At 46.9% G+C, this 110,902-nt stretch carries 108 protein-coding genes, 7 tRNA genes, 2 pseudogenes and 2 riboswitches; of the genes and pseudogenes, 48 read left to right on the top strand and 69 right to left on the bottom strand.

Translation table 11 applies throughout. From position 1 onward, the window contains the following. Positions 1–2,350: cadherin repeat domain-containing protein (locus XMA152_RS10580; RefSeq protein ID WP_173483583.1), on the bottom strand; the 2,350-nt coding region annotated here is incomplete at its 3' end. A gap of 282 nt (positions 2,351–2,632) precedes the next feature. Then, positions 2,633–3,361, bottom strand: a complete 729-nt coding sequence (locus XMA152_RS10585; protein WP_173483584.1) for a glutathione peroxidase — start codon at positions 3,359–3,361, stop codon at positions 2,633–2,635. Positions 3,362–3,543: 182 nt separating this feature from the next. Between XMA152_RS10585 and XMA152_RS10590 the strand changes: the two genes are divergently transcribed. Genes XMA152_RS10590 through XMA152_RS10600 form a run of 3 tightly spaced genes read left to right on the top strand, consistent with a single transcriptional unit; the run spans position 3,544 to position 6,255 of the window. Further along, on the top strand, positions 3,544–4,896 hold the full coding sequence (locus XMA152_RS10590) for a DEAD/DEAH box helicase (protein WP_371740234.1): 1,353 nt from the start codon (positions 3,544–3,546) through the stop codon (positions 4,894–4,896). After that, positions 4,896–5,684, top strand: a complete 789-nt coding sequence (locus XMA152_RS10595) for a class III extradiol ring-cleavage dioxygenase (protein ID WP_173483585.1) — start codon at positions 4,896–4,898, stop codon at positions 5,682–5,684. The genes XMA152_RS10590 and XMA152_RS10595 overlap by 1 nt, the downstream gene beginning before the upstream one ends. Then, on the top strand, positions 5,674–6,255 hold the full coding sequence (locus tag XMA152_RS10600; RefSeq protein WP_173483586.1) for a hypothetical protein: 582 nt from the start codon (positions 5,674–5,676) through the stop codon (positions 6,253–6,255). Before XMA152_RS10595 ends, XMA152_RS10600 begins: the two co-directional genes overlap by 11 nt. Positions 6,256–6,268: 13 nt before the next feature. On the opposite strand, the gene XMA152_RS10605 is transcribed toward XMA152_RS10600, so the two are convergent. Genes XMA152_RS10605 through hemA form a run of 4 tightly spaced genes read right to left on the bottom strand, consistent with a single transcriptional unit; the run spans position 6,269 to position 10,206 of the window. Further along, on the bottom strand, positions 6,269–7,012 hold the full coding sequence (locus tag XMA152_RS10605; RefSeq protein ID WP_173480647.1) for a molybdopterin-synthase adenylyltransferase MoeB: 744 nt from the start codon (positions 7,010–7,012) through the stop codon (positions 6,269–6,271). After that, positions 7,012–7,836, bottom strand: a complete 825-nt coding sequence (prmC, locus tag XMA152_RS10610) for a peptide chain release factor N(5)-glutamine methyltransferase (protein WP_173480646.1) — start codon at positions 7,834–7,836, stop codon at positions 7,012–7,014. Before prmC ends, XMA152_RS10605 begins: the two co-directional genes overlap by 1 nt. A 3-nt stretch (positions 7,837–7,839) precedes the next feature. Next, on the bottom strand, positions 7,840–8,925 hold the full coding sequence (gene prfA, locus XMA152_RS10615) for a peptide chain release factor 1 (protein WP_173483587.1): 1,086 nt from the start codon (positions 8,923–8,925) through the stop codon (positions 7,840–7,842). A gap of 15 nt (positions 8,926–8,940) precedes the next feature. Continuing rightward, positions 8,941–10,206: a glutamyl-tRNA reductase gene (hemA, locus tag XMA152_RS10620; RefSeq protein ID WP_173480644.1), complete on the bottom strand. Its 1,266-nt coding sequence runs from the start codon at positions 10,204–10,206 to the stop codon at positions 8,941–8,943. A 164-nt stretch (positions 10,207–10,370) separates the two neighbouring features. On the opposite strand from hemA, the gene XMA152_RS10625 reads away from it, so the two are divergent. The 11 genes from XMA152_RS10625 to XMA152_RS10675 all read left to right on the top strand — a co-directional run bounded on the left by XMA152_RS10625 (position 10,371) and on the right by XMA152_RS10675 (position 16,694). After that, on the top strand, positions 10,371–12,080 hold the full coding sequence (locus tag XMA152_RS10625) for a tetratricopeptide repeat protein (protein ID WP_173483588.1): 1,710 nt from the start codon (positions 10,371–10,373) through the stop codon (positions 12,078–12,080). Then, positions 12,062–12,634 (top strand): lipoprotein insertase outer membrane protein LolB, encoded by a 573-nt coding sequence (lolB, locus tag XMA152_RS10630; RefSeq protein ID WP_173483589.1) that lies wholly within the window; start codon positions 12,062–12,064, stop codon positions 12,632–12,634. Before XMA152_RS10625 ends, lolB begins: the two co-directional genes overlap by 19 nt. 96 nt (positions 12,635–12,730) lie before the next feature. Then, positions 12,731–12,806, top strand: a tRNA-Gln gene (locus XMA152_RS10635). A gap of 72 nt (positions 12,807–12,878) precedes the next feature. Further along, positions 12,879–13,820 carry a ribose-phosphate pyrophosphokinase gene (locus tag XMA152_RS10640; RefSeq protein WP_173480641.1) on the top strand — a complete coding sequence of 314 codons (942 nt, stop codon included), beginning with the start codon at positions 12,879–12,881 and terminating at the stop codon, positions 13,818–13,820. Between the two features lie 111 nt (positions 13,821–13,931). Further along, complete coding sequence (locus tag XMA152_RS10645; RefSeq protein ID WP_173480640.1) at positions 13,932–14,522, top strand: 50S ribosomal protein L25/general stress protein Ctc; 591 nt, start codon at positions 13,932–13,934, stop codon at positions 14,520–14,522. A 21-nt stretch (positions 14,523–14,543) separates the two neighbouring features. Next, complete coding sequence (gene pth / locus XMA152_RS10650; RefSeq protein WP_173480639.1) at positions 14,544–15,137, top strand: aminoacyl-tRNA hydrolase; 594 nt, start codon at positions 14,544–14,546, stop codon at positions 15,135–15,137. 9 nt (positions 15,138–15,146) lie between these two features. Further along, positions 15,147–16,238 (top strand): redox-regulated ATPase YchF, encoded by a 1,092-nt coding sequence (ychF, locus tag XMA152_RS10655; RefSeq protein WP_173483590.1) that lies wholly within the window; start codon positions 15,147–15,149, stop codon positions 16,236–16,238. A gap of 127 nt (positions 16,239–16,365) precedes the next feature. After that, positions 16,366–16,442, top strand: a tRNA-Met gene (locus tag XMA152_RS10660). Between the two features lie 3 nt (positions 16,443–16,445). Beyond that, positions 16,446–16,520: transfer RNA gene (locus XMA152_RS10665), tRNA-Gln, on the top strand. Between the two features lie 18 nt (positions 16,521–16,538). After that, positions 16,539–16,615, top strand: a tRNA-Met gene (locus XMA152_RS10670). 4 nt (positions 16,616–16,619) lie between these two features. Next, positions 16,620–16,694 (top strand) — tRNA-Gln (locus XMA152_RS10675). Between the two features lie 215 nt (positions 16,695–16,909). Here XMA152_RS10675 and serB read toward each other — a convergent pair. The 7 genes from serB to queA all read right to left on the bottom strand — a co-directional run bounded on the left by serB (position 16,910) and on the right by queA (position 26,130). Beyond that, a complete protein-coding gene (serB, locus tag XMA152_RS10680) occupies positions 16,910–18,121 on the bottom strand; it encodes a phosphoserine phosphatase SerB (protein ID WP_173483591.1) in 1,212 nt (403 codons plus the stop codon). A gap of 43 nt (positions 18,122–18,164) precedes the next feature. Next, positions 18,165–20,639: a ribonuclease R gene (gene rnr, locus XMA152_RS10685; RefSeq protein ID WP_173483592.1), complete on the bottom strand. Its 2,475-nt coding sequence runs from the start codon at positions 20,637–20,639 to the stop codon at positions 18,165–18,167. 78 nt (positions 20,640–20,717) lie between these two features. Next, entirely contained in the window at positions 20,718–21,638 is a 921-nt protein-coding gene (secF, locus tag XMA152_RS10690; protein ID WP_173483593.1) for a protein translocase subunit SecF, read from the bottom strand. Between the two features lie 12 nt (positions 21,639–21,650). Next, positions 21,651–23,504 carry a protein translocase subunit SecD gene (gene secD / locus XMA152_RS10695; RefSeq protein WP_173483594.1) on the bottom strand — a complete coding sequence of 618 codons (1,854 nt, stop codon included), beginning with the start codon at positions 23,502–23,504 and terminating at the stop codon, positions 21,651–21,653. A 70-nt stretch (positions 23,505–23,574) separates the two neighbouring features. Next, a complete protein-coding gene (gene yajC / locus XMA152_RS10700) occupies positions 23,575–23,904 on the bottom strand; it encodes a preprotein translocase subunit YajC (protein ID WP_173480633.1) in 330 nt (109 codons plus the stop codon). A gap of 42 nt (positions 23,905–23,946) precedes the next feature. Beyond that, complete coding sequence (gene tgt / locus XMA152_RS10705) at positions 23,947–25,065, bottom strand: tRNA guanosine(34) transglycosylase Tgt (protein WP_173483636.1); 1,119 nt, start codon at positions 25,063–25,065, stop codon at positions 23,947–23,949. Positions 25,066–25,095: 30 nt separating this feature from the next. Continuing rightward, positions 25,096–26,130 carry a tRNA preQ1(34) S-adenosylmethionine ribosyltransferase-isomerase QueA gene (gene queA, locus XMA152_RS10710; RefSeq protein ID WP_173483595.1) on the bottom strand — a complete coding sequence of 345 codons (1,035 nt, stop codon included), beginning with the start codon at positions 26,128–26,130 and terminating at the stop codon, positions 25,096–25,098. A gap of 109 nt (positions 26,131–26,239) precedes the next feature. Between queA and XMA152_RS10715 the strand changes: the two genes are divergently transcribed. Beyond that, positions 26,240–26,325 (top strand) — tRNA-Leu (locus tag XMA152_RS10715). A gap of 187 nt (positions 26,326–26,512) precedes the next feature. Beyond that, entirely contained in the window at positions 26,513–27,775 is a 1,263-nt protein-coding gene (locus tag XMA152_RS10720) for a site-specific integrase (RefSeq protein ID WP_173483596.1), read from the top strand. A gap of 169 nt (positions 27,776–27,944) precedes the next feature. Here XMA152_RS10720 and XMA152_RS10725 read toward each other — a convergent pair whose 3' ends face one another. Continuing rightward, complete coding sequence (locus XMA152_RS10725) at positions 27,945–28,385, bottom strand: DUF6641 family protein (protein ID WP_173483597.1); 441 nt, start codon at positions 28,383–28,385, stop codon at positions 27,945–27,947. A gap of 116 nt (positions 28,386–28,501) precedes the next feature. Between XMA152_RS10725 and XMA152_RS10730 the strand changes: the two genes are divergently transcribed. Next, the gene (locus tag XMA152_RS10730; protein WP_173483598.1) at positions 28,502–29,509 is read left to right on the top strand and encodes a hypothetical protein; all 1,008 of its coding nucleotides are present in this window, start codon (positions 28,502–28,504) and stop codon (positions 29,507–29,509) included. 19 nt (positions 29,510–29,528) lie between these two features. On the opposite strand, the gene XMA152_RS10735 is transcribed toward XMA152_RS10730, so the two are convergent. Both XMA152_RS10735 and XMA152_RS10740 read right to left on the bottom strand, forming a co-directional pair. After that, on the bottom strand, positions 29,529–29,804 hold the full coding sequence (locus XMA152_RS10735; RefSeq protein ID WP_173483599.1) for a hypothetical protein: 276 nt from the start codon (positions 29,802–29,804) through the stop codon (positions 29,529–29,531). Positions 29,805–29,867: 63 nt separating this feature from the next. Continuing rightward, positions 29,868–30,593 (bottom strand): hypothetical protein, encoded by a 726-nt coding sequence (locus tag XMA152_RS10740; RefSeq protein ID WP_173483600.1) that lies wholly within the window; start codon positions 30,591–30,593, stop codon positions 29,868–29,870. Between the two features lie 752 nt (positions 30,594–31,345). Between XMA152_RS10740 and XMA152_RS10745 the strand changes: the two genes are divergently transcribed. Both XMA152_RS10745 and XMA152_RS10750 read left to right on the top strand, forming a co-directional pair. Next, positions 31,346–31,651 carry a DUF6626 family protein gene (locus XMA152_RS10745; RefSeq protein ID WP_173483601.1) on the top strand — a complete coding sequence of 102 codons (306 nt, stop codon included), beginning with the start codon at positions 31,346–31,348 and terminating at the stop codon, positions 31,649–31,651. Between the two features lie 109 nt (positions 31,652–31,760). Next, a complete protein-coding gene (locus XMA152_RS10750; protein WP_173483602.1) occupies positions 31,761–32,093 on the top strand; it encodes a hypothetical protein in 333 nt (110 codons plus the stop codon). 76 nt (positions 32,094–32,169) lie between these two features. Here XMA152_RS10750 and XMA152_RS10755 read toward each other — a convergent pair whose 3' ends face one another. The 5 genes from XMA152_RS10755 to XMA152_RS10775 form a co-directional block, all read right to left on the bottom strand. Beyond that, positions 32,170–32,661, bottom strand: a complete 492-nt coding sequence (locus XMA152_RS10755; RefSeq protein ID WP_173483603.1) for a hypothetical protein — start codon at positions 32,659–32,661, stop codon at positions 32,170–32,172. 465 nt (positions 32,662–33,126) lie between these two features. After that, complete coding sequence (locus tag XMA152_RS10760) at positions 33,127–33,585, bottom strand: GNAT family N-acetyltransferase (RefSeq protein ID WP_173483604.1); 459 nt, start codon at positions 33,583–33,585, stop codon at positions 33,127–33,129. A 109-nt stretch (positions 33,586–33,694) separates the two neighbouring features. Further along, positions 33,695–34,885, bottom strand: a complete 1,191-nt coding sequence (locus tag XMA152_RS10765) for a MerR family transcriptional regulator (RefSeq protein WP_217364036.1) — start codon at positions 34,883–34,885, stop codon at positions 33,695–33,697. Positions 34,886–35,210: 325 nt separating this feature from the next. Further along, on the bottom strand, positions 35,211–36,548 hold the full coding sequence (locus XMA152_RS10770) for a conjugal transfer protein TraH (protein WP_173483606.1): 1,338 nt from the start codon (positions 36,546–36,548) through the stop codon (positions 35,211–35,213). A gap of 2 nt (positions 36,549–36,550) precedes the next feature. Further along, entirely contained in the window at positions 36,551–37,495 is a 945-nt protein-coding gene (locus tag XMA152_RS10775; protein ID WP_173483607.1) for a thioredoxin family protein, read from the bottom strand. A gap of 538 nt (positions 37,496–38,033) precedes the next feature. Here XMA152_RS10775 and XMA152_RS10780 point away from each other — a divergent pair. The 3 genes from XMA152_RS10780 to XMA152_RS10790 all read left to right on the top strand — a co-directional run bounded on the left by XMA152_RS10780 (position 38,034) and on the right by XMA152_RS10790 (position 41,974). After that, positions 38,034–38,793, top strand: a protein-coding gene (locus XMA152_RS10780) for an IS5 family transposase (RefSeq protein WP_173483608.1) whose coding sequence is annotated in 2 segments (ribosomal slippage) — positions 38,034–38,516 and positions 38,518–38,793 — 759 coding nt in all. Because the reading frame shifts where the segments join, the coding sequence is not laid out codon by codon here. A gap of 386 nt (positions 38,794–39,179) precedes the next feature. Next, positions 39,180–40,007, top strand: coding sequence for a DUF4105 domain-containing protein (locus XMA152_RS10785; RefSeq protein WP_254443151.1), 828 nt, complete (start codon positions 39,180–39,182; stop codon positions 40,005–40,007). A 2-nt stretch (positions 40,008–40,009) separates the two neighbouring features. Continuing rightward, positions 40,010–41,974, top strand: a complete 1,965-nt coding sequence (locus XMA152_RS10790) for a triacylglycerol lipase (RefSeq protein ID WP_173483609.1) — start codon at positions 40,010–40,012, stop codon at positions 41,972–41,974. A 46-nt stretch (positions 41,975–42,020) separates the two neighbouring features. Here XMA152_RS10790 and XMA152_RS10795 read toward each other — a convergent pair whose 3' ends face one another. The 6 genes and pseudogenes from XMA152_RS10795 to XMA152_RS10820 form a co-directional block, all read right to left on the bottom strand. Further along, positions 42,021–43,145, bottom strand: a complete 1,125-nt coding sequence (locus XMA152_RS10795; protein ID WP_173483610.1) for an ABC transporter permease — start codon at positions 43,143–43,145, stop codon at positions 42,021–42,023. A 2-nt stretch (positions 43,146–43,147) separates the two neighbouring features. Next, entirely contained in the window at positions 43,148–45,889 is a 2,742-nt protein-coding gene (rbbA, locus tag XMA152_RS10800; RefSeq protein WP_173483611.1) for a ribosome-associated ATPase/putative transporter RbbA, read from the bottom strand. Further along, positions 45,886–46,959 (bottom strand): HlyD family secretion protein, encoded by a 1,074-nt coding sequence (locus XMA152_RS10805; RefSeq protein ID WP_173483612.1) that lies wholly within the window; start codon positions 46,957–46,959, stop codon positions 45,886–45,888. Before XMA152_RS10805 ends, rbbA begins: the two co-directional genes overlap by 4 nt. A 33-nt stretch (positions 46,960–46,992) precedes the next feature. After that, positions 46,993–47,463, bottom strand: a complete 471-nt coding sequence (locus XMA152_RS10810; protein WP_217363743.1) for a hypothetical protein — start codon at positions 47,461–47,463, stop codon at positions 46,993–46,995. A gap of 28 nt (positions 47,464–47,491) precedes the next feature. Further along, positions 47,492–47,743, bottom strand: a complete 252-nt coding sequence (locus XMA152_RS10815; RefSeq protein WP_173483613.1) for a hypothetical protein — start codon at positions 47,741–47,743, stop codon at positions 47,492–47,494. Positions 47,744–48,139: 396 nt separating this feature from the next. Continuing rightward, positions 48,140–49,179: pseudogene (locus XMA152_RS10820) on the bottom strand (IS630 family transposase). Positions 49,180–49,265: 86 nt separating this feature from the next. On the opposite strand from XMA152_RS10820, the gene XMA152_RS10825 reads away from it, so the two are divergent. After that, on the top strand, positions 49,266–49,652 hold the full coding sequence (locus tag XMA152_RS10825; protein WP_173483637.1) for a rod shape-determining protein: 387 nt from the start codon (positions 49,266–49,268) through the stop codon (positions 49,650–49,652). Between the two features lie 185 nt (positions 49,653–49,837). On the opposite strand, the gene XMA152_RS10830 is transcribed toward XMA152_RS10825, so the two are convergent. The 14 genes from XMA152_RS10830 to XMA152_RS10895 form a co-directional block, all read right to left on the bottom strand. Beyond that, positions 49,838–50,545 carry a hypothetical protein gene (locus XMA152_RS10830; RefSeq protein WP_173483614.1) on the bottom strand — a complete coding sequence of 236 codons (708 nt, stop codon included), beginning with the start codon at positions 50,543–50,545 and terminating at the stop codon, positions 49,838–49,840. A gap of 90 nt (positions 50,546–50,635) precedes the next feature. Continuing rightward, positions 50,636–51,709: a primase-helicase zinc-binding domain-containing protein gene (locus XMA152_RS10835; protein WP_084998248.1), complete on the bottom strand. Its 1,074-nt coding sequence runs from the start codon at positions 51,707–51,709 to the stop codon at positions 50,636–50,638. Between the two features lie 89 nt (positions 51,710–51,798). Next, entirely contained in the window at positions 51,799–52,140 is a 342-nt protein-coding gene (locus XMA152_RS10840; RefSeq protein ID WP_022614434.1) for a hypothetical protein, read from the bottom strand. Next, positions 52,140–52,637 carry a DNA repair protein RadC gene (gene radC, locus XMA152_RS10845; protein ID WP_025610838.1) on the bottom strand — a complete coding sequence of 166 codons (498 nt, stop codon included), beginning with the start codon at positions 52,635–52,637 and terminating at the stop codon, positions 52,140–52,142. The genes XMA152_RS10840 and radC overlap by 1 nt, the downstream gene beginning before the upstream one ends. Before the next feature lie 83 nt (positions 52,638–52,720). Then, entirely contained in the window at positions 52,721–54,376 is a 1,656-nt protein-coding gene (locus tag XMA152_RS10850; RefSeq protein ID WP_173483615.1) for a VWA domain-containing protein, read from the bottom strand. A gap of 69 nt (positions 54,377–54,445) precedes the next feature. Next, positions 54,446–54,886, bottom strand: a complete 441-nt coding sequence (locus tag XMA152_RS10855; RefSeq protein WP_024015929.1) for a hypothetical protein — start codon at positions 54,884–54,886, stop codon at positions 54,446–54,448. 61 nt (positions 54,887–54,947) lie between these two features. Beyond that, the gene (locus XMA152_RS10860; protein WP_000027441.1) at positions 54,948–55,901 is read right to left on the bottom strand and encodes a DUF3150 domain-containing protein; all 954 of its coding nucleotides are present in this window, start codon (positions 55,899–55,901) and stop codon (positions 54,948–54,950) included. Between the two features lie 98 nt (positions 55,902–55,999). Then, a complete protein-coding gene (locus XMA152_RS10865; protein ID WP_173483616.1) occupies positions 56,000–56,767 on the bottom strand; it encodes a hypothetical protein in 768 nt (255 codons plus the stop codon). Further along, positions 56,764–57,726 carry an AAA family ATPase gene (locus tag XMA152_RS10870; RefSeq protein WP_173483617.1) on the bottom strand — a complete coding sequence of 321 codons (963 nt, stop codon included), beginning with the start codon at positions 57,724–57,726 and terminating at the stop codon, positions 56,764–56,766. The genes XMA152_RS10865 and XMA152_RS10870 overlap by 4 nt, the downstream gene beginning before the upstream one ends. 209 nt (positions 57,727–57,935) lie before the next feature. After that, on the bottom strand, positions 57,936–58,952 hold the full coding sequence (locus XMA152_RS10875) for a YqaJ viral recombinase family protein (RefSeq protein WP_173483618.1): 1,017 nt from the start codon (positions 58,950–58,952) through the stop codon (positions 57,936–57,938). Between the two features lie 60 nt (positions 58,953–59,012). Beyond that, complete coding sequence (locus XMA152_RS10880) at positions 59,013–59,156, bottom strand: hypothetical protein (RefSeq protein ID WP_015066581.1); 144 nt, start codon at positions 59,154–59,156, stop codon at positions 59,013–59,015. An 83-nt stretch (positions 59,157–59,239) separates the two neighbouring features. Beyond that, positions 59,240–60,058, bottom strand: coding sequence for a phage recombination protein Bet (gene bet / locus XMA152_RS10885; RefSeq protein WP_000414662.1), 819 nt, complete (start codon positions 60,056–60,058; stop codon positions 59,240–59,242). A gap of 79 nt (positions 60,059–60,137) precedes the next feature. Further along, positions 60,138–60,557, bottom strand: coding sequence for a single-stranded DNA-binding protein (locus XMA152_RS10890; RefSeq protein WP_032469935.1), 420 nt, complete (start codon positions 60,555–60,557; stop codon positions 60,138–60,140). A gap of 15 nt (positions 60,558–60,572) precedes the next feature. Next, on the bottom strand, positions 60,573–60,899 hold the full coding sequence (locus tag XMA152_RS10895; protein WP_000455722.1) for a hypothetical protein: 327 nt from the start codon (positions 60,897–60,899) through the stop codon (positions 60,573–60,575). Positions 60,900–61,266: 367 nt separating this feature from the next. On the opposite strand from XMA152_RS10895, the pseudogene XMA152_RS10900 reads away from it, so the two are divergent. After that, a pseudogene (locus XMA152_RS10900) lies at positions 61,267–61,791 on the top strand (hypothetical protein); the annotation flags it as partial. A 414-nt stretch (positions 61,792–62,205) separates the two neighbouring features. Then, positions 62,206–62,775 (top strand): site-specific integrase, encoded by a 570-nt coding sequence (locus XMA152_RS10905; protein WP_173483619.1) that lies wholly within the window; start codon positions 62,206–62,208, stop codon positions 62,773–62,775. A gap of 28 nt (positions 62,776–62,803) precedes the next feature. Here the strand turns inward: XMA152_RS10905 and XMA152_RS10910 are convergent, their stop codons facing one another. Next, entirely contained in the window at positions 62,804–63,106 is a 303-nt protein-coding gene (locus XMA152_RS10910) for a hypothetical protein (protein WP_173483620.1), read from the bottom strand. Positions 63,107–63,473: 367 nt separating this feature from the next. On the opposite strand from XMA152_RS10910, the gene XMA152_RS10915 reads away from it, so the two are divergent. After that, positions 63,474–64,640 (top strand): DUF6538 domain-containing protein, encoded by a 1,167-nt coding sequence (locus XMA152_RS10915; RefSeq protein ID WP_173483621.1) that lies wholly within the window; start codon positions 63,474–63,476, stop codon positions 64,638–64,640. A gap of 105 nt (positions 64,641–64,745) precedes the next feature. Then, the gene (locus XMA152_RS10920; protein ID WP_173480630.1) at positions 64,746–65,348 is read left to right on the top strand and encodes a TMEM165/GDT1 family protein; all 603 of its coding nucleotides are present in this window, start codon (positions 64,746–64,748) and stop codon (positions 65,346–65,348) included. Between the two features lie 137 nt (positions 65,349–65,485). Here the strand turns inward: XMA152_RS10920 and XMA152_RS10925 are convergent, their stop codons facing one another. The 7 genes from XMA152_RS10925 to thiM form a co-directional block, all read right to left on the bottom strand. After that, the gene (locus XMA152_RS10925) at positions 65,486–65,899 is read right to left on the bottom strand and encodes a cytochrome c (RefSeq protein ID WP_173480629.1); all 414 of its coding nucleotides are present in this window, start codon (positions 65,897–65,899) and stop codon (positions 65,486–65,488) included. Next, positions 65,896–66,105, bottom strand: coding sequence for a heavy-metal-associated domain-containing protein (locus tag XMA152_RS10930; protein WP_173480628.1), 210 nt, complete (start codon positions 66,103–66,105; stop codon positions 65,896–65,898). The genes XMA152_RS10925 and XMA152_RS10930 overlap by 4 nt, the downstream gene beginning before the upstream one ends. 16 nt (positions 66,106–66,121) lie before the next feature. Beyond that, the gene (locus XMA152_RS10935) at positions 66,122–66,589 is read right to left on the bottom strand and encodes a c-type cytochrome (RefSeq protein ID WP_173480627.1); all 468 of its coding nucleotides are present in this window, start codon (positions 66,587–66,589) and stop codon (positions 66,122–66,124) included. Positions 66,590–66,595: 6 nt separating this feature from the next. Further along, entirely contained in the window at positions 66,596–67,036 is a 441-nt protein-coding gene (locus XMA152_RS10940) for a cytochrome c (RefSeq protein ID WP_173483622.1), read from the bottom strand. A 205-nt stretch (positions 67,037–67,241) separates the two neighbouring features. Next, on the bottom strand, positions 67,242–68,039 hold the full coding sequence (thiD, locus tag XMA152_RS10945; protein ID WP_173480625.1) for a bifunctional hydroxymethylpyrimidine kinase/phosphomethylpyrimidine kinase: 798 nt from the start codon (positions 68,037–68,039) through the stop codon (positions 67,242–67,244). Beyond that, the gene (gene thiE / locus XMA152_RS10950; protein WP_173480624.1) at positions 68,036–68,656 is read right to left on the bottom strand and encodes a thiamine phosphate synthase; all 621 of its coding nucleotides are present in this window, start codon (positions 68,654–68,656) and stop codon (positions 68,036–68,038) included. Before thiE ends, thiD begins: the two co-directional genes overlap by 4 nt. Beyond that, on the bottom strand, positions 68,653–69,438 hold the full coding sequence (thiM, locus tag XMA152_RS10955; protein ID WP_173480623.1) for a hydroxyethylthiazole kinase: 786 nt from the start codon (positions 69,436–69,438) through the stop codon (positions 68,653–68,655). The genes thiE and thiM overlap by 4 nt, the downstream gene beginning before the upstream one ends. A 44-nt stretch (positions 69,439–69,482) precedes the next feature. Next, positions 69,483–69,571: riboswitch (TPP riboswitch) on the bottom strand. A gap of 70 nt (positions 69,572–69,641) precedes the next feature. Continuing rightward, positions 69,642–69,744: riboswitch (TPP riboswitch) on the top strand. 79 nt (positions 69,745–69,823) lie between these two features. On the opposite strand from thiM, the gene thiC reads away from it, so the two are divergent. After that, positions 69,824–71,713 carry a phosphomethylpyrimidine synthase ThiC gene (gene thiC / locus XMA152_RS10960; RefSeq protein ID WP_173483623.1) on the top strand — a complete coding sequence of 630 codons (1,890 nt, stop codon included), beginning with the start codon at positions 69,824–69,826 and terminating at the stop codon, positions 71,711–71,713. Positions 71,714–72,034: 321 nt separating this feature from the next. Here the strand turns inward: thiC and XMA152_RS10965 are convergent, their stop codons facing one another. Continuing rightward, positions 72,035–72,661: a hypothetical protein gene (locus XMA152_RS10965; RefSeq protein WP_173483624.1), complete on the bottom strand. Its 627-nt coding sequence runs from the start codon at positions 72,659–72,661 to the stop codon at positions 72,035–72,037. Between the two features lie 733 nt (positions 72,662–73,394). Between XMA152_RS10965 and XMA152_RS10970 the strand changes: the two genes are divergently transcribed. From XMA152_RS10970 to XMA152_RS10995, 6 genes are all read left to right on the top strand, one after another. Then, on the top strand, positions 73,395–74,915 hold the full coding sequence (locus XMA152_RS10970; RefSeq protein ID WP_173483625.1) for an ABC transporter ATP-binding protein: 1,521 nt from the start codon (positions 73,395–73,397) through the stop codon (positions 74,913–74,915). Continuing rightward, complete coding sequence (locus tag XMA152_RS10975; protein ID WP_173483626.1) at positions 74,912–75,991, top strand: ABC transporter permease; 1,080 nt, start codon at positions 74,912–74,914, stop codon at positions 75,989–75,991. Before XMA152_RS10970 ends, XMA152_RS10975 begins: the two co-directional genes overlap by 4 nt. Then, positions 75,991–76,914: an ABC transporter permease gene (locus XMA152_RS10980; protein ID WP_173483627.1), complete on the top strand. Its 924-nt coding sequence runs from the start codon at positions 75,991–75,993 to the stop codon at positions 76,912–76,914. The genes XMA152_RS10975 and XMA152_RS10980 overlap by 1 nt, the downstream gene beginning before the upstream one ends. A gap of 27 nt (positions 76,915–76,941) precedes the next feature. Beyond that, a complete protein-coding gene (locus tag XMA152_RS10985; RefSeq protein ID WP_173480617.1) occupies positions 76,942–78,012 on the top strand; it encodes a BMP family ABC transporter substrate-binding protein in 1,071 nt (356 codons plus the stop codon). Positions 78,013–78,148: 136 nt separating this feature from the next. Beyond that, positions 78,149–78,562 carry a nucleotidyltransferase substrate binding protein gene (locus tag XMA152_RS10990; RefSeq protein ID WP_217361984.1) on the top strand — a complete coding sequence of 138 codons (414 nt, stop codon included), beginning with the start codon at positions 78,149–78,151 and terminating at the stop codon, positions 78,560–78,562. Next, positions 78,544–78,858, top strand: coding sequence for a nucleotidyltransferase family protein (locus XMA152_RS10995; RefSeq protein WP_173480616.1), 315 nt, complete (start codon positions 78,544–78,546; stop codon positions 78,856–78,858). The genes XMA152_RS10990 and XMA152_RS10995 overlap by 19 nt, the downstream gene beginning before the upstream one ends. 42 nt (positions 78,859–78,900) lie before the next feature. Here the strand turns inward: XMA152_RS10995 and XMA152_RS11000 are convergent. Beyond that, a tRNA-Ala gene (locus XMA152_RS11000) sits at positions 78,901–78,976 on the bottom strand. Between the two features lie 186 nt (positions 78,977–79,162). On the opposite strand from XMA152_RS11000, the gene XMA152_RS11005 reads away from it, so the two are divergent. Next, entirely contained in the window at positions 79,163–79,921 is a 759-nt protein-coding gene (locus XMA152_RS11005; protein ID WP_173483628.1) for an IclR family transcriptional regulator, read from the top strand. Positions 79,922–79,962: 41 nt separating this feature from the next. On the opposite strand, the gene gltX is transcribed toward XMA152_RS11005, so the two are convergent. Both gltX and XMA152_RS11015 read right to left on the bottom strand, forming a co-directional pair. Further along, complete coding sequence (gene gltX, locus XMA152_RS11010; RefSeq protein ID WP_173483629.1) at positions 79,963–81,444, bottom strand: glutamate--tRNA ligase; 1,482 nt, start codon at positions 81,442–81,444, stop codon at positions 79,963–79,965. A 72-nt stretch (positions 81,445–81,516) separates the two neighbouring features. After that, entirely contained in the window at positions 81,517–82,143 is a 627-nt protein-coding gene (locus XMA152_RS11015) for a transaldolase family protein (RefSeq protein ID WP_173480613.1), read from the bottom strand. Between the two features lie 73 nt (positions 82,144–82,216). Here XMA152_RS11015 and XMA152_RS11020 point away from each other — a divergent pair, with 73 nt between their 5' ends. From XMA152_RS11020 to tal, 3 genes are all read left to right on the top strand, one after another. Beyond that, positions 82,217–83,155, top strand: coding sequence for a carbohydrate kinase (locus XMA152_RS11020; RefSeq protein WP_173480612.1), 939 nt, complete (start codon positions 82,217–82,219; stop codon positions 83,153–83,155). Between the two features lie 131 nt (positions 83,156–83,286). After that, positions 83,287–84,267, top strand: coding sequence for a tRNA dihydrouridine(20/20a) synthase DusA (dusA, locus tag XMA152_RS11025; RefSeq protein ID WP_173483630.1), 981 nt, complete (start codon positions 83,287–83,289; stop codon positions 84,265–84,267). Positions 84,268–84,304: 37 nt separating this feature from the next. After that, positions 84,305–85,258: a transaldolase gene (gene tal / locus XMA152_RS11030; protein ID WP_173480610.1), complete on the top strand. Its 954-nt coding sequence runs from the start codon at positions 84,305–84,307 to the stop codon at positions 85,256–85,258. A 203-nt stretch (positions 85,259–85,461) separates the two neighbouring features. Here the strand turns inward: tal and XMA152_RS11035 are convergent, their stop codons facing one another. Next, positions 85,462–85,755, bottom strand: coding sequence for a type II toxin-antitoxin system RelE/ParE family toxin (locus tag XMA152_RS11035; protein ID WP_173480609.1), 294 nt, complete (start codon positions 85,753–85,755; stop codon positions 85,462–85,464). Between the two features lie 3 nt (positions 85,756–85,758). Next, positions 85,759–86,019, bottom strand: coding sequence for a type II toxin-antitoxin system Phd/YefM family antitoxin (locus XMA152_RS11040; RefSeq protein WP_173480608.1), 261 nt, complete (start codon positions 86,017–86,019; stop codon positions 85,759–85,761). Positions 86,020–86,286: 267 nt separating this feature from the next. Here XMA152_RS11040 and XMA152_RS11045 point away from each other — a divergent pair, with 267 nt between their 5' ends. From XMA152_RS11045 to XMA152_RS11055, 3 genes are read left to right on the top strand one after another with little or no spacing between them, the layout of a single operon-like run. Next, positions 86,287–87,009, top strand: a complete 723-nt coding sequence (locus XMA152_RS11045) for a 5-oxoprolinase subunit PxpA (protein WP_173480607.1) — start codon at positions 86,287–86,289, stop codon at positions 87,007–87,009. Then, on the top strand, positions 87,009–87,731 hold the full coding sequence (pxpB, locus tag XMA152_RS11050) for a 5-oxoprolinase subunit PxpB (RefSeq protein WP_173480606.1): 723 nt from the start codon (positions 87,009–87,011) through the stop codon (positions 87,729–87,731). Before XMA152_RS11045 ends, pxpB begins: the two co-directional genes overlap by 1 nt. Then, entirely contained in the window at positions 87,724–88,638 is a 915-nt protein-coding gene (locus XMA152_RS11055) for a biotin-dependent carboxyltransferase family protein (RefSeq protein WP_173483631.1), read from the top strand. Before pxpB ends, XMA152_RS11055 begins: the two co-directional genes overlap by 8 nt. A 276-nt stretch (positions 88,639–88,914) precedes the next feature. Here XMA152_RS11055 and XMA152_RS11060 read toward each other — a convergent pair whose 3' ends face one another. From XMA152_RS11060 to ppnN, 7 genes are all read right to left on the bottom strand, one after another. Continuing rightward, positions 88,915–89,406, bottom strand: coding sequence for an STAS domain-containing protein (locus XMA152_RS11060; RefSeq protein WP_173480603.1), 492 nt, complete (start codon positions 89,404–89,406; stop codon positions 88,915–88,917). Continuing rightward, the gene (locus XMA152_RS11065; RefSeq protein ID WP_173480602.1) at positions 89,400–90,569 is read right to left on the bottom strand and encodes a PP2C family protein-serine/threonine phosphatase; all 1,170 of its coding nucleotides are present in this window, start codon (positions 90,567–90,569) and stop codon (positions 89,400–89,402) included. Before XMA152_RS11065 ends, XMA152_RS11060 begins: the two co-directional genes overlap by 7 nt. Positions 90,570–90,644: 75 nt before the next feature. After that, complete coding sequence (locus XMA152_RS11070; protein WP_173480601.1) at positions 90,645–91,346, bottom strand: VacJ family lipoprotein; 702 nt, start codon at positions 91,344–91,346, stop codon at positions 90,645–90,647. A gap of 77 nt (positions 91,347–91,423) precedes the next feature. Then, positions 91,424–95,338 carry an ATP-dependent RNA helicase HrpA gene (gene hrpA / locus XMA152_RS11075; RefSeq protein WP_371731411.1) on the bottom strand — a complete coding sequence of 1,305 codons (3,915 nt, stop codon included), beginning with the start codon at positions 95,336–95,338 and terminating at the stop codon, positions 91,424–91,426. A gap of 99 nt (positions 95,339–95,437) precedes the next feature. Continuing rightward, positions 95,438–97,024 carry an AMP-binding protein gene (locus XMA152_RS11080; protein ID WP_173480599.1) on the bottom strand — a complete coding sequence of 529 codons (1,587 nt, stop codon included), beginning with the start codon at positions 97,022–97,024 and terminating at the stop codon, positions 95,438–95,440. A gap of 1 nt (position 97,025) precedes the next feature. Further along, positions 97,026–97,808 (bottom strand): class II glutamine amidotransferase, encoded by a 783-nt coding sequence (locus XMA152_RS11085; RefSeq protein ID WP_173480598.1) that lies wholly within the window; start codon positions 97,806–97,808, stop codon positions 97,026–97,028. Positions 97,809–97,927: 119 nt separating this feature from the next. After that, entirely contained in the window at positions 97,928–99,295 is a 1,368-nt protein-coding gene (gene ppnN, locus XMA152_RS11090; protein ID WP_173480597.1) for a nucleotide 5'-monophosphate nucleosidase PpnN, read from the bottom strand. A gap of 169 nt (positions 99,296–99,464) precedes the next feature. On the opposite strand from ppnN, the gene XMA152_RS11095 reads away from it, so the two are divergent. Beyond that, positions 99,465–100,853 (top strand): PhoH family protein, encoded by a 1,389-nt coding sequence (locus tag XMA152_RS11095; RefSeq protein WP_173480596.1) that lies wholly within the window; start codon positions 99,465–99,467, stop codon positions 100,851–100,853. Positions 100,854–100,863: 10 nt separating this feature from the next. Here XMA152_RS11095 and XMA152_RS11100 read toward each other — a convergent pair whose 3' ends face one another. After that, positions 100,864–101,403 carry a pyridoxamine 5'-phosphate oxidase family protein gene (locus tag XMA152_RS11100; RefSeq protein ID WP_173480595.1) on the bottom strand — a complete coding sequence of 180 codons (540 nt, stop codon included), beginning with the start codon at positions 101,401–101,403 and terminating at the stop codon, positions 100,864–100,866. A gap of 284 nt (positions 101,404–101,687) precedes the next feature. Here XMA152_RS11100 and mqo point away from each other — a divergent pair, with 284 nt between their 5' ends. The 3 genes from mqo to XMA152_RS11115 all read left to right on the top strand — a co-directional run bounded on the left by mqo (position 101,688) and on the right by XMA152_RS11115 (position 105,736). Then, positions 101,688–103,190: a malate dehydrogenase (quinone) gene (mqo, locus tag XMA152_RS11105; protein WP_173480594.1), complete on the top strand. Its 1,503-nt coding sequence runs from the start codon at positions 101,688–101,690 to the stop codon at positions 103,188–103,190. A 78-nt stretch (positions 103,191–103,268) separates the two neighbouring features. Next, entirely contained in the window at positions 103,269–103,574 is a 306-nt protein-coding gene (gene yidD, locus XMA152_RS11110; protein ID WP_371731412.1) for a membrane protein insertion efficiency factor YidD, read from the top strand. A gap of 2 nt (positions 103,575–103,576) precedes the next feature. Further along, on the top strand, positions 103,577–105,736 hold the full coding sequence (locus XMA152_RS11115; RefSeq protein ID WP_371731497.1) for a hypothetical protein: 2,160 nt from the start codon (positions 103,577–103,579) through the stop codon (positions 105,734–105,736). A gap of 30 nt (positions 105,737–105,766) precedes the next feature. On the opposite strand, the gene XMA152_RS11120 is transcribed toward XMA152_RS11115, so the two are convergent. Further along, a complete protein-coding gene (locus XMA152_RS11120) occupies positions 105,767–106,579 on the bottom strand; it encodes a mechanosensitive ion channel family protein (RefSeq protein WP_173480592.1) in 813 nt (270 codons plus the stop codon). A 104-nt stretch (positions 106,580–106,683) separates the two neighbouring features. Here XMA152_RS11120 and XMA152_RS11125 point away from each other — a divergent pair, with 104 nt between their 5' ends. Beyond that, a complete protein-coding gene (locus XMA152_RS11125; protein ID WP_173480591.1) occupies positions 106,684–107,259 on the top strand; it encodes a TIGR04211 family SH3 domain-containing protein in 576 nt (191 codons plus the stop codon). Between the two features lie 25 nt (positions 107,260–107,284). Next, complete coding sequence (locus XMA152_RS12755) at positions 107,285–107,419, top strand: hypothetical protein (RefSeq protein WP_256368146.1); 135 nt, start codon at positions 107,285–107,287, stop codon at positions 107,417–107,419. Here XMA152_RS12755 and XMA152_RS11130 read toward each other — a convergent pair. The 4 genes from XMA152_RS11130 to XMA152_RS11145 are packed head-to-tail and all read right to left on the bottom strand — an operon-like array spanning position 107,416 to position 109,937. Beyond that, the gene (locus XMA152_RS11130) at positions 107,416–107,619 is read right to left on the bottom strand and encodes a hypothetical protein (RefSeq protein WP_173480590.1); all 204 of its coding nucleotides are present in this window, start codon (positions 107,617–107,619) and stop codon (positions 107,416–107,418) included. The genes XMA152_RS12755 and XMA152_RS11130 overlap by 4 nt on opposite strands. 44 nt (positions 107,620–107,663) lie before the next feature. Beyond that, positions 107,664–108,350 carry a M48 family metallopeptidase gene (locus tag XMA152_RS11135; protein WP_173480589.1) on the bottom strand — a complete coding sequence of 229 codons (687 nt, stop codon included), beginning with the start codon at positions 108,348–108,350 and terminating at the stop codon, positions 107,664–107,666. A gap of 26 nt (positions 108,351–108,376) precedes the next feature. Continuing rightward, entirely contained in the window at positions 108,377–109,366 is a 990-nt protein-coding gene (locus tag XMA152_RS11140; protein WP_173483632.1) for an NAD(P)/FAD-dependent oxidoreductase, read from the bottom strand. 7 nt (positions 109,367–109,373) lie between these two features. Further along, positions 109,374–109,937 carry a glutathione peroxidase gene (locus XMA152_RS11145; protein WP_173483633.1) on the bottom strand — a complete coding sequence of 188 codons (564 nt, stop codon included), beginning with the start codon at positions 109,935–109,937 and terminating at the stop codon, positions 109,374–109,376. 317 nt (positions 109,938–110,254) lie between these two features. Between XMA152_RS11145 and XMA152_RS11150 the strand changes: the two genes are divergently transcribed. Next, on the top strand, positions 110,255–110,737 hold the full coding sequence (locus XMA152_RS11150) for a peptidylprolyl isomerase (protein WP_173483634.1): 483 nt from the start codon (positions 110,255–110,257) through the stop codon (positions 110,735–110,737). A 68-nt stretch (positions 110,738–110,805) separates the two neighbouring features. Here the strand turns inward: XMA152_RS11150 and XMA152_RS11155 are convergent. Then, positions 110,806–110,902 (bottom strand): IS3 family transposase (locus tag XMA152_RS11155; RefSeq protein ID WP_173482665.1); only part of this gene is annotated, 97 nt, incomplete at its 5' end.

A 110,902-nucleotide genomic window follows, 5' to 3' on the forward strand; every position in this document is an offset into this window, starting at 1 on the left:
CTAAGGAGTAAGTGCGCGTATCATTAGCATCAACATCAGACGATGTAGCTGTGTAGCCAACAGCCTGAGTATTCTCAGCGACTTCCACTGATGTCGCACTGGTTATCTCTGGCGCTTCGTTTACGTCTGTGACTGTAACCGCAAGTGCCTGCGTATCAGTCAAACCACCTTCATCTGTAACAACAACGTTCAGATCGTAGACGTTATCGCCATCAGCGCTCCCTACCGCCTCAAAATCAGCACCATTAGTCGACACGAACGTAATGACACCCGAAACCTCATCAATGGAGAAAAGGTCTGCGTCTGCGCCCGTCAATGAGTAGACCAGCGTATCAGCTGCATCGACATCGGTCGCCGCGGCGATGTATCCGACAGATTGCTCGTTTTCAGCAACCGAGACTGCAGCGCCGCTATTAAGATCAGGAGCCTCATTAACGTTTGTGACGTTAACTGTAATGCTAAGATTCGAACTATTACCCGCACGGTCAGTCGCCGTGATCGTCAGTTCATAATCGTTGCCGGCGTCTTGATCCGCTTCAGTTTCAAAGTCTGGAGCACTAACAAACTTAATTGCGCCCGAGTTTTTATCGATCGTAAACTTGGCAGAATCATCACCTGACAGAGAGTAGGTCACAGACGTAGCATCAGTCGACTGAACCTGCACAACAGCAGCGGTACCGTTCTCAGCGAAATCCAAACTCTGACCCGAAGTAAAGACAGGCACATCCGCATCAACCACGTAACTCTGAGTCGTTACTTTTCCAACAAGACCCAAAGCTCCATCAAAGTCTTCACCCGCTAGAGTGACGTCATCCGCAATTGCCAACTTGAGTTTTCCGGCACCCGTTAGAGCAACCGAGGTAGAGAGATTAACCCCAGACAGATCCGATGTAACATCAACCCAAGTTGTGCCGCCATCTTTGGACAGCCAAAGCGACTGAACACCTAAGGTGAGAGCAGCATCCAGTTCAGCCGTTAGCGTGGCAGCGCCAATCTGAACAACAAAGTCACCATCATCGCCTGCAGCACCGGACTGATCTGTGCTTAAAGCAAGATTGAAAACAGCACCGGCCAACTTATCTACTACGGTAGAATCCGCCTTCGCTGCAAAACCTGTAGAGCCGCTAGCAAGGTGGACGTTATTGGAAATAGCCACAAGCTCTTCTTCAAGAGCTTCTATTGCAGTCTGATCAAGCTCACCCGTAGCAGATGATGTATCCAGCGCAGCTGCCAGCTGGTTCAGAACATCACCAGTATCGCCACCCGATGACGCCTCCAAACCAGAGATTGCAGCAAGAATCTGACCATAGGCCTCTTCGGCCGTATTTGCGCCGTCACCAGCCGCATCGTAGTCCGGGTCATCAATAGTCACCGGTACTACAGACACAATGTCGTCAAGACCAAAAGCGCTCGCGACCGCACTGTTTACTGTGTTGACCTGATCGGCGGTCACAGACGCAAGGTTAACTGACGCCGTACCCGCATCACCACCCGTATCGTCCAGCAACTCACGAGCAGCAAGCTCTGTAAGCGGAGTAATCGCAGCGGTGACAGAACCGCCCGTTGAGTTAACCACCACACGAAGGTCGGTTGTAAGACCTGTAGTTGTAGCACCCGTCGCCTCATCAACATACTGCGCTGAGTTTCCTGTGTCCACAAGGCTCAAGAGCATTGGACCAGTGTAATTCTCAGTCGCTTCAAAGGTGTAGGTACCGTCGTTGTTAACCGTACCGGTACCAGCCAGCTCGGTACCATCAGATTTGTAGGCTTTTAATTCTAATCCCGAAGCATCTGTAACAGTACCCAGTAGAATTGAACCTGATACTGAAAAACCTATGGCTGAAGCAGCAGCGCTCGAACCACCAGCCACACCAAGAGCAACAGCGCCCAGGCCAATCAAACCCAGAGAACTCATAGAACTTAGGGAGGCTGATTCAGCAGATGAGGAGACATCCTGAACTTCTTCAACTGCTTCGGATTCAGATACACCCTCATTATGGTTGTCAACCGTCTCAGACGGAGCTGCAGAATCGGTTGATGCCACATATTCTAACGGCACTTCTGAGCCATCCAGCATCTCAAGCTCGGATAAAATTTCTTCAGATTCTTCGTCTAATACGAATTTTGCTTGCCGATGATTCGATGTTTCTTTCGGACCATTGGAATAAGACTCTTCCGAAGCTTCGCCTGCAGTCTCAAGCAAATCAGACTGATCTAGTTCAACAATTGATTGCAGCTCATTAATGCCATCCAAGTCCTGCTCATCCAAAGAGAGCTTTACAGTAGCCTCCAACACTGTTTGCTCACTGTAAGAAGACTTGTTTGGAGTTTTGTTACTACCGCTGCTCATTTCCTAGAACCCTATAAAGTTATAATGAATTGATCTTTTATTGCTTTTTTTGATTTAAAGTCAGTAATTTACCGAAATTCGAACTCAAGATTAGATAATATATTGATATTCATCAAGTTAACTTCTCAAGTCTTTATAAGCCATTAGTATTACTAATTAACACAAAAAAAAAACCAAGTACACAGAAAAGCATTTAATAAAAGATCAGCGACTAAATCTAGGTTTACAGGTATAGAAACTAAAAATTATGTCCTTAATAATACACTTGAATAAGAAGTAAAATCACTTCAACCAAGCCTCTAGATCGTCAGCTCCACCGACTCGCTGACCATCAATGAATACCTGCGGTGTTGTTCCCTGACCAGTTACAGCGGCTAGTGTCGAGTAACTTAGTCCTTTCGCACCTAGGTTGATCTCTTCGTAGCTGAAACCAGCCTCACTCAATGCTTTCTTAGCACGCGTACAGTGCGGGCATCCTGGTTTGGTAAACACAGTGACGCGTTTAGGCTGCTCCGCATTGGCGTTGATGTAGTTCAACATTGTGTCGGCATCGGACACTTGGAATGGGTCACCTGGCACATCCGGTTCGATGAACATCTTCTCAATGATGCCATCTTTAACCAGCATCGAGTAGCGCCAGCTGCGCTTACCAAAGCCAAGATCCGCTTTATCAACCAACATACCCATGCCGTCGGTAAACTCGCCATTACCATCAGGAAGCATGTAGATATTCTCTGCACCCTGATCACCAGCCCAGGCATCCATCACAAATGGATCATTCACTGATAGGCAGATGATGCTATCCACACCCTCTTTGGCGAAGACAGGAGCCAATTCGTTATAGCGAGGCAAATGGGTGCTTGAACAGGTCGGTGTAAATGCACCTGGTAATGCAAACACAATGACCGTTTTACCCATGAAAAGATCATCTGTTGTGACTTTAGCCCATTCGTTATTGTCACGAATTGGAAATGTAACCTGTGGGACTGTTTGTCCTTCTCGATTCATCATGGCTTGACTCCTTTTATGTAAAGCTCGTTCGTTTCGATAGATTTAGAATATGAGAAACAGTGCCTTTAATAAAATTAATTAAAACTAACCACTCCATAATTAAAACCTATAGCAACAATAAATAGAGAGCCCTGTTGCCTAATCTGATAGAATCGCGCCATTCATTTATGTAGGAACTTTGCGTGTTTAGCGAACTCGATATCAGTGATCGTATCTTAAAAGCGATCGACCAAATGGGCATTACTCAACCCACCCCAGTGCAACAGGAGAGCATCCCTGTCGCGTTAGAAGGTAAAGACCTTCTGGTTGGTGCAGAAACAGGCAGCGGTAAAACACTCGCTTTTGTTGTGCCACTGCTACAAAAGCTGCTCGATACGCCTAAACCTCGCTCGGGCACACGCGGACTGATTCTGACCCCTACACGAGAGTTGGCTGAACAGGTCGAAAATATGTGCGCCGAGCTAGCGGCATTCACACAAATTCAGGTTCAGAGCGTATGTGGCGGTGAAAACTGGTCAAACCAGGTTGCTCGCCTACGTAAAAACCCAGAAATTTTAGTGGGCACACCAGGTCGCTTGAAAGAGCACCTTGAGCGCAACACCCTCGATTTTGATGATCTTGAGTACCTTGTTCTTGATGAAGCCGATCGCATGCTCGACATGGGCTTTAAAGATGAGATGAGCTTTATTATTGATGCCTGCCCTACAGAGCGTCAGACGCTACTGCTCTCTGCAACGCTCAACCACAGCAAACTTCAAAGCCTGATCAATGTTGGTCTCAAAAAGCCGGTTCGATTGCAGCTAGCGACTGCACAAGATGCTGTTGAGACGATCACACAGCAGATGATCCTAGCTGATCACCCTGGTCACAAAGAGAAGATACTACTTTGGCTGCTAGATAACGAAGAGCATGAGAAAGGGATTATCTTCTGTAATACCCGTGCCTTTGCAGAGCAGCTTGGTACTAAATTACAACGTGAAGGTCGTCGCATCGGCATTCTTCATGGCGAGATGGAGCAGCCGGAACGTAAACGTATTCTCCAGCTATTCAGAGATGGCCGCATCAACCACCTAATCGCAACCGATGTTGCTGCACGTGGATTGGACATTGAAGGTGTCGACCTCGTCATCAACTTTGATATGGCGCGTAAGGGTGACGAGTACGTTCACCGTATCGGCCGCAGTGGTCGACAGGGACGCAAAGGTTTGGCCATCAACCTGATCATGTCGAACGAGTGGAACCTATCCGCGACCATCCAGCGCTACCTTAAGGTGACGTTTGAGATGCGATCCATTGCGGGACTGAAAGGTCACTACAAGGGACCTGAAAAAGTTCGTAAGAACGGCCGTGCAGCGGGTACTAAAAAGCGCAAAGAGTCTGATAAACGTAAGAGCAGCGATAAGCCTAAGGTTAAACAGCGCGCTCGCGATAAGAAGGATATCGGCAAGCGTCGTCAACCAGCAGCTGCTGCATTAGGCGATGGCAATGCACCAATGATGCGCCGTAAGACAACGGGACTGGATCCAAACGACTGATGAAACAAGCACTACCCTCTTTCTATTTGAGCCACGGCTCACCGCTTGATGCATTAGTGTTCGGGGAATCTGAACAGCAGCGCCTTGATGAGCTAGCAAAATACCCGCAACCCAAGGCGATACTCATCATGTCGCCACACTGGTTTACTGGCGGGATTAAACTGACCTCATCACTCCAGCCTGAAACCATTCATGACTTTTACGGTTTCCCTGATGAGCTGTTTGCCATTCAATACCCTGCCAAAGGGGATTTAGAGTTGGCGATTTATGCCCAGTCACTACTCACCTTTGCCGGTTATGAAGTGGAGTTGGATGCACAACGCGGCTTAGATCACGGAGTCTGGGCCCCGCTTAGACATCTCTATCCAGACGCAGATGTTCCGGTTGTAGCACTCTCGATGCCAAGAACGAGCACGCCTGAATCACTCTACAAGATGGGGTATGCACTGCGTTCCTTAAGACAAGAGGGAGTGCTCGTCATTGGATCCGGCAGCACAACCCACAATCTAAGAGATGTTCGCCAACCTGGGCAGCCTGAGTACGTAAGCATGTTTACCGACTGGCTAAAAACTCGACTGGAAAAACGTGAACTGGCCACTCTACTGAACTACCGTTCAGTGGCCCCTTATGCACAAGCCGCCCACCCCACTGATGAACACCTTATCCCGCTCTACTTTGCACTGGGTGCGGCCGGTGATGAGTGGGTCAATCTGAAACATATGAACGACGAAGTCCGACACAGCGCTATCGCCATGGACTCTTGGATGTTTGGCATCAATGCTGAGTAAGTTGTTTAAATCAAACATCGATAAACTCAAAAAGGCTCTTCTCAAAGAGGATCTCAAAGGCTTTAGGGAGATCCTAAACAGAGTCGACCCTGCTGATCTATCAGCTGCATCCACACAGCTCATTGAAGCGGCGATTCACGAGTCCGCACCTGACTATCTAGAGTCACTTCTGCAGAAGCTGCAGATCTCTGATACTGAAAAATTGCTCAATTACGGGCTATTAGCCTGCACCACTGAACAGCCGATCAAGACCCTAAGAGTGTTACTAAGAGAGGGGTTAAATCGCATCTCCAACCAGCAAATCAATCAGCTGAGTAGGTTTATTGTAAACAATAGGGAGAGTGATCGAATGGCCCTGCTCAGCCTAGTGTCACAACATGGCTGTGACCTCAACGGTGCGACTGAAGCGATTGTGTTCGCAATTAAAAATGAAGATAGAGAGCTGATGAAGTTTTTGATTGAGTCCGGTGTCAGACTGAACGAGCAACAGTTAACAGAAGCCTCTGAAACCTTTCAAAGCTACGCCAGCCGCATTGTAGCTGACAAAACATTGAGAGACAGTTGGCTTTAAATCCCACTAAGATTTAACCACAGACCTCACAAGTTGCTCGCTTAGATAACTTCAACGTTTGAAATTGCATCGTCTTGGCATCAATAAGCAGCAACCGCCCTTCTAAAACCTCGCCGATGCTAGCCAACACTTTGAGTGCTTCCGCTGCTTGAATCGTACCGACCATACCAACAAGAGGCGCAAACACGCCAGAGGTTGAACAGTTTTGATCAACATTGGCATCCGCAGGATAGAGGCACTGATAGCAAGGTGTTTCAGGGTGGCGAGGATCATAAACACTGACCTGCCCTTCAAAACGAATCGCAGCACCTGAGACCAGCGGCTTACCGGCCTCAAAACAGGCTCGATTCAGTGCATGGCGGGTTTGGAAGTTATCGGTACAATCAACGACCAGATCCACACTGCTGACGGTGCGTTGCAACAACTCACCATCTAATCGATCAGTGATCACGCTGGCCTGGGTATTGGGATTGATCTCAGCAATCTGCGCTTGGGCCGACTCTACTTTAAACTCACCCAATCGTTGATGCGTATGGATCACCTGACGCTGAAGGTTGCTTAGCTCGACTCGATCATCATCAGCCAGTACCAACTCACCCACACCTGCCGAAGCCAAATAGAGTGCAACTGGGCTGCCTAATCCACCCAAGCCAACGATCAACACTTTGGCGTTTAACCAAGCCTCTTGACCGGCCGCGTCGACTTCCGGCAACAGAAGGTGTCGGCTGTATTGCAATAACTGTTCATCATTTAACATCAGACTCTCCAACAACCACCGGTAATTCTGGGATTACCCCCATAATCTTGCCGTGTTTCAACCTGTTCAAATCCAACCTGTTTAAGTTTATTGGCCACCTGCTCCGCTTGATCATAGCCATGCTCTAGTAGCAACCAGCCATCACCCTTCAAATAGGCTGGAGCTATCTCAATAATATAGAAGAGATCGGCTAGCCCTTCATCCTCGGCAGTCAATGCCGTTAGGGGTTCAAAGCGGACATCACCCTGCTCTAAATGAGTATCTTTAGGATCAATATAGGGTGGATTTGAAACGATTAAATCGTACTGACCGGCCAAAGGTTCAAACCAAGAACCGGATAGCACCGTTAAATTAGAGGCGCCTAAACGAACTGCGTTTCGTCTTGCCAACTCAGCGGCCTCTGCAACGAACTCCACAGCACTCACTTGCCATGCAGGGTTTTCCAGCGCCAACGCGATGGCGATAGCACCCGTTCCTGTACCTAGGTCGACTGCAGATGCTTTCGAATTGAGAGGCAACTCAAGGGCCCACTCAACCAAGGTTTCGGTATCAGGACGAGGAATTAACGTGTGTTGATTGACCTCTAGATCAAACGACCAGAAGCCACGACGTCCCGTTAAGTGAGCGACAGGAGTGCCCTGTGACCGTTTAACTAGGAGTGAATCAAACTGGCTAAGCTGCTCTGCTGTCAGCTCTTTTTCCGGCCAAGTTCTAAGATAACTGGGGTCTTTTTGAAGGACAAAGCAGAGTAGATGTTCTACATCGACGCGAGCAGAGTCTGATTTCAGCTCTGCCGATTTCGCTAGGGCCTCGTCGATGCGCATCAATTAATCGTCAGACAGCGCCGTTAGCTGCTCTGCCTGATACTCCTGCATTAGCGTATTGAGAACCTCATCCATATCACCCTGCATCACCTCATTTAGCTTGTAGAGGGTCAGGTTGATACGGTGATCGCTCAGACGTCCCTGAGGGTAGTTGTAGGTACGAATACGTTCTGAACGATCGCCCGATCCAACCAAGCTTTTACGGGCGCTGGCCTGTTCCGCTTGCACCTTATCGATCTCTGCCTGCTGCAGACGTGAGGCGAGCAGCGCCATCGCTTTAGCACGGTTTTTGTGCTGCGAACGCTCCTCCTGACACTCAACCACTACACCTGTTGGGATGTGCGTAATACGAATTGCGGAGTCTGTTTTGTTGACGTGCTGACCACCGGCACCGGATGCACGGAAGGTATCAACTCGCAGGTCCGCTTTATTGATATCGATTTCGGCCGACTCATCCATCTCAGGCATTACCGCAACGGTACAGGCCGAAGTATGAATGCGTCCCTGGGATTCGGTTTCAGGCACACGTTGTACACGGTGCGCACCCGATTCGAACTTCAGTCGAGAGTAAACGGCATCGCCGATAACACGAGTGATAATCTCTTTGTAACCGCCGTGCTCACCTTCATTCGCACTGATGACCTCTACCCGCCAACCGATCTTCTCGGCATAGCGTGAGTACATTCGAAACAGATCACCGGCAAAAATAGCCGCCTCATCACCACCGGTTCCCGCTCGAATTTCAAGAAAGACGTTACGACCATCATTAGGGTCTTTCGGCAGCATCAAAATTTGCAGATCAGCATCAAGTTGCTCTTCTAGGGCTTTAGCCTCTTTGAACTCCTCTTGCGCCATCTCTTTTAGATCAGCGTCGTCCTCTTCCATCATCAGAAGCGCGGTCTCTTGATCCTCTTTCGCCTGATTCCACTGGTTAAAGGTGGCGACGATCGGCTCTAGGTCCGAATATTCACGTGAGTAATCACGGAACTGATCTTGATTGCTAATAACACTCGGATCGCTCAGCAGAGCCGACAGCTCTTCAAAACGATCAACCAACGACTCCAGTCGCTGACGTATGGATTCTTTCATCTTTAATTTCCGACGCTAATCTTTCGATTGCGGATTGAGTTGAAACAGCTCTTGAACCGATCGCTGCAGATCGTCACGACCCTCGGCAGACGCTTTGCGCAACTGCACACTAGGCTCGTGTAAAAACTTGTTGGTTAAACCATTCGCTAAACGCTTTAGCACCTCTTCAGGTGACTTACCATTTTGCAGTTGCGATAGCGCCTTCTCTAGCTCTTCATCGGCTATGCTCATCTGCTGCTGTCGAAGAGCAGTCAATGTATCGACGGCATCCAACTCACGCAATTGACGCATGAAAAGTTCTGCACCCTGCTCAATGATCGCCTCAGCCTCTTGCGCGGCCTCCTGTCGTGAGCGCTGATTCTCTTCGATCACCTCCGTCAGGTCATCAACGGTGTAGAGGTAGACATCCTCAAGATCGCCCACCTCGGCTTCAATGTCACGAGGAACGGCAATATCCACCATAAACATAGGACGGTGACGACGAACCTTGAGCGCACGCTCAACACTGCCTTTACCCAAAATAGGCAACTGCGATGCCGTAGAGGTAATCACGATATCCGCGTTAGGAAGCTCATCAGGGATAGAGGCAAACTCAACCGCTTTACCATCTACCTCATCAGCCAATGCCAGAGCACGTGATAGCGTTCGGTTCGCGATGGTAATCGATTTGATTCCAGCATTTTTCAGGTGTCGAGCCACCAGCTCGATGGTTTCACCGGCACCAATCAGTAGCGCTCGGCTATCCGCCAAATCGGCAAAAATGTGCTGCGCCAAGCTGACCGACGCATAGGCAACAGAGACTGGGTTCTGTCCAATACTGGTCTCGGTTCGAACCTGTTTGGCCACAGAAAAAGTCTGTCTAAAGAGTCGACCTAACTCTGCATGCGCTCGTCCCGCCTCTTGCGAAACAGAGTATGAGTCTTTCAACTGCCCAAGGATTTGAGGTTCGCCCAACACTAAGGAGTCCAAACCCGATGCGACACGCATCATGTGACGTGCAGCACCTAAATCCCAGTGCTCATAGATACAGTTGGCGAGTTGTGACTTATCGACCTGGTGATAGCTAGCCAACCAGTTGAGCAACTGATCTGATCCATCACCCTCTAAACGGCAGTACAACTCAGTACGGTTACAGGTAGAGAGTATCGCCACCTCTTCAAGTGCGGCCTCTTCACAGGCTTGCTTTACAGCGTCAACCAAAGACTCGGGCGCAAAGGAGACACGCTCCCTGATCTCAACCGGAGCGGTTTTATGGTTAATCCCTAAAGCGAGTAAAGACATGAATCCCTTTTGTACCTAAATATTACAGGTCGCTAATAATACACGGTAAAGACTAGTCTAATAAGACCTAGACCACTGTTTTTGTTCTGTTTTGCAGCTTATACACATGACAACACCCGATCGGTTTTCTATAGTGATGAGATTGGTAACCTAGGAGTTGAGATTTGAGATCGACATTATTCAGTGCATTGGCCCTTTCGGCTCTTCTAGCGGGTTGTACTCCTACAAAACCAAACAGCCCTTCAGAGCAGGCAGAACTTAAAAGCGCCGACTCGACTACCATCTATACACCGGGCGAACTTAACCAAGAGTCTTTGCTAGATTTGATCAGCGCTGAGCTCTATGGTCAGAATCGGGACTTTGCTCAATCCCAAGCACTTTTTTACAAGCAAGCACAACTCTCGCAAAGCCCTGAACTGGCTGAACGCGCTACTCGCATTTCACAATTCATGCGTGATGCAGAGCTTGTCGAGCAGTCGGCAACACTATGGCAAACGCTCGATCCAAACAAAGCCTTACCCTTTCAAATTTTGCTTAACCTCTACTTTCAAGAGGGCAAAATCGATCAAGCGTTGGAGCTCCTAGCAAGCCGTTCCGAATTTAGTGCTGAGACTTATGGCCTGATCGAAAGCCACCGTGCAACCTTACAACCCACGGAACTCAATGCACTGTTCGATCTCCTTCAGCATCTAGGGCCAGAGCAACAACAAAAGCTACCCAATATTCTGCTTCAAGCGCGCATCCAACGCTCACTTCAGCAACCCAACAAGGCCATTGATCTACTTGATCAGGGGCTGACCATTGATCCTAATAATGCCGATCTAACTTTGGATAAGGCACGCATCATTGGCATCGACCTTGAAGAGATCCCACGCGCACTGGATCTCATGCAGCCTGCACTAATAGAGCATACAGACCACAGAGAGCTTCAGGCTTTCCAAATTCGACTGCTTCTAATAGAGAGCCCAGATCAAGTCCCTAACCTAGTTGAGTCGGCCATCAACGAGAGTAATGAAGATCCACAACTGATCTACTACTACGCACTGCTACTGCTGGAAAACGAATTGCTCGACCCGGCTGAGCGTTGGATAGACCGCCTGATTGCCATGGATCCAGAGAACAGCGATATCTACCTCTACAAAGGAGCCATCGAGCAACAGCGTGGCAACACCGAAGCGGCTCTGAACGCTTACGGCAAGGTTAAATCAGGTGACAATCTACTAAACGCTTTTGCAAGAACCTTAGAGCTCATTGATCCAGCAACATCTAGCAGTGAGTTAGAGGTGCGCCTAACGACGCTCATCAAACAAGATCCAGAACGTATAGAGCCTTTGACCCGCATCGCCGCCGAATGGTTACTCGATCAACAACGCAACCAAGAGGCGATCGATCTGATCGACGAACAGCTAAAAATTGTTCCACAAGCCAACTCGCTCATTTATGCGAAAGCGATCGCTTTTGAACCGATCGATCCTGAGCAGATGCTGATCAACCTTGAACTAGCACTCTCATTGGATGAAGAGAACCCAAGCCTTAAGAATGCTCTAGGCTACTCAATGCTGCTCTATTCAGACGATTTTGAGAGGGCATTTAACCTGATTAAAGAGGCTTACCAGTCAACCCCGGACGATCCAGCAGTCATCGACTCTATGGGGTGGGCGTTTTATCTATCAAATAACTATCAAGAAGCTCTGATCTACATCGAACAAGCCTTTAAAGCCTTTCCCGACCCAGAGGTCGCTAAACACTACATTCAGGTGCTGGCCAAATTGGAACGGATTGACGAAGCCAAGACATTACTGGACACTCTGCTTCAAGATCACCCTGAAAACCGTCATACCCTTGAGGCCGAGCAGTGGCTAAACAGCTTGTAAAACTTTTTATGCTGATCAGCTCAATCGCGTACCTAAGCGGGTGCATAACAAAACCTAAACCTATTCCTGTGCAACCGCTGACTGAACCCGTTCACTTCTCCTTTAGTGTGAGCGGAAAACTCGGTGTACGCGGAGATCAGATCAGCGAAAGCGCCCGCTTTAACTGGACCCAAAACCAACAGACGTTTGACCTAGCGCTGATCGACCCCTTTGGCCGCCAGGTCATGAGACTGACCGGCAATGATCGTTTTGCAAAGCTCGAAACGGACGATCAACAGAGCTACGTAGCAGATTCAGCCGAAGCCTTGATGCAGGAGTTATTGGGCTGGCAACTTCCAGTAAATCATGCCCTCTACTGGATTCAAGGCAGACCCGATCCAAGACAACCCTTCGTTGCAAAAGAGCCTGGGCAATTTCTGCAAAACGACTGGCAGATTAGCACGCTCGCACAGACGACTCTTAGCAGCGGCAAGACAGCACCTCGCAAGCTTAAAATGAGCCACACCCAACTGGATGTCACCTTAATCATCTCTGACTGGCAATTCCCACACTGATTCTGTGTAAAAAACAGTCAACAGGGGTTGATTTATAGCGCCTCTAATTTAAAATATGCGCCTCTTAAATTTAGTGGGAAACCACTGGAGAGCGCTAGGGGTATAGCCAAGTTGGTAAGGCACTGGATTCTGATTCCAGCATTCGTAGGTTCGAGTCCTGCTACCCCTGCCATTTATTACGATGACAGATCCTCAACAAACGACTTCATCATACATTTCTTTTGACAAAGAGCAGGACTACGACGTGTCTAAGATGATGGTATTTACTGGCAATGCAAACCCAGCATTGGCAGAACGTGTAGCAGAGCGCCTAGATTTGGATCTTGGCCAAGCGACAGTATCCCGCTTCAGCGATGGTGAAGTAAGTGTAGAGATTCAAGAGAACGTTCGCGGTAAAGACGTTTTCATCGTGCAGTCGACCTGCGCACCGACAAACGACAACCTAATGGAGCTTATGGTCTTCATTGATGCTATCCGTCGTGCGTCAGCAACACGTATCACAGCGGTAATTCCTTACTTCGGTTACGCCCGCCAAGATCGTCGTCCACGTTCAGCACGTGTACCGATTAGCGCTAAAGTTGTGGCGACCATGCTAACCAACGTAGGCGTTGACCGCGTTTTGACAGTAGACCTGCACGCAGACCAGATCCAGGGTTTCTTCGATATCCCTGTTGATAACGTCTACGGTTCACCTGTTCTTCTAGACGACATTAACGACCAGAACTATGACGATGTTGTGGTTGTATCACCAGACATCGGTGGTGTTGTTCGTGCTCGCGCAGTCGCCAAACAGCTTGATACGGATCTTGCGATCATCGATAAGCGTCGTGAGCGTGCGAATGAATCACAGGTTATGAACCTCATCGGCGACGTTGAAGGTCGTACTTGTATTCTTGTTGATGACATGTGTGATACAGCAGGCACACTGTGTAAAGCAGCAGCTGCATTGAAAGAGAAAGGCGCGAAACGCGTTGTCTCTTACATCACACACCCGGTTTTCTCTGGCCCAGCCATTGATAACATTGCAAATTCTCAGCTTGATGAGATGGTTGTTACTGACAGCATCCCACTAAGCGAAGCCGCGAAAGGCTGTAGCAAAATTCGCCAACTTTCACTGGCACCCATGTTGGCAGAAGCGGTACGCCGTGTCTGCAACGAAGAATCAATCAGCGCGATGTTCCGTTAAGAACAGCTGATTTTAAGAGCTTCGGCTCACTAAACGCCCTTCGGGGCAAACAAAGCTGTAGAGATCTGGTCGCGGGTCCCTGCAGTTTTTAAATTTATATAGGTATATAAAATGTCTAACTTCACTCTAAATGTAACTGCCCGCGAAGATCAGGGGAAAGGTGCGAGCCGCCGCCTGCGTCGCGCTGGCCAAGTACCAGCAATCGTTTACGGTTCAGCTGAGCCACAGAGCATCAGCCTAAGCGCAAACGAACTAAGTAAAGCACTACAAAACGATGCGTTCTACTCATCGCCAATCGCGCTAGACCTAGACGGTACTAAGACAGTTGTAATCATCAAAGATCTACAGCGCCACCCTGCGAAGCCTGTTGTTCTTCACGCTGACTTCCAGCGCATCGATGACAACCAGCGCATTAAGATCCGCGTTCCACTTCAGTTCGTTAACTTCGAAAAATCAGCGGCTGCTAAAGCATCTGCTAAATTCGCTGCAGAAACAGCTGTTGTAGAAGTAACTTGTCTAGCTAAAGACCTTCCTGAGTCAGTCTCTTGTGACCTTTCTCAGATCCAGACTGGTCAGATTGCTCACCTTTCAGACATCGCTCTGCCAGAAGGTGTTGAAATCGTTGCTCTGCGTCGCGGCGAAGACCACGACCAAGGCATCGGTTACTGTTACTCACCACGCGGTGCTAAAGTAGCAGGCTAATAGCCTAATACGTGCCAGCTTATGGAAGGTATCAGCCTCATTGTCGGACTAGGCAACCCAGGTGCTGAGTATCACGAAACACGCCATAACGCTGGTGCAGAACTGGTTGAGCAGCTCGCTGCTCAACACAGTTCACCTCTTCAGCCCAACAAAAACTACTTTGGGCTCTACAGCAAGATCCTAATCAACGGACAACCCGTTCATCTATTGGTCCCAACGACCTTTATGAACCGGTCAGGCAAAGCCGTTGCAGCACTTGCAAACTTTTTTAAGATTCCCATTCAATCCATTTTGGTCGCTCACGATGAGCTAGATCTACCACCGGGTGTATCACGTCTAAAAAAAGGCGGCGGTCACGGTGGACACAATGGTTTGCGTGACATTATTGCCAGCATGGGCAATAACAAAGATTTTTACCGCCTCCGTTTAGGTATTGGACATCCGGGCAGCGCTCAACAGGTTGCAGGATTTGTACTGCGCAAAGCACCGATTGCTGAACGTAACTCTACCCAACAGGCGATTGATGAAACGTTGAGATACATCCCGATGATTGTCTCAGGGGATCATGCCAAAGCAATGAACACACTTCACAGTTTTAACGCATCAGCGAAATAGGACAGTATCATGGGATTTAAATGTGGCATCGTCGGCCTACCAAACGTCGGCAAATCAACGCTCTTTAACGCGCTTACTAAAGCGGGTATCGATGCAGAGAATTTCCCATTCTGTACCATCGAGCCGAACTCAGGCATCGTTCCTATGCCAGATCCACGCCTAAACGCACTGGCGGAGATCGTAAACCCAGAGCGCATCCTGCCAACCACGATGGAGTTTGTGGACATTGCAGGCTTGGTAGCAGGCGCCTCAAAAGGCGAAGGTCTTGGTAACAAATTCCTTGCTAACATCCGTGAAACGGATGCCATTGCACACGTGGTTCGCTGTTTCGAAGATGATAATGTCATTCACGTCGCTAACCGTATCCACCCACTTGAAGACATTGAGACGATCAACCTAGAGTTGGCTCTGTCGGATCTGGAGTCCTGTGAAAAGCAGCTGCAGCGTGTACAACGTTCAGCTAAAGGCGGTGACAAAGAGGCAGTGGCACAGAAAGCCCTGCTGGAAAAACTGATCCCTCACCTATCAGAGGGTCAGCCAGTTCGCTCACTAGAGCTCTCTGATGACGAGCAGAAACTAGCGAAGGGATTCCACCTACTAACGACTAAACCGACTATGTACATCGCTAACGTCTCTGAAGAGGGCTTTGAAGATAACCCTCATCTAGATGCGGTTCGTGAATTTGCCGCTAATGAGAACGCTGAAGTCGTTGCGATCTGTAACAAGCTAGAGTCTGAAATCTCAGAACTGGAAGATGACGAACGCCTTGAGTTCCTACAAGACATGGGTATGGAAGAGCCAGGCTTGGATCGTGTAATTCGTGCAGGTTACCAGCTACTGGGTCTGCAAACTTACTTCACAGCCGGTGTTAAAGAGGTCCGCGCTTGGACCGTCAAGATCGGTGCTACTGCACCCCAGGCTGCAGGCGTCATCCACACCGATTTCGAAAAAGGCTTCATCCGTGCTGAGACGATCAGCTACGATGATTTCATCGAATATAAAGGTGAAAAAGGCGCTAAAGAGGCGGGTAAAGCTCGCCTAGAAGGTAAAGATTACATCGTCAAAGATGGCGACGTTATCCACTTCCGTTTCAACGTTTAAAACGAAAATTTGTGAATTGATCAGCGATTGATCGATTCACAATTTTATCAGGCCGAATTTGGGTTTTTCCCTTAGATTCTATTGACATAGAAGCCTATAGAAGGAATAATTCGCGGCCTTGAAAGATGGCAATGTAGCTCAGTTGGTTAGAGCAACGCATTCATAATGCGTGGGTCACAGGTTCGAATCCCGTCATTGCCACCATCTAGGGGTATAGCCAAGTGGTAAGGCAGGAGGTTTTGATCCTCCCATGCGCAGGTTCGAGTCCTGCTACCCCTGCCATCTAAGTCTTTCAAGCATGGCAATGTAGCTCAGTTGGTTAGAGCAACGCATTCATAATGCGTGGGTCACAGGTTCGAATCCCGTCATTGCCACCATTCTAGGGGTATAGCCAAGTGGTAAGGCAGGAGGTTTTGATCCTCCCATGCGCAGGTTCGAGTCCTGCTACCCCTGCCATTTTTTGAGTAATACTGCTTCATCACCACATCAATCTCATATTTCCATCGCGACCTTTTCAAGGACGCTCCAACAGTTAAAACTAAACACTAATGACTTTAGCATTGTTGGAGCCTTATCGCAGATGAGGCGATTTGCTGACTCTGTGATACTTAATTATGAACGCTCCAACAAAAAACCTCGCCGAAGCGAGGTTTATTGATTCAGACGCTCAATCACACATCCCGATCGCGGAAACCAATCAAGTATAGAATACCATCTAGGCCAAGAGTGCTGATCGACTGTTTAGCATTCTCACGCACTAGAGGTTTGGCTCTAAAGGCAATACCTAAGCCCGCGATAGAGAGCATTGGCAGGTCGTTTGCACCATCACCTACTGCGATAGTCTGTTCTAGAGAGACACCCTCTTTGGCGGCAATCTCACGAAGCAGTTCTGCTTTACGCTCACCATTGACTACCGTACCGACCACTTTACCGGTCACTTTGCCATCTTGGATGTCGAGCTCATTGGCGTGAATGTAATCAAAACCTAAACGCTTCTGCAGGAACTTGGCAAAGTAAGTAAAGCCACCCGAAAGGATCGCGGTCTTATATCCAGTGCGTTTAAGCTGTGACATTAACTGTTCGGCACCTTCGGTCATTTTCAGGCGCTGAGCGATGCCTTCAAGGACCGACTCATCCAACCCTTCCAGAAGAGCCACACGACGCTTAAAGCTCTCATTGAAGTCGATCTCACCGCGCATAGCCGCTTCGGTAATCTCTGACACCTGATCGCCGACACCAGCCTCTTTCGCCAACTCATCGATGACTTCAGCTTCAATCAGTGTCGAGTCCATATCGAACACCACCAGACGGCGGTTACGACGATAGATGTCGTCACGCTGGAAGGCGATATCCACACCCAGCTCTGATGCCAAAGTTAGCAGAGTCGCTCGCACTTCAGCTTCATCCGCAGACATATCACGTACAGAGAACTCGACACAGGCCTTGCTGCTCTCCTCTTCAACCTCATCAATTGAGACACGGCCAGATAGGCGTGAGATGTTGTCGATATTAAGATCGTAACGCGCAGCCACCTCAGTCACTTTGGCGATATGCTCAGCCGAAATGCGTCGTGCTAGCAGAGTGATAATGTGACGTGACTTACCCTGTGCACCGACCCAGCTTTGGTACTCTTCTAGAGTGACCGGTTCAAAGCGCGGCACCATGTTCATCTCGTGCGCTTTGAACAGCAGATCACGCAGCAGCGGTGAAGATTCAGCCTCATGAGGTACTTTTAACAGTAAACCTAGGGATAGGGTGTTGTGAATGACTGCTTGACCGATGTCTAGAACCTCAACATCGTATTTAGCCAAAATCGTAGTAATACCCGCGGTGACGCCCGGTTTATCGGAACCAGACAAGGTCAACAAAATCAGTTCGTTCATTCTCTTACTCGAGTCAAAGAAAGCTGTATGCGATTATACCCAGTTAAGAGCGCTTGCGCTTAGACGCGCCGCTCTTTTTTGCTCCACGGCTTTTGCTGGCTGTCTTACCGCCAAACTTTTCACCAGAGCCGCCGCCTGAACGACCACCGCTTGAACGCCCAGAGCCTGAACCCTTTCCGCGCGCACCTGATTTAGCACCGCTCTTACCTTTCTGATCAAACAGCCCCATGGCCAAACGCTCTCGGACTGATGGTTTTTTTGTCGGTTTGTTTTTCTCTGAATCGAGCAGTTCGAAATCGATCTTGCGTTCATCCAGATTGACTTGTGCAACGCGCACGCCTAATCGATCACCTAGCTTAAAGACGCGTCTTGTACGTTCGCCGATCAAACGCTGCTTGCCCGCTTCGAACTGGTAATAATCACTTGGTAGGCTGGTGATATGAACCAAGCCATCGACAAACAAATCATCCAACTCAACAAACACACCAAAGCCTGTTACCGCAGAGACAACGCCAGTGAACTCTTCACCAATCTGGCTCTGCATGTACTCACACTTCAGCCAAGAGATCACGTCACGAGTCGCCTCATCGGCACGACGCTCAGTCATCGAGCAGTGTTCACCGAATTGCAGCATCTGCTCTGCACTGTAATTCATGACAAAGCTAGGATTGCGAACAAAACCATCCGGTCGAGTTGCCCCTTTAATCTTCTTATCTTCGTGAATCGCAGATCGAATCATGCGGTGGACAAGCAGATCAGGGTAACGTCGAATCGGTGAGGTAAAGTGAGTGTACTCCTCATACGCCAAACCAAAGTGACCATGGTTATCTGGGCTATAAACGGCCTGCTGCATCGAGCGAAGCATCATGGTTTGGATAATGTGTCGATCCGGGCGGTTTTCGATCGCCGACGCCAGTTTTAGATAGTCCTTAGGCTCCGGTGAATCACCACCCGGCAGCGCCAGACCCAACTCCCCCAAAAAGGCACGTAGGTTTTCCAGACGCTGCTCTTTAGGGCCGTCATGGATACGGTAAATAGCAGGCTTTTTACGCTTCGCTAAGAACTTAGCCGTTGCCACATTGGCAGCCAACATACACTCTTCGATGAGCTTATGCGCATCATTACGTGTCACGGGTACTATGTTCTGAATCTTACGCTCATCACTAAAGACAATGCGTGTTTCGGTGGTGTCGAAATCGATCGCTCCACGATCATCGCGCGCTTCGCGAAGTCGGTGGAACAACCCATGAAGCGTCTGCAGGTGAGGTAGCACCTGTTTGTATTGATCACGCCATAACTCAGCGTCAGCCGAATCATCATCACGATCCAACATGGCGCCAACTTTGGTGTAGGTCAGACGGGCTTTTGAGTTAATGATCCCTTCAAAAAACTCCGCATCACCGATAGAGCCGTCTCGTTTAATATTGAGCTTACAGACCATCGCCAAACGATCAACATTCGGGTTAAGTGAACAGAGTCCGTTGGATAACAGCTCAGGCAGCATCGGCACAACATACTCTGGAAAGTAGACAGAGTTACCACGTTTAACAGCCTCTTTATCCAGCTCGCTGTTCGGTTTAACGTAGTAAGAGACATCGGCAATTGCAACCCATAGGCGCCAGCCACCCATACGCTTCTTCTCAGCGTATACAGCATCATCAAAATCGCGAGCATCTTCACCATCAATCGTAACAAACGGAAGATCACGCAGATCGACACGATTGGTCTTGTCCTCTTCCCGAACTTCCGGTGTTAAATCACCGATCTCTTGATGAACGCCGGCATTCCATTCATTGGGAATGTCGTGGTTATGAATGGCAACTTGAATCTCCATCCCCGGCGCCAAGTGATCACCCAGCACTTCAACCACTTTAGCGCGCGCAGGGTGGCGCTTATCCGGTTGTTGAACCAACTCAACAACAATCAGCTGACCATCTTCGTATTTAAGATCTTTATCAGGATCCGGCATCACCACAATCTGATTGGTAATGCGTTGGTTCTCTGGAATCAGTGAACCGAAGCCATTCTCCCCATCAAAACGTCCCACGACCTTTTTCAAAGGGCGTTCTAGCAGCTCGATAACTTTACCTTCAGGTCGGCCTCGATGATCAGAGCCGATCTCTTGAACGAGAACGCGGTCGCCATCGAATAGCTGTTTCATCTGGCGAGCACTGATAAACAGATCATCACCGCCCGCATCGGGCTTAACAAAGCCAAAGCCATCTCGGTGACCAATGACACGACCAGGAATCAGATCCATCTTCTCGATCAAACCGAATTGATTGCGACGATCCGATATCAACTGCCCATCACGGCACATTGCGATCAAACGGCGACGCACCGCTTCAATATCATCAGGATGACTGAGCTTTAGCTCGGCACAAAGGTGCGCATGGCTTATAGGAGCCCCCCACTTTCGAAGAAACTCAATAATGTAGTCTCGACTGGGCACAGGTCGGTCGTATTTACCCGCCTCTTCCTGTGCGTTGGGGTCGTTATCGCGCCACTGTTTACTCATTAATCATCCAATCCATAATAGTGTTTCAGTCATATTAACCTGAAATAAAAAAGCCGGCATCAAGAGCCGGCTTTAACCTTAGGGCATTTCGTCTATTTCTGACTCTTCTTTAGGCGGAGGAATCAGATCCTCCTTCGTAATCTTGAGTGCCAAAAGCAGATTCGCTGCGACATAGATTGAAGAGTAGGTACCAATCACAACACCCGCCAGCAGCGCAATCGCAAAGCCACGGATGGTCTCACCACCGAAGACCAACAGCGCAACCAATACGAGCGCCGTGGTTAAAGAGGTCACCAATGTACGGCTCAACGTCTGCGACAGCGAGCTGTTCATTATCTCAATTGGACCACCTTTACGCATGATGCGGAAGTTTTCACGGATACGGTCATAGACAACGATCGTATCGTTCAACGAGTAACCGATCACCGCAAGCACCGCAGCCAAAACCGTCAGATCGAAATCCAACTGCATGATCGAGAAGAAGCCGAGCACGATGGTCACGTCGTGAACCAAAGCCAATACAGCACCAAGAGAGAACTTAAATTGGAAACGGAAAGCAAGGTAGACCATGATCATCGCGAGCGCCAGCAGCATGCCTAAGCCGCCCTGCTCGCGAAGCTCTTCACCGACCTGTGCACCGACATACTCGTTACGACGCAACTCGACAGCAGAGCCATCGGCTTTTAGCGCCTCAACTACTTTGTCACCCAACTTAGGGTCGTGCGTCTCACCCAAGCGGATTAACACATCAGTACTGGACCCAAAGTTTTGCACGACAGCATCTTCATAACCCGCCGTCGACAGCTGCTGACGAATAAGGTTCAGATCCGCTGACTCTTCATAGCCCACTTCAACCAAGCTACCGCCTGTGAAGTCGAGACCAAAGCGAAGACCATTAACCGCTAATGACGCGACTGATGCGATCATCAAAACGATCGAGAAGATACCAAAGGCCTTGCGCAGGCCCATGAAATTATAGAGTTTGTGAACTTCTGACATCTCTAGACCCCCTTACAGCTTGATCGACTTAAGTTGTTTGCCGCCATACACCAGATTCACCATCAGGCGAGTCACAAGGATGGCTGTAAACATTGAGGTCAAAATACCGACTGACAGTGTAATCGCGAACCCTTTCACCGGCCCCGTACCCATCGCAAATAGGATCAACGCTGCGATCAATGTCGTGACGTTGGCATCCAAAATCGTTGTGAAGGCACGTGCAAAACCGGAGTGAATCGCTGATTGCACCGGCATACCGACCTTAAGCTCCTCTTTGATGCGCTCAAAGATCAGCACGTTGGCATCTACCGCCATACCGACAGTCAAAACAATACCCGCGATACCCGGCAGGGTCAGCGTGGCCGATAGAATCGACATAACCGACACCAGCATCACCAGGTTCAGTGTCAATGCAATGTTGGCGATTAGACCAAATACACGGTAGTAAGCCAGCATAAAGAGCATCACCACAGCGAAACCGATTTGAACGGACGTCAAACCAAGCTCGATGTTTTCAGCACCCATCGATGGACCTACGGTGCGCTCTTCGACGAAGTAGATAGGTGCTGCTAGTGCACCAGCGCGTAGCAACAGCGCCAACTCAGACGCTTCTTGCGGGTTATCTAGACCGGTAATACGGAAACTAGAGCCCAACGCACTCTGAATCGTTGCAAGGGAGATGATCTTCTTCTCAACGTATGGCACACGTTTTTCAACCTGCTGACCATCAACCGTCTCAGTCACCATACGCGCTTTAAACTCGACAAACAGAACCGCCATGCGACGTTGAATAGCATCACGCGTCGTGCGGTTCATCAGCTGTCCCCCTTTGGAATCAAGGCTGATTGATACCTGAGGCATGCCGTTCTCATCGAAGTTCGACTGCGCATTAGAGACGCTAGAGCCGGTAATGATGACATCACGTTCAAGGTTCGCTTTACGGTTCTCATCTGAACGGAATGAGTAGGTCTCAGTCAGCGCACGAGAGGTGTCAGGTTTTGCTTCTAGACGGAACTCAAGGTTAGCGGTTTTACCAATGATACGTTTAGCGGCGGCCGCATCCTGAATACCCGGCAACTGAACCACGATACGGTTACGACCTTGGCGCTGTACCAGCGGCTCAGCCACACCCAGTTCGTTGACACGGTTACGCAGCGTTGTCAGGTTCTGCTTAACGGCATAATCTTCAATATCACGCAGTGTCTGCTCACTCAAAGAGATCTGCAGGCTCGAGTAGTCCTCTTCATCCAGATCAGTGATCAAAAACTCCTGGTAGCTCTTTCTGAGTAGCGAAGAGGCCTCATCACGCGTAGCAGCATCGGCAAAGCGAACCGCTAGCGTACCATCATCCAGAGTCTCTACCTGACGGTAACGCAGACGCTCTTTACGCAGGTTAGATTTGATCTCACTGACGTACACTTCAAGACGCTGAGAGACGGCAGTCACCATATCCACTTCTAGCAGGAAGTGGACACCACCACGAAGATCCAGACCCAGTTTCATTGGGCCGGCACCGATGTCTGTCAGCCAGCTAGGTGTCGTGGGTGCTAGGTTTAAAGCAACGGTGTAATTTTCACCCAGGATACGGCCGATCACTTCACGACCACGTAGCTGAGCATCACCATCGGCAAAGCGGATCAGACCTTTACCCTCTTCTGCTTCAAGCGATTTGTAGTCGATCTGGTTGTTATCCAGAGCCGCCGTCACGCGAGCAAGAGTGCGATCATCCACTTTAAAATCTTGTTTGGAACCCGACACTTGAACCGCAAAGTCGTCAGGGTAGAGGTTTGGCATAGCATAGATTGCTGAGAACAAAAGTGTCACAACAATCATCAAGCTTTTCCAAAGAGGAAAACGATTGAGCATTACAGGCCCATCCTTTTAAAAACAGAAAAGCGCCGTTACCGTTCAGTAACAGCGCTGTAAGCAAGGTCGATTAAATACCTTTAATAGTGCCTTTTGGCAGTTCAGACGCAACGTGAGTCTTCTGGAACTTAAGCTCAACACCTTCTGATACTTCAAGTGCAATGTAGTCGTCTGATACACGAACAACCTTACCGATGATACCGCCAGCAGTGATCACTTCATCACCTTTAGCAAGACCAGATACCAGTGCTTTGTGCTCCTTCTGACGTTTTGCTTGTGGGCGCCACATGAAGAAGTAGAAGATCAGACCGAAACCCAGTAGGAAAATAAGGTTAAACATACCCGGATCGGTAGCACCAGCTGCACCTTCAGCGTAAGCAGGTGAAATAAAGAAGCTCATTAAAAGCACTCCTGTAACATCATTTATATAAGTTGATTTAAGTTATTCAGCCAACGCTGGCGTTTCCATGCCACGTCGACGGTAGAACTCATCTACGAAGGCGGTCAATGTACCCTGTTCAAGGGCTCCACGCAAACCTGCCATCAAGTCTTGGTAGTAGTGCAAGTTGTGAATCGTATTCAACTGCGAACCCAGAATCTCGCCACACTTATCAAGGTGGTGCAGGTAAGATCGACTGAAGTTCTGACAGGTGTAACAACCGCACTCCGCATCCACTGGTCCAATATCTGTTTTATGGGACGAGTTACGGATTTTTACAACCCCTTCACGGGTAAATAAAAAGCCGTTTCGTGCATTTCGAGTTGGCATGACACAATCGAACATATCAACCCCACGACGCACCCCTTCAACCAAATCTTCAGGTTTGCCCACACCCATCAGATAACGTGGTTTATCTTCCGGCATCTTATGTGCCAAATGATCCAACACTTTGATCATCTCATGCTTAGGCTCACCCACCGAAAGACCACCAATCGCATAGCCGTCAAAGCCAATATTAGTGAGCCCCTCTAGAGATTCATCACGCAGGTGTTCATACATACCACCCTGCACAATACCGAACAGAGCCGAAGGACTGTCACCGTGCGCATCTTTAGATCGCTGTGCCCATCGCAGGGAAAGACGCATAGAATCAGCCGCCTCCTGCTCAGTGGCAGGGTAAGGCGTACACTCATCAAAGATCATAACGATGTCAGACCCTAGCTTGCGCTGTACTTCCATCGAGACTTCGGGACTAACAAAGACCTTGTCACCATTCACAGGCGACTGAAAAGAGACCCCCTCTTCTGTGATCTTGCGCATTTTACCTAGACTAAACACCTGGAAACCGCCTGAGTCTGTCAGTATCGGTTTATCCCACTGCATAAAGTCGTGCAGATCGCCATGAAGTTCGATCAGATCGGTACCAGGACGCAACATCAGGTGGAATGTATTACCCAGTAAGATATGAGCACCTGTCGCCTCGACATCACGCGGCAGCATGCCCTTTACGGTTCCATAGGTTCCCACAGGCATAAAAGCAGGGGTTTCGACCTCACCACGCGGGAAGGTTAAACGACCACGGCGCGCTTTACCTTCGCTCGTAATCGTCTCAAATTTCATAAAACAGTGACGGCTCATCTACTTACCTGCTTAACCTTGGGTGCTGCGCGTTAAAAACATCGCATCACCGTAACTAAAAAATCGATATTTCTGTTCAACGGCCTCTTTATAAGCCGCCATGGTCGTTTCATACCCCGCAAACGCAGAGACCAACATCAACAATGTCGACTCCGGTAGGTGGAAATTGGTGACCAGAGCATCCACCACTTTGTATTGATAGCCTGGGTAGATAAAGATCTGCGTATCGCCAAAGGTTGGCTCAATACGCCCTGATTGGGCTGCTGATTCAAGCGAGCGCACACTGGTCGTGCCCACCGCAATGACTCGATTACCCCTCGCCTTGGCCGCATTTACGGCATCACACACAAATTGATCGACCTCGATGTACTCGGCATGCATCTCATGGGTTTTAATGTCATCCACCTTAACCGGACGAAAGGTACCCGCGCCGACATGCAGAGTGACAAATGCACGCTCTACACCTTTAGTTTCTAACTTAGCGATCAACTCATCATCAAAGTGCAGACCCGCTGTTGGCGCTGCGACCGCGCCGGGCTTTTTGTTGTAAACAGTCTGATAACGCTCACGATCGGAGAGTTGATCTTCACGCTTGATGTAAGGCGGTAATGGCATGTGGCCAACACGCTCTAACGCTTCAATGATCGACTCTTCAATATCAAATTGCAGATCGAACAGGCCATTTTCACGACCCACCACCTCTGCATTTATACCCCCTTCAAACTGCAGCTTAGCACCCTCTTTTGGAGTACGGCTGGCACGCAGATGAACAAGGGCGCGCTTCTCACCGATGACACGTTCTACCAACAACTCAACCTTTCCGCCACTCTCCTTCTGCCCAAACAGACGTGCCGGAATTACCCGAGTATCGTTAAAGACCATCAGATCACCAGGTTCGACCAGATCGAGAATGTCGCCAAACGAGCCATGCACACGTTCACCCGTATTCCCATCGACCTGCAACAGGCGACTGGCGGTACGTTGTTCTAACGGGAAGTGTGCGATCAACTCTTCAGGCAGATCAAAATCAAAATCACTAAGCTTCATAGATACCGAGCGTTAAAATTGCGGGGCGCAAATATTAACAAAATCTACTTAAAAACGTCACAGAAGATTGACCTATTCTGAAACCCGCTTATAATGCGCCACACTCTCTGCCGGTGTGGTGGAATTGGTAGACACGACGGATTCAAAATCCGTTGCCTATAAAGCGTGTCGGTTCGAGTCCGACCATCGGTACCAATATCTTGTTGGTAAATATTGAGAGTATGTAGCTAAAATGCACGAATACGCAGGTATCGTGCATTTTTCATTTCTGCCATATTAAAATATCTTTCTTAGCACACTCGGTGCACACTTTTTTAGAGCTATTGCTCGCTATTTTTACGACGCTATAATCCATTTATATCCACTAAAAAAGTGCGAAAAAATGGCTGAAATGGTTACAGTAATTCCTGGACTGATCGTGCTTTATCGACGTTCACGCAGTGCGCGATGGCAAGCACGGATTAAAATTGAAGGCGAATGGATTAGACGAAGCACTGGCTCAGCAGATATCGATGAAGCTCGTGAGAATGCACTAGATATTCGTACGGAATTAAAAACACACGTTAAAAATAATCTACCACTAACAACAACCAAATTTCGTGCTGTCGCAGAAAATGCAATTAAACGCATGGAAAATGAACTCGCTAGCAGACGTGGCAAGGTTGTTTACAAAGATTACATCTCCGCTCTTCGCAAATATCACATTCCATACCTTGGAAAATTCAACATCAATCAAATCACAAACGAACGCTTAGACGGTTTTGATGATTGGCGACTAGAGCAAATGGGCAAAGCTGAAATGTCCAAAAGTACTCACAACACACATAACAGTGCATTGAATAAAGTATTTCAGCTAGCGCTCGACAGAGGCTGGATGAAGCCAACTGATGTTCCAAGCTTTCGTGTTGCTGGTATCAAATCAAATAGCCGCCCTACTTTTACCCGTGCTGAATACGCAAAACTTACACGAAGTCTTCGCTATTGGGCTGAAAGCGGATTTGTAGATGCAACAACCAGTACTAACAAATTTTTGGTTGGTGAGCGTAAGCCTAAGCAAACAACAGCAGAAATACGTGAGCTTTTACGTGATTACGTTCTGATCCTTGCGAATACAGGGATACGCCATGGCACTGAGATGACAAATCTTAAATGGAAACATTTGGATTGGTATGTAAATGAAGCTGGCGAACGATTTTTAGAGATTACAGTGGATGGAAAGACTGGAAACAGACAGCTGATAGCTCGCCATGTCGCCATACGTTATTTCAAGCGTATTCAAAGCCGTTTTCCTGAGTTAGCAGATATGACGTTCGATCAACTGCTAAAAAAACGCGTGGATAAGCATGTCTTCAGACTGCGAAGTGGTGAGCAAACTAAACAGCTCAACAAAAACTTTGAGCAGTACCTTACCAAAATGGATCTGCTGTATGGCACAACCAGTGACAAGATGCCGAGAACCCTTTATTCACTTCGACATTTCTATGCAACACGAATGATCCAACAAGGCATCAGCTTAGCCATCATTGCAAAACAAATGGGAACTAGTGTTGGGATGCTTGAGAAGTTCTACAGTAAGTTTATCCCTCACATGAGTGCTCAAACGTTAGCTGGGGAGCGATTTGATGAGACAGTTTTAGCTAACTAGCTTCCTACAGAATAAAACCTAAAAAGTATACTTGTAAGATTTAATAGAACTGTTGTTTAATAGATCTAAGCCATCCAGATAGACAGGGACAGTTAATCTGAATGGCCTTTTTCATTCTCGCAGAGTCAATGCAGTTTATGGGGCTTGTTTGTTAAACAGCCCCCTTTTTTTAGGACGTTAAAGCTGCCTTTTTTCTAATAGCTCGCCCAAATTGAGCTTGCTGCTCGATAAGTGGGTCCAACTCACCTTTCTCTGCTGCCTCTTTTATTTTTATAAGCGTTTCACTCACAGCACTCTCATCTGCAAGCTCGATGGCGTTCTTACCTTTGGCAAACTCTAATGGCTTGCTTCCATATCGGACAACAAGGTTAATCTGTCCGTTTATAGATTTAGCCCACCAGCGTTTAATTCGCTTAGGAACATCAATCTTACGTTGATTACCTTCAGCATCTGTTACCCATTTGGTTTTCATTGGCAGATAGCTTGGGTCATTAGCCAGTTTAATCTGTTCTTCAATCTTAGCGATTAGTTTTCTTCGACGAGCAATAACTGGATCGCTATTACTAGCAGCGCTAAATGTGACAAAGCTTAGAGTGTTTAGTATGGTCATATTAATCTCCTTTTGCGTACAAAAAACAATGTACTTTCAGAGATTCGAAAAGGTCATCCGAAGATTTGAAAATTACTCCATTAATTTACTGGCGAAACTGACTAGAGAACGAAAACATGGCTATTTCCTACCGTAACGGTGTACTTCATCTTAAGGACGTTTCTATAGAAAACCCATTAGTGTCTGAGTACATAGAATCCTTGCCAGCCACAGAGCGTGAAGAAGCCGTCATACGTGCGCTTGGTATTGGAGTAATGGCTGAGCTTAAGGGTGAAATCAGTCACTTCCTGCACGAAACTGAGGGACAATTAGGTAGACACCTTTCTAGTCTTAAATCCCTCTACGAGCTTCGTAGCATGCGCTTCCAAACTGCTGGCAAAGGTGAAGACGCAGAGCAGCAAGTTATGGATGTATTAAACGAATTTAAAGAGAAAGCTGGCTTTAATGATGACCAAGTCATAGATCTATCTCGCGTTACAGGACAAATACCACGCAACAAAACGGGTGATGTGCTTGTAGAGGTTAATGGCAATTCTGAAACAGCGATTGGAATAGAAGTTAAACTGGATAAAGGAGTAAAGCTTGGAGAAATTCTAGAGCGGGATCCTACAGCCAAGTCTGACACTGCAGTAAGCCAGTTACTGGAGACTGCTGCAAATAGAAATACAGCTATAAATATCATCGTTTTTGACGAAGACTCTGTTGACGCGACAGTTTCAAAACAGTGTGTTGACGGGGTTCGTTATCTTGGTGGAATTGGTTTTATTGTTATTGTAAGTACTCGTCGAAATGATTTTAGAACCCTAGCTCTCGTATACCTCCTTGCACGTGATTTAGTTTTAGCAGCACCCAAGCAAGCAATAGCCGACCATCATGTGTTAGAGCGCATCGTTGAGCGCCTTGTACTGGTTCTAAATGACTATTCGACAACTCGTAAAGATGCAGAAGCCATAATTAAAAGTGCCAAAAAAATCATCACTCAATCCGAACGCACACTGCTTTTAGCCGAAAATACTCGTGATTACTTGAAGAGTTATTTGACAACTGGCGAGCTTAGTAGAGAACAGATGTTGGAGTTCTACCAAGCTCGCGGTATTGCTGAGTTAATGAAAGAGTTTGAGTAAAAGAAGTTTTCATCATTTATTATTCTTCACTAAACGTTTCGTAAGCGACTAAAGCGTGTTGATCAGGATCAAAGTAGTCGTCTTGATCGGTTTCCTCGCTAAAAACATTGAATGTTCCCGATCGGTCGAAAGGACTGTCGACCTCATCTAGATCGAGGTCAATTGGTAAACCTCTCCCAGATAATAATTGACGGAATTGCTCCGCAGCTTCCTCCGGACTGTTAGCCTCCATTTCATATGTGTATGCATATTCCTGCGTAGTGTACATATTTCCCGAAATTATGTAGGTTGCCATAGAACAAGTTCCTGTTTGGTAGATAAGTTATATTATAGAATTTGAGTAGATAAAAAATCCGCTTTAGTAGTCCCCAGTATTGAGTTCGTATATTTCTAGATTAGGAAAAAGAATACGTAACTCATCTTGAGTATCATCAATATTTTCTGCCCAAACACCTAAATTCCATATGTGGTTTTGTATTTCTTCCTCACTTAACTCTAAATCTTCATCCTCAAAGAAGTAATATCCATCGTCTGTGGGACCATCATCCAACAGTTCTTGAAGCATTTCCTCATTACCTGGAGTGTTATCGATGTTTGCAAACTCTTGACCTAAATCTGTGAGCAACTCATTAATCTTGCCAAAAAGATCTGCAGGCATAGCATTTGAGAAGTGTTCCGCTAATTCAGCATTGTTGTAATCAAACTCACTTCCATTTTCACTGAATGCAGCAAAAGGGCGATTTTTTCGACCTAGACCAAATCCAGACACAGAGTTATTTCGACAATCAATCAATAGAAAATCAAAGAAGTGTCCAGATTCTTTAATTTCGTTAAGAGGTTTATAAGCCTCCAAAAGACTCTGAACGACCTCAGTTTTATACTCATCTATGTGAATCAAAAAAATTGGCAATGCAGATAGTTGATCATATTCAGATTGGTCCTGATCATAGTCTATATCTGGGTACCACATTTGATCGATTAGTTCTTTTACAACCTCTTCTTCAAATGGCTTACATATAAGACTGTACTCATTAAGCACAGAGTAGATAGGTCCTTTCTCTTGGAGATCTTGGAATAGATTCATTTGCTTACCCTATTGATTAACGATGGTTTTCACAGATTTGAATTCGTCATATCTACAATGCTTTAGGTACATATTGTTAGACGTATTTATACTTACGGCACTATCATTTAGAACAGATCAAAATTAAATGGCTTAGCTTCGCTAATCCAACTCAATGTGTTTGTTCAATCGCTGACGCTCAATCTCAAACACATCATCGTTTTTCTTTTTCTTTTGATCTTAAGAGCTTTTGCTAGGAAGAACGGGTCAGGCCAGTTTTGGCACTGACACCCGTTCTTCAATCTCTTTTGCTGAGGTTTTATATACGGTTAGCTTCACACAACTCTTTCGAGGTAGGCGGGTTCTGCAATCATCCTATTACGTGCTGTCTTACGCGGAGCTATAGCGATCGCCAAGCTAAAGGCTTTCGCAGCTCTGTTGGTCTTTACTGACATCCAACTCACTTCTCAGTAGGCGTTCCTACTCAACCATTACGACTTCACAAACGGTAATCACTTTTAATACTGCAATGTCTCTCACAGGAGTGTGCGTTTAAGGCATCCGCCGCTTTTTACAGCTTTGGGTAGTATGAAGAAGACGAGTAACGAGAAACCCAATTTGCATACCCTCTCATCACGACTGCGAAGGGATTTAGCAGTGCTATTACAATCGGCGCACCAACCTTAACCTCGTTTAATCTGAGCCTCTGTTGATAAATACATATGACATAAACAAATGTGCTCATAGTTATTTATCAACCTAGGAGAAAAAGCATGCAGAAAACGGTTCTTTTTGAAGTATTTGAACTATTAAAAACATTAGAGATTGTAACGAGCGAAAGTCAGTTTTCGGTTGAATGGCTTGGACGAAGCGACTGTTATCTCAGAACTTGTCGATTTAAGCGAATGGATCCAAGCATAAGTTCAATAGCCGTCTGCGCAAGCAAACTACAACATTATGGAAATCTTCTATCTCAGAAACCACAGCACAAACGCTTAGGCGAAACATTGCTCTTATGGAGTGAGCGCTGCCATGAACAAATCAATCACCAAGCAGAGGCTTCGTGGGTAGGCGTTTAGCCCGAAATGGGTTCTGTAGCCAAAAAATCTGCGCTACGAATTTTTCTAGGGTAGTACTTACAGATTCATGGTGGTGATTTTAACTCACCCCATTTTTACAGGAACACAAATGAATAAATCAGATTTAAACGATATACAACAAGCACTCAACCTTATTCGCACGCAAGCTGAGGAAGCAGATTCTGAGGCTAAAGTAGAAATTCTCGCTCTTCTTAATGGTACAAGCCAAAGCGTGATTCAGATGGCTAAAAAGTTAGTTAAGCCAGAGACAAAAACAAAAGTAGTGACACAATACAAAGACAAATTGATTAAGCAGAAGCCCAAAGTTGTAAAGCAAGGAACACCGCCAGAAACTGCTACTGACTTACCAGCCACACCCTTTCAAGCAATCAAGCCGCAAGCGCCAATGAGTACGTTAGCTAATCAACAGCAACCCCAATAAAAAGCCCCTTTAAATCGCTGTTAAAGCATTAAAGGGGCTTATTCTAAAGAGCAATATTATTCTAGAAAATTAAAGCTTATGACAGAACACCAGCCTTGAGCATTGCTTTAATAGACTGACTTTTTTTAAAAGTCTTCAATTTTGTTTTGTTAATTAAAAGCATCATGATAAGGCCACTGTATGCCTTTTTCATTGCTTCAGCATCGGATTTGGCATCAAAGCATCCAACCCACTGTGTTGCATATTTGTTTCTATCAATTTCAAGAACAAATAGCGCTGCGTAGTCTGCACTCGATAGATTAGGTGTGTTGCATTGCGAAGCATAACATCCTAATGCCTCAGTGACGGAAGCATATGATTCTCTCTCAAGTCGATCATGCGAAAGATAATAGCCAAGATGGTCAACAAGTTTAGGTTTATTCTTATTTTCTATTTTATTAATAACAGCTTTTCTTAAGTCATCACTCCAAGCGATTACAGCATAGTCCGTTTCTCCTAAACAAATGATGTTTTTAACAGGTTTTTTTACTGAATTACCCTTGAAGGCATCTACGTTTTGATAAGGCATATATTTCTCCTAATATTTTATTAAATCGAACTATTCAAAGTCGACATGTATATTTTAGGAGATAAATTGATGCCAAATCATTTGACATTCTTTTCAAAATAAAGTGGCATCATTTTGTGGGTTATTAACCAAAAATAAAGTTAATACCACTAAGAAAAAATTTACTTTGAAAGTTGATATTTAAACGTGGAGTTCATAAATGCGTTTAAAAACCGCCAATAATTTGACGGTTTTTTAGTCTAAAAGGGGTTGGTTGACTGAACGACTGACAGGTATAGTGAGACGGGATTAAGTTAATGTCATGAAGACACTATCTGACACTATCTGACACTATTAGAATCAATGCTCCGATCAGATACTACAACCACTAAATGCTAAACCTAACGCAAAATCAGTCTTTCATTAGCTTAGATTACTAACTACCGGTCTTGTCTTAGAAACTGCCGTTATGTACTACTGCCAAAGCTAGAATTTCTTTGTCATTATTTTGTAGTCAGATGGCTGGAATTCAGCTTTTTGATAGGCTCGAATTGCCACTGAATTATCACGGTGTACGTACAGTCGAATTTCTAAGCACGAGTCTGCTTTTGCATCGACTGCCACAGTATCCATCATTACATTCAGTAGCCCTTGGCCGCGGTGCTTGGGGTCTAAAAAGAGACTTTGAATCCACCAATAATAGCCTGCATTCCAGTCGCTCCACTCTTTAACAACAGAAGTACAGCCGACGGGTTGACTGTCATGATCGACAAGCATCCAGTAGATCGCGATTGCCTCATTGTTGAGTGCTGTACTTATACCGGTTTCGAGTTTGCTCAAGTCAGCAGCTCTGCCCTCTGATTCCACTGCTTCCTGAATGATAAAACTCAGAATATGAGGTAGATCATTAATAGTCGCCCGCCTAACTTGGTAAGAGTTCTTCATGCTTGATCGTTCTTCATGCTTGATCGTTCTTCCTGTTTATCGTCATACCACATATTTTGTTAACTACATTGAAGATAGTGATGTTAAACACCACTTTCAAAGCTATTGCTTACGATCTTCTCTGCAGTATGAACATTTGGTAACCAAAGTCGCCCTGGTTGCGCTTATAAATCGCAATTTCATGTTCTATATCTGCAATGGCGTTTGAAGAAGGCATGCTGTTTTTCAATTTCCCAATACGCGCTTCAAGTGGAAGATAATAATTGTCCCATGCTTGTTCGCTTAGAGTGAAATGATCAATCAGGAAAAAACCAGCTTGGCGTATTTGATCTAAGCGTCTTTCAACGGTTTGCATGTCTGGGTATTCTCCTTTCCAAAACTCTACTGCTTCCGAGTCTGGAGTGTCGGTTAACCAGACCAAATCACTGACTACCATAAAACCGCCGTCAGCAAGCAATTTTCGCCATTGGCACAGAGCTTGCTCAACACCCATAATGTAAGCCGAACTTTCTGCCCAGATACAATTAAAGCTTTTAGGCGCAAAAGGTAACTCAGTCATGCTGGCACAGCTTAAAGTAACCTGACCATCGAGCTGTTGTTCAACAAGACAATCACTTAGTTGATCAAGAGCGCTTTGTTCGTTATCCACGGCCACAATCTGTGCCTGTGTGTGCTGCGCCAATAAACGGGTTGAAAAGCCTTTACCACAACCAATATCAATAATTTTAGTTGGACTGGTTGGAAGTTTAGATAAAGCTTTAAGCGAATCGAAATCGCATCCGGGACCCCAGCGATCAAGGGGTTCGAATACCTTCATAAAGTCTGTCATGTATTGATCGTGTTCGTTCATATCTTTTGACAACCATTTCAAATGCAGGGCTTGTTGTTCATTGAAGCCTTGCTGTTTTAACCAATCCAGATGAGCGTCTGGCGCTAATTTGTCGGTCTGTTGATGCCATTGACGAAGAGAACCTTGACCCAGTAAAGCGGCAAGTAAGGTTCGAGCCTCTTGCTTTTGGGCTATTTCGTTGTCCAACTGCTGCATGCGGCGCTCAAGTACGGATCGCTGCACTTTGCTGTCTAAAACGAGCCTACACTCCTTCAGGGTTAAACCACCTGCTTGCAGTTGTCGCAGCAAATGCACTTGCTGAACATCTTTCTCTGTGTACATTCGATAGCCGTTGGTTTGGCGAACACCCCGTAATAAGTCTTTGCTCTCGTAGTAGAGCAAGGCTGAGCGAGATAACCCAACTTTTTCTGCCAACTCGGATATTCTATACACTGAAGAAAGTCCTCTCATATGCAGGAAATACGACTCACTAGACCAGATTGCATATAAAGGTAAACTATAAAGCTATAGACAGGTCAACTACTGACAACAGAATATTAGTCAGAGTTGATTGAAGGGATCTATCCATAGCATAACAACTTCAGATAGTAACTCACTGAGTCTACGAATTAGTAGTTCACTTAGTCTCAGTCTAAATAATTGCAGTTAATATTTTCGTAAAGCTGACAAGGATTAGTTTGTTAAATCTCAAGATCTTTTTTAGCAATCTGCGGACTGTACTATTAGATCGCAAAAAATTTCAAAAAATTGCAAGTATTGGTGTGAGTCAGAACAATTAAGGTACTTCAATGTTAAATAGCGCCAGCAACTCTTGCTCTGAGCCGTATCTTCGCTGTAACGCGGCGTACTCCTCATTGATTTGGCGACGTGCACGTTCAAGGTCTTCGGTTAACAACTTCGCATAGGCATGATCTTCCACACCAGAGGTGCTTCTAGCTGCGTTGAGCATGTCTTCAACCAATGCCCGGGCCATCTCAACAGCAATAAATGGTGCTGCTCGTGAAGCAAACGACCTAGCGGCACCTTCATTTAATGCAGAAAGTGTTCGAATCATGCCGCCAATGCTCGCGGGAGCCGAGGTCATAAAAGCCTTTTCGGTGGTGCTAGCAGCCCCTGTATTGCGAGCAAATTTAAAAATAATGCCGTTACTAGAACCTGTACCAAGAAGTAAATTTTCGACCTGAGTTGATAACCCGGTTAGGGTCACGTTAGCGATTGTCGGATTTAGACAGCCGTCTTGTGTCACTGTGTCACATCGGTACATAGCGACGTTACCGCCATGAATTAGATGCTCAATAGTCACTTTATTGCCATTCAGTCTGGTCAGTTTTGGGGCTTTACCTTGACCATCAGCCGCATTCGCTAAATCACCAACGATGATCGAGCCAGTCACCGACATAACCGCTTCAAGAAAACGATCATCCCCCGATGCAAACCAGCTTGATGCCGAGTGACGTTTCAGTGCTCGCCAGACCAAGTTACCTTTAATCGTTTTGTTCACATCAGATGCCGCGACACTTGAAGCATTCTCATAAGGGTTCTTACCGTTGGACTCACTCCAACTGGTAAAAACGTCTCCAGCCCCTTTGAGAGAGCTCAACATGCTGGCTTCTGTTTGCCCCTTCTTACCAAAAGCAGCCAGAGTATCGTTCACGACTCCCTGAGCCATTTGACAGGAATTGCCAAAATATTCGTTCAACTGCTGGATTTTCTTTTGCAGTGTCTCCATGTGCTGGGAGCATTTCTCACACATAGCACTGAGCGCCAATTGGAATGCGTACCCCTTGGCATTTGCCGCTACAGAGCGAAGTAATTGAACAAACTGATCCGCGTTAACAAATGACAAACTTCCAGCGAACATATCAATGCCGCCACAACCTGCTTGGAATGACGGAGGCACCATTGAGACGAGGTTCTCGTTCATGATCCTGTTACGAACAACAACACTTCCACCAGATATAACGCCACGCCGCTGACTCTCGAATACACCAGGCGCAGTGGTGTTGGTCATTGAACCAAACAACTGATTCATCTCCTGTTGCAAGCTTGCTTGGCTCATAGATGAAAAACCAATCGCACAGGCGATTAGCGATACTTGGAATACTTTTTTCATCGTTATAACCCTCCTTGTGCACGCAGATAGCGAACAAGGAACTCAGGGTCCTGTAATATTTTTTCGTTAAGCTCTTGGGCTGACATCGCGAGTGAAACGCCGGGCTGAACAGGTCTGGTGGCATAGTAAGTTTGATCGTCAATCCAACCGGCTTGATGGGCTGCAAGAATGATTCGATTATTGAGCTCATCAAGGCTCATTGCGCCCTGGCCAATCGGAGTGATGACATTAGGCGGGTCAACTAAGAAAACCGCAGGAACAGTCGTAACGGACAAGGATTGAGCTTGTCCTGAATCGACTTTGTAATTTGGAAATTCTCCACTTGGTAAAGGCAAGCCATCGACAGCAATAGCAAACACCTCGAAACCGTAGTTCAAAGCCATGGATTCGATGATAGGCGCTTGAGCATGGCAGTAAGGGCAATCCGAACGATAGAAGAAGAACAAGCCAGCCCGTTTTGCTACTTCACCTAAAGCAACATCCCGTTGAGCGCCAGCTTCTCGATCCATCCGATTGGCAGCATAGGTCGCCAAGGGTCTACGACTGATTTCATCCAAAACAGGATCGCCCATGACAACCTGCTGACTAACATCAGCAAACTGTGAGCCCTTATCCATCATGACGCGCTGAAGATAAAGATAGGCTCTGACATTCTCACTCGTTGGCTCATCAATTGCCTTGTCCATAAACGATTGCATATGCTCTCGGAACCATGCGGCACTGAAGGGCTTTAGTTCGCTCTGACTGGACTCCACGACACCAGTTTCCGGCTCTATCAGCTCATCAGGCTGCTCAGGTTCAGGAATGACCTGATACCAAAACCAGCCTTCCTGACCACGCTGATAGAATGGCCCATCACTGGCATGGGCGGGCATGATGAATAGAAAGAAAATAAAGATTGGGATGGTCACCCATAGGATAAACCAAGGTAACAAAGGCGTTCTCATTGTCAGCTCCAGAAAATTTCATAGAGCTAACATGCTAATGATCCCGGTAAGAGCGATTGGCCAGATAGATGAATGAATCGTGTGTTTTTCTGACTAGCTGTGTGACCAGTAACAACAGCTAGTTTTAACGAGCCAAATTTATGATTGGACCGCTTTGAGCGAAAAGCAGAATTTCTAAAACTCAACACAATCACCATACGAATGCCCGCTTTACCTTAAAACCGGACATGTTGCTTGGTTGGTTTAAGCTTAATAAGCTAACCAGTTTGGCTTAGTGTTCGAGCAAAATTGTACAACAACACTTGATAGCCTGAGAAACTTACTGCTGCTCGTTAGCGGCTACAACTAACTTACGATTAGAGTTTTTATCATCTTCGGCTTTTGAGAAAAATCAGTTGTGTGTTGAAAAATGTGGAGATAATTTTTCAACACATGATTACTAGAGGCTGTTGATCTTTGAGTGAAAATTAGACGGCATAGCAACAAGGTATAATGGTTTCGCCAAAAATCAAAAATACCACCGAGAACGGACGTTGCTATGCCTAGAACAATGTTAACAGATAAAGCCTGGGAAGCCCTAAAGCAAATACTTAAAGACACGGGGCGTGTTTACAATAAGTATGAGCACAGAAATACGCTTGAAGGCATTCTGTATCGGATGCGTACTGGAGTCCAATGGCGAGATCTGCCTGAAAAATTCGGCCGTTGGAATACCGTTTTTAGACGTTTTAACCTCTGGTCAAAAAAGGGGGTACTTCAAAAACTGTTTCAAAGCATATCGTCTGAGAATGACCCTGAGTGGCTATTTATTGATGGAAGCATCGTGAAGGCGCATCAGGATAGCTGCGGGGCATCAAGCGGTGCAGACGAAGCGATAGGAAAAAGCCGGGGTGGCAATTCTACAAAAATTCATCTTGCTGTTGATAGTGCTGGGCTACCTGTTTATTTCGAAATCTCTGGTGGGCAAGTACATGACATCGCCCATGCTCAGAGTTTGATAGCAGAAGCCCCAAAATCAAGCAAGTGTCACTGCCGATAAGGGCTACGATAGTGATAGTTTACGAGCATTTATTGAAGCTCAAGGTAGCGTGGCCAATATTCCGAGGAAAGAGAACAGTAAAACTGGGAATGGTCATATGGACTGGTGCCTTTATAAGTACCGGCACCTGGTTGAAAACGCTTTTTTAAAGATTAAAAAATATCGTGCTATTGCTACTCGCTATGACAAACTGGCAAGAAACTACGCCAGTAATGTCGCGTTAGCCTTTGTCATGGTCTGGCTACCAATGCATTGCTGAATAAAATTTAAGCAAAGATCAACAGCCTCTAGTCAGTCCGAAATTTAATCGTAGTTTAATTAGCATGTCAAGCCAAAGCCGTTGTTGGCTTAAATATGCAGATTAACTATTTAGGTTGCGAGCCCCCCTGGTTGGTCTCGAAGATACTGGTTTAGACATAGCTGCGTTGCTATGGTGTTGGCTATAACTTTGGAAACTCTATGTATATCTCTATGTTGCGATTGCTAGTTGGCTTGATACTCTTAATCTCAACGGCGTGTGGAAGCCTGGCGCTATGGTATCAATTATATGATTTCCCTTTTGCTGTAAGCTTGTTTGTCCTGACATGCTGGAGTGTCTTAGGTATCGCTTGTGTAATAACGCTAGGGTATAGATATCGGCGAAGAATGCGCAACTTGCTGATTGCTTACCTGCTCTTAGGCGCAATATTACTCATTTGGTGGCAAACTGTTACCCCCTCTCATCAACGTGACTGGGCTGATGATGTTGCTTATTTGCTTAAATCGGAGATGCAGGGTAACCAGGTTACGCTGTATAATGTACGTAATTTCAAATGGCGTAGTGAAAGCGACTACACAGCAAACTGGCAAACCCGCCACTACAATTTAGAGCAGTTGGTTTCGGCCGACTTAATTCTCTCTTATTGGATGGGGCCGCATATTGCGCACACCCTGGTGTCTTTTGGTTTTAATAACGGTCAACAGCTGGTTTTTTCTTTAGAGATCCGTAAAGAGCGGCATGAATCCTTCTCCGCCATAGGTGGTTTATTCCGACAGTTTGAGCAAGTTGTTATTGCCGCAGACGAACGGGACATTATTTTGACCAGAAGTAACGCCCGAAATGAAGACGTTTATCTATATCCTTTGGCGTTAAACCCGCAGCAACTTCGTACCCTGTTTTTGGGTTACCTGACAATGGCAGAGTCACTGCGCACCACACCGCAGTTTTACAATACCCTAACAAGCAATTGTACAACCATTGTGTTTGATCTAGCCCGCCAGATTGCACCAGGTATACCCCTAGATTACCGGCTTTTGTTGTCAGGCCATTTTGCCGAGTATGCTTATGATCAGGGCGCTTTAATACCAGGTTATAGCTATAGTCAGTTACAAACATCGGGTTATATTAATGTTCGCGCGCAACAAGCAAACGAAGATCCCAATTTTTCCCGTGCGATCAGAAATGATATAGCCGCAATTTCCAAAGAGGATTAGTAATGACCTTAAGCTTTAACAAACTTGCCTGGCTATTTTTTATCCTGCTGTGTTCAGCCTTACTTAATGCCTGCAGTACCCTAAAGCAGTTCGATAGCCCAGTTGCAGTTCGCTCAATGAATACTGACGAGTACATCAGAATTAAACGGGGTGATGTGCTTACCGGCAACACACCGAGCGCAGCGTCAATAGAGACGATAAAAGTAGCCGGGTTAGATGTTAGCGCCTGTCTCGATTTAGATAACCCCGGCCATGAATGCATTGCCGCACTGCTGCAAACAAGCGGCATTAATGATGAAAGACGTTTATCTACTTTGTCGGAACTCTGGGTGCAACAGGCGCTGTCAATATCGCAAACAAAAGCAGCCGAAGCACGCCTGCATGCCTGGCTACAGGCCGCCCGCTATGCCTATGCTTATCTGTTTTTTACTAACCGCTCTGCCGGAGAGCGGGCATTTGAAGACAGGCAAACTCAGGTACGTGACTATTACAATTTAGCCGTGCAAGAGACGGCTACCATTCTGTTTGAAGCGCATGAGCGGAGTAATAATGTCAGTCCTGACATCGCCCCATTTTCCATGAGTGGCTGGGTAATCAAAACAGATTTTTCAGGCACCAATATTGCGCAAAGTGAGCAACCTATCCATAACTTATTTGCCGCGCCCTCTCTGGCTTTTACAGGGCTTCGCAGTCAGTATCGACGCGATGGTTTTGGCGCAGAGTTGGTTGCTGATCGAAGCGTGAAAACTAATGCTGGCGTTCTGGCCAGAAATAGCGATAGCAAAGATCACGCACCAGCCAGACCAACCTGGAGCGAGATGCCGTACCCGGTTGTTACCGCTTTATTGCGCTTTGAAAGTGATTCCCTTGCAGACATTTTAGCCACTACTGAAGTGACTTTCGCTGTGTATGATCCTTACCGGCACTTTGCTACCGAGCTATACGAGCAACATATCCCTTTAGCCGGACACTTTACCGCAGGCTATGGGCTGTGGCTGGCTCAGGCGGGTTTTGCCCGGCAGTCGATACGTACCTTACTGGGCCGTGAGCAAAACTTCGACAAACCACATGTATACTTGATGCAGCCATATGATCCGGACCGAAGGGTTATCTTAATGATCCATGGGCTGGCCAGTAGCCCTGAAGCTTGGGTAAACGTGGCAAATGAAATAATGGGTGATGAAATACTGCGCAAAAAATTTCAGGTGTGGCAGGTATATTACCCCACTAATATTCCTATCCCGATTAATCACTTCGAGATCCGCAATACTATCAATGCAGTGCTTCATCATTATGATCCACAAGGTTCGGCGACAGCATCAAAAAACATGGTCGTTATGGGCCACAGTATGGGCGGTGTCATCGCCCGGTTAATGGTATCGTCCAGTGAAAACCTGATGAGCGAAGTAATCCGGGATGTTGAGTTCGAACCCAAACGTCGGCAACGCATTGAAGCGCACATTAAGCCAATATTACAATTCTATCCAATGCCAGAAGTGTCTCGGGCAATCTTTATTGCCGCGCCTCACCAAGGCACCCCCTTCGCAGGACAAAGAATAGGGCGTTTTGTCGCAAGCATGATCAAACTGCCGTTAACTATTCTCGAAGATTTTGCTGATGTGCTTCAAGGCAGCGCTGATGATCCCGCCTTAAGTCAAAAAAAACCGCTTTACCTCCCCAATAGTGTTGATAACTTAAACGCGGATGATGACTTCATTTTGGCTGCTGCGACGCTCCCTATATCTTCGACAGTGAACTATCACTCTATCATTGCCAGAACGCACTCTGATGGAAAGCTAGAAGACAGTGATGATGGCTTAGTTCCCTACCAAAGCGCTCACCTGCCTGAAGCGGTATCTGAAACAGTTATTGTCTCTGGCCACAGTGTTCAGGAAACCGCTGCGGCTATTTTAGAGATTAAGCGTATCCTGCTCGACGATTTAGAAGACACTGCAGCCATTAAATAAATTAAGACTAAGAAATAAACGGATGCTGGCCTTAGCAGATAGCTGGTCACGCCATTTGCGTGATAGCTTTACGAAAACGTGATAACGAAAAGGCAAATAAAACACTGCCAATAATCACCAGCCACAGGAATTGCGGCCAAACAACATCCAAGCCAGCACCGCGATAAAGAATGGCCTGTGCCTGGCTGACAAAATGAGTGGTGGGGGCAACCAGCATAATATTTTGTACTAATTCAGGCATACTTTCCCTTGGTGTGGAACCACCTGAGAGCATTTGCAGCGGCAGTAAAATCAATACCATTAACATGCCAAACTGCGGCATATTACGCGCCAGCGTAGCCAAAAATATGCCCATAGACGTTGTGGCAAATAAATGCAGCGCCACACCCACTAAAAATAACAATACCGAGCCTTCAATCGGCACTTGTAGCGCACCTTGCACCACAAAAACCAAGGAAAACGCTGCCGCGCACAATACCACCAAGCCCATCGACCACACCTTTGCCAACATAATTTCGGTAGGCGTTACTGGCATCACCAACAAATGTTCGATAGTGCCATGCTCGCGCTCACGAATAAGTGCCGCGCCAGTTAAAATAATAGACAGCATGGTAACGTTATTAATAATTTGCATCACCGAACCAAACCAGGCTTTTTCCAGCGTTGGGTTAAAGCGTACTCTTAGCGCTAAATCTACCGGCGTAGTACTTACCCCACGCTGATGCTGCAAAAACTCACTGATCTCGGCCATAATAATTTGCTGAATATAGCCACTACCACTAAATGCTTGGCTCATCCGCGTGGCATCGGTGCTTAGCTGGATATTGGTAATATTGCCCGCAAGGATATCGCTTTGAAAATTTGGCGGAATATTTACCACAAAGGTATAACGGCCAGAATCCATTCCGGCATCCATTTCTGGCAATGAAATAAGCTCGGGTAAATTAAATTGAGGAGGATAAAAAGCCCCAACAATTCGGGCCGATAACGGTGACGCATCTTCATCAACAATAGCGATTGGCGCTTTATTTAAGGTATCTGGCATCGCAGTTGCAGCGGTATACACCGACAACGTAAAGGTATAGACAATCAAAAACAGCATGATTTTATCACGCCGTAAGCTCCATAACTCTTTTACCCCTAAGCGATAAATATTGGCAAAGGCTTGCATACTTAACGCTCCTGCTTTTTCAATAGTGCAATTGCTACGCCCAAAATAACCGGTACCGCTAACAGCAAGGGTTTAAAAGAATCATATAAATCACTAAAACCCAGTGCTTTACTAAAAACGCCACGGGTAATATTAATCATATAAGTAGCCGGATAAATCTCACCAATCACCCTACCACCACCTTCCATGGATGACACAGGATCAAGTAAACCGGCAAATTGTACTGCAGGGATCAAGGTTGCCAACATCGCAAAAAACATTGCCGCAATTTGGCTTTTGGTCACAGTAGAAGCCAGCAAGCCCATACCCGTTGCGATAATGCAGTATAAAAACGCCGCCAATAACAAGGTGATAAAACTACCAGTAATAGGGACATCAAACAGTGTTACCGCCAATAAACACATCAGTAGAAAATTAAGCATCGCCAGTGCCACATACGGCAACTGTTTACCTAACATAAACTCGGTTTTGGTTACTGGTGTCACATACAAATTAAGAATAGAACCCAGCTCTTTTTCACGTACTACGGCCAGTGCCGTTAACATGGCGGGCATCATTAATAACAGCAGCGGGATAATAGCCGGCACCATAGCAGGTAAACTGCGCACATCTGGGTTATAACGATAACGGGTTTCTATACCGGCAGCACTACTGGTGCTGGTATTAGTGCGCATTCTAGCTTGCTCGGCCAACCAATGCTGATGAATACCTTGCACATAACCTTTTACTGTTTCTGCCCGTTGCGGCATAGCGCCATCCACCCAAGCACCTACCGCTACGGGCGTTCCGCGTTCAATATCTCGGGCAAAACCGGCTGGAATTTCCAGTACCAGCGATAACTCGCCATCTCGCATCCGTTTATCCAAATCGGCATAATCTTTAATGGGCGCTTGCTCAACAAAATAGCGCGAGCCAGATAAGCTTAATGTATAGCTTTGGCTAAGTGCGGTTTGATCTCGGTCTAGCACCGCATAACGTAAATCCTCAACATCCATGCTGATACCAAACCCCATCACAAACATCAAAATTAAGGAGCCGAGTAATGCCAAAGTGCTGCGCACCGGATCCCGTTGTAACTCCAATGATTCGCGCCACATATAGCTAAACATACGCTGCATACTAAACAACGATTTTTTAGATGGCACTTGCTCGTTTGCCACCGTATCCACAGCCTCGGCAGTAACCAATGCAGCTTCAATGGGTGCTGCTTGCGACTCAGAGCCACTGGCTTCAATCAAGTAATCGATAAACGCGTCTTCCAGTGTATCCTTGCCACGCTTTTGCCTTAATAAAGCCGGTTTATCGCTATCCAGTACTCTACCAGCGTGCATCATCGACATTCGATCACAGCGCTCGGCTTCGTTCATAAAGTGCGTTGAAATAAAAATAGTCACTTTATCTTGGCGCGATAAGCTAATCAGTAAGCGCCAGAAGTTATCACGCGCAACAGGATCCACGCCCGAGGTGGGTTCGTCTAAAATCAGTAACTCAGGTTTATGCACCATGGCCACCGCCAGCGATAAACGTTGGCGAATACCAAGTGGCAAACTTTCAGGTAAATAGGCTAACACGCCTGCTAAATCAAAGCGGCTAACCATTTCCGCTACCCGCGCTGGAATATCCTGTTCTGGCACATGAAATAGCCGTGCATGCAGTACTAAGTTTTGTTCTACAGTAAGCTCACCGTACAACGAAAACGCTTGCGACATATACCCCACACGCTTACGGGTATTAATATCATCAGGGTTAACTTCTTTACCAAATAGCCAGGCTTTGCCTTCTGTCGCGGGTAATAAACCCGTAAGCATTTTCATGGTGGTGGATTTACCGCAACCATTGGAACCCAAAAAGCCAAAAATTTCACCACGAGCAATTTTAAAGCTAACATCGTTAACCGCGGTAAAATCACCAAAACGCATGGTTAAATGTTGCGCCTCAATGGCAATATCATCAGCACCAAACTGGCTTAATGGCGTAATCTCAACAGGTTGATGTCCGCGTTTTTTTTCTTCTGGCAATAATTTAATAAAGGCTTCTTCTAACGATGCCGATGCTGTTCGCTGTAAAATCTCTGCCGGTGTGCCAGTTGAAAGTACCTTACCGCCGTCCATCGCTACCAGCCAGTCAAAGCCTTGTGCTTCGTCCATATAGGCGGTTGCTACAATCACACTCATTTGTGGGCGACTTTGACGAATGCGGCTAATCAGTTGCCAAAATTGGCTACGCGCCAGCGGATCCACGCCAGTAGTGGGTTCATCTAAAATTAAAAATTGCGGATCATGAATTAGCGCACAGCACAGCCCCAGCTTTTGTTTCATACCGCCGGAAAGCTTGCCAGCTGCGCGACTTAAAAATTTTTGCAGCCCCGTTGCTTGCGTTAAATCGTCAATACGCCGACGCCGCTCTGGCGCAGAATGACCAAATAAGCGGGCAAAAAATTGCAGGTTTTCTTCAACAGATAAGGTGGGATAGAGGTTTTTACCCAACCCTTGTGGCATATAAGCAACATGTGGACAAATATATTCACGATGCGCTTTGCTGGCCATATCGCCATCTAGCACATCAATTTGACCGCTTTGAATCGCTTTAGCACCGGATAACAACGACAATAAGCTAGATTTACCCACACCATCAGGCCCTAACAACCCCACCATTTTACCCGCGGGAATATCTAAGGTGATGTTATCTAGCGCCAGTGTTTTCCCGTATCGTAAGCTAACTTGCCGAATGCGGGCTACCGTCATAAAGCAACCCGCTCAGGTAAATGTGCAGGCCAGCTGGCGTCGTCACTTAACTTAACCCAAGCAACACCCGGCAAACCGGTTTTCACCTGCGTAATATGTTTTTGCAGCAATGCGGGATCAATTTTGGCTTTGACCCTAAACATCAGTTTTTCACGTTCGCTGGCTGTTTCTACGGTTTTAGGTGTAAATTGCGCCACATCAGCAACATAAGAAATTTTAGCTGGAATGGCCACATGCGGTGCCGCATCAAGCACTATGCTTACATCACTACCAATGGCAATACGCCCAGCTTGCGCGGCGGGTAAAAAGAATGTCATATACACATCGGTCAGATCGATCATATTTAACACCCGGCCGCCACTCCCAACAATCTCCCCAGCTTGCGCTACTCGATACTGAATACGACCAGCACGCGGCGCCTTTAATACATTATCTTGCAGCTCTACTTTTACGCGATTAACGGTGGCAGCCGCCGCAACCGAGGCCGACTCTGCCGATTGAATTTGCGCATTGGCCGCGGCAATACCCGATGCTGCTGCATCTATCTGCGCTTTAGCCGCAGCAACGACGGCTTGTGCACTGCGCAATTGTGCTTGATCATCATCGGCCGTTTGTTGCGAGGCCGCGCCAGTTTTGGCTAAAGTGCTAGTACGCCGCGAGCGGTTTTGGGCAGCAGATAATTCGGCTTCGCGCTGTGCTAATACCGCTTCCAGTGCCGCTTTTTCACTTTGTCGTTGTGCCAGTTGGCTATACGCCGCACTAACCGCATTTAGCGCTTGGCGCTCTTGCGCTTCAGCTTGTTGCAGCTGAGCAGTAAGTGATTCTGAATCAATATGTGCTACCACTTGATCCGCTGTCACAAAGTCACCTTCGTTAACCAAAATATCGCGGATCCGCCCAGCGGTTTTCGCAGAAATAGCAATTTCGGTTGCTTCAATCCGGCCATTACCCGAAGCAACATCCGCGGGCAACTCATCAGATAATAAATATCTCTGAGCGATAACAAACAGAGCAACAATAACACCGGCAGCGATCAGCAAAGGTTTTACTGTCGTTTTGGATAGATTCATGCGTGACTTTCCTTAGATAATGCGGCTGTAACATTAACGCTGAACACAAAAAGCGCGGATTGTGCAGTATATACAATAGCTGAATAGAATTATAGGAGTAGTTTGTTTGAATTTTGTCTTGCCTTTGACAGTTGTTCCAGTGACCACTTGCTGCTTAGTGCTCCAACGCTGAGTATCCAGGTAGAGATTTTCAATTGTAGAAAGTTGTACCGATTTTCGTCGCATCAAATTCCAGTATGGCTGCATTAGCACAATAGCCAGAATACTGTTTTCAAGGTCACTAGCTGGAAAAGTAAAGGTTTGAGTTACTTGGTCAATTTTATAGAGATGGTTCGCCCGGTAGATAATTATACTTTGGCCTAAGATCGCAAGCAGGAACACAGGCAAAATTTGCAAAAAATCGAATAAATAGCAAATAAAACTCGCGATAATACTTAAAATCAGCAAGTTAGTTACTGATTTTCGTAGCGCCATCCAAACGTCATAAACTTGATAGATTTTCATTTAATACCTTTAGGTATCCCAATACTGGTTAATTGCTGGTGAAGATAGATTGCAGGTTTTTCTTGCGTCTTTCGTTTTCTTCGCTTTTCTCTTTATACATTAACGCTTCTGCCTGAAGCTGCTCCATCCGCTTTTTTAACTGCTTGATCTCAAGATCCTGACTTTTGATAGTTTGCTGTAATTCGTCGAACTTCTGTTTTGCGAGTTGCTTGCCTATGTATTCGCAGCCAAGAAGGTTTGACGCCATAAAAATTAGCAGTATCAATCTAAAAATTTTCACAATAATGCTCCTTATTCTAAAAGCTATACACTTGAATCATCATGCGTTCTTTTGCTTTGGTTAAATCTCGACCTAAGATCACTAATTACACGACCAGATATTTTCTGAACACTTTCGGCTCTGATACTTAATCCTTTAGCAATGAAAACAAATCCAACACTCAACGGGAGCAACTTTAATAGACTGAAAATAAAAGTTAAGAAATAGATCGGATAAAATTGATCAACTTTATTAGTATCAGGTGAAAAAATGGAAATGAACTGGTTTACCAATGCCAACTTAAAAGAATCAACTAACAGATACGCATTTAACAGCATTCTTGAATACTTGTTATGCTCGCGAAAAACAATTGAGTTTTCTACCACATACTCATCAAAATTAGCTAAATAGCTGATCCTAATTGTGATACACCTGCTTCAATCCATGCTTGCCGCCCGGAAACGGTGCGGCAGTGTCCATAAAGTAGTAAACCTGCTCCAGTAAATCATCCATGTTTTGCACTGATGATTCCGGGTTATCGTCTCGTGCAGTGCATGCCACAGTTTTTCAATTTTGTTATGCCATGGGCTATAAACCGGCAAGAACAGTAATTTGAACTTTGGGTTGTCGCTCAGCCACTTCTGGGTTTTCTTGCTCTTGTGGATGATGTAATTATCCACGATTAACCGAATGCTTTTAGCCCGACGATACTGACCTTTAAGCTTTTCCAGCAATTCAATAAATAAGTCACTGGTCTTGCGCTCGCCACCTACATAAACGATTTGCCCTGTCTGGCCGTGTAATGCTCCCGCCAGATAATGTTTCTTGTTCTGTCCTGGTGTTGCCACTTTACGCTGCGCGCCACGGTGCCCCCAATCTGCACCGATTTTAGGATTCAGATGGATGTCCACTTCATCCTGGTAAAACACCGGGTGGTCAATACTGTTATCTGCCAACGCCTCCCGGATAACCGCCAGTTTCTCCTTTTTATCCGGGTCTTGGATATAAAGCGTTGGCGCAGCTCGCCGCCAGACAATTCCTGCTTTGGGCAACCAGCGTCTGATTGTTGAACTGTGGATCTGAATGTTGCATAACTTGTTCAGTAACAGCGCAAACAACTCAGTACTCCAGCGTGAACGCTGATATCCAAGCGTCCTTGGCGTGTACTTCAGCAAAATTTTCAGCACGCCACAGATAAAATCCCGATTCAGCCTAACGGGGCGACCAACGCCTTTAGTTTTTAGACCATCAACACCGGCAACGTCATACCATTTCAACCAGCGGTTAAGCGATGACCGCCCCGCTTGCAGTAGGCTCGCAACCTCTGACTTGGTTTTACCTTTCAACACCAGCAAGACGGCATTCGCACGGCGGCAAAGGTCTCTATCTCGTGTTTTATGAATAATCTTCTTCAATCGGCGGGTTTCCGCGCCATATAAAAATGCTATCCTGTTCATACTCAATGCGTTTGTGGGTTTGGTTTGTTTGGCGACTGATCTGATCGCGCAAACCGCATTGAGTTCCCTTACCTGAGTGATCTACTATTTGGCACAGTTATTTAGAAGGCGCAAAGGGAAAAGAAAAGATTAAGGCTATTGGTCGAGAAGCTAAATCGTTATCGGGGCCAACTATTCAGACAACGAACCCTTTTTCACACACTAGAAGTTTTATCGGAAATTTCATGCTGGCTGAAAAGATATTGCAGCATGGTATTTTTACTTTGAATAGCTCAAAGTTAAGAGCCGCGCCGAGAGTAATCATGCATCAACTAGAAAAAACTGATGGTGGGCTAAGCGATATAGAGGAGCGTGTCTTACGTGAACTTGCAAGTGGTATGGGAGCAAGGGAAGTTCTGATCCATACTGGCAGTAAAATCAATGTGCGCGCACAGAGCTATGATGGTATTAAAGCTAAAATCAAAGCCACTTAACAAGTTGCTTAATTTCGTTCCGGCCACAAAAGGCGTGGCCTCCACTGGACTGCCTACGCTGCGCTGCGGCAGCCAATTAGCAAAGCGTTCTGCTAACACCTAAAAGCGGACTTTACAGCCTTAAAGTTGGAATGTCTGCAATTGGCACATAAGTAATATTCATAAAGTGCGAATACTACATTAGCTTACTTTACTGCAAAAACCGTAACCAATGTCTTCATTGAGTCACCCGTAATCATAACAAAGTACATTTTGCTCCCCACATGCTGCCATAACTCGGCCTCTTGTGCATATTTTTTGGCTTTTTGGATAGCGACACTTTCTGGTAACTGGGCTTTAGTTAGCCCCGAGCATAGCAGCTTAGTGCACAAAGCCTTCCAAGGATGCTTAGGTACACCGTCAGAAAGCCGTTCCACAAACCGTTCCAGTGCATGACGAGTCACCACGACAGGTCCAATGTTCGGAACGTTGATGACCTCATCGATGCCTCTCACTGTAAGATTATCGACGCTGTATTCTTCGAAGGAATGTGAGAGCCAATCGTCCCGCTTCTCTACCGAGATCTGTGCTTCATGGTATCGAGTGAGCAAAAACCTAGTCAGGCTGTAAAGTGAATACTGAGTTGAGCGTTGTTTCTGTAACTTTTTGATGGCTCCTTTACTGACCCGGATTTGAAGGCCGTTGCCACTTCGGTTACTCCCCATCACCTCTTTAACTGACAGTAGGTGATGAATCGCATAGAGCTCAGCTGCAATTGGCTTTTGCTGCTCAGGAAGCTTGTCGTATTGCTCTCCTAAATCGACCTTTAGCTCTCCACCTCTTCGAAGGCCGGTCTTCCAGTACACCGTATACTTGCCATCAATCTGCTTTGTTAAAAGAGTTAATACCATCATGTTTGTTTCTCCAATTGGTTATCTATTTTAAATTCTCCATGTTTTTTCAAATATGCAAGGCGCAAAAAAAAGGGGCCGAAGCCCCTTGGATCAGATATGAACTTTCGGAAACCCCATGGCACCGTAAACATTCAGCACATCATTCCAATCCCAACTTTTCACGCCGAGTGACGTTGGTATCGGAGGGATCAAGACTTGTGTCAGAATGCCTTTTTGCCAGGCTTTTTTCTTGAGTTCATTCGCTGCATTCAGGCCGGTCTCAGAGAGATCGTGGTCTGCCCAGATGTACAGCATTTTCACATTACTTGGTGGTTCAAACCTAGCCAGTAGCGTTGCATTCACAACCGACCAACATGTTTGCCCCGTTGCTCTGGTTACCGCTAGGGCCGTTTCTATACCTTCAGAAACACCTAGTACTTCACCAGGCTCACCTATCGGAATGGCACCACCTGTGATTGTTCTGTCACTTGGTATCGGCATCATCTTTTTAGGCTTTTCAACCGGCGCTTTGAATCCATCTTCACTTAGGTAGATCCGATGAAACGTGGCCGAACGCCCTTGCTGAGTAACGATTTTACCTAGCAGCGCTGGGTAGCTATCGATAAACAGACCATCTTCATCATGGTAAGGCAAGCTTGGATGAAACCTCAGCACCGAATCCCATTCAGGACGAAGCCGCGTCACAATGCCACGACGATGCAAGTAGTTCCAAACTGGTTGCGCACGAGTATCTGCAAGAGAAAACGTTTCTCCCCAGGTTTGATTCAAGCGATGGATAATCGCTTTGTCCTCGTCCTGCTTTCTAGCCTTCCAATCAACAGCGTTACTCGGTATTGGCCGAGTAGGCGCTTGTATTTGTCCGGGTTGAATACCAAGAACCTGGCCGATTGCCTCAATAGACTGAGCAAAGTTCCATCCATTGATCCAAGACAACAGTTCAAAACCATCATGAAAGATACCGCAGGTGTTACAAACGCCACCTCCGGTATATTCAGCATCTTTGAACAGCCTAAAGCCATCACGACCGCCATGAACAGGGCAAGCAACATGACGGCCTTTTCGAGCAATAGCGGCATCAAGTTCTGGCACCAATGCCGCCAATACCTGAAGCCATTGACCATTAAGATATGGCCTCACTGTTTCAATCTGTAAAGGTATCGCCATATAACCTCCTTAAGTAAAAAGCCGACTCCTACCACAGGTGGTAAGTCAGCTTGGTTCCTGCATTGAGCCGTTTGGTTAATGCAGGAACGTTAGTCAAGCTGGATACCATGTCGTCTTAATAGCCACATGATGGAATCACGAAGCACATCAGGATCGACAACCGCAGCCATCGCGCAAACACGAAAGCAAAATGGCGCTAATTCGTCATTTTGAATCCACGACAACACATCCTTTCGCAATCGAGTACTGACACGGCCATCCAGCAATACACGGATCGCATCCAATAGAATGCCTTCGCGTAACTGCCAGATTTCCGTGTCAGACCAAGTGACTGGGGCATCATCAAACTCAAATAGAAATTCGAGCTGTGATGACGTGTGTTGATAGGACTGCTTTTGTGATGAAGGAGAATGGGCAATGCGCCCATTCATTAAAGATAACCGCGTTCGGCAAGCGAAACGCAGCCCTCGGATGCGACCACAACATGGTCAAGCGTTCGAATATCAACAAGTGACAAGGCGTCACGGAGTCGATGAGTGATGCGTTTATCAGCTTCACTGGGTTCAGGATCACCCGATGGATGGTTATGAACCAGTATCACTGCTGCCGCATTAAGCTCTAGCGCACGCTTTGTTACTTCCCTTGGATACACGCTCGCCGCATCTAAAGTGCCTTTGAACAGCTCTTCAAATCGAATAACGCGATGCTTTGTATCAAGAAACAGCACACCAAAAACCTCGTGCTCATACTCGTGCATCAGTGTTTGCAGGTATGAGAACGCCGACGATGGCTGTTCAATTTTTCGACCTTTACTTAATCGACCACGGGCAAGCTTGAGCGCCATATCTAAGATATCCGCTTCAGTCACTTGCTCAGGAACGATATAAGTACCGGTTTCTTCGCCAGCTAAGAACTTTTTGTTTTTCATAGGAGTCTCCAAAAAAAAGCGGAGACGAACCCATGCCCTGACGGGGACGGAATCGTCCCCGCAGGGTGGTAAAGTTGATGTGGTTACTGAATTAACAGTTGTTGTGTTACTTCGAATAACTCACGCTTCAGATCTTTGACATCGTTAATCACAATGCTTTGAGGAAAGAATTTCTCAACACTGCGTGTTTGAATCCCTATTCCCAGAAGCTCAAAGCCACTTCGTCTGCACCGGTCAACAATGTCATGCGTGGCAGCCCAATCATCTGGGTCACCATCCGTTAGCACTATCATTAGCTTTCGCTTCTGTTTTTGCGCTAACAAACTGTTTGCCGCAAACCACATCGCTTGTGCCATAGGCGTACAACCTCGTGGTTTTTGGTCAAAACAGGCGGCCCGATGTCGAACCGATTGCTTGGGCAATAACGCGATAGAAACTTCCTGATGAATACCAGGAAAATAACTGACCGCAGGTACAACACCCGGTATGCCTTCCAGTGCCATGGCCAAAGCCAAAGCGGCTTCATTGGCAACATGAAAGTACTTGCGATTACCTTCGCCAATGGGCTTACCCATTGAGCCCGATATATCGACCAGCAAGTGCACAGCAGCATTAGGCGCAATGCGAGGTTGCCTTTGAATAAACAATCTCGACTCACCTGCTTGTGAAGCGGCAAGACGATGGGTTGCAACTCGAAGACCGTGCCTTTTGGCATGATTCCGATTGTCCTGACTGGACTGAACCATACCTCTAAGCCGGGCTCGAATTTGAGCAGACTCCGACGCCGATAAGGTCAAGATGGCCTCATCACCCAACATAGCGTGCTCTGCTTGGGGCAAACTGAGTGGAGTGACGCCCTGATGGCCTTCAGCTTGTTCCGACAACACTTCTGCCACTTGGGCAAAGGTATCGGGTTCAAACTGAGCGGCACTGGCCTCTAAGGCTTGTCGCAAATTGTCAGCTTTATCAGAGTTATCTGAATCCCCCGTTTCAGCAGCATCCCCCATTGCAGACGATGCTGCTTCTGGGGTTTGACTGTCACTGCTGTTATTGCTGTCATTACTCGCATCTTGTCCAATGTCATTACCGTTATCAGCATCCGACTCATCCTGTGGTGGACGAGATTCTTCTTCCAACATGGCAACGATGGCATCGACAAGTTTTAGCACTTCACCTGTAGACGCTAGGCTAGGCACTACTGTCAGCATGGCGCTTAACCGGCTCATCGCTGCGGCAGGAAAGAGTTGTCTGACTCTTTCATCAACAACTTGATACAAAGGCGTCAGTGCTTTCTGACCGAGAAAATGGCATCTCAAGCGGAACAACAACCATGCTTGCAAGTTAGATGCAGGCTCAAGCTGTTCAGGTACACACATTTGCTGTGTGTCCACCATGTACTCAATCACTTGCGAAATACTGCGCCGGGTTCCGGGGTAATCCTTTGCCAATTCGTTTTCAATGCGAACGTCCTCAATGATATTGAGAAGTGCCTTACGGATCGGCTTGGACGACGCCTTCTGCACCATGTCAAAATTGGTATGCCGAATATGCGCCGCTTCATGAGCCAGATAACCCCAAGCTATCTGTTGATAGTGTGGGTCGTCTGGGTTTGCTGTTGGGATCACAATCCGCTCACCATCGGTAAACGCATCTTGTCCTTGAATAAGCACCTTCACACCAAACTTTTCGCCATAAGCGGCGGCAACGATTGGCAGTGCGTTTTTTAATGGATGATTCATGGGAGTCTCCTAATCATTAGGGGGAATACTCCCTCAGCGGGAGCGTTTCCCCGCTGGGAATGTAAGTGTTTAAACCTGTGCTTTTAGCTTATCCAGATCGTATTTTTGACCTAACCAAGCCACCAATTGAGCTGGACTCTCGTGCTGCTCAAATGACGTTTTAAGCTGGTCTAAACTCAGGATGTCATCCAATGTCAGACCGTACTGGTCTTGTAACTGAGTAGACACCTCGTGTTGATATTGCAGCCAGGCCCGCTCAAAAGCGGTTTGCTGCAATGCCATGTTTGGAACAAATACCATGGCCGTTACCCAAGCTCCTTGTGCGTCCGCATCTGCGATCAAAACAGGGTTCTTGGGGATCACGACACTATGTGTTGAGTACGACCGTTGTACTAACGTTCGACAACACGCCACTTCTGGTATCGATTCACTTTCAACCGCATCAGTCACACCACGAAAATGTGCTTCAAACTGGTTCAGTTGGCTGGGGTTATGGATGGTTGATTGCATAATTTCCTCTTACATAGTTCAGAGGACATGCGCCCTTCAGGGCAACATGCCCTCAAGGACGTTAGAAATAAAATGAGTTTGGTACAGTCGAACCAAGGTTTGGTCTGACGGTTGGTTGTGGTATTGCACGTAAGTTATCTGCCTGAGCAGATACTGGCTGTGCGGGTTTAGGTTCAGGTTTGGGCATCAGTTGTCTGATATCCAATTGACCTTCACCGTGCATTCTCATCTTGTCTGGATCAGACAAAATTAAAATGGTCGCCATTAGTTCGTGATAGAGATTGTCTGTCACAGGGCCGGTCTTCGGCAGACGAACAAATAAATTGTCCATCGCTTCGACCATCGGCTGGACTCGATGATCCAGGAATGACAAACCATCCAACTTGTCTCTTAATCGCTTGAGAGGATTAAGGGCTCGCTGGCTGATTTGATTCTTACCTGCAACGGAACGCTCAAACAGTTCATTGGCATCACGAGCCACCTCCCTAAAGAGGGTGTGTCCCATGCCATTGACCTTGTCATCTAAGCCACCAGCTTGTTCAGCCGGTTGCATTCGATAGATGGCATAATCGAACTGAAGCCGTTGTTCCACGTCTTCGATGGGTGACAGCGCACGCCGGATTGCATCTGCAAATTCCGGGTGTTTTGCAACCCAGTCAAACGTCACCTGATCATAGTTGTCCAAGAACAACTGCTTGCACTGCGCAAACTCCTGACCGATCCGGTCAAGCTCTGGAACAATCTGATCAATTCGGTCTTCAGGGACGGCATAGCCACCTAAAAACCGCACACCGACTTGCTCACACAAGCGCTGCGCTTCTTTCTTAAGCCTTTCAAAGTTCGCCAATGCCTCAGGGTCGCAAATTTTTTTACTCCCTAAGCTGGCAACATCCTTCGGTGGAAGTTGGCTGCCATTGGCTAGTCTGAAATCTTCAGGCCTTAGTTTTTTTCTACCGCTCCAGATGGAACAGTCGATGTGACAAATCAAAAGTTTGTCGAGGGTTTGAATACTCATAGTGCATCCTCATGCGAGATGGGGACGCACCACTCCCAACAGGAGCAATGGCCCCCGTTTGGGTGGTAGTAGTTGACGCGCTAATGGCAATACCACTATCAGAAATAGTAATTTTGCGAATCAGGCGACGATTGGTTGAGATCGATTTTCACAGGCATTAAGTCCAGTGCTTCAGCTATCGGGCGAACCCGCTCTAAATCACTGCCTAATAACCTCAATACATCTTTTTCCAACTTCAGTTGGTCGGATACTTCTATCCCTTCAGGACTCGCTACTGTGAGCGAACACAGAGGTGGTAATTGACGCTTAAAGGCCAGTAACAGCAACAATGGCCACGGGCCATCATCCGTGTTAACAATGCCAGCGCCTTCACCTGACACAATGCTGATTTGATTGGTACTAGGTAATCCGCTTTTGCAAAACCCTAATGACCATTCCCCAATCCTGACCTGGTTATCATCAATAACAGCCAAGCCATAGGCTTCAAGCAGCTTTGCCATATCGAACAACGCTTTTTGCGCCAGCGAGATTTGGCCATTGACGTCCTTGCGAGTACGAAACTCCCAACTGACGTTATTGGCGCACGCGACGCTATCAAGCGCATTTGAGAGTTCAAATGGCCGCCCTTGATGATCAATGCCGACTTGTCCAACAAATCGATAACCCTTGTTGATTTTCTCATTGATTCGTCGGTCTGCTTCAGCGTTAGGATCAGTCGAGTCAATCAATCGCTGCTGCGACAATTGACCTGCTTTTCCAAACCGAACTTCAATCTCCTGGTTATCTGAACCAACGTAAATGGCCCATTCTTTGGCTGTCCCATCAGAATGACTGTAACGGTAAAGAGCAAAGCACTTTTCCATCATCGATCCTCCCAGTGATCACCGAAGACATCAGCGGCAATACGGTGAATGGCTTCTCGTTGCTCCAACTCAGCACGAGCCGTCAAAGACCGAATCAGTGCATATTCCACTGCGTTAGGAGCGCCTTTAAAAGCAAGTGTTAACTTTGCCCAGCGCACCAAGGTCCTAGTGGACATGGTGATACTAAGCTCAGCACCGCCATCCGCGCCCCCAATAAAGAGACGACGAATGTCACCAGCCACTTTCACCATTTTCTGGCGAAAGACTTCTGGCAAGCCCGGCGCAACGTTCTCCAGAATGGCTTCCTCTACAGAAGGCTCTGCATAGGTCGCTTCGATGATTCTAAAGCGATCAAGAAAAGCCAAATTCTGTTGGAGCACACCTTGATACAAGCCCGTTTGGTCACCGCTGCCCGCACTGTTGCCGGTTGCGATAAAACGAAACTTGGCATGTGGCATGATGATCTCACCGCCATTTTGTGCGATGACCAACGGGGCACCTTCCAAAATGTCATTGAGCCCAGCCAGTTCAGCAGGCTCAGCAAGATCCATTTCATTAATGATCAGCAAATGGCCATGCTTGACAGCCAGTGCCAGCGGTCCATACACAAAGGTCATGTTGCCATTAACCAGTGTGTGGTGACCGATAAGATCGGACAATTCCAATCGACCGTGCGCAGTAATTTGCTGAACAGGCCAATTCAATCGAGAAGCAACTTGGCAAATTAGCGAGGTCTTCCCGCATCCCGTGGGGCCTGTAATATACAAACCGTCACCGTCTGGGTGAGACAAGAACGCCAATACGTCACGTAAGTCTTCTTTTCTAAAAACATACTCGTCCTTGCGAACGGGAATGTTTGGATGGGTAGTGTCGGCACCATATCCTTCCAGAACGAAAGTATCAGGAGCCGGGACATTAAACGCTTGATTCACTTGAACCAAAAATGGGGATTGTTCTGTCATGGTAAACCTCATTAGTTTTAACGAGGCCCCATGCCCCAACAGGGAATGAAGTCCCCGTCGGGTGGTGTGTTGATTGTGGTATGGCTGTGTATGTAAGAGTTCAGCTCGCTCTATCATTCGTACCCAGCATTGGCTACGAGTGAAACTGCTTTCTGATGCACTTGGCATAAGCGCATTAGAAAGGAGCCGAAATCGGCTCCAAGTGAACGTTAAAAGTAAAATGAGCTCGGCGAGTCACCTGGCAGAACCAAGATCTCTTGCTCAAGGCTGATTTTGATTGGTGTTTCAACGGGCTGCTCTGGCTTATTGGTGCTGATACGCAACCGCTCTTGTGGCGCTTTTCGGTAAGCAGCTAAAACCTGATCGTCCAGCTCGCCTAATTTATCGGTGGCCAATTGCTTATAGTCCACCGTACCCGCCATCATGTAGCGGCTGAGTTTGACCCCAGCATAATCGGCATGAGCGTAGTTACCCATCATAGCGACCAATTTCGACTGAGCGTCTCGCATTTCTTCTTTCAAAGATTTGATGTGCTTTTCCAGTCGGACCACTTCGTCATGTGCTGAGCAATACTGGCGAGACAACGATGTCCAGCGGTATTGAGCTTCACCCTTGGGAACAAAACAATCTTGCTCTGGGCATTTTGACGGTTCTTTTTTGGTCTGTACTAACTCCCAAAACTCAAGCGCTGTTTCTTGCAACTCAGTTAAGAACGCCGCGTCTCGTTGTATTTCAAACTCAATCAGTTGATCCTCAAAATAGAAAACCAACCAACCACACGTGCTATTGGCGACCAGTATTTGATGCTGTACCTGCACCCAATACAACTGGTACGCCTCGCTTTGTTCTCGTTGAGCTTGCACATCCTCAAAAACTGACTGGCAAGGACATTTCAGTTCAACGGGTTCGCCCGCATCGTTGATGCCATCAAAGCTGGCTCGAAAGATTGCGTTATGATCGGCTTCTGCACATAACGGCAGAAGAAAGTCATTATGCGCATTCTCAAATGCTCGCCTTGCTTGAGGCTCCAACCGTATACCGCGAAGTACATTAGGATTATTCGACAGGTCTTCCGGTAATACGAATCCGGTTTTTTCTGCCCATAATCGCCAAGGTGTTTTGTAGGGTGAACGCCCCATAATAATTGGGGCTTCAGATGCCGTAACCCCTGCAATGCGCCACTGGTGCCATGCAGGAGTACGTTGTGATAGGTCGATAACCTTCATATTGCCTCCTTTGAGGGGAGACTCCCCCTAAGGAGAGAACTCCCCTTCAGGGTTAAGTGGTTACTTTGCTGCTTGTGCTAACGCTGTTTGGTGCTGAACAACACTTGCTTGAACCGAATCAATTGCCGCTTTACCGGCTTGAATCGAACCTAAGACAAGGGCAACAACCAATACCAAGCGAAAAAGTGAGGCTGATTTAGTCATGGAAGATCTCCCAAAAAAAAGACGAGACCTTCCCCCTGACGGGAAAATAATCCCGCCAGGGTTAGTAAAATGAATGCGTGGCGCTAAGAAGCTAAAGGCTGTGTGAGCGCTTTGGCTGCTTGTTGCTGTGCATTAAAGATTTCTTGTTTCGCAAACGTCAGCTCAACACCTTGAAAATGTTCATTGGCATATTCCAATGCACTATTCCAAGCGTTTGAAGCTTCCGCCCGCTCGATAAGCTTGTAAACAAGCCCTCGGGTTCGATCATCAACTTGCTCGGGTGGAATCACCGATGGCTCAACAACGTGTGTTGCTTGGCCTTCGATAATTCGCTCCGCTTCGTCTTGATCGAAAATTCCCACAAAGCCAAACGCAATGCGGGAACACTGGATCATGGATTTATGTCTTAGCATTCGCTTAGTGTGCGTCTGCCATGGACCATCTACACGGTAAGGGCCATTTTTGCCGTTACCTTCAAAAGGCGGTCGATAGACTTCATCCAGATACTCAGTGATTTTGACTGGGTGCGAACGGTCGCGCCGATAGATGATGCATTCCATCCATTCAGGGCATTCTTTCGCGCCATCCAGTGAGACTTTGTTTTCTGAAGTCTTAAACTCCATGCCATCAAACTGGTCGTGTTGATTGATGATGCGAGACCATCCATCGACACCTACCACTGGAATAATTCCAGCTTGTTTATCAGGGAACGCAAAAATCTCTTTGGTGAAAGGGTTCAAGCCGTACTGATCTGCAACCACCAAGAGCGCCATCATCTGCTCATTGGTCGGTGCACTACCGTCACGTTGCTTGAATGCTGTTGCTTTAAGGGTATCGAACAACTTGTTTGGATCGACACTAAAGCGCTCAGCAAAGCGTTGGATTAGCTTTGGTTTTTCCATTGTGGACTCCGACAATCAAAGTGGGAGTCTGACCCTGACGGGAAAGTACTCCCGGCTGGGTTAAAGCGTTTTTGCTCGGTTAAAAATCTGGTTCAGGATAAGTTTGTGCCCAATTAGTTTGGGAGCCTGCATCATCCGCCGCTGATGGCTCAGATGCTTTGTTCACATTATCAAGAAGCAGAAACTCGTCCGCGTCCACTTCGGTCAATCGATGCTTAATGCCATCTTTCTCCCATGAGCGCGTGCGCTGAGGCCCTTGAACAAAAAGCTTCGCTCCTTTTTGGATCAAATCTTTTGCCCTTAGCCCTAACTTAAATCCACCACGATCTCGAAAAACGACCCGATGCCATTCCGTATGCTCTTTGAGCTCATTGGATTGACGGTCGCGCCATTTCTCAGAAGTGGCCAGTGAAATGCTGGTCACTAAATCACCTGATGGATAGGCTCGCGTCTCTGGCTCAGAGCCAACGTAGCCTATGAGTGTTACTTGGTTTTTCATGATGTTCTCCTCGTCTTAGTTGAACTCTGTGCACACAGTCGCTTCTACCCGGCTGGGCAAAGAAGACTGACGACGCAGATAGGTTGGTATTTCGAGTAAAGCCATGTCGTACTGATGTGGCTCTTTGTAAAACGCAGATGTCAAACGGGGCATACCAGGAGCTTTAGGCACTGCCATTGGACGACGTTTTGGTGTTGGTGTGAGCAATCGCTTGATTTGAGTAAGTACAAATCGAAACGGGCGCACGCTTTGACGAGCAAGCAATCGCAAAAGCGACCAGCTTAGTTTTGCAAGCAACATAATGCCTGCGATTTGGATGATAAATCCGAAGATATATTCCATGGGTGACTCCTTAATTTGGTTTTGAAGGAGTCAACCCCAACTGGGGAAAACTCCCCCAGTTGGGTGGTGAAAAGGCGAACCGTAAGGAACGCATGGTTGAGCATGTAAAAACATGCAGGCTATTTGTTTAAGGAGGCTAGCTACCTCTTAGTACCACTGAGAATACTCAGCGGCGGGCTTCCTTTGAGCTCATGCTCTTAGGCGCAGATATCACTGAAACAGATCAGCAATATTTGATAGTCAGTGTAACCGTCTTATCCAGACAGGATAGTTAGAAAGATGCTCAATTCTTCCACCTAGCTGAAAGGCCATTACCTCACAGAGGATTAGGCTAGGGACTGATTATTGTCATATCAGGAGCAAACTTATGGCCCAAGCAAAACCCAATTACTCAAAACCCATCTTTGAACAATCATTCACAATTAACAGCTTACAGGCACAACGTGTCGTTGACCGTGTTTTTAGACGGACGGTCAGTGCGCTCTACGGAATCGATGTCATCCTACGCATCATTGGCGATGAGAACGAAATTGATGAAGTGGAACAGATCATTAGCCATCTGATCGAGGATTGCGCTAAGGCGGTAGACAACGAACAAGCTCGTTTGGACAAACTGATGGAGTCCAACGGCATCGATGAAGTACCTGACTACACCGATCCGATAACCTTCAACGCAAAAATAAGCTCGCCCCAGGTTGGCCAGTTTGTTGGCTTAGTTCGCAAACTCGATGCGTTGATGATCTCAATGGACACACTCTGGCTATCCAGCGTGCTTAGCAACAAGCAACGTGTTGATGGCGACTACACATGACAACAGCGCATTATCAAACTGGCTCGACGCATTATTGATATCGAAATTCGAGCACGAAAATCAGCTCAAGTTAAGGGGAAAGGTCAGCCCGAGCCGATTAGAAGTGTAACTATAGATTTTAAAGACAAGTACTCTTGCTCACATGGGCTAGGATATTTTTTAGAGGATATGGTTAAAGGGAATCCAGCTAGTATTCACGTAGATAAGGTTCTACAGGAGATAGAAGATCAGGAATTACTTAATGCTATCTATTTCAATAGAAAGATTCCAAGCAACACATATGACCGCGCTATAAATGAAATAAAAGAAGCACTAAATTTTTAAGTACACTCTTCTTGCACTGTTTCTAGAAATGTAAGAAAACTCGGAATTTCTTACATTTCACACTAAGTCATTGAATCGCAAAAGGTCTGGCAAACTGCCTTTTCGGTTGCCCAAAACAAACCTCAGAAAATAAGCTATACACACGAAAAAGTTACATTTTTGGTGAAGAATATGGCACAAGCAAAAACACTTTCTAAGCCCGAACTAAAACAGGTTTTCGACGTTACACGAGCATGTAGTCGCTATCCCGAACGTGACATTACGATGCTAATGCTTACACATTATTGTGGCCTTAGAGTCGGCGAAGTTGCAGCTCTGCGTTTTGAGGACATCATCAGCAATGATGGCACCCTACTCTCTGAGTTAACACTCGACAAAGAACGTACTAAAAGTAAGCGCTCTAGAAAAATATTCCTACCGAAAAAGATGATGCGCCAGCTACGCGAATACCTTTCAGGACTTAAACGACGTCCAGCACACGGCTATCTATTTTCAACACAGAAGTCGTCACGCTTTAGCGCAAATACTGCCACACAGCACTTACAACGCTTGTACGAGCGAGCAGGAATGCACGGAGCTACAAGCCACTCGGGCCGAAGAACTTGGTTAACTCAATTGAGTCAAAAAGGAGTGAGTGTATTTGTGCTCGCTGAAATGGCTGGTCACCAGAGTATTCAGACAACACAGAGATATGTAACTGTGAATGATGAGCTAAAGCGCAATGCTGCTGAGCTCATATAATAGAGCAACTTAATTAGCTAAATACTATTTACTCTTCTCTAAGTTGATACGTGCCACTTCTGGAACCACCCACACGAGTAATTAGCTTCAAATCTTCCAACTTACTTATAGACTTAAAGAACTGAGATCTAGATACAACTATCTCCTGCTTTTCAGTCATTTCCGCAAAACGATCATATCCTAGATTTGATTGATACGTTTTTTTGTCAACCACATCCCATAACGCTATGAGCACGATACGATCAGAATCCGTAAGACTACCCAAACCAAGTTCTATAGACGCTGATTCTAACTGCCTTATCAATCCTAAAAAGAATCTTAATTTTGTCATTACCTAACTGTTCCTAGGTCTAAAGCAACTAGCTTATCGGCTGTGGTAAAAATTTCTACCCATTAGAGCTAAATTGGAATTTTTCGGATTGTAAGTGTAGGTTGCAACACAGTATTTGAAAAAAGTTATCACACACTATGTAGCACACCAATACATATAAAACATAAATTACTGAAATAAATGCAATTTATTAGACGCATCGCAATTCAAAATCCGTTGCCTATAAAGCGTGTCGGTTCGAGTCCGACCATCGGTACCATTTATTTGGTATAGATTACAGAGAGACACTTTAGAAACCTTGAGATCCCTTAAGGTATCCCATTGTTTTCCTTGCGAATCCTCATGATCCGCGTCCAAGGAGTAGACAATGGCGTATACACAAAAGCATCCTTCGTACACCTTCGTTAAAGACTCTATCTATTATTTTTCTAGAGCTGTTCCTAGCGATCTTAGACACCACTACAAGTCTTCAAGGATTGTTCAGAGCCTTAGCACCAAATCATCTACACGAGCAGCAACAGCATCTAAACTTCTTTCATCTCGCTTAGATGACTACTGGCTAGGTCTGCGTCTTAAGGAGATGAACGTGCCTGCAGCACACCTACTGACCTCTCAAGCAACAACCAACCTGGACTCCACTCTTCCTACAATTGATGAAGCTATGGAGACTTACCTTTCAGTTAAGGGGCGGAGTAAAGGAAAGTATTTCTTTAGCCATACCAAGAGAGCCATAGGATATCTGAAAGAATGCTTGGGTCTTCGCTGCTTAGACCAATACACAACAGCAGACGCATCCAAACTAAGAGACTGGCTGCTTGAACGTGGGCTTCAAATGAGTTCCATTCAGCGTAATTTCACGTGTATTAAAGCCGTTGTGTCTTTTGCAATTAATGAGCTTGGTCTTGAGTGTAATAACGCGTTCCAAGGTGTTTACCTTGCTAATGATAGTGATAAGCATAAGCGCCTGCCCATTCCATTAGATAGCATCAAAAAGATTCAACAGGAATGCATGGTTTTAGATGATGACCTAAGACATCTCATAGCTCTCATAAGCGACACAGGTATACGTTTAGGAGAGGCTGTAGGGCTTCTTAGAACAGATATTATCCTTGAAGCAGAAACACCGCATATCATAATCCAAAAGCACTCACACAGGCCCTTAAAGACCTCTGCAAGCGCTAGAGTTATTCCTCTCGTAAGGTCTTCATTGTGGGCTGCTAAACGACTCCTAGAGAGCCCCCTAAATGAGTTTTGCTTCCCAAGATATGCAAACCAAAATGAATGTAAAACAAACTCTGCAAGCGCCGCTTTGAACAAGTGGATAAAAATAATTGCAGGAAAGGACGCCGTTATTCACGGACTACGCCACAGTTTTAGAGATAGATTGAGAGCAGCAGATGCACCTTCAGAACTTATAGACCAGTTAGGTGGCTGGAGTGTTCAAAGTGTTGGGCAAGGCTATGGTAATGGCTACCCACTTAAAACCTTGCACAACTGGATGACCAGAGCTATGCGCGTTAATGATGACGACTAACGGCACAAAGTAGCCATATTATGAAGATCAATTTAATGTAACGAATTAACTAAAAAGTTTCTTTTGAAAAGATTAGAATCTTTAAAACTCCATAAGGCTCCTATTGTGATTCAGTCTGAGTTTGTTACAACTTTGGTCTCTACATTTTCTTTAGTTTCACTAGCAGAAATTGGCGATAAAAGTCTGTTGGTCTGTATGGCGCTTGCTACACGCTACCGTCATTGGCCAGTATTTTGGGGTGCAGCAATAGCATTTCTAGTCTTAAACTTGCTAGCTGTTATTTTTGGTTCAACCATAGCGGCGTTGGTACCTGAATCAATAATTTTAGCGACTGTAGCAGTGATGTTTATCGTTTTTGGTGTGTTGGCACTTAGAGCTACCGAAGATGAGGAAGATATTGAGCTAGAAGAGAAAGCGAGTCATGGTATCTTCATAACAACCTTTTTAATGATTTTAGTTTCAGAGTTTGGTGATAAAACCCAAATAGCTGTAGCGGCATTATCAACCACTATGGATGCTCTATCCGTTTGGATTGGCGGTAGCCTAGGTTTGATTGCGATATCCGTATTAGGAATTTGGGCGGGTAAAGCTCTTGTTAGAAAAATCCCGCTTCATTGGCTGCACAGAGCAGGTGGAGTTCTTTTTTTAATGTTTGGTGGCTTTGCAGGGTATAAGTTTATTAGCACTTTAGGCGCTAATTATTTCTGAGCCTAACTTCGTACTTTTCGACTGTGGCAAACCAATTAATTTGTAGTGACGTCTGAAGGTCATAAACAGTCGTCAGCTAAAGAATATTCAGTTGTGGCTCACAAAAAATAACCATGAGCCACGCCCAGACAATCTTTTTACATCTTATGTGGAACCGTTTTGATTCCATTTATCTCCTGCATTTCACGTATATATTGAATGATTGCAGGAACTTGCATGAATGTAATCTGTTCTTGTGCAGGCATATCACCAAATGGCCAGTGATGTTGCCGTGTACCGTTTTTAATAGCACTCACAATAGACTGATTTGAATGATGCCCTGGATTGTAAATTGAGTGAATTAAAGGAGGTCCCTTATCACTACCTGATCCATTTTCACCATGGCATTGCGCACAGTTATCCTTGAATACTTTGGCGCCAAACTTGGCTCTATCGCTCAGCGCACCAGTTTTAACATCGACGTGATTCTCTTTATGACCTGCGTGTACTGGAACACTTAACCCCAGAACAAACGAAGAACAAAGAAGCATTTTTAAACTTTTATTTATCACTGATTTACCACTTCAGATTCATAGCCTGCATCTTGGAGTAGACTTAGAACTTCATTTATGGGTTTTTCTGTCGCCAGTGAAACTGTTTTACTATCAAGATCTACACTGACCTCACTGATTGCAGTATCTGCAGCCAATGCTTCCTGAATTGATGATACGCACCCTCCGCAGTTCATCCCTTCAACATACAATTTAATGTTATTCATAGTAATTTCCTCTACGTTATTTATTGTTAACCATCTCTGTATGTCGTTGAGCCAAGTCCTTAGGCCACTCAGATTTAATATAAGCTAAAACATGCCAAATTTGCTCATCTGTTAGCTTTTTCTTGAACGCTGGCATATTTGATTTGTACTCTTTGCCTGCAATTGCCTGTACACCAAATTTAGTAAGCTTAAACAAAAGCTGATCATCGTGATGCCAAGTGTGTCCTGACTCATCATGCGGTGGAGCGGGTAAGTAGCCCTTTAAATCACGTTGTTTCCAATTAACTTGGCCCTCCAGACTGGAGCCGTGGCAGGAAGCACACTCAGCGAAGTAAATTGCTTTTCCCTTCGCTACAGCCTCTGCATCTTTGTAGGGGATACGCTCATCTGGTTGCTGGAAGCTGAAATATAGAAATAGTGACACTGCAAGTAAGGCACTGATAACGATGACTACAGTGTGATTCAAACTCTTAATTTGGAACATAGTTATTTAATCTTTGTACCTGTCATGACAAGCCTTACAGGACTTCGCTAATTCACCATATGCATCCCTAACAGCATCGAGATCTTGCAATGTGGCGGATTCTACTAGGGTAATTGAATTTAATAGGTAAGTTTGACGATGCGCATCAAATCTACTCCACTCTTGCCAAATTAATGGCATAGCTTCAGATGGCTTTTGGTTTGAACCCACTGGGAAATAGTTAAGCATTTCATTCCCCCACTTTACCAACTTCTCCGACTCTAAAGTGATTGTTTGAAAATCAGGAGCTTTAATCGCCTGCTTGATGGTTTTCATGGATTTCTTAGCCTGCTTAAAATTATCCATTCGCTCCTTAACAACTCCAGTTGCACCAGAGTGTGCATAAGCAGCAAATGCAGCAACAAATAAAACACTGGCCAAGGTAAGTCTAAGTGATTTTTTCCGCATTACTTTACCTTCAAGATAACTTCCATCAAATCATGCAACCTAAACCTGTCATTAGATTGAAAGGCGATATAAAAACATCAATAGTTACACTTGAAGAATAACTAGCTTCTCCTTTTGACTGAGCTGCAGAGTTTACGCGAAGTGTCTCTTATGGGTCGAATACAGACAACTGCTATGTTGAAGTAACTAAGTTAGGTTCAAACTATTATTCTGCAAGACTCCAAAAGTGATTAGTGGGGCCATGACCATTGCCTACGCAAAGCCTATCTGCTGCTTTAATAGCGTTGGTAATATAACCTTTAGACTCTAAAATGGCTTCTTGGATCGAGTAATTCTTACCAATAAGGGTGGCTAGTGCTGAACTAAGAGTGCATCCTGTTCCATGAGTGTTTTTCGTTTCAAAACGCTTTTCCTCAAACCATATCAGACTGCCGTCGGTTGCTAAAAGGTCTGGACTGTCTTTACCCTTTAGATGCCCTCCCTTAAGTAAAATGGATTCTACTCCTTGATTCAAAAGGTCTTTGGCTTGAGCTTCCATTTCAGCTCTACTAATAGCTTCTTTTTGACCCAGAAGCACAGCAGCCTCCGGAAGATTTGGCGTTATTAAAGTGGCTAGTGGTAGAAGAGAATTTTTTAGTGCATTTACGGCATTTGAATCCAACAAAGGATCACCACTTTTGGCGACCATCACAGGATCTAAAACGATAGGAACATTTTTGGTTTTCAAACATTCTGCGACAGTTGTAATTATTTCGGTTGATCCCAGCATTCCAATTTTTATGGCATCCACACGAATATCATCAAAAATAGCATCTAGCTGAGCTTTGATTAAACTAGCTTCTATCAACTTTACAGCCTTAACCCCAGAGGTGTTCTGTGCAGTCACTGCTGTGATAACCGACATTGCGTAACCACCTAATGCAGAGATAGTTTTAATATCTGCTTGAATGCCCGCCCCACCTGATGAGTCTGAGCCAGCAATAGTAAGAATGTTCTTGATCATGTTTTGCTCCATTCTTTTCTAAGGTTTTCTACCGATTGTTTTGGGTCATCCGAACGTGTAACTGTTGATACAACTGCTATACCTGAAACTCCAATAGATTTAAGAATAGGGATATCAGATGATGACATTCCTCCTATCGCATATGTTGGAATAGATGACTGCTTGACAGCATCTTTCAAACCATCAAACCCAATAGGTGGAGCATGATCTGACTTTGTTTGAGTTGCTCTGATAGGGCCTATACCGAAGTAATCAGCAATCTGCTGATTCGCTTCATTGATTTGAGAACTATGCTCAATGGACAGACCCAAAATTTGAGTTGGGGCAAGTGATGCTTTGATAGCAGCTAATTCACCATCACTCTGACCTACATGAAGTCCGCACTGAGGCAACTCTTTAGCCACGTTTACTCGGTCATTCAGAATTAGCTCACAATCATATCCCTTGAGGTCTTTCATAAGCAGAACTGCTTTACTGAAATAGCCAGCATCACTGATATGTTTGTCACGATACTGAATTAAATGCGCACCGCCTTCAGCCGCAAAGTTAACCTGATCTCTAATAGACCAGGGTGATTCAGTATCGGTGATGACATAAATAGGGCCAAGTCTGTTCACAATGTAACCTGTGAACGACTAGTCACTGCCTCCCCAGACAGAGATGCAAGTGTATCTATGAACTCTACCCAGAACGAACCAGGGCCTTTACATTTATTCTCTGCAATCTCACCCGCTATACCGAAGTACGTTAAAGCTGAAACAGTAGCTTCAAATGATGGTTGACCAATACAGAACGCAGCAATAACGCCATTCAAAGAGCAGCCCATAGTCGTTACTTTACTCATGTAATAGCTGCCATGAGGGATCTCTACAGTTCGCTCACCATCAGTGACGACATCAATCGCCCCCGTAACTGCGACAACAGATCCGAGCTGATTAGCTAGGGTGCATGCTGCATCAATAGCTGACTCTACTGAATCTCGCCCATCAACGCCTTGGCCCGAACTTTCAAGACCAGCGAGAGCCATGATTTCAGACGCATTACCACGTATTACGGTTGGTTTTAAAGCCAGTAATTGTTTAGAGGCTTGTTGTCTATACTTGGTTGCACCAACGCCTACAGGGTCAAATACCCAGGGCTTACTCTGAGAATTCATCTGCTTGGCTGCTTTACACATAGCTTCCAACCAAGCAGGCTCCAGGGTTCCAATATTCACAGTCAGTGCATTTGAAATTGCGGCAAAGTCTTCAACTTCTTCTAGGCTATGCACCATAGCTGGTGATGCACCAGCAGACAGCAAAACATTTGCCATACTGTTCATGGCTACAAAATTAGTGATGTTGTGAACTAGTGGTGATGCAGAACGCATCTGATCAAGGTAGTGTCCGATATTTTCCATGGTCTCTCCAAGGCCACAGAGAGACGGGGAATCCTAGCTTTATGACTAGTGGATTCTCGACTCCCTACGCCAGCATTATCTGGTTCAGGTACTAAGGGTGCTTCTCAGCCTTTTGGCGCCCCTGTCTTTTTTCAATGTATTTTTTACGCTCGCATTTGTAAATAGATCTCTGTTGATTTGTTTCATTTTTGTGTTTATTTTAAAAAAACTTGTCGGAGTGCCTTATTGGCTGAGATCGCACATTGTGCGGGATCCGCAGAACCTGAACGGGTTAGAACCCGCGTAGGGAACAAGATTTCTTGATTCTGCAGTCACCCTTATCTTGGGTCGCCACGTATCTATTCGATACCACTCGACAAGCAATCCAGTTAGTTCAGGAGTGCTTATGTCAGAAAATACAAAACCTACCAGCTCACAAACAGCTCAAGAGTCTGCGAGAGACTTTATCTACTCACTATCATCTAACCCTTTGCCGGGTTCGGAGAGAATCTATGTCCAAGGATCTCGAGCGGACATACAAGTTCCCATGCGAAAAATTAGTTGTAATCCAACACCGATAGCTGATGAGAAAGATGCCTCAAATTGGGAGCAGAACGAACCTATCTATGTTTACGAAACAGCGGGTGCATACTCGGACCCCAATAAGCACATAGACGTTACAGAAGGGCTTGAGCCTCTTCGTGAGGGATGGATCACTGAGCGTGGAGACACAGAGGTCTTAGATGTTTTAAGTTCTGAATATGCTCGCTTACAACAGATAGATATTCGAGGAGAAGCAAAGCGTTTTCAAAAACGAGTTCGTATTCGCAAAGCCTTGAAGAGCAAATGTGTTACTCAAATGCACTATGCGCGAAAAGGGATCATCACCCCAGAAATGGAGTTTATCGCTATCCGTGAAAATCAAAACCTGGAAGCGATAAAAAGCGAGCTGCTACGTAAACAACATCCAGGTGAGAGCTTCGGAGCCAATATTCCTGAAAAAATAACAGCAGAGTTTGTGCGTACAGAAGTTGCAGAAGGCAGGGCTATTATACCCTCTAACATCAACCATCCTGAGTCTGAACCTATGATTATTGGGCGCAACTTCCTAGTAAAAGTGAACTCTAACATTGGTAATTCAGCAGTTACTTCTTCAATAGAAGAGGAGGTAGAAAAGCTTGTATGGTCAACTCGATGGGGTGCGGATACATTGATGGATCTATCAACTGGCGATGACATCCATCAGACGCGTGAATGGATTATTCGTAATTCACCCATACCCATCGGAACAGTACCCATTTATCAGGCACTAGAAAAAGTTGACGGGATTACAGAGAACCTTAGTTGGGAAGTCATAAAAGATACGCTTATTGAACAAGCAGAACAGGGCGTAGATTACTTTACGGTCCACGCAGGGGTGCTTCTTGAATACGTACCTATGACTGCCAATCGTTTAACAGGGATTGTCTCTCGCGGTGGTTCCATTATGGCTAAATGGTGTCTCTTTCATCATCAAGAAAACTTCCTTTACACTCACTTTCGGGAGATATGTGAGATCTGTGCCGCCTACGACGTAGCATTATCTCTCGGTGACGGGCTGCGTCCAGGCTCAATCATGGACTCGAACGATGAGGCTCAATTTAGTGAGCTTCGAACACTCGGTGAGTTGACGAAAATTGCTTGGGAATATGATGTTCAGGTCATGATCGAAGGTCCTGGTCATGTTCCGATGCAGCGAATTCAGGAAAATATGACTGAAGAGTTAGAACATTGCCATGAAGCACCGTTTTATACTCTAGGACCTCTGACTCAGGATATAGCACCTGGTTACGACCACTTCACTTCAGGGATTGGTGCAGCTCAAATTGGTTGGTATGGATGCGCTATGCTCTGTTACGTGACCCCGAAAGAACACCTAGGTCTACCTAACAAGGAGGATGTGAAGGACGGGCTGATAACATATAAAATTGCAGCTCACGCCGCTGATCTCGCTAAAGGCTTCCCTGGCGCACAGGTTAGAGATAACGCCCTGTCAAAAGCTCGATTTGAGTTTTGCTGGGAAGATCAATTTAATCTCTCGCTTGATCCATACAGGGCTAGAGAGTTTCATGATGAAACGATGCCTGCACCCGCAGCAAAGGTAGCCCATTTTTGCTCAATGTGTGGTCCTAAATTCTGTTCAATGAAGATCAGCCAGGAAGTAAAAGAATATGCTGATATCAAAGCACATGGTATGAAAGAGATGTCAGGTAAATTTGAAGAGCTTGGTTCATCTTTATATCACGCTAGTAACTAGGAAAATATTGGGCAAGTAACACTAGCTACCTTTGGGGACCCATTGTCTACTCCTTGGACGCGGATCATGAGGATTCGCAAGGAAAACAATGGGATACCTTAAGGGATCTCAAGGTTTCTAAAGTGTCTCTCTGTAATCTATACCAAATAAATGGTACCGATGGTCGGACTTAGAGACTGCCCAAGTACACCACCTTTCCTTGCAAAACATATACTTACATACCTTAGGTTCACCCTCAAGAGACCTTTTTGTGTCTACGGTTTTGTCTACGGATAAGTCCCTTTACCCGTAGGACGCTCTAACTCTCTTTCTGAGCTAAATTCACCGAAAATCTTTAAGACACTCATCAATTGAATCGGATAATGAGTAACCCCCCTTCACCCTGGGCTTTATAGATTTGTACCAATCATCAACAGGGCTGCTTTTCTGACTTAAAGGCATGCCACGATACATTAGCAATGGATTTACTTGCACTAGGCTCAATTGCTTAGGAAGCCGTGTTTTAACGTTGCGCAAGAAATTGAATCTGGTCAACTCAAGCTTAGCTTTTCTATAGGCGTCTCCAACGTATGCCGTCAGGTCACTAATGTTTACCAAACAGTAATTTCTTCCTAATACATTATCTTGTAGATAAGTAAGGTATTTGCGCGCAGCTTTGCTAAGGTTCTCAGTCAAAGCATAGGACATGCGATCGACAGTTAACTCCATATGTTGATAGGTTTTAAAATAGAGCCTGACATGGTCTTCCTGAGAAAGAGACCATATTGGATGGGACTGTCTAAAGTTGACTACTTCGTCCTTTAAATTGCATGGTCTAACATCTAGAACCAAACCAGTATTAATTGAGTAGGTTACTAGTTGTTCATTTGCTTCATTATCTAGACAAACTTGTGATGCGATATCTGGCTCTCCTTCCTGCTTGAGACATTCAACGATCTTACGCTGCATAGAATGGTTATATCTTCCCCAAGATCGTTCTTCATATGGAAATGTTGGTTCTGCAACTTCAAAAACGGAAGCATCTAGTCTACAAGTCAATTTTTTATCCCCTTTAGTATCTAATTGAAAGAAACTAGAAAGTCAGGTTTCATGCGGGTTGCAATGATTTAAGTGTTCCATATAGAGAACACTTACGAGCTAACTTTCTATCGTTAGGGGAACTTAAGAATCTGAATTTCAATCTACTTGCTCATTAGTGCTTACGATTTTGATAGGGTGAAGGGGGGTTACTCATTATCCGATTCAATTGATGAGTGTCTTAAAGATTTTCGGTGAATTTAGCTCAGAAAGAGAGTTAGAGCGTCCTACGGGTAAAGGGACTTATCCGTAGACAAAACCGTAGACACAAAAAGGTCTCTTGAGGGTGAACCTAAGGTATGTAAGTATATGTTTTGCAAGGAAAGATGGTGTACTTGGGCAGTCTCTAAGTCCGACCATCGGTACCATTCAATAGGTACAAAGAGAGCATCTAGAGAAAACACGACCTTGAGTCGTGTTTTTTTATGCCTAAAATTACTAAGAAAACCTTCCCAGTTACCAAATACTTTATCTAACCCCTAAATATAGAATCACTCAGTGACAGAGTGATGACATATGATCCTTCCCTAGGTATTCTTACTCAATTGTTAACCAGACAGTCAGACAGCGACTGTTCTTTCAGCCACCAAGAGAAAGCGATTTAATGGCAGATGCGCTCTTAAAGATTAATGGCCTGACGAAGGCATACCCGGGTGTTGTCGCCAATAACAATGTCTCTTTCGAAATCAAAAAGGGCGAAGTTCATGCCCTTTTAGGTGAGAACGGTGCCGGTAAAAGCACACTGGTTAAGATGATCTACGGCCTGGTTAAACCTGACTCTGGCCAAATGACACTCAACAACTCCGACTACTCGCCAGTGTCGCCCAACGCGGCTCGCTCATCAGGTGTTGCGATGGTGTTTCAGCACTTCTCCCTTTTCGATGCATTAACCGTTGCTGAAAACATTGCACTGGGCATGGATGACGCACCCAAGCCACGTGAGCTATCCAAAAGTATTGAGCTCGTCTCACATGCCTATGGATTACCGCTTGAGCCAAACCGTATTGTAGGGACCCTGTCGGCGGGTGAACGTCAACGCGTTGAGATTATTCGCTGCTTGTTACAAAACCCTGAGCTTTTGATTATGGATGAACCCACGTCGGTTCTGACTCCCCAAGAGGTCGAGATCCTATTCAAAACTTTGCGCCAGCTTAAAGAGGAAGGTACCTCCATTCTTTACATTTCACACAAGCTTGAAGAGATTCGTGCTCTGTGTGATGAAGCGACCGTACTTCGGCATGGTGAGAAGGTCGCAACCTGTGTGCCGTCAAAAACCACGGCTCGCGAGATGGCGGAGATGATGGTGGGTGCCAGTTTTGCAAACCCGGTTAAATCCAGCCGAAATATTGGTGAAACCATACTCTCTGTTAAAGCCCTCTCTTCGTCCTCACAAGATCAATTTGGCACTTCACTTAAATCGATCAATATCGACCTTAAAGCCGGTGAGATACTGGGTATTGGCGGAGTTGCTGGTAATGGTCAGGATGAACTCCTTTCGGCACTCTCTGGCGAACTTAAAACGAACGCAAATGCCATTCAATTTAATGGCGAACCCATCGGTGAGCTAGGCCCTATCAAACGTCGTCAGCTAGGTCTTCTGAGTGCACCCGAAGAGCGACTAGGCCATGCAGCCGCTCCTGCCATGTCACTGAAAGAGAATACTGTGATTACTGCAGCTCGCCGTATGGGGCTTTTGAAAAGTGGTTTTGTGAACTGGTCTAGCGCCAATGACTATGCCGAAGAGGTTATTGAAGACTTTGACGTGCGCACCCCTGGCACTCACACTCCAGCCGGCTCTTTATCAGGCGGTAACTTACAAAAATTTGTCGTGGGCCGTGAGGTTCTGCAAAAGCCTGAGGTGCTCGTTATTAACCAACCTACTTGGGGAGTCGATGCGGCTGCAGCGGCTTCTATACGGCAAAAACTATTGGACCTTGCTGATAATGGTGCGGGTGTCGTAGTGATCAGCCAAGATTTGGATGAACTGTTAGAGATCAGTGATCACTTCTGTGCGCTAAATGAGGGCTCACTCTCTGAAATCGTTCCCACTGCAGGGTTAGGTATGGATCAAATAGGTTTGATGATGGGCGGATCAACTGCCTCTTTTGAGGAGAGTGCACAGTGATACGTTTTGAAAAACGGTTAGCGCCGTCACGAACAACCACCATCCTGACTCCAATTATCGCAGTCATCCTTACCATGATTGCTGGCGGAATTATGTTTGCAGCCTTGGGGAAAGATCCGTTTGAAGCTATCCGCATCATCTTTTGGGATCCACTCTTTGATGAGAACTTCGCCTCCTACTCACGACCACAACTACTGGTTAAAGCAGGCCCACTCATTCTTATTGCTATTGGACTGTCGGTCGGTTTTAAAGCGGGCATCTGGAATATCGGTGCTGAGGGTCAGTACATTATGGGGGCTATTTTTGGTGCCGCTGCTGCACTGGCCGTCTACCCTGCTGAATCACCCTTTATTTTCCCAACCATGATTATTGCTGGCGCTTTCGGCGGATGGCTCTGGGCTATGATCCCTGCAGTTCTTAGAACCAAATTTAAAACAAATGAGATTCTCGTCTCGTTAATGCTGGTCTACGTTGCTGAATCAATTCTAGCTTCCGTAGCGCAAGGCCTATTAAAGAACCCTGACGGATACGGATTCCCGGGGTCACGCAACCTGCAACAGTACCCAAGTGCGTTCAATGGTGAAGTGATTGCCAATTCCGGCATGCACTGGGGCGTCATCAGTGCATTTATTGCGGTGATCTTTACCTACGTCATGATGACTCGTCACATTCGCGGATTTGAAGTTCGTCTAATGGGTGAAGCACCTAAAGCAGCCCAATTTGCCGGTGTCTCTACGACACGTCTAATTGTCTTCTGTCTTGGTTTCTCTGGAGCCTTGGCGGGTCTAGCAGGAATGTTTGAAGTGGCAGGCCCAGCAGGCCAAATCACCATCGACTTCAACTCTGGATACGGCTTTACAGCCATCATCGTTGCCTTCTTAGGACGACTTCACCCAGTGGGTATTCTGTTAGCTGGTCTATTAATGGCACTGACTTACATCGGCGGTGAATTAGCACAGTTGATGTTGGGACTTCCCGGCGCCTCCATCCGGCTATTCCAAGGTATGTTGCTTCTATTCTTGCTGGCGACGGATATGTTTACCAACTACCGAATTCGATTGGGAGCGGCTCAATAATGGATCTTTCAGGAATCAGCCCCGTCCTTTTGATCGCCTCTTTAATGGTATCAGCCACTCCGATCTTGCTGGCTGCCATTGGTGAGACCGTCGTAGAAAAGTCCGGCGTGCTTAACCTAGGTGTTGAAGGCATGATGATTGTCGGTGCGGTGGTCGGTTTTATAACGGCCGTTAATACGACTAGTCCTGCACTGGGGTTTGTAACGGCGGCTATTGCCGGTGCGTTGCTATCGACTATCTTCGCAACCTTGGTGCTCTTCTTTAAATCGAACCAAGTGGCGACTGGCTTGGGGTTAACCTTAGTCGGCTTAGGTATCTCTGCGCTGTTGGGTAAACCTTATGAAGGGATCAAGTCACCCACCCTTCAAGCCTTCGAGATTCCCGTTCTATCAGACATCCCTGTATTGGGGCCTATGCTGTTCTCACACGATCCAATGGTCTATATCTCTATTCTGATCGTGGCAGCCGTTTGGTTTGTTCTTAAGTACACGCGCATCGGTTTGGTACTTCGCGCAGTAGGTGAAAATCACGATGCTGCTCACGCCCTGGGCTATAAGGTTATCCGTATCCGCTTCATGGCGATCATGTTCGGTGGTGCTTGTGCTGGCTTGGGCGGTGCATACATCAGTCTGGTTCGTGTCCCACAGTGGACCGAGGGTATGACAGCGGGTGCGGGTTGGATCGCACTGGCAATTGTTGTATTCGCCAGCTGGAAGCCTTGGCGAGCACTATTGGGCGCTTATCTATTTGGTGGCATCACCGTGCTGCAGCTTAATCTGCAAGCAGCTGGTGTCGCAATTCCAGTTGAGTACTTGTCTATGTCACCGTTTTTGATAACAATTCTCGTACTGGTCATTATTTCGGCAAAAGGGAATCACGGGGCACCCGCCTCCCTTGGCCGCCTGTTCCACGCCTCAAACTGAGGTTAAAAAACTCACTAGGGAGACCCTATGAAACTTAAATCAATCCTTACTACTGCGGCTGCGGCGATCACGCTTAGCTCTGCAGCAATCGCAGCCGACGTTAAAGTTGGTTTCGTCTACGTTGGCCCTGTGGGTGACGGTGGTTGGACTTACGAGCACAACCAAGGCCGCCTAGCGGTTGAGAAGCACTTCGGTGATCGCGTTGAAACGATCTACCAAGAGAGCGTTCCAGAAGGTGCTGACTCTGAGCGTGTTATGACTCAGATGGCTCTTCAAGGCGCTGATCTGATCTTCACAACCTCTTTCGGTTACATGGATCCAACCATCAACGTTGCTAAGAAGTTCCCTAAAGTGAAGTTCGAGCACGCGACTGGCTACAAGCAAGCAGACAACGTATCTGTCTACTCTGCTCGTTTCTATGAAGGCCGTGCAGTTCAGGGTCACATCGCGGGTAAAATGACTAAAACCAACAAAGTTGGTTACATCGGTTCATTCCCAATCCCAGAAGTTATCCGTGGCATTAACTCGGCTTACATCCACGCTAAGAAAGCGAATCCAAATGTCGAGTTCAACGTTGTTTGGGCTTACACTTGGTTCGATCCAGCTAAAGAAGCAGATGCAGCTAAAGCTCTAATCGAGCAAGGCGCTGACGTTATCCTTCAGCACACTGACTCAACTGCACCACAGGCTGCTGCACAGGAAGCGGGCAACGTAATCACTTTCGGTCAGGCATCTGACATGGCTGAATACGGTCCAATGCCACGCGTTTCATCGATCATCGATAACTGGGCACCATACTACATCGCACGTACTCAAGCAGTTCTAGACGGTACTTGGGAATCAGTAAACACTTGGGACGGTATCGGCGCTGGCATGGTTGGCATCGGCGAGATCTCGTCTGCAGTACCTGCAGACGTGAAAGCTGAAGCAATCGCACTACGTGATGCACTAGCTTCTGGCGAATACCACGCATTCACTGGCCCAATCAACAAGCAAGACGGTTCTGCTTGGTTGGCTGAAGGTGAAACAGCGGATGATGGTACTCTTGCAGGCATGAACTTCTACGTAGAAGGCCTAAAAGGTTCTATCCCACAATAAGCTGAAATTGCTTTGAAAGAGCCCTGGTAACTGAGTTGCCGGGGCTTTTTTATGGGCAACTATTTGAAGTTGTCTGGGCATCAATTTGAGTGGAAAGTGTGTTTAAATAAGACTTAGTTCAAACAATGTGATGATTATGGAATTAGATCTAACACCATTTAACAACGCTCTTAAGAAGCTAATAGAAGGATTGGAGCGTTATCAGCTTGATACCTCAGACGATCAAGTCCGTGACGGTTTAATTCAACGCTTTGAATTCACGTACGAACTCGCACATAAGATGATTCGCCGGTACCTTGTTGAGAGTTCCGCCAACAGTGACAGTATTAATGAACTCAGTTTTCAGGGTTTAATTCGCACGGCTTCTGATAAGAAATTAATTAAAGGCAACTGGTCAGATTGGAGCACTTATCGAGAGATGAGGGGTAAAACTAGCCATACTTATGACGAAAGCGTTGCCATCCAAGTAGTGGAAGGAATTCCAGCATTTATTGATGAAGCTGTTCACCTGCAAAAGATATTAACGAACAAATGCCAGAACTCAATCTAGATCATTTACGGATCAGTGAGCACGAATTAGAAACGGTAAGAGGCATCCTTGAATCGGAAGTCTCTGGCATTTCAGTCATAGCATTTGGCTCCAGAGTAACTGGAAAATCTCGACCCTACTCAGATCTAGATTTAGCTATTATGACTGAGACCCCTCTTGGCTTGAGCAAAATTGCTTCGATCAAAGACGCATTTGATCGGTGTGACCTAGTTTGGCCGGTAGACGTTGTAGACTGGTCTACAACCTCTGAACGATTTAGAAAAATCATAAAAGATTCATACGTTCGAGTTCAGTGAAGTTCAAACAAAAAAGGCCACCCTACGGTAGCCATTTTTATTTGGTGGAGCCTAGGAGGATCGAACTCCTGACCTCTTCGCTGCCAGCGAAGCGCTCTCCCAGCTGAGCTAAGGCCCCATTAGAGCAAGCAGGATATTAATCAAACCGAACAGCCCTTGCAACTGATAATCTCTCAAGAGTGCGAGAGTGATAATAATTTTCATTCTGAAATAAATTCACAATATGAAATATTCACTATTTGAAAAACTTACTGCATCATGAAAAATACACTAAGTTGATGACAATATTATTGAGAAGCCCAAAATGAGTGAAACTTCCGGATCAAAAATACAGGTAATCGATCGTGCTGTTCAAATCTTAGAAGCACTGGCCCGCTACTCAAAACCGGTTAAGTTAAAGATCCTTAGTGCAGAAACGGGACTTCACCCATCAACTGTTCACCGTATTTTGCACTCTCTAAGCGACAATAAATTCGTTGAAGCGAGCGGTAATGGTGAATATCGCCTTGGCCAAAAACTGATCCAACTAACAAGCGGCTTGCACTCAGAGGTCGATATTCGAGCCGTTGCCCTGCCCCACATGGAAGCACTGCGTGATAGGACCGGCGAAACGGTGAACCTGACATTGCGCGAGGGCGATGTCGTTATCTATTTCGAGAAAGCGACGCCTAATCGTATGATGCACGTTAACCAACTGATCGGCAGCCGTGCACCACTGCATGTCACAGCAGTTGGAAAACTGATGCTGGGCCTGGGTGGCGACTCAAGTATCGATGGTTATGCAAAACGCACCAACCTTCCTGCGTACACTCGCAACACACTTAGCGACATCGACTCCCTTAAAAAAGTCTGTCACGAATCGGTTCATCGAGGCTATTCACTAGACGATGAAGAGGCCGAAATTGGCGTGGGTTGTATTGGCGTGCTGATTTACGATCGTAACGGAAAGGTGGCTGCAGGACTCTCTGTGTCAGCCCCCATTGAACGACGTAAAGAGGAGTGGATAGCTGACCTAAAGGCAACGGGAGAGCGAATTTCTGAGCAGTTGGGGTTTAGATCTTAGTTGAGCACCAGACAGGCATTTAAACCTGTCTGGTTTTCTCATTAAACGATCGAGCGAAACTCTTTCTCCCAAGCCTTCGTCTGCTTCTTGGACGGGCCACCGACGATGTCCAACGCATGACGCAAGCGAGCACGGCTCATATCCGGACCCAGAATCGACATTGAATCTACGACAGAGACAGACTGTGACGTACCTGCAATCGCAACAAACAGAGGGAATAGGAAGTCACGGATCTTAATCTCCATCGCATCACTCAAGCCTTTCAGGCTATTAAAGAGTGAGTCACGATCCCATTCGCGCTGCTGATCAAGATGCCATACTGCAAATTGCAGAATACGACGAACATCTTCCTCTTGAAGCGACTTATGAGCAAAGCTCTCTAAGGTGATTGGCATCATGCCCGACAGGAAGAAACTCGCTAAAGGTGCCACATCAGAGAACTTCTCAACACGTGGTTGGATCAGTGGAATAATCTGCATCAGATACTCTGGATTAAGTGCCCACTTCTGGAACTCAGCGGCAAATGCAGCAGGATCCAACTCTTCACGAATCCATAGGCCGTTCAACCAACTCAGCTTCTCCTGATCGAAAACAGGACCACCGAGTGATACACGCTGGATATCGAAGTTTTCGAACATCTGATCACGAGTGAACTTCTCAGACTCGTCTGGCATCGACCAACCCATACGGCCAAGGTAGTTCAACAATGCTTCTGGTAGGTAACCCATGCGTTTGTAGAACAGGATCGAAGTTGGGTTCTTGCGCTTGGAGAGCTTTGACTTATCAGGGTTACGCAACAACGGCATGTGGCAAAGCTGAGGCATATCCCAGCCAAAGTACTGGTATAGCAACTTGTGCTTAGGCGCCGAGTTAATCCACTCCTCACCACGAATCACGTGCGTGATCTCCATTAAGTGATCATCAACTACGTTCGCTAAATGATAGGTTGGCATGCCATCAGATTTCAGAAGAATCTGCGCGTCTACTAAAGCCCAGTCAAGCTCAATGGTACCGCGAAGCATGTCATCAACTTCACACACACCGTCAACAGGCACCTTCATACGAACAACGAATGGCGCACCCGCAGCCTGACGTTTCTCAACCTCATCAGCAGGTAGAGCCAAATCACACTCTTTAAGCGCACGATTTATGCCCTGCTCTTTTAGAGATGCACGTAGCTGATCAAGCTCCTCTCCGGTACGGTAACAGATGAAGGCATTACCCTCTTCAACAAGACGCATCGCAAAGTCTTTGTAGGCATCTTTTCGCTCAGACTGACGGTAAGGACCGTGCGGACCACCCACATCTGGACCCTCATCCCATTCCAAACCTAACCAGCGCATAGAGTCGAGGATTGCCTGCTCAGACTCAGGCGTTGAACGAGTCTGATCGGTATCTTCGATTCGCAGAATAAATTGGCCGCCATGCTGGCGAGCAAAGGCAAGGTTAAACAGTGCGATGTAGGCAGTACCTACGTGTGGATCGCCTGTTGGAGATGGAGCAACACGTGTACGAACGGTCATAAACTTAATAGATCCGAAAATTAATAATGGCGTGAATTATAAAGAACTGTTGTCTGATCTTAAACCGACATTTCAGCTCTTCGCGGCCTCTTCAAACTGCGCGATGGCTGCTTCCGTCATCTCATCACTCAATAGATCATTCAGCAAGGCACCCGGAATCGTAAAGCAACGATGACCGAGCGTGACCAAATGCTCGAACTGATCGATCGAGCGCAGGCTTGCGACTAGGATCTTTGTGTTCTGACAGGCAGCGCGCAAGCCTGTAAAAATAGCGTCCACATCACGATTGGATTCCGCCAATCGGGCGTAATAGGGAGCAGCATAGGCAGCGCCTAGGCGCTCTGCTGCAGCTCCTAAATGGACTGAGTAGACACCCGTAATGGTCGTACGCTCAGGCACGGCCAATTGGGTTGCCAGAACAAAGCCTCTTTCATTGGCTGGGATTTTAACGAGGGTGTTATCACTGATCGATAGAATCTGTTCTGCCATCGCTTCCCAATCGTCACCGAAAACCTGAAGTTGCAGGTGATCAAAGCCTAGATCCATCGCTTGATCAAGCAGCGCTTTATAAGTGTCGATTGAGCAGTGCAGACCGGCTCTTTGAATCAGAAGTGGATTGGTCGTGACGGCCGAGAATAGACCCGTTGGTGATACTCTCTTCCAATCTTTTACGTCAGCACTATCAAGCAACCATTCCATGAGGTTAAAATCCACTTATAAAACTAAAGTTTGACATTATAGAGCGTTATAACGCTCTACTTAAGGAGTTTTGATGTTTTTGTGTTGCGGCGATGCCTTGTATGACGTTTTCCCTGGCGATTCTGCCTCTACTGGTCAGGTGACATTAAATGCGACGGTGGGTGGATCCCCCCTGAATGTCGCTATCGGCCTAGCACGCATGGGCAACCCTACCGGTTATTTAACCGCAAACTCCAACGATCCATTGGGTCAAAAATTGGCGGGGCACCTTGCTGCTAACGGCGTAGAGACTAAGTTCTTAGCCAGTAGCGATCTCAACACGTCACTGGCGATGATCGCTCTCAACGAAAATGGCCACCCTGCCTACTCTTTTTACATCGATGGTTGTGCAGATGTCTCTTTAACTCAAGAACAGTGCCCAGATCCCTCTCAGTTTACAGCCATCTCGTTAGGCTCCTACAGCACGGTTGTTGAACCGGGTGCAAGCACACTGGAGTGGTTTGCCAGTGAGGCACGAAACGCGGGTGCGTTGATTGCCTATGACCCCAATGTACGCCCAAGCATTCAACCAGACCCCGCTGTATGGCAGGCCAAGGTTGATCGTTTAGGCAAAATCGCTCACGTAATGAAGATGTCCGATGAGGATATCGAGTTCCTGTTACCTGGCAGTTCAATCGAAGATTACGCCAAAGCTTGTTTAGCACTTGGCCCACGCTGGGTGTTTGTTACTCAGGGTGGTGACGGAGCGCATGCTTTTGGAGCCAAAGGAGAGTACTTCCACTCACCGGCACCAAAGATTACCGTTAAAGATACCGTTGGGGCAGGTGATACCTTCCAGGCTGGATTAATTCACGAAATATTCCAACAAGGTGGCCCTGATAATCTGGATAACCTTGATGCGGCAAAACTGATAAAATTTGCAGCCCATGCTGCGGCAGTAACCTGTGAGCGAAATGGTGGTGATTTGCCAATGCTTGCCGATATTTCAGCGCGTTTTGGTGATTTGAGTTAACCGATGTTGGAGCGGTCTTGAAAAGGCCGCGATTCTTGCAAGTCTGATCGCCTCATCTTCGATAAGGCTCCAACAGATACAGTGTAATTAGAGAGTAGGGTCAGACCGAAGGTCAGACCTTGGTGTGTTTAATGACTACAACAAGCTTCTCCCGCAAATTTTCAGTCGCTCCCATGATGGATTGGACGACGCGTGATTGTCGTTTCTTTCATCGCCTGATGTCTCGCCATACTTTGCTGTATACCGAAATGGTGACGACGGGTGCACTGATTCATAACGACCCTGCTCGCTGGTTGGACTATAACGCCGAGGAACACCCGCTTGCTCTGCAGCTTGGAGGTAGTAATCCTGAGGATCTCGCTAAGTGCACAAAGTTTGCCGAAGAGTGGGGTTACGATGAGGTGAACCTTAATGTGGGCTGCCCGTCGGATCGTGTCCAGAACAATATGATCGGTGCCTGCTTAATGGCACACCCTCAATTAGTTAAAGAGTGTTTGGGCGAGATGCAGGCAGCGGTATCAATCCCAGTGACCGTTAAACACCGTTTAGGCATAGATGATCTCGACAGCTACGAGCTGCTAGAGCAGTTTGTTGAGACGGTTGCTGAAAGCGGTATCAACAGCTTCACCATCCACGCTCGTAAAGCCATTCTGGATGGCTTAAGCCCTAAACAGAACCGCGAAGTACCACCGCTTATCTACGACAATGTCTATAAGATCAAACAGCGGTTTCCAGAGTTAGAGGTTGTGATCAACGGTGGCATCAAAACACTGGATGAGTGCGAAGAGCACCTGCAGCATGTTGATGGGGTGATGATTGGGCGTGAAGCTTACCAAAACCCCTACCCGCTTCTGAGCCAAGTAGACACTAGACTCTTTGGTGAAACTGGCACACCGCCTGCAAGAATCGAAGTGGCAGAACAGTTCATCCCTTACATTGAACGCGCCATGGCCAATGGCTATTCACTCTATGGTGTGGTGAAACATTTGCTAGGCCTTTTCCATGGCGAGCGCGGTGGTAAACAATTTAGACGCCATCTCAGTGAAAACGGACATAAACGCGAAGCGGGTGTTGAAACCTTCCGCGAAGCTCTTAAATTTGTAACAGAGTAACGATACTCTAAGTCGATTAGCTACAAGGACGAGATAGATGAATCAACTAGACCAACTTAAATCCATGACCACCGTCGTTGCCGACACTGGTGACATTGATGCTATTCGACAGTTCACGCCACAGGATGCGACCACCAACCCCTCACTGCTTCTAAAAGCGAGTGAAGATCCTAAGTACGCTCACCTGCTAGAACAGTCGATCAACTGGGCTAAAGTACAGGGCGGAAGTGACAGTGAGCAGCTGGCTAACATGACCGACCACCTTGCGGTTTTGATAGGCAGTGAGATCACTAAAATTGTACCGGGCTATATCTCTACAGAGGTTGATGCACGCTTCTCGTTCGATACTCAAGCGACACTTAAAAAGGCCTACCGTCTGATTGAGCTTTATGAAGCGCAGGGCATTAGCAAAGACCGTGTGCTAATTAAGATTGCTTCAACTTGGGAAGGCATCCAAGCCGCTCGTGAACTCGAGAAGAACGGCATCCGTTGTAACCTGACGCTGTTATTCGGATTTGCTCAGGCACAGGCTTGTGCCGATGCTGGTGCTTACCTGATTTCACCTTTTGTCGGTCGTATTTTGGACTGGTACAAAAAGCAGACTCCTGACGCTGATTTCACTGGTGATAATGACCCTGGCGTGCAGTCAGTGACGCGTATCTACAACTACTACAAAGCGAATGGCTACGACACCGTTGTCATGGGCGCCAGCTTCCGTAATACCGGCGAGATCATCTCTTTAGCGGGTTGTGATCGTCTCACCATTGGTCCAAGCCTACTTGAAGAGCTAGCTGCTGCGACAGGTTCTATCGAACAGCGTCTCGTTGCAGCGAATGCTAGCAGCCAGGATGCCAAAGTGGGCCCAACCGAATCAGCGTTCCGTTGGGGCATGAACGAAGACGCTATGGCGACTGAAAAGCTGTCAGAGGGTATTCGTAACTTCGCGATCGATCAGGTTAAGTTAGAGAAGCTGTTGGCTTCAAAAGCCTAAGGGTTGGAGCAGTCTTGCAAAGGCCGCGATTTCTGTAAGATCTAATCGCTTCATCTTCGATAAAGCTCCAACAACTCCCCAATGTTGGAGCGGTCTTTGTAAGGCCGCGATTACCTTTAGTCCTAATCGCCTCATCTTCGATAAGGCTCCAACAGCTCTCCAATGTTGGAGCGGTCTTTCAAAGGCCGCGATGATATTTTAGGCTACTCTGAAATTGGCTTCATCAACCTCTCTGAGCGCCAAACTCTGACGACTGTAATCCAATTTTCTGTGATTCGATAAACGACTCGATATGGAGGACGGATGAGCTCCCTCAGTGTATCGACTTGGAACTCAGGAACAACTCGCCCCATTTTAGGGTTTTCTAACACCAACTCCATTGCGTGAATAAGATCACCCACTATCTCTTCGCCTCTCACCTCTAAACCTTCAGATTTGAAGTGTTCCAATATCTCTTTTAGATCCGTTCGAGCTGAGTGAGTGAATTTGATCTGCACGATTTAGATCCCGAGATCCGCTTTAAGCTCATCGAGGGTTAGAGTTTTCTCCTGCTTTTCTTCCAACAAACCTTTAGCGACGGCTTTAACAAACTCTAACTGATCACTCTGCTCTTCAAACTCAGCTAAGCTTTGAATAACAGCAACACCACGACCGCGACTGGTTAACAGAACAGGACGTTTAGCTGTTTGTGTATGTGTGACCACTTTTCCTGGATTAACCTTTAAATCCTTCAGCGGGACGATATCTTCTGAGAAACGCATTAAGAAACCTTTTAGCTGGACCTGTTAATAGAACCTTTATACTAGACATTAGTTTTTGATTCTGCAAATCGCTGGAGGGGCTTGCTAATGCCAGGATCACTTTAGATCTAATCGCTTCATCTGCGATAAAGCTCCAACAACCACCTGTTGGAGCGGTCTTATAAAGGCCGCGATTTATTTTATTAGATTTTCTATCGCCTCATCTTCGATAAGGCTCCAACGTAGTCGTAGATAGACTCAAAAGTTGGGGGCGATTAAACTGAGTGCATGAAATTAAATGCAGATTTAGGCGAACGCGTTAACGGTAAACTGCTTGGCATGGATGCTGAGCTTATGCCGCTGCTTGATCAGGCTAATATCGCTTGCGGCGTGCATGCTGGCGATCTGAAGACCATGCGCGACACCCTGCGACTCGCAAAAGAGTACGGCGTCGAAGTAGGCGCACACCCCTCCTACCCTGACTCTGAAAACTTTGGTCGCACCTCTATGACTCTGCCTAGGGAAGAGTTGATTGAGGTGATCACCCATCAGGTCGATACCCTCAGTCAGATAGCTGAAGAGGAGCAATACCCGATTCACTACGTGAAGCCACACGGTGCACTTTATAACGATATGATGGCTGATAGTGAGCTGTTTGATACTGTTTTGGATGCTATCAAGCGCTGCTCAAAACCACTCAAACTGATGCTATTAGCCAACGACAAACACACTGAGTTTTCGGCTTTGGCCGATCGTAAAAAGGTTGAACTGATCTTTGAAGCCTTTGCCGATCGCGCTTACACTGACCAAGGTCAGTTGGTCTCCAGAGGCCAAGCCCATGCGGTCCATGCGGCGTCTGATGCAATTAATCAAGTGCTTCGATTAGTTGAGGAAGGGGTTATCCTGTCTGAAAACAGCCACCCTTTAATATTCCCTGTCGAATCAATCTGCGTGCATGGTGATAATCCAGAGGCGCTTAAGGTTGTGCAACAGATTCGAGCGCTAATCTAATGGCACAGTGGCGATTTGAGACCGCCTCAGAGTGCGCCATCATGATCTACTTTGATGGTGAGCTGAGTGTTTCATTAAATGAGTCTGTTGGGCAGCTCAACTCACTACTTATAGAGCGACTAGCGCCTATTCTTATCGATTTGGTTCCATCCTATAGCTCTATTTTGCTGAGCTATGATGTCTGTAAAATAAGTGAGTCCGAGCTCAAACAGGCTCTAATCCTTCTGCAACAGGAGCCTTTAGAAGCCGGTCAATCGATTAACCCATCATTGGTCCACCTACCGGTCTGGTACTCTGAAGAGGTCGGTCAGGATCTAGAGCGTGTGGCACAACAGTCCCGCCTGGAAGTTGATCAGGTGATTAAGATCCACAGCGGTACTGACTACCGAGCCTTTGCACTGGGGTTTGCTCCTGGGTTTGCTTATCTAGGCGAAGTAGACCAACGCATCGCAACTCCAAGACTGGAAACGCCAAGAGTCTCTGTACCTGCTGGGTCTGTTGCCATCGCCGATCAACAGACGGCTGTCTACCCTGCTGCGTCACCGGGTGGCTGGAATATTATTGGTCAATGTCCGGTTGAGCTGTTTAATCCAACTCAAGCACCCTACTCTCTGATTCAGCCTGCCGATCGGGTTCGATTTGTCTCCGTCAATCAGGATACATTTGAGCGGATCAAACAGTGCCCAGAACACTGGTCTCTGTCGGAGGGCAGTTATGTCTAGCTGGACGATCACTAAGGTACTTGGTCAGGTTGCGATTCAAGATAACGGACGAACCGGATTTGCTCATTTAGGGATAACCGAATCAGGCGCGGCCGATAAGTGGGCGATGCGCTGCGCCAATGCACTGGTGGGTAATGCGGAATCTGAACCAGTTTTAGAGATCACGCTAGGTGGTTTTGCGTTTACCAGTGGTTGTGACGTCAGTCTGGCCGTCACCGGTGCAAAAGCGCCTCTGCTTCTTAACGACACTCCAGTAGACCAGTATCAGACCATTAAACTGCACAAAGGTGATCGGTTTGAAATCAAACCCGCTTCACAAGGGGCTCGCCTCTATTTAGCGGCATCGGGTGGGTTTGATACAGAGAGACTGTTTGGCAGCGCCTCGACCTGCACCCGAGAAGGCTTAGGCTATGCTTTATCAGTCGGTGATAATCTAACGCTATTAATTCCAACCATCACTGATTCGGTGGCTCTTTCAGTCGATCAAATTCCACAGTTTAAACGCTCGATTCGATTGGGCTTAGTGAAAGGGTTACAGAGCCACCTTTATGACTGGCAGGCTTTTAATCGTTTTTTCCAAACGCGTTTTGAAGTCTCTCCACTGACGGATCGAATGGGTTGTCGATTGATAGCCGACACCCCTATCAAGCCACCTATCGGTGGTATTCGATCAGAAGGTATCAATCTAGGCGCCGTTCAAATACCGGCCGATGGCCACCCCATCATTATGCTCAATGATCACCAAACGATCGGGGGATATATGAAGATCGGCTCGATCTGCCGAGCCGATCTAGCACTTCTAGCCCAAGCCACACCTGGGACCGAGGTTTTCTTCTACCCGATCTCTGTCGAGCATGCACAGCATCGCCTTAGACATCAGCTAAAACGCGTTCCTAAGCTGGTTTAACTGTTGGAGCCTTATCGTAGATGAGGCGATTGGAACTTTAACCGAGAACTTCGCGGCCTATTCTAGACCGCTCCAACTAGGGAACGGGACGAACTGTTGGAGCCTTATCGCAGATGAGGCGATTTGGACTTAAATCGAGAGCTTCGCGGCCTTTGCAAGACTGCTATAACTGGGGAGCGGGTTTAACTGTTGGAGCCTTATCGTAGATGAGGCGATGGGACTTAAATCTGGAGCATTCGCGGCCTTTGTAAGACCGCTCCTACGGTGGAGCAGGCGTTATTTTTGGCACTCTAGGACTTCGACTAGGCCTTTGAATTCGTCTCGGTTTTTGTCGTTTAGGTCGATGAGAATGCGGTGGGCTTCGATGATTTTAGCGCGCACGGCTTCGTCGGACTCTTGAACGAATGGCACTTCGGTTAGATCTTTCTTACTGGTGGGCAGCTCTTCTAGAAGCAGGAAGATGTGATCGAATCCCATGGCGTATAGGATTTTGGTGATGTCTGGGTTGGTTGATACGATGGTTGGACGGGGCATATCACATTTGGCGCTTTTAACGGCCAGCTTTGCGATCAGTCCAAGAGAGGTGCTGTCGATATTGGTGGTCTCGGTCAGATCGATCAATGTATGAGTGACATCATCTCGACTGAGCATTGAGCGCAGGTGTTGATCTATTGTTGAGCAGAGCGTCAGACGCACATCACCAATAAATTTAACCACATAGTGGCCATCTTGAAAGGCGAACAACAAGCCGCCATCTGTCGTTAACATCGACGTGAAACCATCATTATTGCAACATCATCAGGCAACTCCGCCTCTTCATCTACGACCCGTTTTAACAAAGTCTCTGGAGAGGGCTGTTCAGCCTGACACAACCGGAGCAGATTCTGCTCTTTCTCTTCGAGTTTGTCACCCTTTATGATCTCTAAAATACCGTCCGAAAAGAGGTAGATTGAGAAGTCAGAAGCCAATTCGCAGCTGTGCTCTTCATAGAGCGGCTCTTCAAACAGCCCCACTGGCATTCCCCGCCCTTCTAAGTAGTGCGCTTTATCGCCCTGCACTAACACCATAGAGGGGTGATGCCCACCTATACTATAGGTCAGTTTTGCGGCTTTGGTATCAACCACACCAATCAACATCGTCATGTGCTTACCAAAACTGGTCAGTAGAATCTCTTTATTGAAGTGCTCTAACAGCTGTTGTGGATTCTCCAACCGATCACTTTCGCCTTTAAAGTAGGCTCGTTGTAGGCGATTGGTCATGTTTTTCAGTAGTACTGTCACCAGTGCGGACGAGGCTCCGTGTCCTGACACATCAGCCAAATAGAATAGATACTGATCGTTTTTCAGCGGAATCAGATCGATAAAGTCACCGCTCAACAGAAGTGAGGGTCGCAACAGATATTCGCAGCTAAGCGATTCATCAAGCGATTGATGAGTAGGCGGCAGCAGTCGCTGCTGAATTTGCGCAGCCGCATCCTGATCGGCTTTTAGCTCTTCTAAACTCTGGCTCAGTGAATCTCTTAAGTAGCGCGCCGATTCAATCGCGATGGCACGGTCTAGTTGGCGATCTAATGAGCGCACCAGACTTAACGGGTCATTGCGCACTTCATCAAGACTGAACACACCATCGGCCCCATTACGAAGGGCTCGCACGAGCGTGTTTTGTTCAAGCTGAGAGATAAATGCGATGGTCGGTTTTGGACTGACTCGTTGCGCTAATTCACTGAGTTGCTGAGTTTCAGGAAAGGAGTGGAAATCGAAAAAGAGAAGCGAGGTAGAGTGGTGTTCTAGATAATCTTCGACGGCATCGAGTGTCGCGCAGGTGGCCAATCTAAGACCATCCACCTGGCTCAATTCACAAAGATCAAAAATAGCATCTATGGTCTCGGTATCCGAGGAGTAGATTAAAATTCGAGTCTCTTGTGAATCCATCGCAGGTTTCGTCAAACAAGTAGCAACATATTAAGTACCGAGACTACTCCTGCGAAGGTGTGAAGTAAACTGCTGTTAGAAGTCGTCTGCGTTGTACTCTACACGACCATCATTGACTTCGAATTCACGCTTCTGCAGGTAGGCATCTCGAATGAACGTGTAACGATCACCCGTAACAACCCCTTCACGATCAAGCAACGACGCACGCTTATCAACCACTTTCAGCGCTTTTAAGCCGTAGCGTAGCTCATCAGACTCAACCTGGTTCAGTGGGTCTAGGTACATATCGGGAATAATACCTACCCCATCACGAACAGTGGAAGGTCCAAACAGAGGCAGAACAAGGTAAGGGCCTGATTCAACACCCCATGCACCTAAGGTTTGTCCAAAGTCTTCATCGTTTTTAGGAATATCCATGGCTGATGCCACATCAAACAGACCACCAATACCGATGGTGGTGTTGATGAGAACGCGCGATAGATCCTGGGTTGCTTCAACGGGTTTAAGCTGAAGAACGTTATTAAAGAAGGTGACCACATCACGCAGATTATCAAAGAAGTTACTGACGCCCTGCTCGGCCACATCTGGCATGATAAAACGGTAACCTTGAGCAACCGGCTTAAGAATGGCGCGATCTAGGGATTCATTAAAGTTGAAGACACCACGGTTAAAGCCTTCCCAAGGGTCATTTAACTCCGAATCTTGAGCCACTGCTGTGACCGAATTGAGTGACAGACTCAGTACAAAAAGAGCCAACAACTTATTTAAAACGTTCATTAAAAACTACCTAATTATCCGTTAGCGCCTAACCAATGATTTATGAAGTATAGGCCAAGAATTCTTTAATGGATCTATTATCCAGAAACTTCTGTGAACCTCTGCTTAAGACGCTTCTCAGAAATTTTAAATTCTGTGCCAAGCTCTTGAGCAAACAGTGAGACTCGGTACTCTTCGATCCACCACTTAAAGTCGATCAACTCGCTACCCACTTCGCCAGTATCACGCGCTTTGGCAACGGCTGCTTCATACTGTTGTTGCCATTTAACCAGCTCATCCGACCACAAAACCTGCTGGCGTAGGGTTCTTTGGTACTTATCTAATCGCACTTCAATCGCTTTGAGGTAGCGCGGTAGATGTGCCAGCCACTGCGGTGGCGTCTCGGTGAGGTAGGTTTTATCAATCAATCGATCAAGTTGCGCACGAATGTCATTCAGTACCGGTACCGTCTCTAATGAGACCTTACCGTTCAACGTCTTCGATATGCGATGCACGCGTTGATGAAGTTCTATGACAAAGGCTGCAATAGTTTTGGCCTGTTCATGCAGATCGGCTCTCACCCGATCTCGCGTCTGGCTAAACTCCGACTCACTGGTAGGAAGATTGTCCTGATCGATCAGGCTCAGTGCCGCGGCCATAATGATCTGCTCTTGCAGGAAGCGTTCATTATATTTTTTACCCGCCTGCAGAATCGCTTGCGCCAAATTAGGCAGGCTTTTACGAATATCTTTAACCTGAGTTTGCAGAGATATCAGCACCAAACGTGCCACACCTCGATGTGACTGGCGTTGTGCATCCAAGGGCTGGCTCAATAAGGTCAGCTCGACATTCTCACCCTTATCGATCAGTGCAGGGTAGGCTTCCACTTCGATACCGCCAGCATGTTTAACGGTTTTCTGTTTATCGAGTTTGCCAAAACTCCACTCCGTTAACTCTGTCTCACCCCAACTCTGTTTAGGTGCTTGCTGAATCGCTGTCTGTGCCGCATCACCGAGCTTACGTTGTAGCTCGGACCAATCACGCCCCTGCCCTAATAGGTTACCCTGCTCATCGATTACGCGAATATTGGCTTGATGAATCGGCTCAAGCTGCACACTTTTCAGCTGATCCACCTGAACACGGTGCCCAGTCAGACGCAGCAGTTGCAGTGACACCGCCTCAAACAGATCGCCATCACCAAATGCCAGCTTCTCCATTAACTCGGTGACGTAGTTAGGGATCGGCACAAACTGTTTACGCTCAGCCTTAGGCAGGCCACGTAGCAACGCCTCAAGCTTGGCGGCCAACATACCCGGTACCAGCCAGGCTAGACGTTCGGTACTGAGTCTGGGCAGCAGTGGCAGAGGGCAATCAATACTCAAGCCATCATCGACCGCACCTAACTCAAATTTGTAGCTCAGTTTTAAAGGCGCACCCTCGATCAACAATACTTCTGGGTACTGTTCATCTCGAACATGATCTGCCGAGCGTTGCAGCACATCCTGCTCGGTCAAAAAGAGCAGCTTAGGGGAGGCCTGTTCTGCTTTTTTGCGCCAAGATTCAAACCCAGCTCCGTTGACGATATCTGATCCCGCGTGTTGATCCAGACGCTCTAAGTAGAACTGAAACAGTGTCTCTTCATCGACCAACAGATCGCGTCGGCGCGACTTATCCTCAAGCGCGGCAACGGACTCTAAAAGATCTCGATTGTGTTGGAAAAACGGCGCCTTAGTCTGATATTCACCCTCGACCAGTGCACTTCGAATGAAAATTTCATGGGAGACTTCGCGATCGATCGGACCATAGTGCACCTTACGTTTAGGCACAATAACTAGGCCGTAAAGTCTGACCTGCTCACTGGCCACTACCTGAGCACGTTTTTTCTCCCAATGCGGCTCTAAGTAGCTACGTTTGATGAGGTGCTTAGCCAAGGGCTCAACCCACTCTGGGTTAATCTCGGCAAGGGTATGAGCAAACAGCTGACTGGTCTCAATCATCTCTGCAGCGACCACCCACTTCGGTGCCTGCTTAAATACGCCTGAGCCAGGGAATATTTTAAAGCGGCGGTTACGCGCACCAAGATACTCACCACGCTCCTGCTTGAAACCGAGGTGTCCCAAGAAACCCGAGATAATTGCTCGATGAACCTGATCGTAACTGGCCGGTTCACTGTTCTCTTTCAGATCAAGCGACTTGATGCTCAGATGCAGCTGTCGATGCAGATCTCGCCACTCTCGCATTCTTAGGTAGCTAAGGTAGTGTTTAGTACACCACTTGCGCAGTTGATTCTGGCTCAGCTCAAGGCGTTGCTCCTCAAAGGCATTCCACAAATTAATCAGAGTGATGAAATCGGACTTCTCGTCATGGAACAACTTGTGTTTTTCATCGGCTGCTTGGCGCTTATTCTGCGGACGCTCGCGAGGGTCTTGGACACTCAGTGCACTGGTAACGATCAATATCTCACGCAGTGAGTGCTGACGACCCGCTTCAACAATAATACGTGCAATCCTTGGGTCGACAGGCAAGCGCGCCAGCTGTTTACCCAAATTGGTGATTGAACGCTTTGCATCGACCGCTTGCAGTTCTTCAAGCAGTTTATAACCATCATTGATGAAGCGTTTATCGGGTGGATCGATAAAGGGAAAACGATCAATATCACCCAATCGAAGTTGCAGCATCTGCAGAATAACGGAGGCGAGATTGGTTCTACGAATTTCCGCATCGGTGAACTCAGGACGAGAGAGAAAATCCTCTTCCGAGTAGAGTCGAATGCAGGTGCCGGGAGCTACTCGCCCACAGCGACCTGCACGCTGGTTGGCGCTCGCTTGTGACACTGGCTCAATCGGTAAGCGCTGTACCTTAGATCGATAACTGTAGCGCGACATGCGAACCAGACCGGGGTCAATGACATAACGAATCCCCGGCACTGTCACGGAGGTCTCTGCCACGTTGGTGGCTAAGACGATACGACGCCCTGCTGAGCGACCCGAGGTAAAGACCTTGTTCTGTTCCGCTAACGACAGCCTTGCATAGAGCGGCATAATCTCGACATCTCTGAGATCAGCCCTGCGCAATTTCTCTGCACTCTCTCGAATCTCTCGTTCACCCGGTAAAAAGATCAGAATGTCGCCAGGCATACCACTCGGTTTAGCTCTGTCGATGGCAATGAGTTCATCGACAGCGTTGAGAATGCCCTGCTGAATATCACCACTCGCCTCATCATCCTCATCCGTGGATTCGTTCAATGGGCGGTAGAGTGTCTCTACCGGGAAGGTTCTTCCGGAGACCTCTATCACAGGTGCATCACCAAAGTGTTTCGAGAAACGCTGCACATCGATGGTTGCAGAGGTAATGATCAACTTAAGATCGGGGCGTTTAGGCAAAATTCGTTTGAAGTAGCCCAATAAGAAGTCGATATTGAGGCTGCGCTCATGCGCCTCATCGATGATGATGACTTCGTATTTGTTCAGGTATCGATCGTGCTGAGTTTCGGCCAGAAGGATACCGTCCGTCATCAGTTTAATCTGAGTCTCTTCGCCAATCTGATCGTGGAATCGAACTTGATAACCGACTCTAGAGCCCAGTTCAGTTTTCAACTCTTCAGCAATGCGACTGGCAACCGTGCGCGCGGCTAATCGTCGTGGCTGTGTATGTCCAATCAACCCTTTACAGCCTAACCCCAACTCTAGGCAGAGTTTTGGCAACTGGGTCGTTTTACCGGACCCGGTTTCACCTGCGACCACCACCACTTGGTTATGCTGGATTGCATCGAGTATCTCTTGGCGTGCACCCGTCACCGGCAGGTCTGGGTAGTCGATCGGTAGCAGAGCTTTTTCGGTCTTCTGCGCCACTATCGCTTCCGATCGCTCTATGCGTTCAACCGCCTTTTGCAGTGCCGTTTCATCGATTTCTGCTGCCTCGGAGAGTCGTTCCAATGCACGACGAATAGGGTATTGGTCGCGTATTTGGCAACGCTCGAGGCGGTCAATAAACGGTTTTAATGTCGGATGCACAATGGGACTCATAATTTTTGATAGCCGCGAATTTTACCCAACTGGTAAAAAGGCTGCCAGAGAAGCGATTAAATAGTTGGTTTGGCCCAAGGGTTAGGGTTAATCAACCAGTCCCGATCGTAATACTCGACCGACAGAGCTATGGGGCAGAGCCCGTCTCAGCTCAATAAGATGTGGGACTTTATAGGCCGTTAAACGTTGACGACAGTAGTTACGGATCATTTTCTGCGTCAAACGACGGTTGTTGGTCACTACGAATAGACGGAGCTTGATTTCGCCATCCTCCTGATAACTGCCGAAGGCACAATCGGTGATGTCAGGGTGCTGGGAGATGAGCGCTTCGACTTCAGAGGGGTAAATCTTAAAGTTTCCAACCAGTGAGATGACATCAGACTGGCGTTCAATCATATGCAGTGAACCATCGGGGTCCACACGTCCTATATCACCTGTCCTAAACCAACCTTGCTCAAACTGGGTGTCAACTTGACCGGCATACCCCAACATCACTTGGGGGCCTCTAATGCAGATCTCTCCTGCACTGCCTTGAGGCAGTTCACTGCCAGACTCATCTTGAATACGTACCTCAGTCTCTTGCAGCGGTCGACCGACTGCGCCGGTCACGAACCTGCCACTCGAGTCCAGCGTCACAACGGGTGAACACTCGGTTAGGCCATAGCCCTGCGAGATAACGCAGTGAGTGATCGCTTGCCATTGATCACCAATGGCTTGATTGAGTGGTGCACCACCTGACAGAGTGCATTTGAGCATTGAGAAGTCGAGTTGAGGAAAGAGCGGATGCTGTACTAAGCCCATAAAGAGTGGAGCCACACCGGCAAACAGGGTCGGGCGAAAACGATCAAACAGCTCTGCAATGTGATTGATCTCTTTGACATCCGATGCCATCTCAACCACCCCACCCTGACACCAGGTCATTAAACAGATCATTGAGGGGTAGCTATGATAGATCGGCAAGGGCATCAGTAATCTTTGCGGGCCAGAGATACCGATATCTACAAGCCGATGATTTAACTGCCCAACATTACTGAGCAGGTTTCTGTGACTCAATTGCACCGCTTTTGCCTGCCCCGTGGTAGCGCTGGTCAGCTGTATCATTGCCACCTCATCCACCTCTGATCGTGCACTGAGCATCAAGGAGTCTGAGTGATAGACAATCGCTTCACGAAATTGAAAATCCGCCAAATTGGGTGAGCGTTTGCATATATGGCGCCAAAGTCGCTTAAGTGGAAACAGAAACCAATTTGAAAAGTCTTCAGGGGAGCAGCTTACAGTGGTTAGGCCATGGCCTCGACGGACTGCTAATTCGGCTAAGTTAGAGTGTGAGTGACAGGCAATCAGTGCCTTGGCTTGCGTCAGTTTCGCGACCCGCTCTAACTCGGTGATATCAGCGGAGGTTGTCAAACAGACTGGAACCAAACCGACACGCCAAAGCGACATTAACAGCACCGGGTAGTGAGCACCATTGGGCATCTGAACAATGACTCTATCCCCTGCTGAGAGGTTTAGAACCTCGACAAACCATTGTGACACGGCGCGGCAGTGACCATTCAGCTCAGAGAAGGATAGCTGTGTATTACCCTCCCGTACGGCAGGTGCATTGGCGTATTGGTTTGATAACCATTGAGGCAGTTGCGAAAGGCTGTTTATTGAGAGGGGCAATTGAGACATCTTATTCACTGCGATAGAAGCAGGTCTCTCCCTCTTTGAATACCCGAGCTTCACCTGACTGAATAGGCTGCCATACCTCGTTATCGGTCAGTGGCTCTGTCGCGATCACTGTGACGATATCGTTCTCCTGTGTCTCCCCTCTAAAATCGACCGTCAAATCACAATCTTTTAGCTGAGCGACACCAAAAGGCGCGCGCCGGGTAATCCAATGCAATTTAGTAGTGCAGTATGAGAAGAGCCAGTCGGAGTCACACAGCAGCATATTGAAAACCCCTAGCGCACGAAGCTTATGACAGCACTGGGTAATCAATTCAAACAGAGGTTCCGATTTTTGGGGAGGTTCTGGAAAGGCTAGTCGAACCTGATCCAACAACCAACAGAAGGCATACTCCGAATCGGTGGTACCCACTGGTTTGTAAAAGCGTAGAGGCCAATCAAAAATCACCGGATCCAACTGTCCGTTGTGGGCAAAGGTCCAGGTAAAACCCCAGAGTTCGCGACTGAATGGGTGGGTATTTTCTAGATTGACTGAACCTACATTGGCTTGGCGAATATGGCTGATGACGTTCTTGCTTTTGATCGGGTAGTGACAGACCAACTGAGCAATGGGTGAGTCGACACTGGGTTGCGGGTCATGAAAGGCTCGCTGAGCCTTTCCTTCGTAGAAACCGATACCCCATCCATCCTTGTGCGGTCCAGTACCACCGCCACGCTGCATCAAGCCGGCGAAACTGAAACAGATATCGGTGGGTACATTAGCGCTCATACCCATTAACTCACACATAGCGACTCCCTGTCTTTAAGCTAGTGGAAGTATAACTGATTAAACGACCGGGGGCTGACCTCTATTTTGGAGATTAACTAGATTGCGGATGACAGGCTAAAGCCAGTCATCCTTCTAAGTTAACTAGCAAGCTTAAAGCAGGGAACGTAACCCGCAAAATCAATCTTCATTCGACGCTGCTCAATGAATCCATTCAACAATTTATCGAGTGCAGTGATCACCTCGGGATCGCCATCTAGGATGAAAGGCCCCTTTTCCGCAACCGCTTTAACAGCAGGCTCTTTAACGTTGCCTGAGACAATACCCGATAGTGCTTTACGAAGTTCTGACGCCAGTTCAGAGATCGGCTGACCTTTGTGAAGATTCAGCGCGGCCATATTGTCGTGTGTCGGTTCAAAAGGCAGTTGCAACTCGTAAGGTATCTGCAGTTGCCAGTTGAAGTGGTAAGCCTCACCGGACTCTTTACGCTGTTCGGTGACTCGGTTGAGACCCTCTTTCATCAATGCAGCCACTTTCGACGGATGATCAATCACAACCTGATACAGCTTGCTGGCCTCTTCACCGAGCGTCGCTTTAACAAACTGATCGATCTGCTCGAAGTAGGCCTCGCTACCTGCAGGGCCTGTAAAGATAAAGGGCATCTCTACATTGCGATTCTGTTCTTGAAGCAAGATGCCAAGCATGTAGAGAATCTCTTCTGCTGTGCCCGCTCCGCCTGGGAATACAATGACGCCATGACCGAGTCGCACAAAAGCTTCTAGGCGTTTCTCAATGTCCGGCATGGTAATCAGTTCAGAGACAATCGGATTGGGCGATTCAGCCGCAATGATGCCGGGTTCAGTAATGCCTATGTATCTTGGGTCGCTAATGCGCTGTTTAGCGTGTGCAATGGTGGCCCCTTTCATTGGACCTTTCATAGCACCCGGGCCACAGCCGGTACAGATATTGAGGCCTCTTAAGCCCAGTTCGTAACCCACTTTTTTGGTGTAGGCGTACTCATGGCGAGCAATAGAGTGACCGCCCCAACAGACCACAATGTTGGGTTTAATGTTGGGTCTTAGCGATTTAGCGTGTCTTAAAATGTGAAATACTGTATTGGTCAGTTTCTCACCTGGCGTTAAGCCCTCACAGACATCATTAAGCTCGTCTACTACATAGACAAGGTCTCGTAACACCGAGAAAAGGTGCTCACGAATACCATCGACCAACTCACCATCCACAAAAGCCGACGCTGGTGCATTGATCAGATCCAGCTGCACACCACGGTGTTTATTGACGATGTGCACATCAAAATCTTGGTATTTCTCAAGCACTTCGGCCGTACAGTCCATCTCACTACCGCAGTTGAGTACCGCCAAAGCGCATTGGCGAAATAGAGGGTATAGCCCAGAATCGCTTCGATCCCGAATACGCTCTACTTCATAGGGTGAGAGCATATCCAAACTCTCAAGAGGTTTGACACTGGCACTGACAAATAGATCGCTCATAACACTCTCCTTCGCGTAATCACGATGTCATTATTTACGTTTATACATGAAGGATAGATGACATTCAGCTAATCGGCAGAACATATTTGCCAAAGGCGAATGCATCGATTAGTTTAAAGTTATCGGTGAGTTTTTCATCGATCCCTCTCTGCTGCAGAAGGAACCGCCAATGAGCGCATCCAAGCTTTATATCCTTGATACCAACGTGCTGTTGCACGACCCCAAGTGTCTTGTCGAATTTAAAGAGCAAGATATTGCCATTCCGATGACCGTGCTTGAAGAGCTCGACGACATCAAAGATCGGAAGAAGAACGTAGCGGCAGAAGCGCGTGCTGCGATTCGCGAAATTGATAAAATTCTGAGCAACGCCAAAGACCCTTCAGAGATTCTAGACGGTGTGCAGATTTTATTGGATGGTAAAGAGCGCGAGATCGTATTTGGTAAGCTCTCCATCTACCCTGATCATGAACTGGCTCATGACAAAGGGTTCTTGCCAGCAGACCACAATAAAGACAACCGAATCATTAACTGCGCCCTTCACTTACAGCGAGTGCTTCCTAAGCGCCAGGTGATTCTGGTCACTAAAGATTTGAATATGCGTCTTAAGGCGATGGGAGCTGGCTTAAAACGCGTTGAGGATTACCGTACCGACCAGCTCGTCTCGGACATCGATCTACTCCCTGCGGGCCATCTTCATTTAGAGACCCCTTTTTGGGAGGGGGTTGATTCCGTTGAAAGCTATCACGAAAACGAGCACACCTGTCACAGAGTAGACCGCGAGGTGCTGCCAGAGACCTACCCTAATGAATATATTTGGGACGACTCGCAGGATTTTGCCGCTAAAACCAGCCGTGTCGAAGGTGACAAGGTCATCCTTCAGGATCTGGGCTACCAAAACCTGATGCAGCAAAACTGCTGGGGCATTTCACCCATCAATATTCAACAAGCCTTTGCCATGGAAGCGATGCTGGATCCTAATATTGATCTAGCCGTTCTGCTTGGGTCCGCCGGTTCGGGTAAAACCTTGGTTGCCCTAGCCAGTGCTCTGGAGTTGGTTATTGAACAGCGTCGCTACAATAAAATTATTGTCACTCGCTCGACGCCACCGGTCGCTGAAGATATCGGCTTTTTACCAGGCACCGAAGAGGAGAAGATGACTCCATGGATGAGTGCGATTAACGATAACTTAGAAGCGATGCACGAACAGGACGAACGCCCGCAAAGCAGTGTTAAGTATGCGATTGAGAAGGCTAACATTCAGTTCAAGTCTCTCAACTTCATACGTGGGCGAAGCATTCAGAACGCCATTGTTTTGATTGATGAAGCCCAAAACCTAACGCCGCAACAGATGAAAACGATCCTGACTCGCTGTGGTAAAAACACCAAGATGGTCTGCCTAGGAAACTTGGCCCAGATTGATTCAAACTACCTAACCGCACTCACTTCAGGCTTAACTTACATTGTTGAACGCTTTAGAGACTATGAGGGCTCTGCCAGCGTTCACTTTGAGGGAATCTTCCGCTCTAAACTGGCCGAATACGCCGAAGAGCATCTCTAAACATCCCGTTTTAGGGTACCAGTGCTGTGACTCCATCTGGGGTCACGGCCACTCTTTGATGACCCTCGCGATTTAGCTGCAGAAGATCAAACGAGCTGATCTTAATCTCCACCACACAGAACCAGTTCTGTTCGACAAATTCCACCAGTGGATCAATTTCTGAACCCGGTGGTAACTTGGTCGTGTAGTCCGCAACCGTCGGCCCCTCTTTGACCCTATCCCAACGTTCATCAATGGCTTCCTTGTCACTCATTAACGTCGCTAACCCTTCAGCTCGTAACTGCTGTTTTAACTGTGGATTCCAGAAGCAGAGTGAGACATTTGGATTATGTTGCAGCTGCAAAATTTTTGGTGATCGGGAGTCACTATAGAAACGCAAAAGCCAGTTATTCGATTCGATCTCTCTTAAGACAACAGAGCGTGATTGCGGTCGACCAGCATCATCCACTGTAGAGAGAGTAAACACCCTCCAAGGGTGCCCTTTTTCCACCAGCGCATCTTCAACAAATCCCCACAATTCAAGGGGTTTTAGACTTTTTAAGTCGATCATTGGATACATCCATCTGAGACATTGGTCTATCTTGAAAAACCGTCCATTTCGCCGAAGTCCAGTAACTACGTGGCTTATAGTTATCTGTCATAGCTGTATAACAAAACAGTTAGGCGATAGAGACTAGAAACCATGATGCGGCGCAATATAATTGGCACCACTGAAATATGGGTGACACATTTATCTGTTACCCACCGCCTCACTTCCAAGGCCTATTTGCCAAAAGCTTATAGGAGATTGAGTCGTAAGGCACATTTGTTCAACACACAGATGGTAGTCGAGTTATGGATTCAGAAGTAGATGTATTGTTAGTTGGCGCAGGAGCGATGAGTACGACGCTTGCCGTTATGCTCCAGGAGCTGGACCCTAATCTGAAAATGATGATGGTCGAACGTCTCAACCACGTGGCTAGCGAAAGCACCGATGGTCTTAATAACGCGGGTACTGGGCACGCAGCCTATTGTGAGTTGAATTACACCCCTCGCCAGGCTGACGGCTCAATTAACTGCAGCAAAGCTTTCTCAATTAACGAATGTTTTGAGATCAGCTTGCAGTTTTGGTCATACCTTGTGAATAAAGGTGCGCTTCCTCATCCTAAGAAGTTCATCAACACAACGCCCCACTGCAGTTTTGTCTGGGGTGAAGATAACGTCGATTTCCTTCGTAAGCGCCACCAAGCACTTTCACAGCACCCTCTTTTTGAGGCGATGGAGTACAGCGAAGATCCTGAGCAAATTCGCGAGTGGATGCCTCTAGTGATGCAAAACCGCGAAGATAACCAGCCGATTGCTGCTACTCGCGTGCGATATGGATCGGACGTTAACTTTGGTGAACTTGCGCGCTTCATGGTCAATTTCCTTGAAGTTAGTGGCAACTTCGAACTCAAACTGTCGTCAACAGTCCAAGATCTTAAACAGGAAGAGGATGGCCGTTGGTGCGTCAAACTGAAACACTCTGCTAAGCCAGACACCTACAAAGTCCGTGCGAAGTTTGTCTTCCTCGGTGCCGGTGGTGGAGCTCTACCTCTGTTGCAAAAATCTGGCATCCCTGAAGGTGAAGGGTACGGCGGCTTCCCAGTTAGTGGTCAGTGGTTGATCTGTAAGAACAAAGAGGTCATCGAGCGTCACCAAGCCAAGGTATACGGCATGGCCCCCATTGGTGCGCCACCCATGTCAGTACCCCACTTGGATACCCGTGTTATCAATGGTGAAAAAGCACTGCTGTTCGGTCCTTTTGCAGGGTTCACTACTAAGTTCCTAAAAAATGGCTCGTTGATGGATCTGCCGATGTCATTGAGCCCAGACAACTTGATGCCAATGATGTCAGTTGCCCGCAACAACATGGATCTGACCAAATATCTAATCAGTGAAGTAATGCAGACGCACGGTTCACGTGTAGAGTCACTTCGCAACTTCTTCCCAGATGCTGAAGAGAACGATTGGGAACTCTCTTACGCCGGTCAGCGTGTCCAAATCATCAAACCGGGCAATGAAACCAAGGGTAAGCTAGAGTTCGGTACAGAGGTGATCTCTGCAGCTGATGGTTCGATAGCGGCACTATTGGGCGCATCACCGGGTGCATCAACGGCAACCAGCACGATGATCTCGATCATCGAAGAGTGCTTTGCTGAGCGCATGCAGAAGTCGAACTGGTCCGAGAAGCTAAAACAGATGATTCCATCCTACGGTGAATCATTGGCGACCAATAGCGATCTTCTTCGTACGGTGCGGGCTAAAACGCTTGAGACACTACAACTGGATGAGAAAAAGGCCTCTCAAGCGGCCTAACTCTTTCTATTTCTGGGACCCCACCGGATTGGTTTATTGGCGTTAAAGGACTACCATTGCGTCAATAAGGAGTCCGGTGTGGTTAAACATTTTTTTGAACATCTTCTCGTACTGACGGTTCGGTTCTATCAACTGTTCATCAGTCCTGTACTGGGTCCGCGCTGTCGATTCTACCCAACCTGCTCTAGCTATATGATCGAAGCGATTCAACTGTACGGCCCCCTCAAAGGCACACTGCTCGGTTTAAAACGCATTGGACGCTGCCATCCAGGGTCTGATGGTGGGATAGATCCGGTTCCAGGCAGTGAGCTTGAGAGCAGTTATCAACAAGAACTTGCCGAACAAAGCTGCGGCTGTTCACACCCTGAGAACAAGGAGCACTGATCGTGTTTTCTACTGCCAGCCTTACAGGCATTGCTCTGCTCTACATGGCTCTTCTGTTTGCATTAGCGATTTTTGTTGAGCGTAAGGTAAGGAAACAGTCTGGTCTTAGCTTCCAGGGACCCATCTACGCCCTCTCATTAGCGGTCTTTTTTACCTCTTGGACCTTCTATGGCAGCGTTGGATTCGCGCTCGAGAACGGACTCCAGTTCTTTGCCATCTATATCGGTGCCATTTTAGGTCTACTCTTTGGTGCCAAAGCGATCAAAAAAATGGTTCTGGCCAAAGAGAGTTTTCGTTTAACGTCCATTGCCGATTTCATATCAACGCGTTACAGACGCTCTCAGCGCATTGCCGCTCTGGTGACCATCATTGCGATTCTAGGGCTGCTGCCTTACATCGTTCTTCAGTTGCGTGCGATCAATAGTGCGTTTGATGTACTGACCAACGACTCAGCAACCCAAGGTAGCTGGTCGGCTGCCATCATCACACTGACGCTCGCGTTTATTACGATTCTTTTCGGTGCCCGAAAAATTGATCCGACTGAACGTCACCAGGGCATTATTGCCGTGTTAGCCGCCGAGTGTCTGGTAAAGTTGTTTGCCTTCATTGCCCTGGGTCTGTTTGTCACCTTTGGTCTGTTTGATGGGTTTGACGATCTCCTCAAGCAAGCGGAGCAGGCCAACTTACAGTCGGTTTACAGCTTTGGTGGATCGGACAGTTTCTTAACCTGGGTTGCCCTAATCATACTAGGCGCAGCCGCCATCCTGATGCTGCCAAGACAGTTTCATGTCACGGTCGTTGAAAATCCGGGTACGACACACATCAAGAGCGCCCTGACGCTCTTTCCTATCTACACGCTTGGCATCAACCTATTTGTTATTCCTATCGCACTGGCCGGGCTGTTGCTCGGGCTTCCAAAAAGCTCTGGTGATCAGTTCGTTCTATTGATACCTAAGCTCGCTAATAGTGAGGTGATGGCCCTGGTGGGTTACCTAGGCGGATTCGCCGCCGCCACGGGTATGGTCATCGTTACCCTAATTACCCTAGCGACGATGACATCAAACCACTTGGTGATTCCCATCTGGCGTCGTTTTAAACCGGATCTCAATTTAGGCGCCTCACTGCTCCATCTGCGCTGGATACTCATTCTAGGCATTGCGTTAATTGCCCATCTGTTTGCCAACCAACTCGATGCACCTTACTTGTTAGTTGCATTGGGTTTAATCTCGTTCGCGGCAGTTCTGCAGTTAGCACCCGCTGGGTTAATCGGTCTATTTTGGCGTAAAGGGAATAGTTTAGGCGCAGCACTGGGCTTATTGTCTGGCTTTATTCTCTGGGGCTTCACCTTAGTGCTACCGCCTATGGTTGGTGAGGGCTGGATCGATGCCAGTGTTATGACGAATGGACTGTTTGGCCACTCATGGCTGCGTCCTAATGCACTGTTTGGACTGGAATTTTTACCCCCACTCGCCCACGGCGTATTCTGGTCACTCTTGTTTAACATCACGCTGTATGTGGTTGGCAGTAAACTCTACAAGCCTCGTAAGGTTGAGAGAGCTCAGACAGAAGAGCTGTTTAACGCCACTAACGAGATGTTAACGGACCGATATCGCAATGCCCGCCCCACTGGGCTTGAAGCCTATATTGAGCGTGAGCCGAAAACCCAAGAGGCTGAGCTTCTTCTCAACCGTTTTCTAAGCAGTGATGCGGCGGATCAGGTACTTGGCAGCATTTTGACGGACCTCCAGCTAGGTGCTCGCACTCATTTCACCATTGTCGAATTGATGGAGTTTCATCGACTACTCGAGCAACGATTAGCCGGCTCTATTGGCGCAGCAGGTGCACATTCAGCAATTGAAGAGTCTATTCGCTACTCCGACCGAGAATCCGCCGATCTAAAAGCGCTCTTCTCTCACATTGCCAGCGAATTAAAATTGAGCAGTTCAGAAACCGAAAACAGTCCTCTGTTTGAGTCGCTGCAAGATAATAACGAACAGCTTAACAACGAGCTCGCTAAGCTAAAAAATGCGAACAAGGTGTTAGAGGAGAAGGTTGATCGTCAGTACGAAGTGATTCATGGGCATCGCTTAGAGATACAGAAGCTAACCCATGAAAACCAGACACTGAAAGCACGATTGGGGCTCTCAACTGATGAGAGTTAGTACCCGCAGAGTAAAGAATCAGAGGAGGCTTTAGGCCTCCTCTTTTTTGAGATGAACATCCATTTGCGGGTAAGGAATAGAGATGCCTTCCGCATCAAAACGCACTTTAATCTCTTCGGTCAGTGCCCAACGGACCTCCCAATAGTCTTCGGTTTTAACCCATGGGCGCACAATGAAATTAACGCTGCTATCGGCCAATTCTGATACCGCAATTTTAGGGGCAGGATCCTCCAAGACTCGACTATCGGCCGTCACAACCTCTGTTAAGATCTGTTTTGCTTTACGCAGATCATCGTCATAACTGATACCAAAGATCATATCGATACGACGTGTCGGTCTACGGTTGTAGTTCGTGATGATCCCTGAATAGATCGAACCATTTGGCACAATCACTTCGCGGTTATCTCCGGTACGCATCACCGTATTAAAAATCGTGATCTCTTCAGCTACGCCGGATATGCCAGCCACTTCGACAAAGTCACCCTCTTTGAATGGGCGGAAGAAGATCAGCAAGACACCCGCAGCAAAGTTTTTCAACGAGTCCTGCAGTGCCAGACCGATTGCCAAACCTGCGGCACCGACCAGAGCGATCAATGAGGTGGTATCAACACCCAATTGACCCAGCGCGGCAACGATAACCAGCAGCGTCAACAGAATGCTGATGACGGAGCGGACAAAGTTGACCAGCATATTGTCCATTGATGTACGGTGCAGCCCTCTCTCAAGCAGTCGGGTTGCAAATTTGACTAACCAACGACCCACCACAAAGATGGCCAAAGCCGTGGCGATATTGATAGACCATGGGACTAAGTAGGTATCCATAAGAGATTGCAAATCAGGCATAGTTAAACGTCCAAAAAGGCTAAATTTAAGCTGCGGGTAAGGTTGATAGTGATAAATTCACCCCCATATCTACACTATAACCTAGGTAAAGCAGTTTCCCAGCTATGCGTTCAGTTTTTTCTCTATTTGCTCTTCTAATGTCAAGCCACCTCTATGCGGCTGATTACCATATCGCCGATGATGTTCAGCTCTTCATGCACAGCGGCCCCTCTTACGAATACCGCATCGTCTCTAGAGTTCGCAGTGGCGATCCCGTGACTCTGTTAGAGCGCGGCAAAGATTACACCAAGATCAAACTGGCCGATGGCAAAGAGGGTTATGTTCTCACTCGCTACTTAGCAGAGGGACAAAGCAAACTGACAGTTCTGCAGACTGAGCTACCGGATCTAAAACAGCAGCTAGCGTCGCTTAGTGAAGATTTGGCAAAGAAAAACGATCAAATCGCCCAACTCGAAACAGAGTTGGCAAGCTACCGCGATGAAGCGACTGACTCGACCACAGAGCTTGTCATCAAAGATAAACGGATTCGCGAACTTGAGTTTCAAGTCGCTAATATGGATCAATCAAACCTAATGCGCTGGTTAACGCATGGCGGACTGATCGCCTTAGCAGGTTTGATCGTTGGATTGATCCTTCCCCACCTTCCTCGTCGTAAGAAGAGACAGGATGAGTGGTTTTAATTAACAAAAACAGAGAGAAGTGAGTATGGAAATGGTTATTCTAGGCGCTCTGTGTATTGCTGCAGCACTGTACATCATCAGCACAAATATTCAGTCTAAAAAGCCTGTTCTGCAGCCGATTCGTATCGAAGAGCGCAGCCAGAAAAAGCGTCGCCGCTAAGCTAAGTCTTCATCGGTAATGGGACGTGGCGTAAAGTCTGCGATCCCATTTTCAATGGTCCATGCACGACGCCCCTGCTCGACACGAATAACACCTTTGAATCGTGCTTGAAGGTAAGGTACGACCTCTTCAAGGGTGTCGATATCACACAAAATCACACCACCACGATCATCTTCAGTCGAAAATAGAAACGATTGCACCGTACACCTCTAATAAACAGTCACGCCAGTCTAACAACTTACCTCTACCAGTTTAAGTAGGCGAAGCGATCTTTTATCTCTTGTTTGGCCAACTGATAGTCTGGAAAGAAGCGGCTAACCAGGGCCCAAAAGCGTGGACTGTGGTTCATCTCTTTCAAATGACAGAGTTCGTGAATGATCACATAGTCCTGCAGAGTGTGTGAAAGGTGTATCAATCGCCAGTTAAGCGTGATCTCACCGCGACTGGAACACTGCCCCCATTTACTCGTATAGCTGCCTATATTGACGGATGAGGGCTTTAGACCAGTGAAACTCGATAACTGCTCAGAACGTGCAATTAACTGCTGTTGGGCAGCCCCCTTTAGTGAAGATTGAAGCTGTCGTCTGATTGACTGATCTGTTGAGCGCGCATTGACTTTAACCCTGACGGAACGGCCAGTGTGACAGATTGTTTTCTCTTCGGGTGTTAATTGAGAGACCTTCTCAAGTTGGTAGTTGATGCCATTAACGACCAGAGTCTCTGAATGCAGATCAATGGAGTGCTTACTCAATGCTTTCTGCTGTTGTACTAGCCTAGGAGTGACCCAGGCCTGTTTGCTCAGAACCCATTGCTGAATATCAGCCTCACTAATGAATAGTGGTGCTTTGACAACGACTCTACCCCTGTCGATTTGAATCGACAGAGTTCGACGTCTACTGGATCGCTCTAGGGTATATTCGAACTCAATCAATCTGTGCCATCTTAACTATGCGGGTGTTAGGACAGACTACCGCTTGTACTATAAGAGTCAATAATGACATCGGCCAATTCATTGGCACTCTTCCAAGCTCCTGCCAAACCGGGCTCATTAATCCAGTCTCCACAGGCGCCAATCGAAAGCTCAGCATCCCACAGAGGTTCCGTTAATTGAGCACTCTGCAGAGTTCGACTGTAGAGCCAACGGTGAATTTTTGAGGCGCTGGGCTCTATCGATTCGCCCAGCCAATCAGACAATAACCCCTCTATTTTTTTCAGAAGAAGCTCTCGATCATCATCAATGTGTGCTTCGCTCCAAGATTCACGCATTTCAACTCGAACCAATAGACCCTCTCGGCCGGGTTTGTCACTCTCGACCACGATACGGTAGAACTCAGGATGCTCTCCCTCAATCACAGAAACTCCGTCTAAACGCGAGGGTCGCTTCTCTAACTGAAACAGTGCAATCCAATTGGCTGAAGTTGCTGCTTGCTCAGCTCGATGAGCAAAGCGTGGTGAGGTTTCCAGAAGAGGCACCGCCTGTGGCGCGGGGGCGGCAACAACTACCGCATCAAAATAGTCGATCAGTTCACCTTGATCATCTCGAATGAGTACACCCTGCTTATCACTCCACACGACACCTATACGGGTTTCAGTGTGAAGCGTAGTGCCTTTGAGTAGTTCACGAGTAAACAGACTGTTACGACCCGCGCCAATCTTGTACTCAACGGACTCATGTTGTGTGAGGCTAAAATTCGAGCGCGTGGTGCTCCAGGTCTCAATCACACCGGTTTCGGCATAGGCATTTAAGAAACGCTCAAACTCGCTGGAACAGCCATCTAGATAGGGTGCACCCAAGTCAGCAGAGAGTTGACCAACGCGAGTAGAGGCTAAACGCCCACCCGTTCCTCGTGATTTTTCAAATAGATCAACAGTAAAACCTGAAGAGGTCAGTCTATTGGCGAGTGTAGCGCCGGCTAAACCAGCGCCGATAATGGCTATCCTTGGCATATTCTTCCTATGAATTGGGCTCTACTGCAATGGCTTTTTCAACGGTATTAATGAAGCCTCTGTTTTCGGGTGACGTGACACTTGAGTAGACATCAATGACTTTACCATCACGGCCAATCAAGTACTTGTAGAAATTCCATTTCGGGGCGGTTCCTGTTGCAGCAATCAAATCCGCCCATAGAGGGCTTGCTTGATCACCACGAACCACAGACTTCTCAAACATCGGGAACTTAACACCGTAAGTTAAACGACAAAACTCTCTGATCTGCCCCTCCTCACGATACTCCTGGTTGGCGAAATCACCGCTAGGGAAACCTAACACTGCAAAGCCTTGGTCTTTGTACTTAGCATGCATCGCTTCAAGACCTTCATACTGCCCGGTAAAACCACACTTACTGGCTGTATTGACGATCAAGACCACTTTGTCTTTGTACTCTTCGCAGAGGTTGACCTCTTTTTCACCGGCTAGCTCACGAACGGTATGATTCAGCACGTTAGTGCAAGTATCAGCTGAGGCTATTTTAAAGCCAAAAACGGCTGCCAGTAGGGTTAATATTTTCATAAGCTTCATTGTGCGCCTCGGTGTTGATTTTTACTTCAATATTTACGCTCAGATAGAGGTTTCGGATGACCGATACAGAGGATGACAGGTTGAAACCTGTTAAGTACACGGATGTGCTGTATGCGGTAATTGCAGGAGCAAATTACTGTCACCGGTGCTTTGAACTATCTACGGAGTAACCGTGACTGGCTTCAGCCTGTCATCGGCTCTTAGTCATCGGTGATTTACCCTACAACCTGCCCTTGTAGTTTGTTAGCATAGTCGCCTACATTCACGGAGCACTGCGATTCACTAATGGTCTGCATCTCCAATATAAGGAGAGAAAGATGAAAATCGCTGACAAAACTGTTGTCTCTATTCACTACACTCTTACCAATGCTTTGGGCGAGACGATTGATAGCTCTGTAGGACAGGATCCTCTTGTCTACCTACAAGGTGCTCAAAACATCATTCCCGGTCTAGAAAACGCCCTAACTGGTAAAGCGGTTGGTGATGCACTTCAGGTTACCGTTGAACCGGCTGAAGGCTATGGCGAGATTCGTGATGAATTGATCCAAGAAGTTGATCGCAGCGCGTTCCAAGGCGTTGATGATATCGATGTTGGCATGCAGTTTATGGCTCAAACACCTTGGGGGGAGCAGCCTGTAACCGTTGTTAAAGTTGAAGGCGACCAGATCACTCTTGATGGCAACCACCAGCTTGCTGGTGAAACGCTCAACTTTGATGTTGAAGTGGTTGAAGTACGTGAAGCAACCGCTGAAGAAGTTGAGCACGGTCATGTTCATGGAGCTGGCGGTCACCACCACTAATCCACCATCGATCTAACATTAAAAAAGCCGAGTTAAATTGAACTGACCCCATAAAGTTGGACTCATTTCTAAGCGGCGCTCAAGGCCTGATTTCGATATGCTATCGGACTCAGGCCTTTTAGTTTAAGCTTAATTCGCTCGTTGTTGTAATAATCAATGTATTCT

Source organism: Marinobacterium sp. xm-a-152 (assembly GCF_013282965.1).
GTDB lineage: Bacteria > Pseudomonadota > Gammaproteobacteria > Pseudomonadales > Balneatricaceae > Marinobacterium_E.

What these genes read in the sequence shown, in the direction of transcription:
- pth (WP_173480639.1), top strand. Translation starts at nt 14,544, where the DNA reads ATGGAAGGTATCAGCCTCATTGTCGGACTAGGCAACCCAGGTGCTGAG.
- XMA152_RS10865 (WP_173483616.1), bottom strand. Translation starts at nt 56,767, where the DNA reads ATGATGGAAAAGTGCTTTGCTCTTTACCGTTACAGTCATTCTGATGGG.
- gltX (WP_173483629.1), bottom strand. Translation starts at nt 81,444, where the DNA reads ATGACCGTTCGTACACGTGTTGCTCCATCTCCAACAGGCGATCCACAC.
- pxpB (WP_173480606.1), top strand. Translation starts at nt 87,009, where the DNA reads ATGGCACAGTGGCGATTTGAGACCGCCTCAGAGTGCGCCATCATGATC.
- XMA152_RS11100 (WP_173480595.1), bottom strand. Translation starts at nt 101,403, where the DNA reads ATGATCGACTTAAAAAGTCTAAAACCCCTTGAATTGTGGGGATTTGTT.
- XMA152_RS10895 (WP_000455722.1), bottom strand. Translation starts at nt 60,899, where the DNA reads ATGGAATATATCTTCGGATTTATCATCCAAATCGCAGGCATTATGTTG.
- XMA152_RS11065 (WP_173480602.1), bottom strand. Translation starts at nt 90,569, where the DNA reads ATGGATTCACAAGAGACTCGAATTTTAATCTACTCCTCGGATACCGAG.
- XMA152_RS10970 (WP_173483625.1), top strand. Translation starts at nt 73,395, where the DNA reads ATGGCAGATGCGCTCTTAAAGATTAATGGCCTGACGAAGGCATACCCG.
- mqo (WP_173480594.1), top strand. Translation starts at nt 101,688, where the DNA reads ATGGATTCAGAAGTAGATGTATTGTTAGTTGGCGCAGGAGCGATGAGT.
- XMA152_RS10645 (WP_173480640.1), top strand. Translation starts at nt 13,932, where the DNA reads ATGTCTAACTTCACTCTAAATGTAACTGCCCGCGAAGATCAGGGGAAA.
- XMA152_RS11015 (WP_173480613.1), bottom strand. Translation starts at nt 82,143, where the DNA reads ATGGAATGGTTGCTTGATAGTGCTGACGTAAAAGATTGGAAGAGAGTA.
- XMA152_RS10760 (WP_173483604.1), bottom strand. Translation starts at nt 33,585, where the DNA reads ATGAAGAACTCTTACCAAGTTAGGCGGGCGACTATTAATGATCTACCT.
- XMA152_RS11085 (WP_173480598.1), bottom strand. Translation starts at nt 97,808, where the DNA reads ATGTGTGAGTTAATGGGTATGAGCGCTAATGTACCCACCGATATCTGT.
- ppnN (WP_173480597.1), bottom strand. Translation starts at nt 99,295, where the DNA reads ATGAGCGATCTATTTGTCAGTGCCAGTGTCAAACCTCTTGAGAGTTTG.
- prmC (WP_173480646.1), bottom strand. Translation starts at nt 7,836, where the DNA reads ATGCGCATCGACGAGGCCCTAGCGAAATCGGCAGAGCTGAAATCAGAC.
- XMA152_RS10730 (WP_173483598.1), top strand. Translation starts at nt 28,502, where the DNA reads ATGGCTATTTCCTACCGTAACGGTGTACTTCATCTTAAGGACGTTTCT.
- XMA152_RS10965 (WP_173483624.1), bottom strand. Translation starts at nt 72,661, where the DNA reads ATGCAGCGTAAGATCGTTGAATGTCTCAAGCAGGAAGGAGAGCCAGAT.
- XMA152_RS10810 (WP_217363743.1), bottom strand. Translation starts at nt 47,463, where the DNA reads ATGAAAATCTATCAAGTTTATGACGTTTGGATGGCGCTACGAAAATCA.
- XMA152_RS11080 (WP_173480599.1), bottom strand. Translation starts at nt 97,024, where the DNA reads ATGTCTCAATTGCCCCTCTCAATAAACAGCCTTTCGCAACTGCCTCAA.
- rnr (WP_173483592.1), bottom strand. Translation starts at nt 20,639, where the DNA reads ATGAGTAAACAGTGGCGCGATAACGACCCCAACGCACAGGAAGAGGCG.
- XMA152_RS11070 (WP_173480601.1), bottom strand. Translation starts at nt 91,346, where the DNA reads ATGAACGTTTTAAATAAGTTGTTGGCTCTTTTTGTACTGAGTCTGTCA.
- XMA152_RS11140 (WP_173483632.1), bottom strand. Translation starts at nt 109,366, where the DNA reads ATGCCAAGGATAGCCATTATCGGCGCTGGTTTAGCCGGCGCTACACTC.
- XMA152_RS11040 (WP_173480608.1), bottom strand. Translation starts at nt 86,019, where the DNA reads ATGCGTTTCTCAGAAGATATCGTCCCGCTGAAGGATTTAAAGGTTAAT.
- XMA152_RS10795 (WP_173483610.1), bottom strand. Translation starts at nt 43,145, where the DNA reads ATGCAAGCCTTTGCCAATATTTATCGCTTAGGGGTAAAAGAGTTATGG.
- XMA152_RS11095 (WP_173480596.1), top strand. Translation starts at nt 99,465, where the DNA reads ATGAGCGCATCCAAGCTTTATATCCTTGATACCAACGTGCTGTTGCAC.
- XMA152_RS10880 (WP_015066581.1), bottom strand. Translation starts at nt 59,156, where the DNA reads ATGACTAAATCAGCCTCACTTTTTCGCTTGGTATTGGTTGTTGCCCTT.
- dusA (WP_173483630.1), top strand. Translation starts at nt 83,287, where the DNA reads ATGACTACAACAAGCTTCTCCCGCAAATTTTCAGTCGCTCCCATGATG.
- XMA152_RS10790 (WP_173483609.1), top strand. Translation starts at nt 40,010, where the DNA reads ATGACCTTAAGCTTTAACAAACTTGCCTGGCTATTTTTTATCCTGCTG.
- prfA (WP_173483587.1), bottom strand. Translation starts at nt 8,925, where the DNA reads ATGAAAGAATCCATACGTCAGCGACTGGAGTCGTTGGTTGATCGTTTT.
- XMA152_RS10755 (WP_173483603.1), bottom strand. Translation starts at nt 32,661, where the DNA reads ATGCCTTATCAAAACGTAGATGCCTTCAAGGGTAATTCAGTAAAAAAA.
- secF (WP_173483593.1), bottom strand. Translation starts at nt 21,638, where the DNA reads ATGTCAGAAGTTCACAAACTCTATAATTTCATGGGCCTGCGCAAGGCC.
- XMA152_RS11060 (WP_173480603.1), bottom strand. Translation starts at nt 89,406, where the DNA reads ATGTTAACGACAGATGGCGGCTTGTTGTTCGCCTTTCAAGATGGCCAC.
- XMA152_RS10750 (WP_173483602.1), top strand. Translation starts at nt 31,761, where the DNA reads ATGAATAAATCAGATTTAAACGATATACAACAAGCACTCAACCTTATT.
- XMA152_RS10735 (WP_173483599.1), bottom strand. Translation starts at nt 29,804, where the DNA reads ATGGCAACCTACATAATTTCGGGAAATATGTACACTACGCAGGAATAT.
- XMA152_RS10930 (WP_173480628.1), bottom strand. Translation starts at nt 66,105, where the DNA reads ATGAATAACATTAAATTGTATGTTGAAGGGATGAACTGCGGAGGGTGC.
- XMA152_RS10905 (WP_173483619.1), top strand. Translation starts at nt 62,206, where the DNA reads ATGGCACAAGCAAAAACACTTTCTAAGCCCGAACTAAAACAGGTTTTC.
- yajC (WP_173480633.1), bottom strand. Translation starts at nt 23,904, where the DNA reads ATGAGCTTCTTTATTTCACCTGCTTACGCTGAAGGTGCAGCTGGTGCT.
- serB (WP_173483591.1), bottom strand. Translation starts at nt 18,121, where the DNA reads ATGAACGAACTGATTTTGTTGACCTTGTCTGGTTCCGATAAACCGGGC.
- XMA152_RS12755 (WP_256368146.1), top strand. Translation starts at nt 107,285, where the DNA reads ATGGAAATGGTTATTCTAGGCGCTCTGTGTATTGCTGCAGCACTGTAC.
- XMA152_RS10995 (WP_173480616.1), top strand. Translation starts at nt 78,544, where the DNA reads ATGCCAGAACTCAATCTAGATCATTTACGGATCAGTGAGCACGAATTA.
- XMA152_RS11145 (WP_173483633.1), bottom strand. Translation starts at nt 109,937, where the DNA reads ATGAAGCTTATGAAAATATTAACCCTACTGGCAGCCGTTTTTGGCTTT.
- XMA152_RS10830 (WP_173483614.1), bottom strand. Translation starts at nt 50,545, where the DNA reads ATGATGGTATTAACTCTTTTAACAAAGCAGATTGATGGCAAGTATACG.
- XMA152_RS10600 (WP_173483586.1), top strand. Translation starts at nt 5,674, where the DNA reads ATGCTGAGTAAGTTGTTTAAATCAAACATCGATAAACTCAAAAAGGCT.
- radC (WP_025610838.1), bottom strand. Translation starts at nt 52,637, where the DNA reads ATGAAAAACAAAAAGTTCTTAGCTGGCGAAGAAACCGGTACTTATATC.
- XMA152_RS10740 (WP_173483600.1), bottom strand. Translation starts at nt 30,593, where the DNA reads ATGAATCTATTCCAAGATCTCCAAGAGAAAGGACCTATCTACTCTGTG.
- XMA152_RS10890 (WP_032469935.1), bottom strand. Translation starts at nt 60,557, where the DNA reads ATGAAAAACCAAGTAACACTCATAGGCTACGTTGGCTCTGAGCCAGAG.
- XMA152_RS10850 (WP_173483615.1), bottom strand. Translation starts at nt 54,376, where the DNA reads ATGAATCATCCATTAAAAAACGCACTGCCAATCGTTGCCGCCGCTTAT.
- XMA152_RS10855 (WP_024015929.1), bottom strand. Translation starts at nt 54,886, where the DNA reads ATGCAATCAACCATCCATAACCCCAGCCAACTGAACCAGTTTGAAGCA.
- thiC (WP_173483623.1), top strand. Translation starts at nt 69,824, where the DNA reads ATGTCAGAAAATACAAAACCTACCAGCTCACAAACAGCTCAAGAGTCT.
- ychF (WP_173483590.1), top strand. Translation starts at nt 15,147, where the DNA reads ATGGGATTTAAATGTGGCATCGTCGGCCTACCAAACGTCGGCAAATCA.
- XMA152_RS11125 (WP_173480591.1), top strand. Translation starts at nt 106,684, where the DNA reads ATGCGTTCAGTTTTTTCTCTATTTGCTCTTCTAATGTCAAGCCACCTC.
- XMA152_RS10915 (WP_173483621.1), top strand. Translation starts at nt 63,474, where the DNA reads ATGGCGTATACACAAAAGCATCCTTCGTACACCTTCGTTAAAGACTCT.
- XMA152_RS11055 (WP_173483631.1), top strand. Translation starts at nt 87,724, where the DNA reads ATGTCTAGCTGGACGATCACTAAGGTACTTGGTCAGGTTGCGATTCAA.
- XMA152_RS10775 (WP_173483607.1), bottom strand. Translation starts at nt 37,495, where the DNA reads ATGAGAACGCCTTTGTTACCTTGGTTTATCCTATGGGTGACCATCCCA.
- XMA152_RS10770 (WP_173483606.1), bottom strand. Translation starts at nt 36,548, where the DNA reads ATGAAAAAAGTATTCCAAGTATCGCTAATCGCCTGTGCGATTGGTTTT.
- XMA152_RS11120 (WP_173480592.1), bottom strand. Translation starts at nt 106,579, where the DNA reads ATGCCTGATTTGCAATCTCTTATGGATACCTACTTAGTCCCATGGTCT.
- XMA152_RS10840 (WP_022614434.1), bottom strand. Translation starts at nt 52,140, where the DNA reads ATGAATGGGCGCATTGCCCATTCTCCTTCATCACAAAAGCAGTCCTAT.
- XMA152_RS11045 (WP_173480607.1), top strand. Translation starts at nt 86,287, where the DNA reads ATGAAATTAAATGCAGATTTAGGCGAACGCGTTAACGGTAAACTGCTT.
- XMA152_RS10870 (WP_173483617.1), bottom strand. Translation starts at nt 57,726, where the DNA reads ATGACAGAACAATCCCCATTTTTGGTTCAAGTGAATCAAGCGTTTAAT.
- tal (WP_173480610.1), top strand. Translation starts at nt 84,305, where the DNA reads ATGAATCAACTAGACCAACTTAAATCCATGACCACCGTCGTTGCCGAC.
- thiM (WP_173480623.1), bottom strand. Translation starts at nt 69,438, where the DNA reads ATGGAAAATATCGGACACTACCTTGATCAGATGCGTTCTGCATCACCA.
- XMA152_RS10875 (WP_173483618.1), bottom strand. Translation starts at nt 58,952, where the DNA reads ATGAAGGTTATCGACCTATCACAACGTACTCCTGCATGGCACCAGTGG.
- bet (WP_000414662.1), bottom strand. Translation starts at nt 60,058, where the DNA reads ATGGAAAAACCAAAGCTAATCCAACGCTTTGCTGAGCGCTTTAGTGTC.
- XMA152_RS10980 (WP_173483627.1), top strand. Translation starts at nt 75,991, where the DNA reads ATGGATCTTTCAGGAATCAGCCCCGTCCTTTTGATCGCCTCTTTAATG.
- XMA152_RS10835 (WP_084998248.1), bottom strand. Translation starts at nt 51,709, where the DNA reads ATGGCGATACCTTTACAGATTGAAACAGTGAGGCCATATCTTAATGGT.
- rbbA (WP_173483611.1), bottom strand. Translation starts at nt 45,889, where the DNA reads ATGACGGTAGCCCGCATTCGGCAAGTTAGCTTACGATACGGGAAAACA.
- XMA152_RS10985 (WP_173480617.1), top strand. Translation starts at nt 76,942, where the DNA reads ATGAAACTTAAATCAATCCTTACTACTGCGGCTGCGGCGATCACGCTT.
- XMA152_RS10935 (WP_173480627.1), bottom strand. Translation starts at nt 66,589, where the DNA reads ATGTTCCAAATTAAGAGTTTGAATCACACTGTAGTCATCGTTATCAGT.
- XMA152_RS10805 (WP_173483612.1), bottom strand. Translation starts at nt 46,959, where the DNA reads ATGAATCTATCCAAAACGACAGTAAAACCTTTGCTGATCGCTGCCGGT.
- XMA152_RS10720 (WP_173483596.1), top strand. Translation starts at nt 26,513, where the DNA reads ATGGCTGAAATGGTTACAGTAATTCCTGGACTGATCGTGCTTTATCGA.
- tgt (WP_173483636.1), bottom strand. Translation starts at nt 25,065, where the DNA reads ATGAAATTTGAGACGATTACGAGCGAAGGTAAAGCGCGCCGTGGTCGT.
- XMA152_RS10585 (WP_173483584.1), bottom strand. Translation starts at nt 3,361, where the DNA reads ATGATGAATCGAGAAGGACAAACAGTCCCACAGGTTACATTTCCAATT.
- XMA152_RS10765 (WP_217364036.1), bottom strand. Translation starts at nt 34,885, where the DNA reads ATGAGAGGACTTTCTTCAGTGTATAGAATATCCGAGTTGGCAGAAAAA.
- XMA152_RS11150 (WP_173483634.1), top strand. Translation starts at nt 110,255, where the DNA reads ATGAAAATCGCTGACAAAACTGTTGTCTCTATTCACTACACTCTTACC.
- secD (WP_173483594.1), bottom strand. Translation starts at nt 23,504, where the DNA reads ATGCTCAATCGTTTTCCTCTTTGGAAAAGCTTGATGATTGTTGTGACA.
- XMA152_RS11005 (WP_173483628.1), top strand. Translation starts at nt 79,163, where the DNA reads ATGAGTGAAACTTCCGGATCAAAAATACAGGTAATCGATCGTGCTGTT.
- XMA152_RS11020 (WP_173480612.1), top strand. Translation starts at nt 82,217, where the DNA reads ATGTTTTTGTGTTGCGGCGATGCCTTGTATGACGTTTTCCCTGGCGAT.
- queA (WP_173483595.1), bottom strand. Translation starts at nt 26,130, where the DNA reads ATGAAGCTTAGTGATTTTGATTTTGATCTGCCTGAAGAGTTGATCGCA.
- XMA152_RS10725 (WP_173483597.1), bottom strand. Translation starts at nt 28,385, where the DNA reads ATGACCATACTAAACACTCTAAGCTTTGTCACATTTAGCGCTGCTAGT.
- XMA152_RS10860 (WP_000027441.1), bottom strand. Translation starts at nt 55,901, where the DNA reads ATGAGTATTCAAACCCTCGACAAACTTTTGATTTGTCACATCGACTGT.
- thiD (WP_173480625.1), bottom strand. Translation starts at nt 68,039, where the DNA reads ATGATCAAGAACATTCTTACTATTGCTGGCTCAGACTCATCAGGTGGG.
- XMA152_RS10990 (WP_217361984.1), top strand. Translation starts at nt 78,149, where the DNA reads ATGGAATTAGATCTAACACCATTTAACAACGCTCTTAAGAAGCTAATA.
- XMA152_RS10595 (WP_173483585.1), top strand. Translation starts at nt 4,896, where the DNA reads ATGAAACAAGCACTACCCTCTTTCTATTTGAGCCACGGCTCACCGCTT.
- XMA152_RS10940 (WP_173483622.1), bottom strand. Translation starts at nt 67,036, where the DNA reads ATGCGGAAAAAATCACTTAGACTTACCTTGGCCAGTGTTTTATTTGTT.
- hemA (WP_173480644.1), bottom strand. Translation starts at nt 10,206, where the DNA reads ATGTCTTTACTCGCTTTAGGGATTAACCATAAAACCGCTCCGGTTGAG.
- XMA152_RS10910 (WP_173483620.1), bottom strand. Translation starts at nt 63,106, where the DNA reads ATGACAAAATTAAGATTCTTTTTAGGATTGATAAGGCAGTTAGAATCA.
- XMA152_RS10785 (WP_254443151.1), top strand. Translation starts at nt 39,180, where the DNA reads ATGCGCAACTTGCTGATTGCTTACCTGCTCTTAGGCGCAATATTACTC.
- XMA152_RS10745 (WP_173483601.1), top strand. Translation starts at nt 31,346, where the DNA reads ATGCAGAAAACGGTTCTTTTTGAAGTATTTGAACTATTAAAAACATTA.
- XMA152_RS10605 (WP_173480647.1), bottom strand. Translation starts at nt 7,012, where the DNA reads ATGTTAAATGATGAACAGTTATTGCAATACAGCCGACACCTTCTGTTG.